The 115343-nt window shown below is 50.4% G+C and carries 113 protein-coding genes and 4 tRNA genes (2 of these 117 cut by a window edge); 40 read left to right on the forward strand and 77 right to left on the reverse strand.

The annotated features are described in order from the left end of the window. On the reverse strand, positions 1-640 hold the 5' end (the start) of the coding sequence (locus tag J3B89_RS00245; RefSeq protein ID WP_349814173.1) for a spermidine synthase. 1385 nt of this gene lie to the left of the window's left edge; only the first 640 of its 2025 coding nucleotides appear in the window; the start codon lies at positions 638-640; its stop codon lies off the left edge, out of view. Between the two features lie 195 nt (positions 641-835). On the opposite strand from J3B89_RS00245, the gene J3B89_RS00250 reads away from it, so the two are divergent. From J3B89_RS00250 to J3B89_RS00265, 4 genes are all read left to right on the forward strand, one after another. Continuing rightward, positions 836-2266: a YfcC family protein gene (locus J3B89_RS00250; RefSeq protein WP_215395520.1), complete on the forward strand. Its 1431-nt coding sequence runs from the start codon at positions 836-838 to the stop codon at positions 2264-2266. A 112-nt stretch (positions 2267-2378) separates the two neighbouring features. Beyond that, positions 2379-4136, forward strand: coding sequence for a bifunctional isocitrate dehydrogenase kinase/phosphatase (gene aceK, locus J3B89_RS00255; RefSeq protein WP_215395521.1), 1758 nt, complete (start codon positions 2379-2381; stop codon positions 4134-4136). 35 nt (positions 4137-4171) lie between these two features. Beyond that, positions 4172-5011: an NAD(P)H-hydrate dehydratase gene (locus J3B89_RS00260; RefSeq protein ID WP_215395522.1), complete on the forward strand. Its 840-nt coding sequence runs from the start codon at positions 4172-4174 to the stop codon at positions 5009-5011. Positions 5012-5014: 3 nt separating this feature from the next. Beyond that, positions 5015-5467, forward strand: coding sequence for a YaiI/YqxD family protein (locus tag J3B89_RS00265; RefSeq protein ID WP_215395523.1), 453 nt, complete (start codon positions 5015-5017; stop codon positions 5465-5467). Here the strand turns inward: J3B89_RS00265 and J3B89_RS00270 are convergent. Beyond that, complete coding sequence (locus J3B89_RS00270; RefSeq protein WP_251372134.1) at positions 5464-6444, reverse strand: pseudouridine synthase; 981 nt, start codon at positions 6442-6444, stop codon at positions 5464-5466. The genes J3B89_RS00265 and J3B89_RS00270 overlap by 4 nt on opposite strands. A 13-nt stretch (positions 6445-6457) precedes the next feature. Between J3B89_RS00270 and J3B89_RS00275 the strand changes: the two genes are divergently transcribed. Next, a complete protein-coding gene (locus J3B89_RS00275) occupies positions 6458-7147 on the forward strand; it encodes a tRNA-uridine aminocarboxypropyltransferase (RefSeq protein ID WP_215395524.1) in 690 nt (229 codons plus the stop codon). Positions 7148-7174: 27 nt separating this feature from the next. Then, complete coding sequence (hxpB, locus tag J3B89_RS00280) at positions 7175-7864, forward strand: hexitol phosphatase HxpB (protein WP_215395525.1); 690 nt, start codon at positions 7175-7177, stop codon at positions 7862-7864. Here the strand turns inward: hxpB and J3B89_RS00285 are convergent. Then, positions 7845-8636 (reverse strand): alpha/beta fold hydrolase, encoded by a 792-nt coding sequence (locus tag J3B89_RS00285; protein WP_215395526.1) that lies wholly within the window; start codon positions 8634-8636, stop codon positions 7845-7847. The genes hxpB and J3B89_RS00285 overlap by 20 nt on opposite strands. Further along, on the reverse strand, positions 8627-9637 hold the full coding sequence (locus tag J3B89_RS00290) for a M14 family zinc carboxypeptidase (protein ID WP_251372136.1): 1011 nt from the start codon (positions 9635-9637) through the stop codon (positions 8627-8629). Before J3B89_RS00290 ends, J3B89_RS00285 begins: the two co-directional genes overlap by 10 nt. A 180-nt stretch (positions 9638-9817) precedes the next feature. Here J3B89_RS00290 and J3B89_RS00295 point away from each other — a divergent pair, with 180 nt between their 5' ends. From J3B89_RS00295 to J3B89_RS00310, 4 genes are all read left to right on the forward strand, one after another. Next, positions 9818-10867, forward strand: a complete 1050-nt coding sequence (locus J3B89_RS00295; RefSeq protein ID WP_215395527.1) for a sensor histidine kinase — start codon at positions 9818-9820, stop codon at positions 10865-10867. Then, positions 10864-11946, forward strand: coding sequence for a sensor histidine kinase (locus J3B89_RS00300; protein ID WP_215395528.1), 1083 nt, complete (start codon positions 10864-10866; stop codon positions 11944-11946). The genes J3B89_RS00295 and J3B89_RS00300 overlap by 4 nt, the downstream gene beginning before the upstream one ends. Then, complete coding sequence (locus tag J3B89_RS00305; protein WP_215395529.1) at positions 11930-12673, forward strand: LytR/AlgR family response regulator transcription factor; 744 nt, start codon at positions 11930-11932, stop codon at positions 12671-12673. The genes J3B89_RS00300 and J3B89_RS00305 overlap by 17 nt, the downstream gene beginning before the upstream one ends. Positions 12674-12819: 146 nt before the next feature. Continuing rightward, the gene (locus tag J3B89_RS00310) at positions 12820-13161 is read left to right on the forward strand and encodes a DUF3718 domain-containing protein (protein WP_215395530.1); all 342 of its coding nucleotides are present in this window, start codon (positions 12820-12822) and stop codon (positions 13159-13161) included. 43 nt (positions 13162-13204) lie between these two features. Here J3B89_RS00310 and kdsA read toward each other — a convergent pair whose 3' ends face one another. From kdsA to hemA, 6 genes are all read right to left on the reverse strand, one after another. Continuing rightward, positions 13205-14053, reverse strand: a complete 849-nt coding sequence (gene kdsA / locus J3B89_RS00315; protein ID WP_215395531.1) for a 3-deoxy-8-phosphooctulonate synthase — start codon at positions 14051-14053, stop codon at positions 13205-13207. 42 nt (positions 14054-14095) lie between these two features. Next, positions 14096-14476, reverse strand: a complete 381-nt coding sequence (locus tag J3B89_RS00320; protein WP_215395532.1) for a SirB2 family protein — start codon at positions 14474-14476, stop codon at positions 14096-14098. A 51-nt stretch (positions 14477-14527) separates the two neighbouring features. Next, positions 14528-16087: a response regulator gene (locus tag J3B89_RS00325; protein WP_215395533.1), complete on the reverse strand. Its 1560-nt coding sequence runs from the start codon at positions 16085-16087 to the stop codon at positions 14528-14530. Positions 16088-16184: 97 nt separating this feature from the next. After that, complete coding sequence (prmC, locus tag J3B89_RS00330) at positions 16185-17033, reverse strand: peptide chain release factor N(5)-glutamine methyltransferase (protein WP_215395534.1); 849 nt, start codon at positions 17031-17033, stop codon at positions 16185-16187. Next, positions 17034-18125 carry a peptide chain release factor 1 gene (prfA, locus tag J3B89_RS00335; protein WP_215395535.1) on the reverse strand — a complete coding sequence of 364 codons (1092 nt, stop codon included), beginning with the start codon at positions 18123-18125 and terminating at the stop codon, positions 17034-17036. 18 nt (positions 18126-18143) lie between these two features. Next, positions 18144-19403 (reverse strand): glutamyl-tRNA reductase, encoded by a 1260-nt coding sequence (hemA, locus tag J3B89_RS00340; protein WP_215395536.1) that lies wholly within the window; start codon positions 19401-19403, stop codon positions 18144-18146. Between the two features lie 20 nt (positions 19404-19423). Here hemA and lolB point away from each other — a divergent pair, with 20 nt between their 5' ends. The 3 genes from lolB to J3B89_RS00355 all read left to right on the forward strand — a co-directional run bounded on the left by lolB (position 19424) and on the right by J3B89_RS00355 (position 21946). Further along, entirely contained in the window at positions 19424-20089 is a 666-nt protein-coding gene (gene lolB, locus J3B89_RS00345; protein WP_251372138.1) for a lipoprotein insertase outer membrane protein LolB, read from the forward strand. Next, positions 20086-20931 carry a 4-(cytidine 5'-diphospho)-2-C-methyl-D-erythritol kinase gene (gene ispE, locus J3B89_RS00350; RefSeq protein WP_215395537.1) on the forward strand — a complete coding sequence of 282 codons (846 nt, stop codon included), beginning with the start codon at positions 20086-20088 and terminating at the stop codon, positions 20929-20931. Before lolB ends, ispE begins: the two co-directional genes overlap by 4 nt. 79 nt (positions 20932-21010) lie before the next feature. Next, entirely contained in the window at positions 21011-21946 is a 936-nt protein-coding gene (locus J3B89_RS00355) for a ribose-phosphate pyrophosphokinase (RefSeq protein ID WP_251372196.1), read from the forward strand. A gap of 26 nt (positions 21947-21972) precedes the next feature. Here the strand turns inward: J3B89_RS00355 and J3B89_RS00360 are convergent, their stop codons facing one another. The 8 genes from J3B89_RS00360 to J3B89_RS00395 all read right to left on the reverse strand — a co-directional run bounded on the left by J3B89_RS00360 (position 21973) and on the right by J3B89_RS00395 (position 29185). Continuing rightward, positions 21973-22686 carry an SCO family protein gene (locus J3B89_RS00360; RefSeq protein WP_215395539.1) on the reverse strand — a complete coding sequence of 238 codons (714 nt, stop codon included), beginning with the start codon at positions 22684-22686 and terminating at the stop codon, positions 21973-21975. Then, positions 22662-23573 (reverse strand): heme o synthase, encoded by a 912-nt coding sequence (gene cyoE, locus J3B89_RS00365; RefSeq protein WP_215395540.1) that lies wholly within the window; start codon positions 23571-23573, stop codon positions 22662-22664. Before cyoE ends, J3B89_RS00360 begins: the two co-directional genes overlap by 25 nt. Before the next feature lie 13 nt (positions 23574-23586). Then, complete coding sequence (locus tag J3B89_RS00370; RefSeq protein ID WP_215395541.1) at positions 23587-23907, reverse strand: cytochrome C oxidase subunit IV family protein; 321 nt, start codon at positions 23905-23907, stop codon at positions 23587-23589. Between the two features lie 8 nt (positions 23908-23915). Continuing rightward, the gene (locus J3B89_RS00375; protein ID WP_215395542.1) at positions 23916-24590 is read right to left on the reverse strand and encodes a cytochrome c oxidase subunit 3; all 675 of its coding nucleotides are present in this window, start codon (positions 24588-24590) and stop codon (positions 23916-23918) included. Then, positions 24587-25279 carry a cytochrome c oxidase subunit 3 gene (locus tag J3B89_RS00380; RefSeq protein ID WP_215395543.1) on the reverse strand — a complete coding sequence of 231 codons (693 nt, stop codon included), beginning with the start codon at positions 25277-25279 and terminating at the stop codon, positions 24587-24589. The genes J3B89_RS00375 and J3B89_RS00380 overlap by 4 nt, the downstream gene beginning before the upstream one ends. Continuing rightward, on the reverse strand, positions 25276-27042 hold the full coding sequence (locus tag J3B89_RS00385) for a cytochrome c oxidase subunit I (RefSeq protein WP_215395544.1): 1767 nt from the start codon (positions 27040-27042) through the stop codon (positions 25276-25278). The genes J3B89_RS00380 and J3B89_RS00385 overlap by 4 nt, the downstream gene beginning before the upstream one ends. A 27-nt stretch (positions 27043-27069) precedes the next feature. Then, positions 27070-28425 carry a c-type cytochrome gene (locus J3B89_RS00390; protein ID WP_215395545.1) on the reverse strand — a complete coding sequence of 452 codons (1356 nt, stop codon included), beginning with the start codon at positions 28423-28425 and terminating at the stop codon, positions 27070-27072. Between the two features lie 202 nt (positions 28426-28627). Beyond that, on the reverse strand, positions 28628-29185 hold the full coding sequence (locus J3B89_RS00395) for an NAD/FAD-utilizing enzyme (RefSeq protein ID WP_215395546.1): 558 nt from the start codon (positions 29183-29185) through the stop codon (positions 28628-28630). Between the two features lie 253 nt (positions 29186-29438). Here J3B89_RS00395 and J3B89_RS00400 point away from each other — a divergent pair, with 253 nt between their 5' ends. From J3B89_RS00400 to ychF, 3 genes are read left to right on the forward strand one after another with little or no spacing between them, the layout of a single operon-like run. Then, the gene (locus J3B89_RS00400; protein WP_215395547.1) at positions 29439-30041 is read left to right on the forward strand and encodes a 50S ribosomal protein L25/general stress protein Ctc; all 603 of its coding nucleotides are present in this window, start codon (positions 29439-29441) and stop codon (positions 30039-30041) included. Beyond that, positions 30041-30643 carry an aminoacyl-tRNA hydrolase gene (pth, locus tag J3B89_RS00405; RefSeq protein WP_215395548.1) on the forward strand — a complete coding sequence of 201 codons (603 nt, stop codon included), beginning with the start codon at positions 30041-30043 and terminating at the stop codon, positions 30641-30643. Before J3B89_RS00400 ends, pth begins: the two co-directional genes overlap by 1 nt. Positions 30644-30685: 42 nt before the next feature. Next, the gene (ychF, locus tag J3B89_RS00410; RefSeq protein ID WP_215395549.1) at positions 30686-31777 is read left to right on the forward strand and encodes a redox-regulated ATPase YchF; all 1092 of its coding nucleotides are present in this window, start codon (positions 30686-30688) and stop codon (positions 31775-31777) included. Positions 31778-31864: 87 nt separating this feature from the next. Here the strand turns inward: ychF and J3B89_RS21335 are convergent, their stop codons facing one another. Next, the gene (locus tag J3B89_RS21335; protein ID WP_215395550.1) at positions 31865-33193 is read right to left on the reverse strand and encodes a methyl-accepting chemotaxis protein; all 1329 of its coding nucleotides are present in this window, start codon (positions 33191-33193) and stop codon (positions 31865-31867) included. Positions 33194-33500: 307 nt separating this feature from the next. Here J3B89_RS21335 and J3B89_RS00420 point away from each other — a divergent pair. From J3B89_RS00420 to J3B89_RS00435, 4 genes are all read left to right on the forward strand, one after another. Further along, positions 33501-33577, forward strand: a tRNA-Met gene (locus J3B89_RS00420). Between the two features lie 19 nt (positions 33578-33596). Further along, a tRNA-Leu gene (locus J3B89_RS00425) sits at positions 33597-33681 on the forward strand. Between the two features lie 30 nt (positions 33682-33711). Further along, positions 33712-33786: transfer RNA gene (locus tag J3B89_RS00430), tRNA-Gln, on the forward strand. A gap of 65 nt (positions 33787-33851) precedes the next feature. Next, a tRNA-Gln gene (locus J3B89_RS00435) sits at positions 33852-33926 on the forward strand. A 38-nt stretch (positions 33927-33964) separates the two neighbouring features. Here the strand turns inward: J3B89_RS00435 and J3B89_RS00440 are convergent. After that, entirely contained in the window at positions 33965-35152 is a 1188-nt protein-coding gene (locus J3B89_RS00440; RefSeq protein WP_215395551.1) for an FAD-dependent oxidoreductase, read from the reverse strand. 144 nt (positions 35153-35296) lie between these two features. Between J3B89_RS00440 and J3B89_RS00445 the strand changes: the two genes are divergently transcribed. From J3B89_RS00445 to ppiC, 4 genes are all read left to right on the forward strand, one after another. After that, entirely contained in the window at positions 35297-35926 is a 630-nt protein-coding gene (locus J3B89_RS00445) for a peroxiredoxin-like family protein (RefSeq protein WP_215395552.1), read from the forward strand. Positions 35927-36110: 184 nt separating this feature from the next. Next, positions 36111-37007: an N-carbamoylputrescine amidase gene (gene aguB, locus J3B89_RS00450; RefSeq protein ID WP_215395553.1), complete on the forward strand. Its 897-nt coding sequence runs from the start codon at positions 36111-36113 to the stop codon at positions 37005-37007. Further along, the gene (gene aguA / locus J3B89_RS00455) at positions 37008-38129 is read left to right on the forward strand and encodes an agmatine deiminase (protein WP_215395554.1); all 1122 of its coding nucleotides are present in this window, start codon (positions 37008-37010) and stop codon (positions 38127-38129) included. Positions 38130-38449: 320 nt separating this feature from the next. Further along, positions 38450-38728, forward strand: a complete 279-nt coding sequence (ppiC, locus tag J3B89_RS00460) for a peptidylprolyl isomerase PpiC (protein WP_215395555.1) — start codon at positions 38450-38452, stop codon at positions 38726-38728. Between the two features lie 25 nt (positions 38729-38753). On the opposite strand, the gene J3B89_RS00465 is transcribed toward ppiC, so the two are convergent. The 3 genes from J3B89_RS00465 to J3B89_RS00475 all read right to left on the reverse strand — a co-directional run bounded on the left by J3B89_RS00465 (position 38754) and on the right by J3B89_RS00475 (position 41222). After that, the gene (locus tag J3B89_RS00465) at positions 38754-39467 is read right to left on the reverse strand and encodes an RES family NAD+ phosphorylase (protein ID WP_215395556.1); all 714 of its coding nucleotides are present in this window, start codon (positions 39465-39467) and stop codon (positions 38754-38756) included. Beyond that, a complete protein-coding gene (locus tag J3B89_RS00470) occupies positions 39461-39859 on the reverse strand; it encodes an antitoxin Xre-like helix-turn-helix domain-containing protein (RefSeq protein WP_215395557.1) in 399 nt (132 codons plus the stop codon). Before J3B89_RS00470 ends, J3B89_RS00465 begins: the two co-directional genes overlap by 7 nt. Before the next feature lie 112 nt (positions 39860-39971). Further along, positions 39972-41222 (reverse strand): DEAD/DEAH box helicase, encoded by a 1251-nt coding sequence (locus J3B89_RS00475; protein ID WP_215395558.1) that lies wholly within the window; start codon positions 41220-41222, stop codon positions 39972-39974. Here J3B89_RS00475 and J3B89_RS21340 point away from each other — a divergent pair. From J3B89_RS21340 to J3B89_RS00485, 3 genes are read left to right on the forward strand one after another with little or no spacing between them, the layout of a single operon-like run. Then, positions 41216-41338: a hypothetical protein gene (locus J3B89_RS21340; RefSeq protein ID WP_285895581.1), complete on the forward strand. Its 123-nt coding sequence runs from the start codon at positions 41216-41218 to the stop codon at positions 41336-41338. The genes J3B89_RS00475 and J3B89_RS21340 overlap by 7 nt on opposite strands. Continuing rightward, a complete protein-coding gene (locus J3B89_RS00480) occupies positions 41335-41604 on the forward strand; it encodes a GIY-YIG nuclease family protein (protein WP_215395559.1) in 270 nt (89 codons plus the stop codon). The genes J3B89_RS21340 and J3B89_RS00480 overlap by 4 nt, the downstream gene beginning before the upstream one ends. Then, positions 41604-42506, forward strand: coding sequence for an AEC family transporter (locus J3B89_RS00485; protein ID WP_215395560.1), 903 nt, complete (start codon positions 41604-41606; stop codon positions 42504-42506). Before J3B89_RS00480 ends, J3B89_RS00485 begins: the two co-directional genes overlap by 1 nt. Here the strand turns inward: J3B89_RS00485 and J3B89_RS00490 are convergent. The 3 genes from J3B89_RS00490 to acnA form a co-directional block, all read right to left on the reverse strand. After that, positions 42503-42676: a type II toxin-antitoxin system antitoxin gene (locus J3B89_RS00490; RefSeq protein ID WP_215395561.1), complete on the reverse strand. Its 174-nt coding sequence runs from the start codon at positions 42674-42676 to the stop codon at positions 42503-42505. The genes J3B89_RS00485 and J3B89_RS00490 overlap by 4 nt on opposite strands. 8 nt (positions 42677-42684) lie before the next feature. Further along, positions 42685-43542, reverse strand: a complete 858-nt coding sequence (locus tag J3B89_RS00495) for an SPFH domain-containing protein (RefSeq protein ID WP_215395562.1) — start codon at positions 43540-43542, stop codon at positions 42685-42687. 112 nt (positions 43543-43654) lie between these two features. Continuing rightward, on the reverse strand, positions 43655-46372 hold the full coding sequence (gene acnA / locus J3B89_RS00500) for an aconitate hydratase AcnA (RefSeq protein WP_215395563.1): 2718 nt from the start codon (positions 46370-46372) through the stop codon (positions 43655-43657). Between the two features lie 259 nt (positions 46373-46631). Here acnA and J3B89_RS00505 point away from each other — a divergent pair, with 259 nt between their 5' ends. Further along, positions 46632-49064: a hypothetical protein gene (locus tag J3B89_RS00505; protein ID WP_215395564.1), complete on the forward strand. Its 2433-nt coding sequence runs from the start codon at positions 46632-46634 to the stop codon at positions 49062-49064. A gap of 67 nt (positions 49065-49131) precedes the next feature. On the opposite strand, the gene J3B89_RS00510 is transcribed toward J3B89_RS00505, so the two are convergent. From J3B89_RS00510 to J3B89_RS00590, 17 genes are all read right to left on the reverse strand, one after another. Then, complete coding sequence (locus J3B89_RS00510) at positions 49132-50100, reverse strand: eCIS core domain-containing protein (protein ID WP_215395565.1); 969 nt, start codon at positions 50098-50100, stop codon at positions 49132-49134. A gap of 99 nt (positions 50101-50199) precedes the next feature. Next, entirely contained in the window at positions 50200-52137 is a 1938-nt protein-coding gene (locus J3B89_RS00515) for a hypothetical protein (protein ID WP_215395566.1), read from the reverse strand. Continuing rightward, positions 52134-53504 carry an ATP-binding protein gene (locus J3B89_RS00520; RefSeq protein ID WP_215395567.1) on the reverse strand — a complete coding sequence of 457 codons (1371 nt, stop codon included), beginning with the start codon at positions 53502-53504 and terminating at the stop codon, positions 52134-52136. The genes J3B89_RS00515 and J3B89_RS00520 overlap by 4 nt, the downstream gene beginning before the upstream one ends. Further along, positions 53485-56355: a contractile injection system tape measure protein gene (locus tag J3B89_RS00525; RefSeq protein WP_215395568.1), complete on the reverse strand. Its 2871-nt coding sequence runs from the start codon at positions 56353-56355 to the stop codon at positions 53485-53487. Before J3B89_RS00525 ends, J3B89_RS00520 begins: the two co-directional genes overlap by 20 nt. Next, positions 56333-58723 carry a hypothetical protein gene (locus J3B89_RS00530; RefSeq protein ID WP_215395569.1) on the reverse strand — a complete coding sequence of 797 codons (2391 nt, stop codon included), beginning with the start codon at positions 58721-58723 and terminating at the stop codon, positions 56333-56335. The genes J3B89_RS00525 and J3B89_RS00530 overlap by 23 nt, the downstream gene beginning before the upstream one ends. Next, positions 58716-59510 (reverse strand): hypothetical protein, encoded by a 795-nt coding sequence (locus J3B89_RS00535; protein WP_215395570.1) that lies wholly within the window; start codon positions 59508-59510, stop codon positions 58716-58718. Before J3B89_RS00535 ends, J3B89_RS00530 begins: the two co-directional genes overlap by 8 nt. Continuing rightward, complete coding sequence (locus J3B89_RS00540; RefSeq protein WP_215395571.1) at positions 59503-63387, reverse strand: baseplate J/gp47 family protein; 3885 nt, start codon at positions 63385-63387, stop codon at positions 59503-59505. Before J3B89_RS00540 ends, J3B89_RS00535 begins: the two co-directional genes overlap by 8 nt. Beyond that, positions 63384-63809, reverse strand: a complete 426-nt coding sequence (locus J3B89_RS00545; protein WP_215395572.1) for a GPW/gp25 family protein — start codon at positions 63807-63809, stop codon at positions 63384-63386. Before J3B89_RS00545 ends, J3B89_RS00540 begins: the two co-directional genes overlap by 4 nt. Continuing rightward, positions 63810-64109, reverse strand: coding sequence for a PAAR domain-containing protein (locus tag J3B89_RS00550; protein WP_215395573.1), 300 nt, complete (start codon positions 64107-64109; stop codon positions 63810-63812). 9 nt (positions 64110-64118) lie between these two features. Then, entirely contained in the window at positions 64119-65906 is a 1788-nt protein-coding gene (vgrG, locus tag J3B89_RS00555; protein ID WP_215395574.1) for a type VI secretion system tip protein VgrG, read from the reverse strand. 3 nt (positions 65907-65909) lie between these two features. Beyond that, positions 65910-66593: a CIS tube protein gene (locus J3B89_RS00560; RefSeq protein WP_215395575.1), complete on the reverse strand. Its 684-nt coding sequence runs from the start codon at positions 66591-66593 to the stop codon at positions 65910-65912. Next, entirely contained in the window at positions 66593-66766 is a 174-nt protein-coding gene (locus tag J3B89_RS00565; protein WP_215395576.1) for a DUF5908 family protein, read from the reverse strand. Before J3B89_RS00565 ends, J3B89_RS00560 begins: the two co-directional genes overlap by 1 nt. A 4-nt stretch (positions 66767-66770) precedes the next feature. Further along, positions 66771-67235, reverse strand: a complete 465-nt coding sequence (locus tag J3B89_RS00570) for a phage tail protein (protein ID WP_215395577.1) — start codon at positions 67233-67235, stop codon at positions 66771-66773. Between the two features lie 15 nt (positions 67236-67250). Further along, entirely contained in the window at positions 67251-67709 is a 459-nt protein-coding gene (locus J3B89_RS00575) for a phage tail protein (RefSeq protein ID WP_215395578.1), read from the reverse strand. Positions 67710-67750: 41 nt separating this feature from the next. Then, entirely contained in the window at positions 67751-69310 is a 1560-nt protein-coding gene (locus J3B89_RS00580) for a phage tail sheath family protein (protein ID WP_215395579.1), read from the reverse strand. 17 nt (positions 69311-69327) lie between these two features. Beyond that, positions 69328-70170, reverse strand: coding sequence for a hypothetical protein (locus J3B89_RS00585; RefSeq protein WP_215395580.1), 843 nt, complete (start codon positions 70168-70170; stop codon positions 69328-69330). Further along, positions 70167-70748, reverse strand: coding sequence for a Pvc16 family protein (locus J3B89_RS00590; RefSeq protein WP_215395581.1), 582 nt, complete (start codon positions 70746-70748; stop codon positions 70167-70169). Before J3B89_RS00590 ends, J3B89_RS00585 begins: the two co-directional genes overlap by 4 nt. A gap of 428 nt (positions 70749-71176) precedes the next feature. Here J3B89_RS00590 and J3B89_RS00595 point away from each other — a divergent pair, with 428 nt between their 5' ends. Continuing rightward, a complete protein-coding gene (locus tag J3B89_RS00595; RefSeq protein WP_215395582.1) occupies positions 71177-72109 on the forward strand; it encodes an FAD:protein FMN transferase in 933 nt (310 codons plus the stop codon). A 13-nt stretch (positions 72110-72122) separates the two neighbouring features. Here the strand turns inward: J3B89_RS00595 and J3B89_RS00600 are convergent, their stop codons facing one another. From J3B89_RS00600 to J3B89_RS00700, 21 genes are all read right to left on the reverse strand, one after another. Next, on the reverse strand, positions 72123-72932 hold the full coding sequence (locus tag J3B89_RS00600) for a substrate-binding periplasmic protein (protein ID WP_252349446.1): 810 nt from the start codon (positions 72930-72932) through the stop codon (positions 72123-72125). 100 nt (positions 72933-73032) lie between these two features. After that, complete coding sequence (locus J3B89_RS00605) at positions 73033-74610, reverse strand: general secretion pathway protein GspF (RefSeq protein WP_215395584.1); 1578 nt, start codon at positions 74608-74610, stop codon at positions 73033-73035. A 10-nt stretch (positions 74611-74620) separates the two neighbouring features. Beyond that, positions 74621-77047, reverse strand: a complete 2427-nt coding sequence (locus J3B89_RS00610; protein WP_215395585.1) for a LamG domain-containing protein — start codon at positions 77045-77047, stop codon at positions 74621-74623. A gap of 3 nt (positions 77048-77050) precedes the next feature. Continuing rightward, the gene (locus J3B89_RS00615) at positions 77051-78247 is read right to left on the reverse strand and encodes a hypothetical protein (RefSeq protein WP_251372140.1); all 1197 of its coding nucleotides are present in this window, start codon (positions 78245-78247) and stop codon (positions 77051-77053) included. 23 nt (positions 78248-78270) lie between these two features. Next, complete coding sequence (locus J3B89_RS00620; RefSeq protein WP_215395586.1) at positions 78271-79218, reverse strand: AgmX/PglI C-terminal domain-containing protein; 948 nt, start codon at positions 79216-79218, stop codon at positions 78271-78273. Then, positions 79215-79736, reverse strand: coding sequence for an ExbD/TolR family protein (locus J3B89_RS00625; protein ID WP_215395587.1), 522 nt, complete (start codon positions 79734-79736; stop codon positions 79215-79217). The genes J3B89_RS00620 and J3B89_RS00625 overlap by 4 nt, the downstream gene beginning before the upstream one ends. Further along, positions 79733-80251 carry a biopolymer transporter ExbD gene (locus J3B89_RS00630; protein WP_215395588.1) on the reverse strand — a complete coding sequence of 173 codons (519 nt, stop codon included), beginning with the start codon at positions 80249-80251 and terminating at the stop codon, positions 79733-79735. Before J3B89_RS00630 ends, J3B89_RS00625 begins: the two co-directional genes overlap by 4 nt. Further along, positions 80235-80894 carry a MotA/TolQ/ExbB proton channel family protein gene (locus tag J3B89_RS00635; RefSeq protein ID WP_215395589.1) on the reverse strand — a complete coding sequence of 220 codons (660 nt, stop codon included), beginning with the start codon at positions 80892-80894 and terminating at the stop codon, positions 80235-80237. Before J3B89_RS00635 ends, J3B89_RS00630 begins: the two co-directional genes overlap by 17 nt. Positions 80895-80907: 13 nt before the next feature. Beyond that, positions 80908-81213 (reverse strand): hypothetical protein, encoded by a 306-nt coding sequence (locus J3B89_RS00640; protein ID WP_215395590.1) that lies wholly within the window; start codon positions 81211-81213, stop codon positions 80908-80910. Continuing rightward, complete coding sequence (locus J3B89_RS00645; RefSeq protein WP_215395591.1) at positions 81206-81844, reverse strand: tetratricopeptide repeat protein; 639 nt, start codon at positions 81842-81844, stop codon at positions 81206-81208. Before J3B89_RS00645 ends, J3B89_RS00640 begins: the two co-directional genes overlap by 8 nt. Then, a complete protein-coding gene (locus tag J3B89_RS00650; protein ID WP_215395592.1) occupies positions 81831-84701 on the reverse strand; it encodes a tetratricopeptide repeat protein in 2871 nt (956 codons plus the stop codon). Before J3B89_RS00650 ends, J3B89_RS00645 begins: the two co-directional genes overlap by 14 nt. Beyond that, positions 84698-86545: a hypothetical protein gene (locus J3B89_RS00655; RefSeq protein WP_215395593.1), complete on the reverse strand. Its 1848-nt coding sequence runs from the start codon at positions 86543-86545 to the stop codon at positions 84698-84700. The genes J3B89_RS00650 and J3B89_RS00655 overlap by 4 nt, the downstream gene beginning before the upstream one ends. Continuing rightward, the gene (locus J3B89_RS00660) at positions 86530-87036 is read right to left on the reverse strand and encodes an AraC family transcriptional regulator (RefSeq protein WP_215395594.1); all 507 of its coding nucleotides are present in this window, start codon (positions 87034-87036) and stop codon (positions 86530-86532) included. The genes J3B89_RS00655 and J3B89_RS00660 overlap by 16 nt, the downstream gene beginning before the upstream one ends. A 28-nt stretch (positions 87037-87064) precedes the next feature. Beyond that, positions 87065-88195 carry a DUF3570 domain-containing protein gene (locus J3B89_RS00665; protein WP_349814174.1) on the reverse strand — a complete coding sequence of 377 codons (1131 nt, stop codon included), beginning with the start codon at positions 88193-88195 and terminating at the stop codon, positions 87065-87067. Then, entirely contained in the window at positions 88182-88406 is a 225-nt protein-coding gene (locus J3B89_RS00670) for a DUF4266 domain-containing protein (protein ID WP_349814175.1), read from the reverse strand. The genes J3B89_RS00665 and J3B89_RS00670 overlap by 14 nt, the downstream gene beginning before the upstream one ends. Then, positions 88399-88881: a TlpA disulfide reductase family protein gene (locus tag J3B89_RS00675; protein ID WP_215395597.1), complete on the reverse strand. Its 483-nt coding sequence runs from the start codon at positions 88879-88881 to the stop codon at positions 88399-88401. The genes J3B89_RS00670 and J3B89_RS00675 overlap by 8 nt, the downstream gene beginning before the upstream one ends. 20 nt (positions 88882-88901) lie before the next feature. Beyond that, positions 88902-89516, reverse strand: a complete 615-nt coding sequence (locus tag J3B89_RS00680) for an outer membrane beta-barrel domain-containing protein (RefSeq protein ID WP_215395598.1) — start codon at positions 89514-89516, stop codon at positions 88902-88904. Next, entirely contained in the window at positions 89486-90208 is a 723-nt protein-coding gene (locus tag J3B89_RS00685) for an outer membrane beta-barrel protein (RefSeq protein WP_215395599.1), read from the reverse strand. Before J3B89_RS00685 ends, J3B89_RS00680 begins: the two co-directional genes overlap by 31 nt. Next, positions 90209-92821, reverse strand: coding sequence for an HzsA-related protein (locus J3B89_RS00690; protein ID WP_251372141.1), 2613 nt, complete (start codon positions 92819-92821; stop codon positions 90209-90211). A 160-nt stretch (positions 92822-92981) separates the two neighbouring features. Continuing rightward, positions 92982-94025 carry a recombinase RecA gene (recA, locus tag J3B89_RS00695; protein WP_215396317.1) on the reverse strand — a complete coding sequence of 348 codons (1044 nt, stop codon included), beginning with the start codon at positions 94023-94025 and terminating at the stop codon, positions 92982-92984. Between the two features lie 62 nt (positions 94026-94087). Beyond that, on the reverse strand, positions 94088-94585 hold the full coding sequence (locus tag J3B89_RS00700) for a CinA family protein (protein WP_215395600.1): 498 nt from the start codon (positions 94583-94585) through the stop codon (positions 94088-94090). Between the two features lie 352 nt (positions 94586-94937). On the opposite strand from J3B89_RS00700, the gene J3B89_RS00705 reads away from it, so the two are divergent. The 5 genes from J3B89_RS00705 (at position 94938) to J3B89_RS00725 (ending at position 99890) form a co-directional block, all read left to right on the forward strand. Beyond that, a complete protein-coding gene (locus J3B89_RS00705) occupies positions 94938-95633 on the forward strand; it encodes a 3-keto-disaccharide hydrolase (RefSeq protein ID WP_251372143.1) in 696 nt (231 codons plus the stop codon). Then, positions 95633-97312, forward strand: a complete 1680-nt coding sequence (locus J3B89_RS00710) for a GMC family oxidoreductase (RefSeq protein ID WP_215395602.1) — start codon at positions 95633-95635, stop codon at positions 97310-97312. The genes J3B89_RS00705 and J3B89_RS00710 overlap by 1 nt, the downstream gene beginning before the upstream one ends. Beyond that, entirely contained in the window at positions 97312-98109 is a 798-nt protein-coding gene (locus J3B89_RS00715; RefSeq protein ID WP_215395603.1) for a gluconate 2-dehydrogenase subunit 3 family protein, read from the forward strand. Before J3B89_RS00710 ends, J3B89_RS00715 begins: the two co-directional genes overlap by 1 nt. A gap of 112 nt (positions 98110-98221) precedes the next feature. Then, positions 98222-98818, forward strand: a complete 597-nt coding sequence (locus tag J3B89_RS00720) for a DUF6088 family protein (protein ID WP_215395604.1) — start codon at positions 98222-98224, stop codon at positions 98816-98818. Continuing rightward, positions 98811-99890: a nucleotidyl transferase AbiEii/AbiGii toxin family protein gene (locus J3B89_RS00725; RefSeq protein ID WP_215395605.1), complete on the forward strand. Its 1080-nt coding sequence runs from the start codon at positions 98811-98813 to the stop codon at positions 99888-99890. The genes J3B89_RS00720 and J3B89_RS00725 overlap by 8 nt, the downstream gene beginning before the upstream one ends. Before the next feature lie 53 nt (positions 99891-99943). Here J3B89_RS00725 and J3B89_RS21575 read toward each other — a convergent pair whose 3' ends face one another. Further along, positions 99944-100309 carry a DUF2274 domain-containing protein gene (locus J3B89_RS21575; RefSeq protein ID WP_433915360.1) on the reverse strand — a complete coding sequence of 122 codons (366 nt, stop codon included), beginning with the start codon at positions 100307-100309 and terminating at the stop codon, positions 99944-99946. A gap of 145 nt (positions 100310-100454) precedes the next feature. On the opposite strand from J3B89_RS21575, the gene mutS reads away from it, so the two are divergent. Genes mutS through J3B89_RS00745 form a run of 3 tightly spaced genes read left to right on the forward strand, consistent with a single transcriptional unit; the run spans position 100455 to position 104897 of the window. Beyond that, positions 100455-103028, forward strand: coding sequence for a DNA mismatch repair protein MutS (gene mutS / locus J3B89_RS00735; protein WP_215395607.1), 2574 nt, complete (start codon positions 100455-100457; stop codon positions 103026-103028). A 58-nt stretch (positions 103029-103086) separates the two neighbouring features. Next, entirely contained in the window at positions 103087-104256 is a 1170-nt protein-coding gene (locus J3B89_RS00740; protein ID WP_215395608.1) for a benzoate/H(+) symporter BenE family transporter, read from the forward strand. Then, positions 104256-104897, forward strand: coding sequence for a GntR family transcriptional regulator (locus J3B89_RS00745; RefSeq protein ID WP_215395609.1), 642 nt, complete (start codon positions 104256-104258; stop codon positions 104895-104897). Before J3B89_RS00740 ends, J3B89_RS00745 begins: the two co-directional genes overlap by 1 nt. 27 nt (positions 104898-104924) lie before the next feature. Here J3B89_RS00745 and rpoS read toward each other — a convergent pair whose 3' ends face one another. The 11 genes from rpoS to J3B89_RS00800 form a co-directional block, all read right to left on the reverse strand. Then, positions 104925-105917, reverse strand: coding sequence for an RNA polymerase sigma factor RpoS (gene rpoS, locus J3B89_RS00750; protein WP_215395610.1), 993 nt, complete (start codon positions 105915-105917; stop codon positions 104925-104927). 84 nt (positions 105918-106001) lie between these two features. Continuing rightward, positions 106002-106991, reverse strand: coding sequence for a peptidoglycan DD-metalloendopeptidase family protein (locus tag J3B89_RS00755; RefSeq protein ID WP_251372145.1), 990 nt, complete (start codon positions 106989-106991; stop codon positions 106002-106004). Continuing rightward, a complete protein-coding gene (locus tag J3B89_RS00760; protein ID WP_215395611.1) occupies positions 106943-107845 on the reverse strand; it encodes a DUF368 domain-containing protein in 903 nt (300 codons plus the stop codon). The genes J3B89_RS00755 and J3B89_RS00760 overlap by 49 nt, the downstream gene beginning before the upstream one ends. Positions 107846-107858: 13 nt before the next feature. Next, positions 107859-108497, reverse strand: a complete 639-nt coding sequence (locus J3B89_RS00765; protein ID WP_215395612.1) for a protein-L-isoaspartate(D-aspartate) O-methyltransferase — start codon at positions 108495-108497, stop codon at positions 107859-107861. Between the two features lies 1 nt (position 108498). Further along, on the reverse strand, positions 108499-109251 hold the full coding sequence (gene surE, locus J3B89_RS00770; RefSeq protein WP_215395613.1) for a 5'/3'-nucleotidase SurE: 753 nt from the start codon (positions 109249-109251) through the stop codon (positions 108499-108501). Between the two features lie 4 nt (positions 109252-109255). Then, positions 109256-110299 carry a tRNA pseudouridine(13) synthase TruD gene (gene truD, locus J3B89_RS00775; RefSeq protein ID WP_215395614.1) on the reverse strand — a complete coding sequence of 348 codons (1044 nt, stop codon included), beginning with the start codon at positions 110297-110299 and terminating at the stop codon, positions 109256-109258. Then, complete coding sequence (gene ispF / locus J3B89_RS00780) at positions 110296-110775, reverse strand: 2-C-methyl-D-erythritol 2,4-cyclodiphosphate synthase (RefSeq protein ID WP_251372146.1); 480 nt, start codon at positions 110773-110775, stop codon at positions 110296-110298. The genes truD and ispF overlap by 4 nt, the downstream gene beginning before the upstream one ends. Further along, complete coding sequence (ispD, locus tag J3B89_RS00785) at positions 110775-111467, reverse strand: 2-C-methyl-D-erythritol 4-phosphate cytidylyltransferase (RefSeq protein WP_215395615.1); 693 nt, start codon at positions 111465-111467, stop codon at positions 110775-110777. Before ispD ends, ispF begins: the two co-directional genes overlap by 1 nt. Beyond that, a complete protein-coding gene (gene ftsB / locus J3B89_RS00790) occupies positions 111460-111759 on the reverse strand; it encodes a cell division protein FtsB (protein WP_215395616.1) in 300 nt (99 codons plus the stop codon). The genes ispD and ftsB overlap by 8 nt, the downstream gene beginning before the upstream one ends. 73 nt (positions 111760-111832) lie before the next feature. Continuing rightward, on the reverse strand, positions 111833-112486 hold the full coding sequence (locus tag J3B89_RS00795) for a hypothetical protein (RefSeq protein WP_215395617.1): 654 nt from the start codon (positions 112484-112486) through the stop codon (positions 111833-111835). Between the two features lie 48 nt (positions 112487-112534). After that, positions 112535-113284 (reverse strand): TerC family protein, encoded by a 750-nt coding sequence (locus J3B89_RS00800; protein WP_215395618.1) that lies wholly within the window; start codon positions 113282-113284, stop codon positions 112535-112537. Between the two features lie 154 nt (positions 113285-113438). Here J3B89_RS00800 and J3B89_RS00805 point away from each other — a divergent pair, with 154 nt between their 5' ends. Continuing rightward, on the forward strand, positions 113439-113957 hold the full coding sequence (locus tag J3B89_RS00805) for a DUF1569 domain-containing protein (RefSeq protein WP_215395619.1): 519 nt from the start codon (positions 113439-113441) through the stop codon (positions 113955-113957). A 36-nt stretch (positions 113958-113993) separates the two neighbouring features. Here the strand turns inward: J3B89_RS00805 and J3B89_RS00810 are convergent, their stop codons facing one another. Then, positions 113994-114353, reverse strand: a complete 360-nt coding sequence (locus J3B89_RS00810) for a DUF3192 domain-containing protein (protein ID WP_215395620.1) — start codon at positions 114351-114353, stop codon at positions 113994-113996. Between the two features lie 175 nt (positions 114354-114528). Between J3B89_RS00810 and J3B89_RS00815 the strand changes: the two genes are divergently transcribed. Then, positions 114529-114819, forward strand: coding sequence for a hypothetical protein (locus J3B89_RS00815; protein WP_215395621.1), 291 nt, complete (start codon positions 114529-114531; stop codon positions 114817-114819). A 1-nt stretch (position 114820) separates the two neighbouring features. Next, positions 114821-115343, forward strand: the 5' portion of a protein-coding gene (locus J3B89_RS00820) for a DUF2310 family Zn-ribbon-containing protein (protein WP_215395622.1). The gene runs 257 nt beyond the window's last position; the window shows 523 of its 780 coding nt (coding positions 1-523); its start codon is at positions 114821-114823; the stop codon falls past the right edge of the window.

Here is a 115343-nt window from a genome sequence, read left to right on the forward strand (position 1 = left end):
ACCAGCGCAGAGCGGCCGGTTGACGCAGCCGGGCGGCACCAGCCCGGTACGACAGCGGCAACGCCGCCAGATTTTGCCACATCAACGCCAGGCAGCAGGCAGCAAAAACAATAAAGCCCGATAACCAGTACAAGCGTTGTTCAGATAACAATAAGCCCGGCTCAAGCAAAAACGGATATGCCAGCAAGCCGCCCAAAGAACCGATATTTGACAATGCATATAAACGATATGGTGACACCGTACTAAAGCGGCCGGCAAACCAATGCTGCAGTAAAGGCCCGGTGGCCGACAGTAAAAAATAGGGCAAACCTGTGGTAAACAACAAAAACAGCAATACAGCCGCCAACGGCGGCAGCGCACTGAATGCCATAACGTCTGATCGGTACAATAACGGTAAACTCAACAGGCCCAGCAATAATAACAGGCTGTGCAGCCAACGCTGTGCCAACGGAGACAGAAAACGGCACAAAGCATGGGCATAGGCATAACCGGCCAGCAGCATGGCTTGAAAAAACAACATGCAGGCAGTCCATACTGCGGCACCACCTCCGAGGTACGGCAGTAACTGTTTAGCCAGCATCGGCTGAATTAAAAACAGCAAAGCCGCGCTTAAAAAAATCGTCAGGGCAAACAAAGCCACAACAAACTCCGGAAAAATCAACCACAGAAAAAGGCGCCTAGCCTATACAATGAGCGCACTGCAGACAAGTAACAGCCGTAAATACCTGTTTGTGATGCTAACAGTGTTGCGGTAGACTCCGTTTTTTTTATCGATATAGCGCAGCATAACGCACCTTAAATTTTAATCTGAGCTGCACTTAAGGGACACTAAAGCATGGCAAGATTTAAAGTACCCCACACCCTTACCTTGTTGTTTAGCATGATGGTGCTGGCGATGATCGCCACCTGGATAGTACCGCAAGGCTTTTTTGAAACCCAAACCCTGGCCAATGGCCGCTCTGCAGTAGTACCCGGCACCTTTGCTTTAGTAGAAGAACGCCAGTACTTAAGCCCGTGGCAGCTGTTAACCGCCATACCACGGGCTTTTGCCAGCGCTCAGGACGTTATTTTCTTTGTAATGATTTTAGGCGGTGTACTCTCTATCGCCCGCGCCACCGGCACTGTGGATGCATTAATTGGCCGCCTGCTGACCCGGTTTGGTGAAAAACCGCAGATGCTGATCTTTATGGTAGTGTTCTGCTTTGCCATGGCGTCCAGCGCCATCGGCACTGCCGGTGAATATATCCCCTTTGTGCTGATTTTAGTTGCACTGTGTAAAGCCATGCGGCTGGATGCCATGACAGCAGTAGGCATGACAGTAGCCGGTTATGGTATTGGCTATGGCGTATCGGCCATTAACCCTTTTACAGTAATTATTGCCCAGCAAATTGCCGAAGTGCCGGTACTGTCGGGCATTGAACTACGGCTGGCCATTTTTATCCCCTTTGTACTGATTGGTTTTCACCATGTCTGGAGCTACGCCAAAAAAGTGCTGGCCGACCCGGCCAATTCAATGGTAGCCGGTTTACCCTGCCCACTGGGCGATAAACAAACCGCCACTTACCCACAACTGGCGCTAAACCATAAACTGATTTTAGCCAGCTTTGTCGGTACCATCGCCATAGTGGCTTATGGTATTAGGGTACATGGCTGGTACTTATACGAGCTAAGCGCCTGCTTTGTGGCCTGGGGCCTGTTTACTGCGGTCGTTGGCCGCATTTCTGCCGACACTGCGGCACAAAAGTTTATCGACGGCGCCATGGAGCTCACCACTACCGCCATGCTGATAGGTGTGGCGCGTGGTATTTCGCTGGTTATGGAAGACGGCCAGATTTTACACTCACTGGTATATGGTATGTCGCTGCCATTATCTTATGTTGGCGCGGAAGCGGCCGCTGTCGGCATGCTGGTTATTCAAACCCTGCTGAATTTCTTTATTCCCTCCGGCAGTGGTCAGGCTTATGTCACTATGCCATTAATGGTGCCTCTGAGCGACTTACTCGACATTCCGCGTCAGGTTGCCGTACTGGCATATCAGTTCGGTGATGGCTTTTCTAATATGATCATCCCCACTAATGCGGTGTTAATGGGCATTATCGGTATTGCCGGTATTCCTTACGGCCACTGGTTCCGCTTTTGTGCACCATTGCTGCTAAAGCTGATGCTGGCAGCCTCAGTAGTGTTGGTGCTGGCAGTAGTATTTAACTATGGCGACAATGTACAGCCGGACACAGCGGCCAATATCAGCCTGAGCCAACCGGAATAAGCCGGGTATAACATGCCGATAATAAGGTTACCGGCATGTATACTGGCAATTCTGCGTTTTCCTGATTAGAGTACGTTAATCAGGCAACCGCCCCTTCACTGCAGGCCGCTATATGAGTCAGGCGAAACAAATTGCTGAAATTATCTTAAAAGGCTTTCGCCGCCACTTCAGTTTATTTCAGGCTATTACTGCCAAAGCCAAACAACGTTTTGAACTGGCCGACTGGCGCGCCTTTCAGCAGGACAGCTCTGATCGCATTTCGTTTTATGATCAGCGCGTTACTGAAGCTATTGCCCATCTGGCCAGCGAACTGCCAAGCCAGTGCTTAAACGAAACGCTGTGGCAGCAGGTAAAGCAGCACTATATGGAGTTTCTGGCGTTTCACCCTCAGGCCGAGCTGGCTGAAACCTTTTATAACTCGGTGTTTTGCCAGTTATTTGAGCGTAAGTACTTCCATAATAAAAACATTTTCGTTGAATCAACGCTGAGCAAGCAGCATTTACCGGCGCCGGTGGCCTCGGTATATGACAGCTACTTTCCGGCGCAGGATGGTTTAAAACAAACTATCCGTAATATTGTCTCCGGCTTTGGCTTTATTACGCCCTTTGTGAACCTGGACCGTGATATCCGCCTGATTGTAAAAAGCTTTATGGCGCAGTCCAGCCATGGCCGCCACCCGGTGTACCAAATTCGCTTTGATATTTTAAGGTCGGTATTTTACCGCAATAAAGCTGCTTACATTGTTGGCCGCGCGGTAACACCGGATGGCCAGCAGCCGTTTATTATTCCGTTGCTGCACCGCGAAGGTGCCGGTTTATATATCGACACCCTGGTAACTGACGCCAAGCAAATGACGATTATTTTCGGCTTCTCGCGCGCTTATTTTATGGTAGCCAGCCAGGTGCCATCGGCACTGGTACATTTTTTGCGCGAGCTGCTACCGCATAAAACTCTGGCCGAACTGTATGCCAGCATTGGCTTACATAAACAGGGCAAAACCGAATTTTACCGTGAACTGTTAAACCATCTGAATAAAAGCAATGATCAATTTGTGGCGGCTCCCGGTACCCGTGGCATGGTGATGATGGTGTTTACCCTGCCCTCCTTCCCTTATGTGTTTAAAGTGATCCGCGACAAGTTTGCCCCCAGCAAAGAATTTGGCCGCGATACGGTAAAAGCACGCTACCTGCTGGTAAAAAAACATGACCGTGTCGGACGCATGGCCGATACGCTGGAATACTCTGATGTTGCCTTACCGAAAAACCGTTTTTCGGCTGAATTACTCGAAGAATTACAGCAGGTAATCGGCGACTCGCTCAGCTTTGAAGATGAGCTGGTGGTGATTAAACACCTGTATATTGAGCGGCGGATGATCCCGCTGAATATCTATCTGGAAACCGCCTCACTGGAAGATAAGCGCCATATTATGGACGACTACGGCCAGGCGATTAAGCAGATGATAGCGGCCAATATATTCCCCGGTGATATGCTGCTGAAAAACTTTGGTGTAACGCGGCATAAACGCGTGGTGTTTTACGACTACGACGAAGTGCAGTATATGCTGGATGTTAATTTCAGAAGCTTCCCGAAAACCGATAACTACGAAGATGCGCTGTTTGCCGAAGGCACAGTGTGCGCCGCACCGGGTGATGTATTTCCTGAACAAATGGCCACCTTTGTTACACCGCAGCCGCAAATCCGTGAGCTGTTATTTAGCAAACATCCCGAATTATTAGACGCCGCCTATTGGCGGCAGAAACAGCAAAATATCCGCAATGGCGTGGTAGAAGATATTTTTCCCTACCCCGACAGTATGCGTTTTTACCATGCTTATCAGGATGACAATAGCCTGGATAGCCACAAAGGTTGAAGCGGTGTACCTTAAGTGAACCGGAGACATTTTGTATGAATGGTAATATTCAGCCAGTCACCGCGCAATGGCTAACGCGCTTACTTCCAGCCCGGCAACGTCAGGCGCATAAGGGCCACTTCGGTCATGTACTGGTGATAGGTGGCGACCATGGCTATGGTGGCGCGGCAATAATGGCAGCGCAAAGCGCAGTGCACTGCGGAGCGGGCCTGGTAAGCTTATTCACGCAACCTGAACATATCAGCGCTACGTTGAGCCGCCAGCCAGAAGTGATGGTAAGCCATCAGCATTTCAGCAATATGCTGGCGCGGGCAACAGTACTGCTGGCAGGGCCGGGTCTTGGCTTGCGCAGTTGGGGTAGCGCTTTAATGGCTCAGATATTAGCGTCTGACAAACCCTTGTTACTTGACGCCGATGCACTGAATTATCTGGCAGCCTTACCACAAGCTGAGCAACAACAGTTAAAGCGCGACAACTGGCTGCTAACGCCACACCCGGGTGAAGCCGCACGCTTGCTCGGTTGCAGCAGCGCTGACATTCAGCATAACAGGCTCGCAGCCGTGCAACAGCTGCAACAACGCTTTGGCGGCACCGTACTGCTAAAAGGCCATGCCAGTCTGATTGCAGGGCCGCAACAGCTGGCCAGACTCGACTGTGGTAACCCCGGCATGGCCTGCGGGGGTATGGGCGATGTGCTATCCGGCATTATCGCCGCGCTGCTGGCACAGGGTTTAACCGGTTTTGATGCCGCTGCACTTGGAGGCTGGCTGCACGGCACTGCGGCAGACCAGCTGGCTGCTATCCAGGGCGAGCGCGGCCTGACGCCAACTGCTATACTGCCGCGTCTGCAACTGTTGCTAAACGGAAAATCCTGACAGATGAAAATTTACGTCGACGCTGATGCCTGCCCGGTGGTAATCAAAGACATTATTTTTCGTGCCGCCGAGCGCAAACAAATAGCCACACTGCTGGTAGCGAATCAACTTATCCGCGTACCGCCATCGAAGTTTATCTCGGCCATTACGGTGTCCAGCGGCTTTGATGAAGCCGACAATGAAATAGTACGCCGCTGCGAAGCCGGTGATTTGGTGATCACCGCAGATATTCCGCTGGCAGCCGATGTGCTGGCCAAAGGCGGCCATGCGCTAAACCCGCGTGGCGAGCTGTACAGCAACGACACCATTAAACAAAAGCTGACCATGCGTGATTTTATGGATACCCTGCGTGGCAGCGGTGTGCATACCGGCGGCCCGCCGCCGCTGAACCAAAGTGACCGCCAGGCCTTTGCTAATCAATTGGATAAGCTGTTACAACAATATGCCAAAGGTTAGCCTGGCCAGGCCAACAGCTGTATCTTACTGCTGAATTGCTGCTGTTTTTGCGTTACAGGATCGGTAAAACTTAACTGTTTTGCCAGCAGTTGCAACGGCTTATCAAGCTGCAGTGCCTGCTTCGGTTTCAGTTCAGGGTAATAATTATCATACAAAATCGGCATACCCAGGCTAAGCATATGCAGGCGTAGCTGATGGGTTTTACCGCTGTGTGGTGTCAGCTCAAACAGCCCAAGTTCATCGCTTTTGGCCACCAGGCTGATATCTGATACCGCATTTACCTCCCCCGGTACCATGGCGTTAATAAAACGCGGCGTGCTTTTTTCAATGCGGTTTGCAATACGCCAATGCTGTGGTAACTCCGCTGTGGCAGCCTGCGGTGTTAACCGCGCCACCGCCTGATATTGCTTGTTGATAATGCCCTCACTAAACAGCTGGTAATAAGCCGGCCGGCTTTGGGCATTAACAGAAAACAGCACCAGGCCAGCGGTATCGCGGTCTAACCGGTGCACAGGGGCAATATCGCTTATACCGGTGTCAGCCTGTAAGCGCGCCAGTAAGCACTCATTAACGTATTCACCGCCTGGCGTAACCGGCAAAAAATGCGGTTTGTCTGCCACAATAATATGCTCATCCCGGTACACAATGTGGTGTACAAACGGAACAACCGGCTCAGCCGTTACTTCACGGTAATAGCACAGCCGCTTGCTGGGCATAAAAGGCGTATCTGCGTTGATGGCGTCGCCGTTAAACCAGTGTACTTTGCCTGTAGCAATGCGCTCACGCCAGATAGCTTCACTGATAAGCGGAAACCGGCTGCAAAGAAACTGCAGCACGCTATGCCAGCCGTTATTAACAGCTGGCAGGGTAATTTCAGAGGCTTGGCGGGCTATCGACACGGCAAATTCCGGCAGAAAAATCAGCGCGCAGTGTAGCATAAAAGCCGTTACAATAGCCGCCCTTAACAAAGCAGCCATCAGCAGATCCAGCATGTCGCATATTAATTCTGTCCTCAGGCTCCGTGCGCAGGAGCTGGCAAAAGCCACAAGGGTGTTTAACGCCCGTGGCAGCAAAGTTAAACGCTGTGAGCAGTGCCTGCTGCCACAAGCTGAGTGCATCTGTGCCAGTAAACCCAGCGTCGTGAGTAACAGCGCCTTTTGTTTTATTATGTACACCGGCGAATGCTATAAACCCAGTAATACCGGCCGTATTATTGCTGATGTGATAGCCGACAACCATGCTTATGTCTGGGACAGAACCCGGCCCGATGCAGCCATGCTGACACTGCTGGCCGATGCGCGTTATGCACCGATAGTGGTATTTCCGCAGCAATATGCGCAAGCTGAGCGCTGCATTAACAGCCCGCTTGAGCTTAGCAGCGTGCAAAATGGTAAAATACCGCTGTTTATTATGCTGGACGGCACCTGGCGTGAAGCAAAAAAAATGTTTAAAAGCTCTTATTTAGCTAACCTGCCAGTTCTGGGCATTCAACCGCAGCAGGGCTCAGGCTACCAGTTGCGCGAAGCGGCACACCTGCACCAACTGTGTACCGCCGAAGTTGCCATTGAAGTACTGAAGCTGGCAAACGACAATAGCGCTGCCACAGCATTGCAACACTACTTTGATACCTTTCGCAGTGCTTATATTGCCGGTAAACCTCATCTGAGTTTTGCCTTGTAACACAGCAGAGACAACAGCAGGAATACTATGATCCAGGCAGTTATTTTTGATATGGACGGCGTACTGATTGATTCAGAGCCTATGTGGCAGCAGGCCGAGCTTGAGGTGTTTAGCAACCTTGGCGTAACTATTTGCCCGCAGCGCCAGCAGCAAACCGTAGGTATGACTACCAAAGCTGTTACTGCGCACTGGTACCAGCAGTCACCGTGGACAACGATGTCTCTGGATGAAGCTGAGCAAGCCGTGTTGCAACATGTTGCGGCGCAGATAAAGCAGCAGGGGGTAGCGAAAAAAGGCTTGCTACCACTGCTAAACCAGTTAAAGCAGGCCGCTATACCTACCGGCCTGGCTACTAATTCTCCCGGTTTTTTAATGGATACCACCTTAGAAAAACTGCAGATCCGCCATTATTTTCATACCCACTGTTCGGTAGAAATGGTACAGCAAGGCAAACCGGCACCGGATATTTATTTACTGGCAGCAGAAAACCTTGGCGTAGCGCCTCAGCACTGTCTGGTGTTTGAAGACTCCTACACCGGCTTAAGTGCTGCCAAAGCAGCCGGGATGAAAGTTATAGCCTTGCCTGCTGTGCACGACTGGCACCTGGAAAAATTTGATCTGGCCGAGCTGAAACTACGCTGCCTCAGTGAGTTTGACTTAAACCAGCTTAACAGCAACCCTTTTACTGTGGCTCAGTTTAGCGCCCAGCCTGCCTGATTACGGCAAGCTGCTGCCGGTATTGCGCCACCAGCCAGGGTGCGTCATCCAGCGCTAAATCGTGCCCGGCCCAGGGGTGCTGAATATGCGCTACCTGCCAGTAACGGGCTAAATCAGCCGAGCACTGCGGGTTTACCAACTTATCCCCCAGGCTGCTCAGTAATAAAGTGGGGCATTGCGGCGCTGGCGTTATCACAAAGCGGCTGGCCGCCCATAACTGGCGCAGGGCATTTAATTTACTTACCGGCCTTTGCTGCTGCCATAACTGCCAGTCTGGTATGACACGGCTATGTGCGGCGGCATTGGCGCTGGTTAACTGCAAAATGATTTGTTCACGCTGCGCAGCACCTACCACCACACTGCGCAAAATAGCCGGGTAATTACGCCAGCACAAACGGCGGTAAAACGGCGACAATGGCCTGGCACTGCTGTTAATCAGCGTTACCGAGGCCACTTCATGCGGATATTGCGCCGCCCAGTCGGCAGCCAGCATAGCCCCGAGAGAAATAGCCAGCAAATGCACCCTGCCGTTATACTGTGGTGCCTGCAACCATTGCTGGCGCACCGATTGGCGCAAGCCACTTATACCGCAGGGCGAACGCTGCTGATACAACTGGCCGGTACCGGCAAAGTCAAAGCTCAGTACCGGGTTAGGTAAAGCAGCGCTCAACAGGGTTTTAAATTCCCCCCAATGACGCTGCTCACGGGTAAGGCCGCGGATCAGTAATACCGGCGTAGCATCTGCTAATACCGTGACATCTGCTAATACCATAGCGCTCTGGCCTGTGCCTGTAATTGCGGGCGGTTAACCTGCGGCAACCAGTTTTGATATGACATAGTGCTGTTAATAAGAAAGTTAATCAGGATAAGGTGGCTGCGCAGTACCCGCCTTACCCGGTGTGGCTTTACCGGATGAAACATTCCCAGGCTGGATAACAGCTGAAACGGGTTTTTCCGTACCCAGTTCCACGAGCCCATTTCCAGCGTTAACGGCAGCATAGTGGTGTTGTGCGCCAGCGATAAATCGTACAGATAATCCCATAAATCACCGTGGCACAGATAGTGTTGCGATTGCGGCTCGAAAATATAATTCTGATGCGGGTAAGTTTGAAATAACAGTTCACGCAGCCGGTACATTTCAGCCAGATGTGCGATAGGCTGACGCTTGCTTTTAGCATACGGAAACCACAACCGGTCAGTAGTACCAAAACCGGAATGGCAATCCAGCACCAGTGAAAACGGCCGGTTAAACAATTCGCGCTGAATAAAGTCCGTTACGGCCTGGTTTTCTGCTTCCATTCTGTCGGTACGGCCACGATGCCAGGCAATAGTGCGGCTGATACGCTGGCCGCCCACCAGCCAGGCAGCACCTTCGGTACATTCCACCGGAGCATTACGCATTAAGTCGACACTATTGCCATTAGCCCGCCAGCCATTTGCCATACCAGCCGGGTTAACCAGCGGGATAAAATAAATACAGCAATGCGCCAGCGTATGTTGCAGACAAAGGTCCCAGGGTAAGCGGTTAAGCAAGGTTTGCAGATAAGCCAGCACCACCTGGGTGCCGATACGCTCCAGGCCATGGATGCCCCCTACCAGCACTACGGCCGGGGCAGATGCACTGTGGTTACCAAGTTGCAGGCCATATAATGGCAGGCGCTCTGCCATATGCGGTATGCTGGCAAGCAGTTCAACCTGTAATTGTGGCGGTGCCGTGTCAATTAACTGTTGCAGCTGAGCCAGCTCTGGCAGCATGGTATCAGTATCAACCAACAGCTCACTCCGTTAGTGAAAGTTATATGACAGCATACCTGATGGCCGCCAGACAAAAATGGCAGTTTTATGAAGATTTCAGCCAGCTTTACCCCGGATTTTCATCCGGTTATCCAGCACTGTCGGCAAAAGCCGCCGTGTCATTTATACTCAGGGACAGTTTAACCGGTGGGGCCGGATATGCCGTTTTTCAGTCTGGGGAAATTACTACGCTTTAATCTTTACTACTGGTCAGCCATTTTAATACTGGGCTTGCTCAGCTCCTGGCATGCTGCGGTTTTGTACAACAAGCCATTTGACTGGCGCCATCTGCCGATGATGCTGGCCGGCGACCTGGTTGCAATGCTATTAACAGCAGCGCTGGTAGTTTGGACCTATCAGCGTTTGGTGCAGCAAGTATTCAGTAACTGGCAATTGCTATCCGGCGTGGCTGTGGTTGCCGCGCTGTATATTCCGGCAGAAAATGCGCTATGGATGTTGTTATGGGACAGAGAGATTGCCGATATCCGCAAGCTTGTTGGTAATTTGGATACCTCTGTGCTGGCATTTTTTGTCTGGACTGCCTGTTACCTTACCGCACTGCTGTACCAGCAGCAGTTACAGCGGCTGGCGCAAACCAGCGCATTAAGCCAAAAAATTCAGCAACTGGAACTGCAGGCGCTAAGCCATCAGCTCAACCCGCATTTTACCTTTAATGCACTTAATTCCGTTTGTGCCCTGCTGGAAGCCCAGCGCTATGACGACGCAGAAACCATGTCTGAGCAGTTGGCGACCTTTTTACGTTATTCGCTGAGTAAATCGCCCGACAACCTGGTGCAACTGGCCGACGAGCTGGCGGCAATTAATGCTTATCTACAGCTGCAAAAAACGCGGTTTGGCGACAAACTAAAGGTTAACTGGCAAATTGATGACTCACTTAAATGCCAGCGTATTCCGCCACTATTACTACAACCTCTGATAGAAAATGCTATTAAGTACGCAGTTGCTACCCGTAAACAAGGCGCAACTATTACTATAGGCGGCGCGCGCGAGCACAACAGCTTACATTTGAGTATCAGCGATGATGGTCCCGGATCGCAGCTGGCAGCCGACAACAGTGGCGCCGGAGTGGGCCTGAATAATATCCGCAACCGCTTACTGCAACACTTTGGCGACAGCGCTAGGTTAGATATAGGCGCCAGCCCACAGGGCTTTAAAGTGGATATCAGCTTACCATGGCAAACAGCATGATCTTAGCCGGTGTGCAGCATCGGCTGGCTAATTTTTGGTACTGGCACCTGCTGTACTGGTTAAGTTACCTGTTGGTGAAATATGCCCATCTGGTGGTGCTGGTACCGCTGCAAAACGAAGCCACCTGGCCGTACTTAGCGATCTACAGTCTGGTGACGTTAATCAATATTCTGTGCACCGGCGCACTTGGCCACCACGAGTTACTACAGCAGCGGCCATTATTACAGCAGCTCAAACGTCTGCTATTGGTGTTGTTGCCGCTGTGGCTGTTACTGGTAATACTGCGACAGTATCTGGTAATGCAATACGCTAGCGATATGATATACAACGTCAACTCAGTGCTGAAGTATTTTTCAGCCTTCTCACTGGTACTGCTGCCGTTGGCCGGTTGGCTGGCAGTTTTTATGCTGATTAAAACCAATCAGCTGCATTACGCAGGCGTACTGCAACAACAACAGCTGGCAAAGCAAGCGCGGCAGGCCAGATTAAAAGTACTGCGTTATCAGCTTAATCCGCACTTTATGTTTAATACGCTCAATGCGCTAAACGCACTAATAGTACAGCGCAGCGGCCAGGCTGCAGAGCAACTTATCCAGCATTTATCCACTTATTTGCGCCATTCACTGAAAAACCAGCAGGATGAGTTTATCCCGCTACAGCAAGAACTGGATGCACTGTCCGCTTATATGGCGATACAACAGGTACGTTTTGGTGCACGGTTGCAACTGTGCTGGCAACTGCCACAACAGCTGCCAGCTTTACGTTTCCCGCCCTTACTGCTGCAGCCGCTGGCCGAAAATGCCATTCAATACAGCGTAGCGGAGCAGGCAGGTAACATCTGCCTGCAGATCAGCCTGCAACTGCAGGATGACTATTTAAACATTACCCTGGCACAGCAAGGGGCTGATGCCACTGCCGGCTGGCCCGGTGCGCAACAACCACTAAACTTAATTAATCTTGCTGAGCGGCTACAGTTGTTGTTTGGTAATGCAGCCGCTTTAACCCTAAGCCACAGCGCCGCCGGATTTCACAGCCGGCTGCGCATAGCAACGGAGGCGCTGAATGACAGCCGCACTTAAAGTCATTATTGCCGATGACGAACCCCTGGCTATCAGTAACTTAAAAGCCAAGCTGGCGTTATATTCTAATCTTGAAATTGTTGACTGCTTTGACAACGGCGATGACACCTTACAATTTTTGCAGACCGCGCCGGATATCGACCTGGTATTTCTGGATATTCAGATGCCGGGCATTAAAGGTATCGACATTTTGCAACAGCTTGCTAAAGGCTCTGCCATGACCAGGCCGTTGTTTATTCTGGTTACGGCCTATGAGCAATTTGCCTTTTCGGCATTTGAGCACTTTGCCTTTGATTACCTGCTAAAACCGGTGTCACGCCAGCGCCTGGCACAATCGCTGCTGGATGCCCGTACGGCACTGGACAAACTGACACTGCACACAGCACCGGCACAGGTTAACAAGCTGACGTTTAAAACCGGTGCCTCCACCCTGTTGCTGGACGATATTGACATTATGCTGATTGAAGCCGCCGGCAACTATTTATGTATCCATACCTTAAACGACATCCTGATCATACGGGAAACCATGAAAGAGTTACTGCAACGTTTGCCAAAACAGTTTGTACAGGTGCATCGCTCAACTTTGCTTAATCTGCATCATGTTCACAAGCTGCAACCGCATAATAATGATTACGAATTTCTGCTTAGCAACGGTAAAAAGGTGAATGCTTCACGCCGCTACAAACTGAACTGGGCCGGCCAACTCAGCGCTCTGCCACAGCATTAACCTTACCGCTTATCCCTGCCGGGCGCCGGCTTATCACTTGATAACAACGGCGCTACCTCTTACCCCAATACTGCGGCAACCCGGTGCAATATTGCCACAATAGGACTATGGCAAACGCCATATGTTAAACAACTGAGGGTAGCACCATGAAAACAGCACTTTTATTCGCAATATCGTTGGCAGGTGCCGGTGTGGCAATGCCGGCAAGCGCCGACAACTATGTCAAAGGCAGCTATTTACATAACGCTTTAGTTCAAGTGTGCCGCGAAACTGCAGCTGACGACCGCTTAGGTTTACATAGCACGCTAAAAGCTTACCATATCAGTAAACAGGCGGCGGTAGAAAAAGTGGTATGTAACGGCCAGCGGCTAATGGACTTTGCCCGTGCTAACCAGGCAGTTAAAGTCACCGCTATGTTGCAGCGATATGAAGACCGTATTAAAGGCCGCGTAACTATTCAGGACGTTGCTGCATCAGCCGCCAACTAACCTGGCAAACGGGACAGCAGCTAATCGCTGTCCCGCCCTTTGCTTAATTTGCGGCGGTATCCAGCGGCGCAAAGCTTTTGACTAAATCATCTACCGCTTTCATTTGCAGTAAATAATCTTCCAGCTTGGCCAGAGGCAAGGCACAGGGGCCGTCACATTTAGCCTGATTCGGATCCGGGTGCGCCTCGATAAACAAACCGGCCAGCCCTAACGCCATACCCGAGCGCGCTAACTGTGCCGCCTGGGCGCGGCGGCCATCGGCCGAGCTTTCCCGGCCACCGGGTTTTTGTAATGCATGGGTAGCATCAAAAATAACTGGCCCATAGTTTTTCATTTCATCCATACCCAGCATATCAACTACCAGGTTGTTGTAACCAAAGCAGCTGCCGCGCTCACACAGGATCACCTGTTCATTACCGGCTTCTTTAAACTTGGTAATAATATGGCGCATTTCATGCGGGGCTAAAAACTGCGGTTTTTTTACATTAATGACCGCGCCGGTTTTTGCCATTGCCACCACTAAATCGGTTTGCCGGGCTAAAAAGGCCGGTAATTGGATCACATCTACCACTTCGGCAACAGGTGCAGCCTGGTGCGGCTCATGTACATCGGTAATTAAAGGCACGTTAAAAGTACGCTTAATTTCTTCAAATATTTTTAAGCCCTCTTCCATGCCGGGGCCACGGTAAGAATGCACCGATGAGCGGTTGGCCTTATCAAACGAGGCTTTAAATACATAGGGAATACTAAGCTTAGTAGTGACATTCACATAATGCTCGGCAATACGCATGGCTAAATCACGTGATTCCAGCACATTCATGCCGCCAAACAACACGAAAGGTAAATGGTTAGCCACTTGCGTGCTGCCAACCTGAATAATTTGCGCAGTCATAGTTTTTCCTAAAACACAGGCACAGCGCCTGTGGTATCTTTATCAGAATGCCGTTAAGAACACTGGCTGTTTGGTCATGGCTACCCGCAGTACCAGGCCCAGCCAGCCCAGCGCACCTAAAAAACAAATCCAGCGGATAGCAGCTGTGCGGCCTTTAAATGCCATTACGCCCAAGGCAATATAGGCCAGTACCGCCAGCAATTTTTCTGTCAGCCAGGCGTGTACAAAAGGATACTGCTGTAGTGTCATCATCAGCAGCACGGCGCTTACCAGCAACAGCGTATCAATAGCATGTGGCGCTATTTTGAAAAACTTCGTTTGTAATATTGCCGCCGGCTTTAGGCTCATGGCATAACGCACTAACAGAAAACTGACACTGAGCACCACCATTAACAGGTGAAAATGCTTATAAGCCATATACATAATGCTTGTCCTTCCTTTGTTAATAAAACAGCCAGCGTAAGCTGGCTGCAGTTACTCGTTGTTGTCCGGGTATTTTTGCAGTATTGCTTCCAGTTTGTCGACCCGGCTTTTAAATATTTCTACCAGTTTGGGGTCAAACTGCTTACCGGCTTCAGCTTCTATCGTTGCCATTACCCGCTCCAGCGGCCAGGCAGATTTATAGCAGCGCCGGTGGCGCAATGCATCATAAACATCGGCCAGTGCCGCAATACGGCCGTAAATATGAATATCTTCGCCTTTTTTACCGGCAGGATAACCTGAGCCATCCCATTTTTCATGGTGATCCTGTGCGATAACTGCACCGGCCTGAATAATACTGCGTTTGGAATCCTTTAATATGTCATAACCAATGCTGGTGTGGGTTTTCATCACTTCCCATTCCTGCCCCTGCAGTTTAGCCGGTTTATTTAAAATGCCGTCCGGAATCCCCACTTTGCCAACGTCATGCAAGGGCGCGGCAAACATCAGCCGCTCGGCTTCTTCTTCCGGTAAACCATAGGCTTTGGCCAGATCGTAACAAATAAAGGCTACCCGTTTAACATGATTACCGGTTTCTATCGACCGGTGCTCTACCGCTTCACTTAAGCGATAAACTATTTCGCGCTGGGTGTCTTCTATTTCATGCTGCAGTTGCACATTTTCGTAAGCTATTTGCACGTTTTGCGAAAACAGCTCAATCAGCTTTTTCTGATTTTCGGTAATGATGCCCGGCAAGCCAGAGATATACAGCAAAGAGCCATGGGTAAATTTACTGGTGCAATAGGCCACCAGATAATTGTCGCGGTAGACAATACTGCGTGATTTTAAGGCTTTATCAAAGGCTTCCATCAGCTCTGGCGCCAAAACTTCCTGCACCGGCTTTCCTTCTTTACTTTCAAACTCGCCCTGCCCGGCAAATACGACTAAGTTGTGCGGCTCTGTTACTTCACCGGCAACATTACCCGCTACCAGCGATGAGCTGACCAGCAAGGCGTCTTCATTGCAACCCAAAATAGATGTCAGTTGCTGCAATACACCATCAATAAACTGCTCCATCGAATGCGATGAGAATAAGTCGGCCGACGCATTAATGATTTTTTCCAGCCCCTGACGGCTTTGCTCCAGTGACATAATATCGCGGTAGGAACGCAGGCTGGACATAATTACGGTAAAGAGTTTTTGCGCGGTAAGCTCGGTTTTTGATTTATAGTCGTTAATATCGTAGTTAATAATAACCTGGCGCTCTGGTGCCTGCCCCGGCTGGCCGGTGCGTAAAATAATACGCACATGCTCGTTGTGCAGCTCTTCACGGATGTAGCGCGCTACCAGCAAGCCGGCATCGTCGGTTTCCATGACTACATCCAGCAAAATAATAGCGGTGTCGGGATGTTGCTTAATCAGGTCTCTAGCTTCACTGCCAGAGTAAGCACTGAAAAACGTCAGGTTTTTACTTTGAAAAGTAAAATCACTCAACGCCAGTTTGGTAACAGCATGCACTTCCGACTCGTCGTCAACAATCAGTACTTTCCAACTACCGTTAAGCACAGCGACTGTGGGCTCTGGCTCTTCGGCAAATAAAAAATCATCGCTCATCCGCTTTTCCTTTAGCTTGCTTTAGTCTGAGTAATTGCTGAACTAGTTATATGCTGTATCCAGAGCAGGGTCAAAGGAAATGGATAAAAACAACTGCTTAAGCCGGTAAACAGCCACCACTGATACGCCAGTTATTGCCATAATCGCGCTTTGACTCAACCTGAGTAAAACCGGCTTGCTGTAGCAATAACCGCACTGCATCAGCCTGGTTATAGCCATGCTCCAGATAAAGCCAGCCATTAGCATTCAGATACTGCGGCGCCTGGCGTATTATCTGGCTGATATCAGCCAGGCCCTGTTGCTCAGCAGTCAGAGCGGTAACCGGCTCATATTGCAGTGTAGCTAAATGCGGGTCCTGTGGATCGATATACGGCGGGTTGCTGACTATCAGATCAAACTTTGCACCAGCCAGTGCGCTAAACCAGTTGCTTTGCAGCACGGTGCAATTTTTTATCTGCAGTTTTTCCCGGTTACGTTCGGCCAGTGCAGCCGCTTTCGCAATGTAGTCTACCGCGGTTAACTGCCACTGCGGCTTATTGTGTGCCAGCGCCAGCGCAATAGCGCCGGTACCGGTGCCTAAATCCAGCACTTTTGCCTGTGCAGGTAGTGGCAGCGCTAAGGCTTGTTCAACCAGTAGTTCGGTGTCGGGCCGCGGGATCAAGGTGCTGGGGGCAACTTCAAGCTGTAAATCAAAAAAGTGCCAATAGCCAAACAGATAGGCCAGTGGCTGGCCCAGCAGGCGCGCACTTAGCAGCTCAGTTAACTGTGTCAGCTCGGCACTGCTAAGTTCACGCTCTGGGTAGCTGTATAAATAGCTGTTACTAACGTTAAGCACATGGCACAGGCACAACCTGGCTTCAATATCAGCCGTTGGGCTAATGGCGGCCAGCTGTTGCTGTGCCAGCTTTTGCCACTGTGTCAGTGTTTGCTGCACTTTTTGCCGCATTTAGCGGTTCTCGTCGGCTAATGCAGCTAACAAGTCGGCCTGATGCTCGTGCTTTAACGGTTCTAATACCTGATCCAGATCACCTTCCATTACCTCGTTTAAGCGGTAAATGGTAAGGTTAATCCGGTGATCGGTTAAACGCCCCTGTGGAAAGTTATAGGTACGGATACGTTCAGAACGATCGCCACTGCCCACTAATGAGCGGCGGGTAGATTCCTCCGCTAAACGGCGTTTTTCGTCTTCTGCCGCCTGAATACGCGACGCTAACACACTCATCGCCCTGGCACGGTTTTTATGCTGCGAACGTTCGTCCTGACACTCTACCACTATGCCGGTTGGTAAGTGGGTAATACGAATGGCTGAGTCGGTACGGTTAACGTGCTGACCACCGGCACCGGAAGCGCGGTAAGTATCAACTTTTAAATCAGCCGGGTTTATTTCTATTGCTTCACTTTCCGGAATTTCCGGCATAATAGCTACCGTACAGGCCGAGGTGTGCACCCGCCCCTGTGATTCAGTAGCAGGTACGCGCTGCACGCGGTGGCCGCCTGATTCAAACTTCAGCGTACCGTAAGCCCCCTCGCCCTGCACGCTGGCAATAATTTCTTTGTAGCCACCATGTTCGCCGTCACTGGCGCTGACAACCTCGAGCTTCCAGCGGCGTTTTTCGGCAAAACGGCTGTACATACGAAATACATCACCGGCAAAAATAGCCGCTTCATCGCCACCGGCGCCGGCTCGAATTTCCAAAAAGCAGCTGTTATTGTCGTTTGGATCTTTGGGCAGCAATAAAATTTGCAGTTCTTGATCCAGTTTTTCAATGCGCTCTTTGGCTGCTTTATACTCTTCCTGCGCCATTTCACGCATATCCGGATCGCTGTCTTTTTGCATTTCCTCAGCCGAGGCTAAATCCTGCTGCGCCTGTTGATAATCGGCAAAGGCTTTGCTGATATCTTCCAGTTGGCTGTATTCTTTTGACAGCTCGCGAAACTTGCTTTGATCGCTTATTACGCCAGCATCACTTAATAATGCCTGCACTTCTTCGTAGCGCTCAGCCAGCCCTTCCAGCTTGCGGTATACCGATTCTTTCATGGTGTTTTATTTGCCTGATTACAGATCTAACAAGGTGTTGATCAATGTTTGTTTGTTCGGTTCATCATCCTGCACTAACTGGCGGATGGCTTTGGTTGGGCTATGCATCAGCCGGTTACTCAGTTTAGTTGACAGTTCAGCCAGCACTTTTTCCGCATCTTGCCCGGCTGCCAGCTGGTTAGCTGCTTTGGCCAGTAATTCTGTACGCACCTGCTCACAACGCTGGCGGTAATCGCGTACCCAGTCAACACTGCCTTGCAGGGTTAACCACTGGGCAAACTCGGCTGCGCCAACCGCTATCATCTGCTTTGCCTGCTCTGCGGCCTGCAGGCGGTTATTCAGGTTTTGCGTCACTATCGATTGTAAATCATCTACGGTGTACAGGTAAGCGTCCTCCAGCTCTGCCACTTGCTGCTCAATATCGCGCGGCACGGCTAAATCAACCAGAAACATCGGCTTATGCTTTCGCTGTTTTAACGCTTGCTCTACCATGCCTTTACCAACTATCGGCAAAGTACTGGCGGTAGAGCTGATCACAATGTCTGCATCAGCCAGGGTTGACGGCACTTGCGCTAAAGTAATAGCCGAAGCTTTGAATTGCTCAGCTAAATGCACTGCGCGCTCATAAGTGCGGTTAGCAACGGTGAGCTGTCCGGCGCCCTGTTCTTGCAAGTGCTTGGCGACCAGCTCAATGGTTTCACCGGCACCAATCAGCAATACCCGCACTTTGGTCAGGTTACCGAAAATTTGCCTGGCCAAGCTTACCGCCGCAAATGCCACAGATACCGCATTGGCACCAATATCAGTCTCGGTGCGCACCTGCTTGGCCACCGCAAAGGTTTTTTGAAATAAACGTTCAAACTGTGGGTTAACGGTACCTGCACTGCGGGCCTGGTTATAAGCCTGTTTTACCTGGCCGAGAATTTGTGGCTCGCCCAGTACTAATGAATCCAGACCGGAGGCCACTTGCATCAGATGCTCAGCGGCAGCATTGTCCTGATGTAAATACAAATGCGGCTGCAATTCACTGCCATCAATCGCATGAAATTGTGCCAGCCAGGCAATTACCTGTTCCGCTTGGGTGGCTGTGCCGTTAAAATACAATTCAGTGCGGTTACAGGTAGATAAAATTACCGCATCGGAAATACTGGTTAACGTAGTCAGTTCGCGCAAGGCTTCAGGCAACTGCTCAGGCGCAAAAGCAACTTGCTCGCGCAGGGCAACCGGTGCCGTTTTATGATTAATGCCGAGTGCGAAAATAGCTGTCACCTGTATCATCAGAATTGTCAGGGGGCGAATTGTACAAAAAGCCCCAACTTAATAAAAGCGAAGAAAGCTCAGTGAAGGACTTTAGTGTGGTGCATCCGTTTATTCGTCCGTTATTTATCAGCATTGTTATTTTATTACTAAGTGCCTGTAGCATATTTCAGCGCCAGGCACCGGCTGAAACACCGCTTAACACCAACGAGCGGGAACAACACATACTGGCAATGCAACAGTTTTCGTTGCAGGCCAGTGTTGGCATTAAAACACCGGAAGAATCACTCAGCGGTAATTTACGCTGGCAACAGCAAGACGGTGCAACTTATGACGCCCGTTTAAGCAATTTTCTTGGCATCAGCCTGTTTGAGCTGAGCGAAACTGAGCAAGGCAGCGCTATTACGATTAAAGGTGAAACCTACCGCGCCGTAGATACCAGCACCTTATTGCTGCAACTATCGGGCTGGTCAATGCCGCTGCATGATATGCCGCTATGGCTGCGTGGTGTACCCGGCAGTAAAGGCCGCAACATTATACGCGACGAATTTGGCCGGGTTACTTCATTTAATTTAACAGACAGCACCGGCATTGTCTGGCAGTTGCAGTATCAGGGCTTTTTCCCCGACAGTTTAGCGCTGCCCAGACGCATGTTGCTGCAAAGTAGCGACAGCCAAATTAAAATTGTGGTCAGGAGCTGGCAATGAAGCACCTTACCCTGCCAGCAGTGGCAAAACTGAATTTATTTTTACACATTACCGGCCGCCGGCCTGATGGCTATCATAACCTGCAAACTTTGTTTCAATTGCTGGATGTTGGCGATGAACTGAGCTTTACGCTGCGCCAGGACAATGAAATCCGGCTTGATTGCAATAACGGCGAGCTGATCAACGAGCAAAACCTGGTACTGCGTGCCGCCCGCCTGTTGCAGCAATATAGCAACGGCACACAAGGCTGCGATATTTATCTGGATAAACGCCTGCCAATGGGCGGCGGTTTAGGCGGTGGCTCATCCGATGCTGCCACTACACTGCTGGGGTTAAATAAATTATGGCAACTGAATTTAACCACTGATACGCTGGCTGAACTGGGGCTAAAACTGGGTGCCGATGTACCCTTATTTGTCCGTGGCTACACGGCCTTTGCCGAAGGCGTAGGCGAAAAATTACAACCACTGCCCATGGCTGAAAAAGTTTACCTGGTAGTTACACCAGATTGTCATATCAGCACAGCTGAAATTTTCCAACACCCTGATTTAATACGCAATACACCCAGCATAGGCATGGAACAGGTGTTAACAGCTCCCTGGCGTAATGACTGCCAGCCATTGGTAGAACAGCTCTACCCTATTGTTGCAATAACCTTACAGTGGTTGGTAGAATACGCGCCGTGTCAAATGACGGGTACTGGCGCCAGTGTGTTCGCCGCATTCCCGGACCAGACCAGTGCTCAGCATGCTCTTGCGCAATTACCGCCGTCCTGGCGTGGTTTTATTGCTAAAGGGGTCAACCAGTCACCTGTGTGGGCTGCGTTGGCAGATACCGAATAAGTAACCGCAGCGGTGTTGTTGCCGCTGTTAATTGATAAACCGGACTCACCACCGCCCTGAGGATCCTACCGTGCCTGACATGAAGGTTTTCGCTGGTAACGCTATACCAGAACTCGCAAGTAAAATCGCCAGCCGCCTGTATATTAAACTTGGAGATGCCGAAGTCGGCCGTTTCAGTGATGGGGAAGTTAGTGTCCAAATCAATGAAAATGTGCGTGGTTCTGATGTGTTTATCATCCAGTCAACCTGCGCTCCGACCAACGATAACCTGATGGAACTGATTGTAATGGTCGACGCGCTGCGTCGTGCCTCAGCCGGCCGTATTACCGCAGTGATGCCGTACTTTGGTTATGCCCGGCAGGACCGCCGTGTGCGTTCAGCCAGGGTGCCTATTACTGCTAAAGTAGTTGCCGACTTTTTATCCAGTGTAGGGGTAGACCGCGTATTAACGGTAGATTTGCATGCCGAGCAAATTCAGGGTTTCTTCGATGTACCGGTAGATAACGTGTTCGCCAGCCCGGTATTGTTGGACGATATGCGTAAAAAAGGCTTCACTTCACCGGTCGTGGTATCACCGGATATCGGCGGTGTGGTACGTGCCCGCGCTATTGCCAAATTGCTGAACGACGCCGATTTAGCCATTATCGACAAACGCCGGCCAAAAGCTAACGTTGCTCAGGTCATGCATATTATCGGTGACGTGAAAGACCGCGACTGTATTATCGTTGACGACATGATCGACACCGGCGGTACTTTATGCAAAGCCGCTGAAGCGTTAAAAGAGCAAGGCGCCAAGCGTGTATTTGCTTACGCTACCCACCCGGTATTTTCCGGCGGTGCGGCAGAGAACATCGCCAATTCAGTGATCGATGAGCTGATTATCACCGATACCATTCCGCTAAGTGCAGAAATGAAAACGGTATCTAAAGTACGCCAACTGACATTGAGCGAAATGCTGGCCGAGTGTATCCGTCGTATCAGCAATGAAGAGTCTATCTCGTCAATGTTTGACTAAACCATTGTTTATACAAAAAACAGCGCTCATGTGGCGCTGTTTTTTTTGCGCTGAGCCAGGTAACGCCGGATCGTCAAATAGTCTGCCAGCAATATTTCCACGGTAAACTCAGGTATAGCAACTCCGGGACGGTTGGCAGGAAAAAACACCGCCTGTAATCTGGCGTCCGGGTTTAACAGATACAGCATAATGCCATGCGCAAGCTGATACTCTGCCATGCCGGTTATTATACTGTCATTTTCGATGCTATAACGCAGCGACAGCGCTTGTTCAAACGGCAAGGCTAATTGTAGAGCCTGCGGATCTGGCCGCAAACCACGAATATCTGCTGCGAAATATTGCAGATACTGCGCCAGTTCAGCAGCACTGTCACGTGTGGGATCTATGCTGTAAAACAGTAAACCTAACTGTGAGAACTCTGTTTCTGCAGCCAACTGCTGCTGTAAATACGCCAGTTTAGCCAGCGTCAGCGGACAGACATCCGGACAATGAGTGTAACCATAGCTTAGCAGGTGCCAGCGCCCCTTAAGATTAGCAGCCTGCACCGGTTGTCCATACTGATCCTGCAAAAGAAACGGCCCAAGACTGACGGGCTCAGATAACAATGTTGCCTGTTGTAACACCAGAACTTCCCGCCCTGGCTTTTGCTGCCACAACAACAGAGCCAGCAATAGCAGCCCCAGTATCGCCAGCGCGCCCCAACTACGCTGATACACTAGCTTAGCGGCCACAATCGCCATAGATGATCAACCAATAGGGCACCAAACACACCAAACAGATAATATATTGACACATAAAAGGTGCGCATGGCACTGTGCCTGTCAGGGTATAAACACAGCATTAATGCTGAGCACAAAAACCAACCTCCCAGCAGTAACGCCGACAACAGATACAAAACTCCGCTCATACCAATACATACCGGTAACACACTGACCGGTAACAACAAAAGTGTATAGCCAACGATGGCGTCCCGGGTATAGGCCACGCCGTGGGTTACCGGCAGCATGGGTACTTTTGCCCGGCGATAGTCATCCAGCCGTTCTATGGCCAGCGGCCAGAAATGCGCAGGCGTCCAGACAAAAATAAGCAGTACCAGCAGTAAGGGTTCAATACTCACTTGATTAGTGACACTGGTCCAACCCAGTAACGGAGGTAAGGCGCCAGATAGCCCCCCTAACACAATATTTTGCGACGTACGGTATTTTAAAAAGCGGGTATAAACTACAGCATATCCCATCAGGCCGGTAAAGCTCAGAACAGCGGTTAGCGGGTTAACCAGCCACCACAACAGATTCAGTGAAACGGTAGTGAGCAGTACCGCAAACCACAGCGCCTGCTTTGCGGTCAGTACGCCCCGGACCAAAGGGCGATAGCGGGTACGCTGCATTAAGCGATCAATACGACTATCTGCCAGATGATTAAATACGGCCGCAGCCGCTGCAGCCCCTGCGATGCCTACAGTGGCAGCGACCAATGTTTGCCAATCCTGCCAGCGGGGATCTGCCAGCAGCATGCCAACCACGGCGGTAATTAACAACAACAGCACGACTTTAGGCTTACACAGTTGTAAATAATGCCGCCAGTTGCTGTTTACGGCATAGCCGATACGATGACTTAACGTGGTCATGTGTCGCTCCTGTTCAGTGCTGGCGGAAATACAGTAATCGCAGAGCGTAGGTGTAATCGCCTTCAATCGCCATTAGTGCAACAAAAACCGCTATGGCAAACAGGGGCACAAACAACAGCAATTTCAGCGCCAGGCGCTCCCATTTCACATGCATAAAAACGCTGAGAATAAGTCCGGCTTTCAGCAGCATAAAAGTCAGTACCAAGGTCCAGCGCAGTGGCCCCTGTACGTGCATATAATCTACCATGTATGAAAAAAAGCTCAGCAGAAACAGCCAGCCCCAGACTTTAAGATACAGGCTGATGGGATGATGCTGGACATGTTCGGTTGACATCAATCACCTCACCATAAGTAAAAAAATGCAAAAATAAATACCCATACTAAATCGACAAAATGCCAGTACAGACCACTTATCTCGACAATTTCATAGCCGCGCTGATCATAATCTCCCCGCGCTAGCTTGCGTGCGACTATCAGCAGGTATATCACCCCGGCGCTGACATGCAGACCATGGAATCCGGTAATCATAAAAAAAGCCGCGCCAAATTGGGCCGCGCCCATGGGGTTAACCCAAGGCCTTACGCCATCAGCAATTAATTTGCTCCATTCAAACGCCTGCATAGCAACAAAGCTGGCACCGAGCACAGCAGTGGCCAGCATCAGATACACTGCCAGTTGTTTTTGTTTACGATAGGCAAAGCTGACGGCTATCGCCATGGTGCCGCTGCTGGTGATAAGGATAAAGGTCATGATAGCGATCAGAAACAACGGCACTGTCTGGCCAAATACCACCAGTTCAAATACCTGACTGGCATTTGGCCAGGCGTCAGTAGCAGATAATCTGACTGTCATATAACTGAGCAGGAAAATACTGAAAATAAAGGTATCCCCCAGCAGGAATATCCACATCATCAGTTTGCCCCAAGACACCCGAAACGTACGCTGGTCTGCCGCCCAATCATCTACTACGCTGTGCCAGCCTTTAGCCTCAGCAGCGCTATCGGATTGTCCGCTCATAAGGTTGCCTCGCCAAAGCCACATAGAGCGGCAAGAGTGTTAAGGGTCTGCGCCGGGCTAGTCAGCAGCCAGAATAATAGCAACCATAACAACAGCAGATAGTGCCAGTACCAGCAACACAGTGTCAGGGTTCGTGGCAGCGTTTGGCCGCTCTGCTTATCCAGTTGCAAAAACACCGGCAGCACTGCAATTACACCGCCAAGCAGATGCACGCCATGCAAAGCCGTTAACAGATAAAAGTAGTTACTGGCGGCTGTATCAGTAAAGCCAAAACCGGCATTGGCTAATTGTAACCACACCCGATACTGCGCAAACAAAAACAGCAATATCAACGCCACTGCAGCTGTCAATGCACCCAGCACTGCCTTTGCCAGGTGTTGTCTGGAAAACCATTGCGCTAACTGCATCATCAGGCTGCTGCCACACAGCAAACCGGTACTAAGCCACAAGCCACTGCGATCAGACAACGGTAACCAGGGCTCACCTGCCAGTACCTGAAAGTCAGGCAACTGAGAGCGCCCCAGCAGAGTTATAACAAACAATGAAAACAATACACTGATGGTGGCCAATAAAAACTTAAGTGCTGTACGCTCAGGCCAGGCCTCATCTGCTGTAAGCTGCAGAGCAGGGTCTTGCCCTTCAGGTTGAGCCAGCCAGGGCTTTTCTGTAAGTTTGCTAAAAATACTCATTTGCCCGCCTTAGCATAGGCTTGCGCATCGTCCACGGCTACCGCACTGTCAGGCAGGTGCTGCGGAATAAAATCATCACGGGCACCAGGTACACTGTAATCGTAAGCCCAACGATATACGGTTGGCAGCTGCGGACCAAAGTTACCATGAGCTGGCGGTGTTTGTGGTGTTTGCCATTCCAGTGTAGTAGCGTGCCAGGGATTGGCGCTGGCAGCTTTTCCCCAGCGTAAACTGATAATAAGATTAGCAATAAACAGCAGTTGCATCAGTGCCACAACCAGCGCAGCAACGGTAATACTACTATTCAGGCTTTGTGCCGATGCCGGGATAAAGTCGGTGCCGGCCATGGCATAATAGCGCCGCGGTACGCCAAGAAAGCCCAGATAATGCATGGGCAGAAAAACCAGATAAGTGCCAATAAAGGTGCCCCAGAAGTGCAACTTACCCAAGCCATCATGCAGCAGCTTGCCGCTGACTTTCGGGAACCAGTGATAAATGGCAGCAAACAACACCATTACCGGTGACACTCCCATTACCATATGAAAATGCCCAACAACAAAATAGGTGTCAGACAGCGGTAAATCAACGACCACATTCCCCAGAAACAGGCCTGTCAGACCACCATGCACAAAGGTAAAAATAAAGCCTATAGCAAACAACATAGGTACCGTCAGATGAATATTGCCCTGCCACAACGTCAACACCCAGTTGTATACTTTCAACGCCGTCGGCACAGCAATAATTAATGTCGTAGTGGCAAAAAAGAAACCAAAATAAGGGTTCATACCGCTGACATACATGTGGTGCGCCCACACAACAAAGCTAAGCCCGCCTATTGCCACTATGGCCCAGACCATCATCCGGTAACCAAAAATATTCTTACGGGCATGCGTTGCCAAAATATCAGAAACAATACCAAAGGCTGGCAACGCCACGATATACACTTCAGGATGACCAAAAAACCAAAACAGATGCTGAAACAGGATCGGGCTGCCACCGCCGTAGTCAAGCTGCTCTCCCAGCGATATGATCACCGGCATAAAAAAACTGGTGCCAACGGTTTTGTCCAAAAACATCATTACCGCACTCACCAATAAGGCTGGAAAGGCCAGTAGGCCCAGAATCGTAGCCACGAAGATGCCCCACACTGTTAGCGGCATCCGCATCAGGGTCATGCCACGGGTGCGGGCCTGCAACACTGTACAGACATAATTTAATCCTCCCATGGTGAAGGCCACAATAAAAATGGCCAGCGAAATCAGCATCAGTAAAATACCGGCCTCAGAGCCCGGCGTGCCGGGCAAAATAGCCTGCGGCGGATACAACGTCCAGCCAGCGCCTGTCGGACCGCCCGGTACAAAAAAGCTGGCCAGTAACACCAGCACCGACAATAAATAGGTCCAATAACTGAGCATGTTCAAAAATGGAAATACCATATCCCGGGCGCCGACCATTAGTGGGATTAAATAATTACCAAAGCCGCCTAGTAACAATGCAGTTAACAGATACACCACCATGATCATGCCGTGCATGGTAACGAATTGCAGATAATGCGTTGAATCTATGAATGAAAACTGCCCAGGAAACCCTAACTGTAACCGCATCAGCGCCGACAATACCAATGCCACTAATCCGACAAAAATGGCTGTCAGGCTGTACTGTATAGCAATCACTTTATGATCCTGGCTCCAGACATAACGCGTCCAGAAACTACCAGGCCCATCATGCTGTTGTGTATCGCCATAACCAGCAGACATTGTCATTATTTGCTCCTTAGTGCTGCTGCGTACTCATGGCTGCAGACTATTGATATAAGCCACAACATCAGTAATATCCTGCTCTGATTGCAGCGACTGTGCGATCAGACTCATTTGTGCGCCATAAAAATCGTCCGGATGATTACCCCGCACCCGCTGTTTGAAATAACTGAGTTGCCGCGCCAGATACCAACTATCGATCCCTGCCAGCCGTGGCGCATTCATGGCGTAATTGCCTTCAGCCGCATTACCGTGACAAGAAGCACAATTGCGGTATAAGTGTTGCCCCCGTTTTACATCGCCGTCGGTGTGAACCGCCACCACTGGCGGTAGGCTATTGATAAAGGCCAACAGATGATCCATCGTAGCAGTGTCGGCCAAAGTATTAGCCATCGCCGCCATCTGTGCGCCATACAGATCACCTTCGGCTCTGCCACGAATACCTTGCTGATAGTGCTGTAACTGCCGGCGCAGATACCAACCAGATTGTCCGGCCAGCGCGGGAGCATTTAATTGTTTATTGCCTTCGCCTTCAGCACCATGACACGCAGCACATAACTGATAATGCGCCTGACCTAGCGCAATGTCTGCCTCTGACACTACCTGACTTTGCGCAAAAGTCTGCTGTTGCGCCAGCCAGTGCTGATATTCATCAGTGCTTCTTACGCTAACTCTGCCCCGCATAGCAAAGTGGCCAGTGCCGCACAACTCTTCACATAACACATCAAATTCGCCTGCCTGAGTAGGAATAAACCACAGCGAACTTACTGAGCCCGGCACTAAATCCATTTTTACTCTGAACTGTGGCACGGTAAAGTTATGCAGCACGTCTGCAGAACGCAGTAGCATTTTCACTGGCTGATCCAGCTCAAGCACCAGCTCATTGCTTAGAATAAGGATATCGTCAGCGGCCGCCGGGTCTGACGGCACTATACCCAGCGGGTTTTGTTCAGATATCAGCGAGGTATCCACTTTACCCAACTGGCCATCGGCCCCCGGCAGACGAAAACGCCAGTGCCATTGTTGACCGAAAGCTTCAACTTCTTTGGCATTGACAGGCGGTTGGACAAATTGCGCCCAGACATATAAACCTGGTGCCAGCATGGCGGCAATACCAATACTGGTCAGTGCCACTAACCAGCCTTCAAGCTTTTTATTCTCGGGTTCATAATGCGCTTTATGACCTGGTTGACTGCGAAACCGAAATACCACATACGCAAGAAACAGGTTCACGATGACAAATACCACCCCGGTTATCCAGACCGTGATATCGACAGTGAAATCAATTGACGCCCAATTTGACGCCAGTGGTGTGAACCACCAGACACTATAGTAGTGCAGTAGCAAGGAGCCGATTACCAGCACCACAATAACAAAGGCAATTGCCATAACACTGTTATTCCTTAACGTTAAAAGTGAAAGTATCAGGTATCTACTTCAACAAATTAACCAGACAGCAGTACGTGCAACATTTAGCCCAACACCTTAAGGACTTAGCTTTATTTTGACTTTTACTACAAGCGATATAATTCAACATTGCATAAAAACCAGCGTGTCGCACCACGCCGGTTTAACTAAGGTAACGCAGCTATCACGGCATAGCTTTCATAAAGCGGCGAAAATAAATTTGCATCCGAACCACCCAACCGGGTGCACCTTCACCACTGCCTGCCAGTTGTAGTTTAGGGTGACGTCGTACCGTGCGATTCAAAATACCCTCATCTTGCGGATCAATATCAACAAACAACACATGTTTACCCTGACGCAGCACATCTTTAAACTGTTGAAAATGTACATTGGGTTCCTGGATCCCGATAAAACCACCTTCCCAGGTGCAAAACCCGAGTACGACAATGGCTAAAAATATAAACGGCATCCATCCGGCAGCACTGTCAGTCCAGCCCGCAGCATAGGCCACTAGCAACACCAGTACGGCGCATATTACACCGACAACTGCACCAAGCTCTGTTGCATGTACCACGTCGCTTTTCAACACCGGAGACACCTCAGGCAAATGGTGCTGCTCAACACTTGCGTCCTGGTCACTCAATACATGGATTTGTGGGGTATTGATACCCTGCTGTTCCAGCTCTCGCTCTACCGCTTCCAGATCGTCAAGATCCTCACTAATAAAATAGCGTCTTAACATAATATCCTCCGCAAAAGGCCTGTGATTTGCCATTACGGCCAATTGGCAAACGATTGACATTCGTCGACAGCAGCGCTGTATACTTTTTAACCAACCAGATAAGTATAGCTGCTATTTAACGTCTACGCGCAAGTGGTGCAATTTTACAATTGCAGCCGTCAGGGTCCGGTGGTAATATGTCGCGCCCCTGAAAAGGGCATCCAGCCTGAGACTGGTCGCGAGTCTTGGGAAACCTTAATTTTTGGAGTACATCATGTCTGATGCAATTTTTACATTAAATGCAGAAGTCCGTACTGATGCGGGGAAAGGTGCGAGCCGCCGCCTGCGTCACGAAGACAAAGTACCAGCTATCATTTACGGTGGTAGCAAAGCACCGGTTTCTATCACTTTAGAGCATTCTAAACTGTTAAAAGCTCAAAGCTTTGAAGCATTTTACTCTCACATTCTGACCATTAAAGTTGGCAAAGAAGATGTAAAAGCGATCGTTAAAGCTATGCAACGTCACCCGTTCAAGCCAAAAATCATGCACGTTGACTTCCAACGCGTTGAAGCTGGCCACGAGCTGAACACTGTTGTTCCTGTTCACTTCGTTAACGAAGACGCTGCGATTAAGAAAGGTGGCGTAGTAGTACACGCTGCGAACGAAATCGAAATCTCTTGTCTGCCTAAAGACTTACCAGAGTTTATCGAAGTTGACATGAGCAATGTTGAAGTAGGTGCTCACCTGCACTTATCTGATCTGAAAGCACCTAAAGGTGTTACTTTCGTTCAGTTAGCGAAAGGTCACGACTTAGCTGTTGTTTCTGTGAACAAACCAGCTGGTAAAGCTGCTGACGAAGAAACTGCCGCAGAGTAATGTCTGGCAGCGTTCAGTCAACAGTTCAGTTGATTGTGGGCCTGGGGAATCCGGGCCCGGAATACAGCCAGACACGGCACAATGCCGGTGTCTGGTTTGTACAGCAGCTGGCCCACGCCTTTAATGTCAGCTTAAAGAACGAGCCGAAGTTTTTCGGTTACACCGGCAAGTTTGTTTGCGCCGGGCAAGAATTCAAGTTACTTATTCCCTCAACTTATATGAATTTAAGCGGTAAAGCCGTGCTGGCTATGGCACAGTTTTACAAGCTGACATCCGAACAAATACTGGTAGCGCATGATGAAATGGCACTGGAGCCGGGTGTGGCAAAATTTAAACTCGGTGGTGGCCATGCCGGCCATAATGGTCTGCGTGATATTATGGCGCGCCTTGGCAACAACCCCAATTTCTACCGGCTGCGGCTTGGCATTGGCCATCCGGGCCATAAAGATCAGGTAACCGGCTATGTATTGGGCAAAGCCCCGGCCAGTGAACAAAACCTGATTGAACAAAGTATTGATGAGGCGGTGCGTTGCTTTGATATTCTGGCCCGCGATGGCCTGGTTAAAGCACAAAACCGTCTGCACAGTTTCAAAGCCGGCTAAACAGCAGGCGCCGTTAATTACAGCACGTAAAGGATACTAGTTATGGGTTTCAAATGTGGCATCGTCGGCTTACCTAACGTAGGCAAATCCACCCTGTTTAATGCGCTAACCAAAGCAGGGATTGAAGCGGCCAACTTTCCGTTCTGTACTATTGAACCCAATACCGGCGTAGTACCGGTGCCGGATCTGCGGCTGGATAAGCTGGCGCAAATTGTTAACCCACAGCGCGTACTACCAACTACCATGGAGTTTGTTGATATCGCTGGCTTGGTAAAAGGCGCCTCTAAAGGTGAAGGCCTTGGCAATAAATTTCTGGCAAATATCCGCGAAACAGACGCCATCGGCCACGTTGTGCGCTGTTTTGACGATGAAAATATTATTCACGTAGCAGGCAAGATTGACCCGGCTGACGATATCGACACTATTAATATGGAACTGGTGCTGTCTGATATGGACAGCACAGAGCGCGCTATGTTGCGCGTTAGCAAAAAAGCCAAAGGCGGCGATAAAGATGCTAAAGCTGAAATGGCAGTACTGGAAAAAGTAAAAGCGCATTTGGAGCAAGGCCATACTCTGCGCCAGTTACCGCTTGATAAAGAAGAAAAAGCTTTAATTGCTTATATGAACTTCTTAACCATTAAACCGACGATGTATATCGCCAATGTAATGGACGATGGCTTTGAGAACAACCCGTACTTAGACATAGTACAGGCTATTGCCGACAAAGAAGGGGCGATCGTCGTGCCGGTATGCGCGGCGATAGAATCTGAAATCGCCGAGCTGGACGACGATGAAAAAGCCGAGTTTATGGCCGATATGGGCCTGGAAGAGCCAGGCTTAAACCGGGTGATCCGCGGTGGTTACTCGCTGCTTAACCTGCACACCTACTTTACCGCCGGGGTAAAAGAAGTACGCGCCTGGACAGTAGCCATAGGTGCCACAGCACCGCAAGCCGCTGGCGTTATTCACACCGACTTTGAAAAAGGCTTTATCCGCGCCGAAGTTATTGCCTATAACGACTTTGTGCAGTTTAACGGCGAAGCCGGAGCCAAAGAAGCTGGCAAATGGCGTTTAGAAGGCAAAGACTATATTGTAAAAGATGGCGATGTAATGCATTTCCGTTTTAACGTTTGAACCTGTTTCCGGGTGAAAAAAGCCGTTGTTTGCCGACAACGGCTTTTTTATTGCCAGTGAGGTCGGTGTAGCAGCACAGCGCCTGAACTATTTCGCCAGCCTGTTGGCGAATTGTGAAACTGCTGCCACTACTTTTTGTGCTGCTTCCTGAATTTCATCTATGGTCACCCTGGCCTGGGTAACTAAACCGTTAACATTCTTTGCCTGTTGCTGCCCGCTTTCTATAATGCTGACCGCGCCGTCAGAAAGCTGCTGATTACGGCTAACTACCTCAACAATTTCAACTGTCGCCGCACTGGTTCGAGACGCCAGTTGCCGCACCTCGTCTGCCACTACAGCAAAACCACGGCCCTGTTCGCCGGCACGGGCAGCTTCTATTGCCGCATTCAACGCCAGCAAATTGGTTTGATCAGCTATGCTGCTGATACTTTGAATAATAGAGCCAATAAGCTGCGACTGTTTAGCAAGGTCATTAATATTCTCCACTGCCTTTGTCATCTGCTGCTCAAGCTGCCCCATTACTGCGGCCATATCATTCATAACCTGTATACCGCTCTTAGCACTATGATCAGTAGCTTGTGACGTTTCGTACGCTACCTGAGCGGCGGTTGATACTTCCCGCTCTTGCTTTACTTGCTCGGTAATCACTGTGGCGAATTTAACAACTTTATAGTATTTGCCTGTAGCATCATCAATCGGGTTGTATGATGCCTCCAGCCAAATCTCACGGCCGGCACGATCAACCCTTCTAAAACGCTCGGCAATAAACTGTCCTTTAGCTAATTTTTGCCAAAACAGCTCATACTCCCTGCTGTTTGCAATCTCTGGCGGACAAAACATCCGGTGATGCTTACCCTTAATCTCTTCCAACCGATAGCCGGTAGCGCCCAAAAACAAGTCATTGGCAGCTAATATGTGGCCTGACAGGTCAAACTCAATCACTGCTGTAGATCGTTGCATAGCCTTAACCAGGCTTTCATATTGTTGTGAGGTTTCGATAGTTCTGGTTAGATTAGAGGCAAACACCTCAAACCGCTCCAGATCGTTCTGCCGGTTTTTAATTGGACAAAGCGCCATTCTGATCCAAAGGGCTTGCCCCTGCCGGTTAACAATTTGCCAGGCACCGCTCCAGAAATTGCCCGAGCCCAAGGCTTTTTGCATCTTATTAAAATGCTCTGTACTTCGTAACTCAACCGGTACCAGCTCTTTAAGATTGCGGCTGAGTACATCAGTCTCACTCATCTGGGTTTCGTTTACAAAGTTATCATTTACCTTTTGAATACTGCCAGTAGCATCAAGTTTCAAATGCATCATGTGTTTGCGGACACTGGCATTAGCCTGCCTCAGCATATTAACTTCTTCTTTTAAACGTTCATTTTCTTCTTGTAGCGCTTTTTTACCGAAACGGCCAAACATGACAACCTCCAGGGAAATTACCGGTCAAAACTTATCAAAGTTAGCTTACCCAACTTAAATACTCGAATTAAAACGTAAATATTTAGTTAAACGGCTATTTTATTCAGCTACTGACCCCACGTTTCTGACAAAGACGCACCATACCGGGTTTAATGTTGCTAAATGATGGTGTTTTGTCTGAAACTACAGCAGCATGGGCAAAAAAACAGCAAACAAACGCTAGTTAAGCGCAAGCAGAGAAAAAACGGTTGACGCTATAGGGGCAGTTCTGGATAATACGCGCCACTTGCTTAGGTCAAGTTAGCGTGGCTACATAGCTCAGCTGGTTAGAGCACAGCACTCATAATGCTGGGGTCGCAGGTTCGATTCCCGCTGTAGCCACCACTTAACTTTACCTGTGCATGCGGGGATGGCGGAATTGGTAGACGCACTGGATTTAGGTTCCAGCGCCGCGAGGTGTGAGAGTTCGAGTCTCTCTCTCCGCACCACTTTTAAAGTGGTTGCACACAAGTTTTTGCAGGGGCGTAGCCAAGCGGTAAGGCAGCGGGTTTTGATCCCGCCATGCGTTGGTTCGAATCCAGCCGCCCCTGCCATTAATTCAGTGAACGTAGTTTTCGTAAAATCCTGCCAAACGACGATCACACAACAGTGTTTCAGTAGGGGCGTAGCCAAGCGGTAAGGCAGCGGGTTTTGATCCCGCCATGCGTTGGTTCGAATCCAGCCGCCCCTGCCATTAAACAGAAGAACCCAGCTTAGGCTGGGTTTTTGCTTTTATTCCGAACCAACTGCATAACGCGCTACCAGTGTTTTTAACATAGTACTGCGCGCCGCCACACCTAATGCAAACTGGCGCAGTTTACGCAGCGGCGTAATATCATTACCAAATACCTGATAAAAGCCATCCATCGCACTCATCATCAGCAAATTTGCTGGTTTACGCTTGCGCTGATAACGTTGCAGCAAAGCAATATTGCCAATATCAGTGTTATGCCGTTGTGCGTCAATTATCAGCTCTGTTAGCAGTTTAGCGTCAGCAAAACCCAGGTTAACGCCCTGCCCCGCCAGCGGGTTAATGGTATGGGCGGCATCACCGGCTAATACCACACGGCCGGCGTGATAGCGGTTAGCGTCCATCCGTGCCAGCGGAAACCAACTGCTGTTAACAACCTCTACCGCACCTATTTGTGCCGGAAAAGCTTTAACAAGCTCCTGCGTTAACTGCGCCGGGCTAAGAGCCGCCAGCTGTTTTACCCTTGTGGCCTCGTCGTACCAGACTATTGAGCCCTGATTACCCGGCAATGGCAAAAAGGCTTTTGGCCCGCTTGGCGTAAATTGCTGCCAGGTGACATCTTGTTGCGGGTAAGATGTATTAACCAGGGCAACTAAACACGCCTGACGGTATTGCCAACCATTGGTGCCAATACCAGCCAGCTGGCGCAGTTGTGAGTTAGCACCATCTGCTGCAACTACCAGTTTACTTATTAGTGTTTCGCCGCTGTCGAGCAGCAATGTCACACTGTCATTGTTTTGGTGTAACTCACTGACAGATGCCGGGCAAAATAGCCGGACATTAGCGCCAAATTGCTGCCACAGCGCCAACTGCAGTAAATTATTCTCTACAATAGAGCCCAAATGGCTGCGTTTAATATCTGCCGCATTGAAGGTAACTATGTTGTGCGGTTGTTCAAACGCCTGTAAGCGCTGATAAGGACACAGGCGCATCTGCTCAAGTGTTTGCCAGGCACCGAGTTGGGTTAGCCAGGCTTCGCTGGCAAGGTTAATAGATGACACCCGTAAATCCGGCGCGCTGTCAGCATTAAACTCTGGCGGTGGCTGCTTTTCTATCAGGGCAACACGCATACCCGCCTGACTTAACGCCAGTGCAATAGCTGCACCTACCATGCCGCCGCCAACAATGCTGATGTCGATATTATGCTCAGACGCTGTATTAGTAGTCATAGGTATTAATCACATTCTCTGTTAGCGGCATTGTACGCCAGAGCCGCGTAAAAACGAAAACTGCCATTTATTGTTGAATACTGAAAGTAAAATGGCATAGGGCCTGTCTTTGTTAGTTCAAAATTCGGATAACAAGGACACTTTATGAAACTTTATCTAAGTGCAGCTATAGCTTTATTGTTTAGCATCAAACTTATGGCTGCTACCATAGCCCCCTCTCCTGAGCAGGTAACACCTTTGCTGAATGGTTTAACCATACCGGACGTCAGCTTAACAACAGCTGACAATAACCCGGTACAACTTGTGGATCTGGTAAAACAAAAGCCCAGCGTACTGGTATTTTATCGCGGCGGCTGGTGCCCGTATTGCAATGCACAATTATCTGCACTGCGCGATATTGAGCCGCAGCTTAATAAGCTGGGTTATCAGTTGATTGCTATAACACCGGATAGCACTGCGTCAATCAATAAGAGCTTAAAAGACACCGGCGGCCAGAAGCTGAACTATACACTGTTGTCTGACACCAGCTTTGCTGCCAGCAGCGCTTTTGGCCTGGCGTATTATCTGGATGATAAAACCGCAGCGGCGTACAAAGGCAAACTCGGCAACCTGATCACCACCGAAACCGGCACTGAGAAAGTAGTGCTGCCGGTGCCGGCAGTATACATCGTTAACACTAAAGGCGAAGCGCTGTTTAACTATGTACATATTAACTATAAAACCCGGCTGGAGGGCGAATTGCTGCTAAAAGCGGCCGAGTTAGCGTTGCAGTAAAGCTGTCATTTTTCAGGTCGTCTCTCACCTGTTTACAGCAGCGGACAAAGTAGTATTTTCTGCTGCTGTTTTTTTATTAAAAAGCGTTGACGCAACGACAAAAATACGGCATTTTCGCGCCCTGTTTGGCAAGCGCCTTAACTGATGCTAGCCTGTTGGTTTTACCCTCTGTCGGAGATAACTGATGCGTAATGTAACCGTTGCTGCAACTCAAATGATTGGCGGCTGGAATGTTGATGAAAACATCAAACGTGGCGAGCGTTTAGTGCGTGAAGCGGCCTCTCAGGGCGCCCAAATTATCCTGCTGCAGGAGTTGTTTGAGCGCAATTATTTCTGCCAGAAACAAAAACCGGATTATTTAGCTTTTGCCACTACAGTAGCAGAGAACAAAGCCGTAGCGCATTTTACTAAAATCGCCAAAGAGCTAAACGTAGTACTGCCCATCAGTATTTACGAGCGCGCCGGCAACTGCCTGTATAACAGCGTGGTAATTATCGACGCCGACGGCGAAAACCTGGGCACTTACCGTAAAAGCCATATTCCGGATGGCCCGGGTTACAGCGAAAAATACTACTTCACGCCCGGCGATACCGGTTTTAAAGTGTTTGCTACCAGGTACGCCAAAATCGGCGTGGGCATTTGCTGGGATCAATGGTTCCCCGAGTGTGCTCGCAGCATGGCATTAATGGGCGCCGAGCTGCTGTTCTACCCTACGGCAATAGGCAGCGAGCCGCACGATGCAACCATCAGCTCACGTGATCACTGGCAGCGCACACAGCAAGGCCATGCCGCTGCTAACTTAATGCCACTGATTGCCTCTAACCGTATCGGTACCGAAACCGAAGGCGATTACCATATTACCTTCTACGGCAGCTCTTTTATTGCCGACGAAACCGGTGCCAAGGTGCAAGAGGCCAACGAGACAGACGAAGCCGTGCTGGTGCATACCTTCGACTTAGACGCCGTTGCTGCTACCCGCCGTGCCTGGGGCGTTTTCCGTGACCGCCGTATTGATATCTACGGTGCTGTTATGACCAAAGATGGCGAAACCAAACAACCTGTGAAACAAGGTGGTAACTAAGTGGCCTTTACAACACTAAACAGCACGCCACGCGCCGATGGTTTTAGCATGCCTGCCGAGTGGGCTGCACATAAACAAACCTGGATGGTATGGCCAGAGCGTACCGACAGCTGGCGTTTAGGTGCCAAGCCGGCCCAACAAGCTTTTGTGGCGGTAATTAAAGCCATTGCCGGTTTTGAGCCGGTAACCGTTGGCGTATCTGCTAACCAATACGCCAATGCGCTGGTGCAGCTTACCGATGCCGGCACAAAATTCCCTATCCGCGTAGTTGAGATCTCAAACAACGACGCCTGGTGTCGTGATACCGGGCCAACCTTTGTTACTAACGCTCAAGGCGAAGTACGCGGTATTGACTGGACTTTTAACGCCTGGGGCGGCTTAAACGGTGGTTTGTACTTCCCATGGGATAAAGACGATCAGGTGGCCAGCAAAGTGCTCGGTATTGAGCAACTGCCACGCTACCGCACCGAGGGCTTTGTGCTGGAAGGCGGAGCTATTCATGTTGATGGTGAAGGTACCCTGTTAACTACAGCAGAGTGCTTGTTAAACAGCAACCGTAACCCGCATTTAAACCGTGAGCAGATTGAACAGCAGATGCGTGATTATCTGGGCATTGACAAAGTGCTGTGGTTAGAAGACGGTATCTTTAACGACGAAACCGACGGCCATATTGACAATATGGCCTGTTTTGTTAAGCCTGGCGAAGTGGTGCTGGCCTGGACTGATGACGAAACTGATCCACAGTATGCCCGCAGCAAAGCGGCGCTGGATTATTTAGAAGCGGCAACGGATGCCAAAGGCCGTAAAATTAAAGTACATAAGCTGCCGGTACCGGCGCCAATTATCGCCAAAGCCGAAGAGTACGCCACCGTTGATGCGACCATGAGCGCCATTCCACGCGAGGCCAACGCCCGCCTGGCCGGTTCATACATTAACTTCTATTTGTGTAATGGCGGTTTAATTCTGCCTACTTTTGATGACCCTAACGATAAGGTGGCAGCAGACATTCTGCAAAGCCTGTATCCGGAGCATAAAGTAGTCACAGTGCCGGGCCGCGAGATTCTGCTGGGTGGTGGTAATATTCACTGTATTACCCAGCAACAGCCGTGTGGAAAACAGTAGCAAGTGTTTAGTTCCACAAGGTAACAACACACAGGGACGCCGTGAATCCATCCATGGAGCTTGCCCTGCCGGGCTGCTGCTCAGTTCAAATTCGTTCCGGACGAATTTGTCTCTGCGGCCTCCATGCCGCAGACGCCCTGTTTAGTTGTTACCTTGCTCCACTATTAGCTCGGTCTAAACCTGCGCAGGTTAGAACTCCGGTTTGGTTGTCACAGAGTGTCTGAGTGAGCGCGTAAGCAGCGAGCGAGTTGCTGTGACAAGCCAAAACGGATGTTGTAACCGTAGCGATCTTTTAATCCTAAACAGCGAAGAGCACGACCATGTCCAAAGCCTGCGCCTTACATATACTGGTAAAAACCCGTGAAGAAGCGGAAAAACTTAAACAGCAACTGGCCAAAGGCGCCGATTTTGGCAAACTGGCCAAACAGCACTCACAATGCCCGTCGGGTAAAAAAGGCGGCGATTTAGGCGAGTTCCGCAAAGGCCAGATGGTAAAAGCCTTCGATGATGCTGTATTTAAAGGCCCGCTATTGGAAGTGCAGGGGCCGGTAAAAACCCAGTTCGGCTTTCACCTGATTAAAACTTTGTATCGCAGCTAGATTAACTACACAGAGCGCAGGATGGCTATGCGCAACTGACAATCTGGTTAACAGCGCTGATACTGCCATTTTGCCAGATCATCTCATAATGGCCGCACTGAACAATTTGCCTGACATACCGCGGGCTAAATAAGCCCCAACACACAGCACCGCTGTTACGTACCGAGTAATACTGCACACCGGCACTGCCCTGCCCGCGTAAATGGATCCCAAGCGCACGGGCTGCGCTGTAATCCTCTTTCGCATAAACAGCATGCTCTGGTGACAAGGCCGTTAGATCTGCCAGGCTAACATCGGCAAACTGACAACTTAAGGCACGAAACACAAAACGCTCATAGGCGAGCCCGGGTACTTGGGCCCAGTAACGGCCCTGATGATAAGCCACTTCGCTAATAGCTGTTTGCACACTATCGGCCAGATATAGCACACCAAAACGGCCATCAGAAAAACGGCTACCGGCCGGGTTTACATGGGTAAAAGGTGCAACAGCATAAGAGCAGCCGGCAATGCCAAACGGGATCTCTGTGCGGGGTAACAAACTCAGGTTACCGGCCTGCGCCTTCAGCCTGGGGTTGGTTAAAGCCTGCAGTGCAAATAAAGCGTCAAATTCATCGGCGTCGGCTACATCGTCAAACACCGACTGCGGCGGATATTTCGAGTTAATCAGCCGGTAGCTGTGCTGCTGATGCAACTTAACCTGAGATAAATTATCCGGCCCCGCACTCGCCTTTCCTACCACATGCCACCACGCAAGGCATCAATGTGTTTAAAGGTTTCGTACAGCGCCGCAAACTGGCCGCTGCTGATAATATCCAGCGGGCTGCTACCATTAAAATACGGGTTATAGTTGGGTAATGCCATAAAACCATACAGGTTTTGCGGGTTATCAAACAATAGCCTTAAGCTGCTGTGAATATTCAGCAAGTAGCTTATACGCTCTATCTGGTCTTGCGTTAAGCTGGCGCAGTAAGGGTCATTACGGTATTTGTAATATGCCGCTTTGGAGATCTGTAAAATGCGCTGCACCTGCTCTGGCGAGCATTGCCATTTATCCAGAATAGCAAATACGGCTTTAAGCCCTGTAGCAGCGACTTGCCGCTGGTTTTGTCTGTCGAGCTGTACTGCTTGCATAACAACAACCTCGCACCTTGCCAATTGGTATCAATATAGACCATTAATATTAATATGTCTATATAGAGACAGCTATACACCTAAAAAAGCAGACACTATGGTCTGCTTCGTTTTATGCTTTACCTAAGGCCTTAGCGCGCAGCTTGGCTTTCAGCATACCTTTCTTTGCCGGTTTTTTCGGCCCGTCACCGTGGCGTGCCTGCGCTTGCTCTGGTGAAACATAGGTAGGGTCGTGCTCGTAACCCGGTAGTATTTTAGCCGTGATCACCTGTTGAATAAGCCGCTCTATATCCTGCAGCGCTTTAATTTCTTCCGGCGTGATCAATGTTAACGCCACACCACTGTTACCGGCACGGCCGGTGCGGCCAATACGGTGCACATAATCTTCTGACACCTGCGGTAAATCGTAATTCACGACATAAGGCAGTTCGTTAATATCCAGGCCACGGGCGGCAATATCGGTAGCCACTAAAATGCGTACAGCTCCGGCTTTAAAATCGGCCAGTGCTTTGGTGCGGGCCCCCTGGCTTTTATCACCATGAATGGCTGCGCTTTTTAAGCCGTCTTTCGCCAGTTGCTTCGCCAGACGATCAGCGCCGTGTTTGGTGCGGACAAAAACCAGCACCTGCGGCCAGTTATTTTTACCAATAACATGCGATAACAGCTCGCGTTTGCGGTGCCGGTCAACTAAATATGCCAGTTGCTCTACCCGCTCTGCAGCAGCATTAGTTGCCGCGACTTCAATTAACTGCGGATTGTTTAACAGCTCATCGGCCAGTTGCTTTATCTCGCTGGAATAGGTAGCAGAGAACAGCAGCGTTTGCCGTTTAGCAGGCAACTTGGCCATAATGCGTTTGATATCAACAATAAAGCCCATATCCAGCATGCGGTCGGCTTCGTCCAGTACCAGCACCTCTAACGCGGATAAATCCACGGTTTTCTGGTGCAGGTGGTCAATAAGGCGCCCCGGGGTAGCTACCAGTATATCCAGCCCCTGCCCGGCTTCATCATATTGCGGCCGAATAGACACGCCGCCATAAAACACCGCTGAGCGGGTGTCCAGATACTGGCTATATTTACGCACATTGTCATACACTTGCTGCGCCAGTTCCCGGGTTGGCGTTAACACCAGTACCCGCACCTGATTTGGCGCTACGACCTTAGGCGCATTGAGCATTTGTTGCAGCAACGGTAAAGTAAAGGCCGCAGTTTTACCCGTACCGGTCTGCGCACCAGCCAGCACATCTTTACCGGCCAGAATCACCGGTATACTTTGCAATTGCACCGGCGTCGCAGCAGCATAGCCTTGCTCTGACAGAACACGTAAAATGGGCGCCGCCAGGGCGAGAGATTGAAATGACATTAAAATTCCTGTTTTGCCAAAGCTTAACTACCGTTGCCGTTATTGCACTGAAATACGGCACACGGCTTAAAGCGCGCAGTATAGCAGAACAGCGCTGTACGGAGTTAACCCCATGAGCAACTGGTATCTGTATATGGTGCAAACCGGCAGCGGCATGCTGTATACCGGTATCAGTACCGATCCTGTCAGGCGATTGCGCCAGCATAGTGGCGAGCTGGCTGGCGGTGCTAAAGCGCTACGCGGTAAAGGGCCGTTAACGCTGGTATATCAACAGCCCGTTGCAGATAAAAGCACTGCCGCTAAAGCCGAGTATCAACTTAAACAACTATCCAAAAGTGCAAAACTGGCGCTTGCTGCCAGTTATAACCCAAGTGAGATTTGATGGACAACTTTCTGCTTATCCTGGCTTATCTGTGCATTGGCGTTTTGCTGCGCCGGTTACCTGCCATGCCGCAAAACAGCGGTATTGCACTGAATATGTATGTGCTTTATGTTGCACTGCCTGCACTGATCCTGAAAAACGTACCTCAGTTACAATTTTCTGCTGCATTACTTATTCCGGCCGTTACGCCCTGGTTGCTGTTGCTGGCAGTAGTGGCAACAGTATTGCTGCTCAGTAAAGTATTTCGCTGGCCCCGCGAGGTTACCGGTGCCTTGTTAATCGTGCTGCCGCTGGGTAATACCTCGTTTTTAGGCTTTCCGATGACAGAGGCCTTATTTGGCAGTCACGCCATGCCATATGCGGTGGTATACGATCAGCTGGGTTCATTTATTGCGCTGGCAAGCTATGTTACGGTTATTGCTGCGCTGTACAGCCCAACAGCAGCCAAACCAACTGTTAAAGGTATTATCGTTAAAATTATTACCTTTCCGTCGTTTATCGCCTTGCTACTGGGTTTGTTGCTGCGCGGCACTGAGTACCCGCCCTTTGCCACACAGTTAATTGATAATCTGGCGGCAACTCTGGTACCGGTGGTAATGGTAGCGGTAGGCTTTGCCCTGACTATCAAATTCAGTAAAAGCGAAATATCGCCGCTTATTTGTGCGCTGCTGATTAAACTGGCACTAATGCCTGCGCTGGTGGCTGCGCTGTGGTTTAGTGTTGGCCAACGTGGTATTGCTGTGGATGTCAGTATTTTTCAGGCAGCAATGCCACCGATGATCTCTGCCGGTGCTATTGCCATTATGGCGGGGCTGGCACCGCGTCTGGTTAGCGGCATTATTGGTATTGGTATCTTACTGGGACTGGTTAGCTTACCTGTGGTGTTCTGGCTGCTGCATTAATCGTCGTCAGCCTGATCTTTTGCCGGTTTTAACCGGCCGGCTTTTTTCAGCGCATCGTTAAGCAAAAACTCAATCTGGCCGTTAACACTGCGAAACTCATCATCTGCCCAGCGCTGCAAAGCGCTGAGCATTGTTTCGTCAATACGTAAAGCAAAGGCTTTTTTAGCCACAACAACCCCTACTGATACAGGCTACCGGTATTAATTACCGGCTGCACATGATGATCACCACACAATACCACCAGTAGGTTACTGACCATTGCGGCCTTGCGCTCGTCATCCAGTTGCACTACGTTACGCGCAGATAGCCGCTCCAGCGCTGTTTCTACCATACCCACAGCACCTTCAACAATTTGCTGGCGTGCTGCCACTATTGCTGCGGCCTGCTGGCGCTGTAACATGGCGCTGGCAATTTCCGGCGCATAGGCTAAGTGGCTAATGCGGGCTTCCAGCACCTGCACCCCGGCTTTATTTAACCGGGCCTGAATTTCGCTTTTAAGCAGCTCTGTGATGTCATCTGTGCTGCTGCGCAGGCTGATAGCCTCATCATTGCCGGCATCGTAAGCATAGCTGGAGGCCAAATGACGGATAGCCGACTCGCTTTGAATACTGACAAAGTTCTCGTAGTTATCCACTTCAAATACCGCTTCAGCGCTGTCTACTACTTTCCATACTACTACAGCCGCAATTTCTACCGGGTTACCGGCATTGTCATTTACCTTCATTTTGCTGCTTTCAAAGTTACGTACCCGAAGCGATACTTTTTGCTTGCTGTATAAAGGGTTAGACCAACGCAAGCCATTATTAAGATCGGTACCAACATAACGGCCAAATAACTGCAGCACTGCCGACTGGTTCGGGTGCACCATATAAAAACCAAACCAACAGATAAACACCACTATTGCCAGCAATAAAGCCACAACTTTTACAGCCCCCGGCAACACCACCAGCCCTGCTAATGTCAGTAACTGCGCCAGTAGCAAAACCCCAATCATGCCAAAACCGCCTTTACTGTTAATCATGCGTTCCTGCAACATAACCAGCCCTCTTAAATTGATATTATTTTGATATCAAAATAGCAGTTATCGTATAAATTGCAAGCAATAAAAAAGCTGATTAAAAAATCAGCTTTTTTGCAATCGACGTTGCTCAGGCGGCGCCGATCATCCTGCGCAGCACATAATGCAAAATACCGCCATGCTGGTAATACGCCAGCTCGTTGCCAGTATCAATACGGCAGATAACGTCCAGCTCTTGCTTGGCACCATCAGCGTAAGTAATTATTAACTCAAGCTTTTGCCGTGGTTTCAGGTTATTTAAGCCGCTCAGGCTAAAGCTCTCCTCTCCGGTTAATTTCAGGCTTTTACGATCTGCCCCCGATGGAAACTGCAACGGCAATACACCCATGCCAATTAAGTTAGAACGGTGAATACGCTCAAACGATTCCGCCAACACTGCCCGCACTCCCAGCATCAGCGTGCCTTTGGCTGCCCAGTCACGCGATGAACCTGTGCCGTACTCTTTACCTGCAACCACAATCAACGGCAGCTCCTGCTGCTGATAACGCATAGCCGCATCAAAAATTGGCAGGGTTTCACCCGACGGATAATGCTTGGTTACCCCGCCTTCTGTGCCCGGTACCATTTCGTTACGAATACGCACATTGGCAAAGGTGCCGCGCACCATCACTTCGTGGTTACCCCGGCGCGAACCGTAAGAGTTAAAATCGGCTTTATCAATACCATGATCAAGCAGATACTGACCGGCTGGGCTGCTTTGCTTGATCGAACCGGCCGGTGAAATATGATCGGTTGTCACCGAATCTCCCAGCACAGCCAACAAGCGGGCATTAACAATGTCGGCTATCGGCTTAGGCTGGCGTGTCATACCACGGAAAAAGTCCGGTTGGCGGATATAGGTCGACTCGGGCCAGGTGTAAGTTTTTGCCTGTGATACATCAATAGCGCGCCAGCTTTCGTCACCATCAAACACTTGCGCATATTCTTTACTGAACATGCTGCTGGTTACCTGCGCCACTGCAGCAGCAATGTCTTTACTATCAGGCCAGATATCTTTTAAATATACGTCTTTGCCATCTTTCCCCTGCCCCAATGGCTGGTTGTTTAAATCAATATTAATTGTGCCGGCCAGTGCAAAAGCCACAACCAATGGTGGTGAAGCCAGCCAGTTAGATTTAACTAACGGATGGATGCGGCCTTCAAAATTACGGTTACCAGACAATACCGCCGAGACATTTAAATCTGCACTGCTAATGGCATTTTCTATCGGTTTGGCCAAAGGGCCTGAATTACCAATACAGGTAGTGCAACCATACCCCACCAGATTAAAACCCAGTTGCTCAAGCGGCTGCATTAAGCCTGCCTGTTGCAGATAGCGGGTAACCACTTTGGAGCCAGGCGCCAGTGAGGTTTTTACCCAGGGTTTACGGGCAAGGCCTTTAGCCACTGCATTTTGGGCCAGCAAGCCTGCCGCCATTAACACACTGGGATTTGATGTATTGGTGCAAGAGGTAATAGCGGCAATAACTACGGCATGGTTGTCCAACTGCATGCGGTGGCCATCCAGCTCGAAGCTGCGCCCTGATTGTATTGTTTCGGCTTGTGCCGCACCTTCATTTACCATTTCAGCATCACGTTCTTTGCTTACTTTTGGTTCAAGTGCTATAGCATCGTCACAGTGTTGCTTCAGCCCGCTTAATGTCACTTTATCCTGCGGTCTTTTCGGGCCAGCCAGTGACGCCACCACCGTGCTTAAATCCAGATGCAAAGTATCGGTAAATACTGGTGTAACACCTTTTTGCCGCCATAACCCCTGCGCCTGGCTATAGGCTTTTACTCTGGCAATAACAGCCTCATCACGGCCGGTAAGCTGCAGATAATCCAGCGTTACCTGATCAACCGGGAAAAAGCCACAAGTTGCACCGTATTCCGGCGCCATATTGGCAATAGTGGCACGATCTGCCAGCGCTAACTGATCCAGACCATCACCGAAAAACTCAACAAACTTGCCCACCACACCATGCTTGCGCAGCATTTGCGTAACGGTAAGCACTAAGTCGGTTGCCGTAATACCGGCATTTAACTTGCCGGTGAATTCAAAACCCACCACTTCAGGGATAATCATCGACACCGGTTGGCCCAGCATAGCCGCTTCAGCTTCAATACCGCCGACACCCCAACCCAAAATACCCAGCGCATTAATCATCGTGGTATGGGAATCGGTGCCTACCAGTGTATCAGGGTAAGCTAACTGGCCGTCTGCAGTTTGCTCTGCCCACACCGTCTGCCCCAAATATTCCAGATTCACCTGATGGCAAATACCGGTACCCGGTGGCACTACACGAAAATTGGCAAAGGCTTTGGCGCCCCAGCGTAAAAATGCATAGCGCTCATAATTGCGCTGCATTTCAATATCAACATTCTGCGTAAAGGCCTGCTCCGTAGCATAACGGTCTACCATTACCGAGTGGTCAATTACCAAATCTACCGGCGACAACGGGTTTACTTTGTCCGGGTCTTCACCCAGCGCCGCCACCGCAGCACGCATGGCGGCTAAATCAACCACTGCAGGCACGCCGGTAAAATCCTGCATTAGCACCCTGGCGGGGCGAAAAGCAATTTCGCGCTCTGAAGTGCCGGTTTTTTGCCAATCAACCAATGCCTGAATATCAGCATCGGTTACGGTATCACCATCAAGGTTACGTAAAAGATTCTCCAGCAATACCTTAAGTGAAAACGGTAAGCGGCTGATATCACCAAACTTGCTTGCAGCCTTATTCAGACTAAAAATACGATACTGCTGTTTATCTACCGTAAGTTTGTCGGCGTAGGGGTTAGGAGTGGTCATAACATACCTCGTACTGATTACTGTTAACTAAGTGTAGTGTAAAAGTACAACGAAGTAAGGCTAACACGACAGAATGGCTATTGACACAGCTGTAACTACAATAGGAACGCTGACGCTAGACAACAACATAAATTTTTACGATATACATTCCAAATATCGTATTTGATTTGACATAGTATTAAACAAAATATACAAATACACGCTATAGATAATTTTCAAAAATCAAAACAATTCTATTCATCGCATTGGACGCAAAGTAATGATAAAAAGAATAAAAAAAATCATATCTGCTTTATTCGTGCTTACCAGCTGGAGTTTGTTGCTCGCATGTGGTGGCAGTGGCTCAGATGAATCAAATCCTCAGACAGCTAAGCTGACAACACCTAATGCTTTTAACTTTGCAGCCCAACCCGGAGTGGCGTTATCCAGCGTTATCACATCAGCAGAGGTTTCCGTCTCCGGGATCAATACAGCCGTCCCCATTAAGGTTGTAGGCGGAGAGTACAGCATTAATAATGCTAATTTTACAGCAGCTGCAAGCCAAGTAGTAAATGGCGATAAAGTCAAAGTGCGGCACACCTCTGCTGCAACTCACCAGACTATTCAGGAAACAACATTAACCATAGGCAATGTCGCCGCAACATTTCGCAGTACAACTGTCGGTACAGCAGTATCTGACTTGCAAGTATCAGTGCACTTTCCACTAAATAATACCAAAGTTTATACTGATAAAATTACAATTTCCGGTAACGCCAGTAGTGGTAAAGGTATAGCGAATATTAGAGTAAATGGCATTAATGCAACATTTAAAACACCAGTTAATATGGTAGGAGCAATGAGCACAGAAGCTGCAACTACGCTAACTGACTGGAGTGTTGAGGTTCCTTTAGCCAGTGCCAGCAACAGCACGCTGACTGTAGAAGCAACAGAAACAAATGGTACCGCTAACGAAGCTGCTGTAATTCATATCAGCACCCAGCAGCCACCAATCAATTTTGCTATTGATAGCGAAGGACGCCGTTTATTAGGTCAAGTTTACTCAGAGGATATCAATGAACTTGATATCATTGCTATTGATTTAACAACAGGCGAATATCAGGTAAAGTCCCGCCATCCTCTGTTATATCAACCTCAATATATTAGTAGCACTAATAGTCTACTTTACAGTACTTTATATGGTCATACTTACACCCTCTATTCGCTATCATTAGATACTGGAATATTGTCAACCCTATTGAGCTACAGCCTTGATACAAATAGCAATGTTACCTTGTCTCAATTATCCTCCACGTATGACGCTGCAAACAATCACTTATATGTCAGCTTTATGCGCAGTGAGACTGAGTCTACGGAATATGGTGATACTGAATTATATCGAATTAACCTGACAAATCTGCAATGGGAGTTAATTGCTAGTACAGACAAAGGCACTGGAGGGAAATTCTATTTAACTGACCTTGCTATTGTAGGGAACAACATCATTGCAATTGATTCATTGCAAAATAGAGGCCTCGTTAGCCTGAACCTCGCAAACGGAAATAGAACGGTAATAGCACCACTGTTACCCTATTTCCCGGTCAAACTGGCCGTGCATCCAGAAGATACTAACAAAGTATTTGTTGCCGGTTTATCAGGCGTAGCCACCGTAAACTTATCAACTGGAGAAGTCAGCTCTTTATCAACCGATGAGGACTACCCTGACTACAACCTCTCGCAAATTTTAAGTCTGGCCGTTGACCTGCCAGGTAATCGCTTACTTATTGGAGAATCAGGTTTCAATTATGTACAAGCAATAGACCTTAGCTCGGGAGAACGCTCAACCGCATATAGTGCAGGAGTTGGCGAAGGTCGCAAGATGTTTAGTCCTACTTATCTGGCTTATGATACTACAAGCAGTACAAGTTATGTTTGGGACTACAGCACTAATAATAGCCCTGCGCTATTAAAAATTAACATGGTCAATGGCCATCGAACTCTTCTGGCTGAAATTGACGGTATAGGCAGCAATTATGCAGGCGGCCTGCATCTGGATAAAAATGCCGACCGGCTTATATTACAATACCCCGGCGGTGTAGTAGCCTACAACTTAGGCTCCACCGAGCGGCAAACTCTGGCTTCAGATCAGGCGGGTACAGGACCACTATTAGAGGATACAACTTCATCAGTGTTTGATGAAAAGAACAACGTGCTCTGGGTTACTGCCAAACCGCTAATCAATCAGCTTTATCGTATAAGCCTCAATGACTTAAGCCGTGAACTTATCACATTAAATAGGCCTGCAGGTAGCAGCGATGATATTAGTGGTTTAACAAAGCTGGAACTGGATAATATTAATAATCGCTTATTTATGGCCAACTCAGATAGTGGCAAGTTGTATCAGTTGAACCTGACCGATATGAGTGCAGCCCTACTTGATATCGAGTGTAAGGACATGTATGGCCGAAATATGCTAGATCCTGATAGCTACTACATCGGCAACATGCACTACGACAGTTTTGAAAATGATTTATTCATTACTCTTGGCGGACTAATAAAGTGGGATCTCGACACACAAAGCTGTAATGTTATCCGGACAAATAACAGTGTATTTGATTTAACCATCACTCCTGAACGACGTGTGATTGCAACCCGGGAGAACCGCCTGATGCAACTGGATATTATCAATAATCAGGAAGTCGTAATTTCACGCTGAAATATAGCAAGGCCGTAAATGCGGCCTTATGCTAACATAAAATTAAAGTTTCACTAGATTTTAGCTCTTACAAATCAATAGTACCAACCTCAGTGGCTGTAACTATTGCTGTGTAGTTATTTTTAATAAAATCCTGTACTCCTGTTGGTAACTGTTCAAACTTAAATTTTTTGTCTTTTTTCCCCGACCCAACAATCCCTACAATACCAGTACCGCTGCCTTTGAAATAATAATGCGTCCTACCGTCTGAATCGCAGGTAACATGTTTCGGGTCATTCTCATTTATATGATATTTCTTACCACCATAAGCAAAACAAGGGTAGCCTCCTTCTTTTACAACCAAAGTACCAGCAACGACTTCTCTTTGTGCTACTTCACTTGGCACCAGCCTGCTGTGAACAACAGACGATAATTGTGTGGTTACCTGAGCAGCGTTCAGCGCCTTAGCCCCCATCACATCCGCTTCATGCTCTAAGCCCGGATCGTCATTTATCGCTTCGCCTTTTAGCTGGGTGGTGGCTTTTACCCGGCCCTGCTTTTGTTGCACTACATGCCAGGCTTCGTGTGGCAGGTGTTGTTCCTGCCCCGGCGCTATGTGAATATCTGTGCCCTGCGCATAAGCATGGGCCTGCATTTGTGCTGGTTTGGCTGAGTTGTAGTGCACTTTTACATCGTCCATCGCGTAGCCGGATAGGCTCTCGATGCCACTTTTTAGCTGATCCGGCATACCGGTGTTATTGGCTGGTGCCGCATCAAACTTGCCCTGTAGTGGTTCCTCTTCTTCAAGCCCAACTTGCTGCACTGGGTCAAACTTGCCCTGCACAGGCTCTTCATCTTCCAGCGCTGCTTGCTGGCTTACCGTGCTTTCATCTGGCTTGTGCTGAATTAAAGCAGCATTACCATGTTTTAGCGCCTGTAACTGGCGGGCCTGCTGCTGTTGCCGGCTACTTTGCTGTAAAGCTGTGCTGGCAGCGCTGCCTGGTGCCATAGCTGCAGGTTGTTGTAATTGTGAGGTACGGCCAAGAACAAATTTCATGGTTGTTTCCTTAAGTTTGCAAAGCCTGTACTGCGGCTGCAGGTTAATAAAGTGTAGGTTAATACTGTGCACTGTACACAGCTACTGACAAACGGTTATCTACGGATAATGCTCACGTTGTTGCTGTTGCTTACGAAAATACCACTGCAGCAACAAGGTAATAAATAAAGCCACGGCTAACACCAGATTCTGATATCGGTGCCAGAATGGATCACACCATAGGATCAGCAATAGTAAGAAGGGTTGCAGCAGCAGGAAATTTATAAAGTAGCGTTGCCGGTACAGTACCCTAAGCTCAAATAACACCAACGAAATAACACCATATAACGCCAGCAACGATACCAGGCTAAACAGTAACAGGCGGGCTTGCCAGCGGTTCGGGCAAATCAGGTTGCACAAAGCTGCCGAGGCGGTTAAGTACGTTTTATAAAACTGGTTGTCGGTTTGTATCTGCGGATTAAAAGCGGCTCTTAACCGGCTGTACTGCGCTTCGTTAAGCGGCATACTCCATAGCCCCGCACCACTGAAATTCCAGTTGGCATAGGTTAATTCATTGGCAAAGCTGTCGGCATCGGCAAAGTGCCGGATATGAAATACCGGCAACATTTTTTCCAGCAACATATTGGCATCGGCTGTTGTATCCATACTGTCGATTGCCGACTTTAACTGCTGCATGCCCAGCCTGAACCCCAACTCTTCGGTACTGAACAGCTGCTCTGTTGTGCTGTTACTTAGCTGGGCTTTGTCATCAAACCGGATCAGCAACAGGTTAACGTAAGGCGCGACGGCTAACAGATTATCCAGCGTATAAAAACCCAGTTCCTGAACCTGAGCTTTCGTATCATCCGGTACCGATTTTGTCTGGCGCAGCAAGGCACTGATTGGTACCGTCAGGTTAACAAAATAAGTGTCGGTATTTGTCGTTGGCTGCTGGTGGTTGAGTTGTAGTTTTAGCGTTTTAATAAAACTGATCACTGTGCCGTGATATTGCTGTGGTAGTTGCCTTAAGTCTAAATCCAGCGTAATGCCATCTGCTACTGTGCGCTTTTTACTTAACCCTAAAGTCACCAGCGGCTGCAGGTTATTAAGCCAATAGCCCTGCAGCGAAGTACTGAGCAACGACTGCATATCGTCTATCAGTGCCTGCTGTGCGCGGGCATTTTGCCAAAGCTGCAAATCCTGATTTTTGACCACAATATCAAGATAATTATTATGTGCCTGCGCCTGGTTGATAAACTCATTAAAAGGCCGTTTGTTCTGCCAGTTTGGCGGGGGCTGCAGTTTGTAATTGCTGTCGACAGTAAAGGCATACAAGCCTATGCGGTGCAGGCTGGCAAAATCGACTTGCTGGGGTGCGTTCAGCCAGTATGGCTGCAACGCATAACTGAAATTAACAAAAGAAGCCTGAGACGGCACTTGCGGCGCACAACCACAGTCTGCCACAGGTTGCCACTGCAGTGGTGCCATACTGCTAACCGGCCCGGTTTTAAACGCCTGTTGATACAGCAATTGTCGCTTTGCCACCGGCCAACTCTGGTTGGCAATATTTGGCGCAAAACCCACTAAATCCAGCGCTGTATCCAGAAGATCCTGCTGACGAAATACCGCGTCCTGTAAAGATGCCAGCTGCTTGCTGTCCTGCGCGGTTATTACCACAAAAGCACTGTGCTGCTGCAAATCTTTCAGCTTTTGTGCACTTACTACATAACCATACTGGTTTTCAGCACTACCGGCAGTATCCGGCGCTAATGTAACTTTAGTTACCAGTTCAGTAACATAATGCTCGTAATCATGCACCAACGGCCGCAAAGCAGTGCGCACGGCGTTGTCCAGCAGGTACTGCTCGGTGTAGATAATATCCTGCAGGGCCAGCAGTTTCTCCAGTTGTGCCTGTCGTTCTGCCAGGGCGGTTAAATCAGCCCCGGTTAACTGATAAAACCCCAGCTCGCGGCTTTCCAGTGGTTGCCATACACCGGTTACGGCGGCATTAAGCCAGGCCGGACATAACAGCAACAGTGCCAGCATCCATTGCTTCATACCATCATGCCTTCTTTACGCCGCTCGCGGCTTATACCTTGCAGCAAATCAGCTTGTGTCAGGGCTTTGTCGTTACGCAGTAACGCAGCCACTGCGGCATAACGCACTACGTTGGTCATTGCGCCGCCAGCCAGTTCAAACTCATGGGCCAGATAATTCAGATCCACATCACTGCCCAGCGCAACATGCTCACCCAAAATATGCTGCCACAGCCGTAAACGCTCAGAGATGTCCGGTAACGGAAAGTACACCATCGACTGAAAACGGCGGGCAAAAGCCTCATCAATGTTGGCTTTAAGGTTGCTGGCCAGCAGCACTACACCCGGAAAATCTTCAATGCGCTGCAGCAGGTAAGATACTTCCTGATTGGCGTATCTGTCGTTACTGCTGCTGGTTTGCGTACGTTTGCCAAACAACGCATCGGCTTCATCAAAAAATAAAATCCAGTGCCGCGCCTGAGCCTGATCAAATACAGTGGCAAGGTTTTTTTCGGTTTCGCCAATATACTTGGATACCACGGCAGATAAATCTATCCGGTAAACATCGGCACCGGTTTGCTGGCCAATTAAGGTAGCGGTAAGGGTTTTACCGGTGCCGGGCGGGCCATAAAACAACGCCCGGTAACCGGGTTTTATACTGCGGCCCAGTTGCCATTGCTGCATTACAGTATGCTGATGCTCGGCCCAGCCGATTATATGCTGCACCTCAGCCATGACTGCAGCCGGTAATACCAGATCCTGCCAGTTTAATGGCGTGGTAAGCAGCTTGGCCGGAAAGTGAATGTTGTAATCAGGTTTTTGTCTGGTTCCACTGCAAAACAGCTGCAAATATTCTGCACTAACCGTTAACCGGGCGCTTAAAAAAGGCTCCTCTGCCTCGTCGTGGCGCAGACGGATAATATTTTCCCGGCACAGTAGCTGGTCTGGCTGCAGCAGTTGTATTACCTCCAGCCGGGCTGATAAATCATTAGCTGCCAGCAAAAATGCTGCCGTTTGCGCACTGGGCATAAAGCCCTGATGCTGCTTAGTGCTGCAGCCGCCAAATTCACTGAAATTACGTGCCAGGTTCTCATTACGCACAAAAAAGGTATCCAGCAACTGCGGCTGTAAATGCGGTGCCAGTGCCAGTATTAATATCAACCGCTGCGCGGCGCTCAGCTGTTGTTTAATAACAAAAGCGGCATAACTGCCCTGCGTGGCATCCAGTTGCGGGGCTGCTGCCTGCTGTAGCATATTCAGCGGCTGTTGCTGAAAATAGCTATGCAGCCTGAGCTCAATGCAACGCGCCAGCCAGTCCAGTTCCTGCTGCATGCAAGCGGCGTTATCAGGCATTACACTATGTTGCAGTTTAACCGCGCCAGTGAACATACACTTCTCCTTGCATCCACGGATAACGGATCAGCGAATAAGACCACGGCAAGCCGTCAAGCAGCATGTCGTAGGGCCCGCTGTCCAGTTGCAGCTGCCAGCCGGAGCCATTGCCAGCGCGCTCCAGCGTACCGCCGCGCTGCAAAAAACACTCGCGTAACGTGGTTACTGTGCTGCCGGCCAGCTTTGGCCACTGTGCCAGTATGCCAGCCAACAGGCTATCAGCCATCGCCAGAGCTTCATCAGTTAGTTGTGGTACAAACCCTACCGGGCAAGGCGGCTGTACACCGCTTAGCAACATAGGCAATGGCCATTGCTGCCAGTAATCCGGTACAAGTTCCGCCTGCCAGTGTGCTGTGGCCATATAGTGCAGTAAAGCGCACGCCTGCCAGGCCTGTTCCGTACTGATAAAGCGCTGTGCCGATACCCACCCCAGCCGCTGCAGTAACATCGGTATATAAGGCGCTGCCAGCACTATACCAGCGTTGGCAACCCTGTGTATTTGTGCCTGTGTTTGCCCGTCAGGCCCCCTGCCAGTGACATTATCTTGCGCCACACCGGATAGCAGCGACGACGATACCGGCAACACCTTAGCATTACCAGATGCTGCAGCCTTTGGTGCTGCGGCTGTAGCAGGCAGTGCTGCAGGAGTGGCAGAAACAGCCATTGCCGCCAGTTGTACCGTTAGCTGTTGCAGCAATTGTGGCCTGCTGCCCTGTGCCGTATTACCGGTGTAGTGCTGCAGTTGCTGCGCCAGTTGCTGTAACAGTGTACGGCTGGCGGCACTGCCGGTTTCAGTTTCTAACCACAGCTGCAACTGGCTTATTAACAATGGCAATGTCAGGGGCTGGCGCTGCAGGCTACATTGCAGCAGTGGCAGCCAGCGCGCCTGACGATATAACGGCAAAGGCAGGCTGATGCCCCCCAATCCCCACTGCAGCAGGCTGGTATAGGGCTGCATACTGGCAAAGCTGGCAGGCTGTAACTGCTGAAACAACCGCTGCAAATGATCATCAGACGCATACTGCACCAGGCGCGCTAATAACGAACTGCCCGACAACTGTTGGCGTAAGCCATCCAGCCATAAAGCATTGGGTTGTTGCAACAATTGGCGCAGCAACAGGTTAAACTGCCGCTGCTGCGCCAGTGTAAGCTGGCCGAGCAATAACAGCTGCTGCCACTGCCGCCAGCGCCTGGCCTGATGCTGTAACGCGCTGCGTTGTATAGGCCGTGTTGCGCCAACCTGAGGTAAAGCCGTTACCGGCTGTGTCAAACGGTAGCTAAAATAACCCGGTAAAGCACTGAAGCTGTTATCCAGGCCATCTGCTGCCTGTGGCGTGAACTCTGCAATACCTGCCAGCAACTCTGTCAGTTGCAGCAATAACGGGCTATGCCAGGAAAACAGCTGACGGCTACGCTGCAATACCCGAAGCATATGTTGCACTAGGCTTTGCACCGACAAGTTGTCATGCGCGGCCATTTTGCGCAGTAAATAATGCAGGTAGCTGCGCCGGTTAAACTGGCTGCCACGCTCTACCAGCAAATAGCTCAGGCTCAGTTGCCACAAATGGCGCTGGCGTTGCTGTAAGGCGGGGGGAGGTAACTGCGCAGATTGAGATTGGGGCTGGGCCTTAATACTACTTTGCACCACACTGAATAACTGCGGCTGAGCCATCAGTTGCAGCATAAACCGCTGTTCAGACGGGGCCAGAAATTGCAATAGCTGAACCAGCATGGCCTGGCTTAAACCAAAGGCCAACACATGGCATATATCACTGTGACTGGCCAATTGCCGTAATATGGTTAACAGCTCAGCGCTATGTTGCAGGTAAAAGGCCCAGTTTCGCTGCAGGGCCGGGTCATCGGCCAAACGTAATGCTAACAGTAGTTGTTGACGCTGAGATGCCGTTAAGCCATCTTGCGGTGCTTTTTTAACAGAGGTAATGCTGGTTGAGTCTGGCTGCGATAAGGGAGCATCTGCCATACCGGTTAGTAATTCTGTCAGTTGCAGCAATAAAGGGCTGTGGCGGGCAAACAGCTGACGGCTGCGCTGTAAAGTCAACAACATGTGCTGCACCAGGCTTTGCACCGACAAGTTGTCGTGTGCCGCCATTTTGCGCAGTAAATAATGCAGGTAACTGCGCCGGTTAAACTGGCTGCCACGTTCTACCAGCAAATAGCTCAGGCTAAGTTGCCACAAATGGCGCTGCCGTTGCTGCAGCGCTGGCGGTGGTAACGATGCCGATTGATATTGAACAGCAGAATTACTGCGGCCCTGCACCACGCTGAATAACTGCGGCTGTGCCATCAGTTGTAACATAAAGCGTTGCTCGGACGGTGCCAGTAACTGCAGCAATTGCGCCAGCATGGTATGGCTTAAACCAAAAGCCAGAGCCTGGCATAAGTTACTGTGGCTGGCCAGATACTGCAGTACAGCCAGCAGTTGTGTAGCGTGCTGCAAATATAACGGCCAGTGTTTCTGTAATGTTTTACTGTCGGCCTGTTGTAATGCCGTGATCAGTTGCTGCTGTTGCGCGGCTGTCAAGCCTTGTCGTTTCGCCGCTATTGGCTGCGGTATCGCCGCTGGCAATAACAACCACAATTGCTGGCGCAGTGCTTCGCGAAAACAATGCTGCAACACATAACGATCGGCAGGCAAATGCAGCGGCGGCAGTTGTAACTGAATTTCATCAAGCCGCACTGTAATACCGCTGTCAAACTCGTCTAATACCTGCCGGGCAACGGGCAGTAGCTCTTCAACAAACAATTGCTCACCGGCTTCATTAAACCACTGTGCCATCGTTGTTGAATAGCACTGAAAATCAAGCTCAACCTGCATCAGCTGGTGCATGGGCATCCCCCGCTGGCTGGTTTAAGCGATAAAGAAACTGTGCCAGTGCCCGGCGTTGTTTATCCGCCCCTTGCCGATCAGCTTTTAGCGCTGAGCGCCAGTATTTAAACAAGCGCTCAAACCGGTTCATTTGGGCAAAATCAAGAAAAAACACCCGGCAACTTAAATGCGCCGGGCAGTTCATTTGTAGTGTTTCACACACCAGTTGCTGAAAACCGGCATCGGCAAAACGTGCGGTCCAGGCCGGGCACAATATGCTGATATTGCCTGCATAAAATGTAGCGGGCAGTTCTGCTTCGCTGCTTTGTGACGGCAGTAATAACAGATGCTCCATCACGTGCAGGCCTTCAGAGGCACGGCTGACATGAGACAAAAACATCACCAGGCTGTTGGCCATAATCAACGCCCGGCGATAATAACGGTAACTGCCAACCAGCCACCATTCATCCTGCCGGCTGTGCGGTACCTTAAGTAACACCTGATAGCGGTTTTGCTGCAGCAAAATACGGTAATTACTTAGCTGAATACCGGTTTGCAGCAGGATCTCCGGCAGGCAGTTACCGTCAAAACAACAGGCATCGTCAAGCTTACGCCGCAGTGCCTGGCTATCTGCGGCATAGCGCAAGCGTAACGGAGGTACTGGCAGCAGTACTAATGCACTGCTGCTGGTTTCATCCAGATAAAGCTGTTGCAGTTGGTCGGTATCGCTGCGCAGCCGCAACTTGTGTTGCAGCACAGCTGTGGTTAATGACTGAGCCGTTTGCGCCAAATCCAGCACCAGTGCCTGTTTGCGTACAAAGCCCCCTACAGCATCACGCCACAGTGGCGCATAATGATCCGGTGCCGCCACCCGGTCCCGCGTCATTACAACGATTTGCTGTAAATAACTGACTTTTTGCTGCAACCGCCTGAGTTCCGCTGACTGTGCAGTATGGTAGTAATCAAAATGCTGCAGGCTATGCTGGTGCAGGCTTTCGCCATAGAGTGCCAGCAGATAATCCAGCAGCCGGTGTTTGCGTTGCAGCACATTGTCCAACCGCTGGTACAGCTGTGCCTGGGTGGCATCCATATCCTGATATAACAGCGCATCCAGATCGCGGATACCGGAATTGCGCAAAGACTGATAATAATAGCTCTGCGTAATATGCTGCGGTGAAAACAATGCGGGCAACTGCTGCAACTGTGCAAGAAAATTTGCCAATAGCTGTTCAAATAGCAGTAAGTAGCCTTTTAACTGTAACTGACGGGGCGAGCTTTGTGCCAGCGGCCTTTGCAGGCCGTAGTTTTGCGGCAGTAGTGTCTGCAAGGAATGATAACGCCCCAACGCCCGGTAACGGCCGGCCGGAGGCGGGCATAAGGCTGCAATATCCGTTTGCCAGCGGCTGTATTGATGAAAACGTTTTTGCTGATAACGCTGTACAACGGCTTGCCAATCAATATTGATGCTCTTATTACCCATACTCAGGCGCACCTGCGGCGGGCTCGCGGCATCAGGCAAGGGTAAATAATATACCGGTAAGCCTTGTTGCAATGGCAAATTATCATAACAAGGGCTGCCCCCGCAGCGCAGATGAAACTGCCGCAGTTGCACTACACCATCAATATGCTGCAGTGGCTGAAAAAAGTCGGTGATATGTAACTGGCGCTGCTCACTTTCGCTGTATTCCAGCACGCCGCCGGTGGTTAGCGGCCCGGTAAACAGCTGTTCATAATCAGCACCCTGTGCCAGCAGATCGGTATAGCTGCGCCGGGCGCTGCTGCGTTGCAACAATTGCTGGCAACGGTAGTAAAACTCTGCCAACAGCTCTACCGGATCAGCAGATGACTGCACATCAAGCTCAGCCACCGGCTCACAGTACAACGGCGCAATAATATCTATCTGCCCCAGTTGCTCACCCAAATTGCGCTGCGCGCTGTAGCAGCGCCTGATAGCTGCAATCAGTGGTGCCGCAGGTTCATCTGGCTGTGCTGCCACCGCAACGGCGCGGTACAACCCTAATACCTTGCCGGGCAGCAGATAAATGTCGGCCAGTTGCGGTATCTGATCCAACAGGTAGCGGCGGTAATCGGCAGCAGTAGTTGGCCTGCTGCTGAGAATTTGTTCCGGCGATACCAGGCCCAGTGCGGCAAAGTTTATTTTGCCATCCGGGCTGCTGAGCAAATCGGCCATCGGAAAATTACAGCGGTACTGCAACTCTGTCAGGCTGAAACAGAGTTGCTCCAGCAAAGTAATACCGGGGTCGTGCAGGTTGTAGTCGGTCCAGCGCTTACCGGCCAGTTGCTGAATATCGGCCAGCGCTTGTTGCTTTAAGGCTGTAAAGCTGTCTTTTTCATGTGTCTGGCGCCGCTTAATACTGTATTCAGTCATCACTGCCTCCGCTGGTACCGGCGCCGTCCTGCCAGCATTGGCTCATGTCAGCGTCAAACCAAAGCTGGGTCAGGTAGTAGCTGATACGAACATTCACACCTAAATCCGTGCGTGAACGTAACTGCAGACAATAGCCCTGCTCCAGTGCCTGCCAGCGTAAATCCAGCTTGCAACTGCGTGATAAATAATACGCCTGCTGCACTTTAATGCGCTTTTTGCGGTTGAGAAAATTAAACCACCAGCCTTGCGGATTAAACGTATTAAGTGCCACCGCCTGTAGCAAAGCGTACTTGCCAGTACCTTTATTGCCGGTACCGGCCATTACCTCAAATGCCTGACAGCCCTGCAACGGGCCACTGATATCGTGCCACTGCCCGTTGGCAGGCACCTGACGTTTGCCGGTGGGCTGATAACCCTGCCTCCCCTGTTGCGTGATCACACCGGCGACATCCAGCGTGCTGGCCGGGTTAGCTGTGCCAATGCCCAGCCGTTGCTGAGGGGTAAGGCTTAGCAGTGCTTGATCAGCATGCTTAAATTGCAGGGCATTGCTGCTCTCGTCAAAGCTGACGCTCCACAACGGCTGCTCGCTGAGGTTATCGCGGAAAAAACTGAGTAGTTCGGTGTGTTTACCCAACACCGTGATTTCAAAACCATAACGGGCCGATTTATCAAAACCGTCTTCCAGTGTATTGAGTGACGAGTCAATCAGATCAGAAAATTCCTGCGCCGACGGCATAGCGCCATCGCGGAAAAAGTTTTTCAGCGTATTACGGTTACGTTTAGCCATCGCGTGCTTCCTGCTGAATAATAAAGGTATGGCCAATTTCAAGCTCGCTAACACCGGTGCGCTGCGCCAGCTCAGGCTGTGGTACTGCCAGCAAACGTAAACTGTGCTGCCGCGCCGGTGTCAGTAAGTTCCAGGGCCGCACCGGCTGCAATACCAGTTGTTCGGTATCCTGGTAGCTGGCACTGTCCTGCAATTGATACTGGCGGCTGCCGTACTGGCTGATATGCAGCAAAGAAAAGTCTGTCACGTAGTCAACATAAGATTGTTGCTGAATAAAAGATTGCACTAACTGTGGCCTTAACTGCCAGCCAAAACGCGCATCCAGCCCCTGCTGATGCCAGGGGCAAAGGTAATCAGACAGTGCCTGCTGCAGGCTTTGTAAGCCATCACCGCTGTGTAACGCCGGATTAAGCTGCACAGCACAGCGTACCTGCAACTGCTCAAAACCGGGGTTAGCTACTTCAATGCTGGCAAAAGGCGATGCCAGCGCAGCAACATAATGCTTAATCTGGCGCAGCAACTCGCCGCTCACCAGGCTGCGCTGGCAGTCCTGATGCTGACAGCCCTGCGGCTTTGCCACCACAATAAGCAGCAGCCGGCCGGGCGTAAGGCTGCTTTGTTCCAGCGCAGCATTAGGAAAACACTTTACCTTAGCCAGTTGCGGAAAAGCCTGCAGCACCAGGCGTTCAAAATCCCAGGCGGTGCTGGCACGTTGTTTGTGGCTTAAGCGCTCGGCAATACGCTGCACTCTGGCTACGCTGCTTTCCTTATGCGGGGTTTGTTGTAAAACGGGCAAATAACCACTAACCGTAATACCTGCCTGTTTACTTTGCAGCGCCCATTGCAAGGCACTCTGACTTAGCAGAGCGGCATCGGTTAATGGCTCTGTTGCCAGTAATTGCACAGCATTGGTCATAATACGCTGTAAACGGCCATAGCGCCGGCTTTGCCCGGCGCAGCACAACCGTAACCAGGCCTGCCCCGCAGGCATTAACTGATGCTGTTGCTGCAGTGCATGCGGTAACTGCAATACCACAGCACCGCTTGACGTCAGGCCACGGCTGCTGTCTGTCAGCAGTGCCTGATCGGTAAAATCCAGCCATTCATCATCATGCAGGTATTGCCAGCGCAGCGCGTTTTCCGGCACGGTATCGCTGCTGCCGCTGGCAGGTTCAATGTCAAACAACAAACTCAGTTGACCGCTGACGCTGGCCCCGGTTAACCCGATAAATACGTAAGCCTGATGCGCAAAATGCGGTAGCAACCTTACGGCGTCACGCCGGGCGCTGGGATAACTCTGGCGCTGGCCAAACGGATACAACTGCAGCAAGCGATCCCGGCTGCCAGTGGCCGGATCACGGCTGGTATGGATATCGCAAAAAGCGCTGTAACTTACACTCAGCAGTTGCAACAGCGGCGCATAGGGTGGCTGTGGCAGTGGCCGTGGCTTTTTGTGTTTAGCGTTATAAAGCAGGGTTTCACTCAGCGCAGTGCTATAACGGCTATGGCCAAAACCGCTGACCGGCTGGCTCAGGCTAAGGCGGAAAAAACCCTGACTGGCTGCGGGATGATACGGCTGGCCAGCCTGTGCCGACGTTAACCTGAAACCACTGACAGCACTGAAAACCAGTTGCTGCTTAGACTGCACCGGAGCATGGCTGTGAGCTGCTGCAAACAGGCAAAACTCAGCCTGATGTTGTTCATCTTCAGTTACCTGCTGCCAGCGCCCCTGATCCAACAACGCCAGCCGGGCTTTAAAACTGTAATTACTGATCTCTTCACCATATGCCGCATAATGGCCAGCCAGCCCTTCGCTGCCAACCGGCAGTTCAGCCCAGTCAAGTTCAAGCTCTAGCTGCTGTAAATGTTTATGTTGCCAGTCACTGTGATTAAACAACAGGTAACTGCCAGGCAGAGGTACCGGGCCAAACGGCCAGAAGGGTTTAGTGGCATCCAGTGGCCCAAGCTGATTACTCAGGTTAAGGCTGCGGGCATTTTTTACGCTGACTTCCAGCCGGCACCTGGCAATATCAAACTGACTGCAAAGCGAATAGCCACACAGCTTAGCCATAGGATTTAATGTCAGGCGCATACTGGCATCAGAGTCTTCAAAAGCGCATACGGCGGCAAAGCTGCTACTTAACTGACAACGTAACCGTAGCCCCAGCATAGTCGGGCCGAGCGGCTGAACAGAATATTCAGCCACACTGACAAAACCTGTGGCAGTAGACAGCGACAATAAAAACAGGTCGCTGCAATAACGGTAAAACACCGTCATTCTGTCGTCGCTAAGCAGTTGCTGCACACATTGATAACTTTGCACATCACCACTTTTCAGCGCCAGCAATTCAGCCTTTGCTAAAATAACCCGGCTGTCTTTTGCACTTAACCAATTATCCGGCCCAAACAGATAGTAGCTAAACAGCATACCGAACAAACGGCTAAACTCTGGCTGCTGCTCTGTACGCTGCAGCAACAGCAACAACACCTGCTGATAAAATGCCAGCCAGCGCTCCGCTACCGGCATCACCGGTAAATCGGGCAGGCAGCCGGCCAGCACAGTGGCGTCCTGCTGCAACTGTGCCGGCGATACTGCGTAATCCAGCGTGGTTAAAATTGCAGCCAGTGCCTGCTGCAAACGTTGCGGCCAGCTGTAATCTGCCCGCTGCAACAACCCGGTTAACCTGGCAGCCAGTTGCTGCGGTGGCGTTAAACTTAGCTGCAACTCTATGCAGCGCTCGCCTTCACTTAGCTGTAAAGTAGGCGACACTATGGCAAACCCCGGCATACGGGGTATGCCGTCATTCGCTACAAACAGCGGCCTGCCGCCGGATGCCTCAATACTGGCGCCACTGCTGTATATACGGCTGACAAACCCCAGTTCCTGCTCGGGTGAAATACGTTTACTGCTGAGTAAACTCAGGCTGTACAACTGATGCACCTGCACGCTCTGCAGATGCTGTGGCACAGTAGTATGAAACAACAGAGGCTTACCGTCGGCCGTTTTACCGGCACTAAAACGGGTGTTGGCTGGCAACAATACCGGGCCTGTTACAGGTTGCAGGCTAAGCCAGATACTTTGTGCTACCGGTTTACGCCAGGGCATTTTCAGGCAGTCGTCATAATAAAATGCCAGATGACGCTCAGTTAACTGGTTCAGCTGTTGCTGGTTGTTCTGATATAAGCGCAAAAACGCCAGAAATAACGCCAGCGCCGGCTCATTTTGCCCAGAGCACAACAATTGGTTAAGTTGCCCGGCAGTTTCCTGCTGCAAATAGCGGCATAGCTGTATCGCCCCTGCAGCACTGCGCTGCAGCGCTTCATCTACGCTGCATGTTGCTGAACCTGCCGGGGCAAACTGCAACAATGTGTGCAGATCTGCTGCAACGGGCAGGCTTGCTGTGGCTTGCTGTAACAACGGCAGATAAGGCGCCAGCTGGGTTTGCCAGCTGCTGTGTAATTTATCGGCCAGTATCACAGCAGTTTCAGAGCCAGGCTGCAGCAATTGGTGGTACCACTGGTGATATTGCTGTAGCAGCGCCATAACAAAACTAAATTGCCTCAGCGGTGTTTGCTGTTGCAGTACTTCCCAGTCCTGTTGCAGCCGGTTAGCGTCCAGTGCCGCTATCTGCGCCAGAATCGCCGGTTCACTGCGGCTGAATAGCTGGTGCCAGCTGCCCTGCGTGCTGCCGTCCAGATCAACAAAACGGATATTCTCTGCCAGCCCGGCGGCCAGGCTCAGCAACTGGTTAAAATTCAGTGTGTCGGGCTGAAAATAGCCGCTTTGCAGCGGCGCATAACGCTGCTCACTTTGTACAGTGCCGTCAGCATGAAACAACGCTGGCCAGTGTGCATATGAGCTTAGGCGGGCTGTCACTGCGCCACCTCTGTACCTTCAAGTAAGTAAAACGGATACACCATATTGTGCCGGCTGTTGGTACCACGGATCTGATAATTGAGCTGCAGCATTAACACGCCGTCAAAAATCTGCTGTAAATCCGGTGTTACCTGCAATAACTGAATACGTGGTTCAAAAAACAGCACCGCATGGCTGATGGCATCAATAATATTGGCCAGTGCATGCTCATCCAGGGTACTAAATACATAACGCTGCAAGGTACAGCCATATTCCGGCTGCATTACCCGCTCGCCAGGGCGCGTAGAAAACAAGATCCGCAGGCTTTGCTCTATATCCTGCTGATCTGTCACCATTTCGCAGTGGCAACTGCCACGGCCAAAACCAGGCGGAAAAGCCCAGCCAATGCCTAAAAATGCGTTGTCCGGTTGCTCGGTACTCATTTAACCTCCTATCATCACGGTGGGTGCACCCATTACCACTGCACCGCCATGGGCACAGGTGTCACCGAGCCGGGCAGCCGGTTTGCCGCCAATCATGACGGTAGCAGAACCTTTAATAATGCTATCGGGCGGGCCCACACATACACAGTTGTCACCCAATACCGCTGCGGGTAGTTTTTCAATCAGCACTGTGGGTACACCCGGCCCAATTACCGGGCCTCCGACATGCGGGATCGGCGGCAGGCCAGGGGTTTGCATCGGGCACTGGTGCATATCGGTTAAACGCGCTGCTGGTGGCATACAAAACTCCTAGTTAATCATTACCATGGCACCTTTTACCGTAGTCTGGCCGCTGGCAGACAATTCGGCGCTGGCACTCCCCTTGGCAGTAAAACTTACATTAGCCTGCTGGCTGATATTCAGCGCTTCGGCCTTAAAATCGGCTTTGGCGGCCAGCTCAACATTACCCACTGCCTGCAGGCTGATTTTGCCTTTGGCGTTTAAGCTGATGTCTTTGGGGCTATCAAGCAAAATGCCACTGTCAGACAGCTCAACCTTGTTACCATGCTGGTCTTGCAGCAGAATGGTTTTGCTGTCGTCATCTAACACGGCTTTATTGCCTGCGGGGGTAAAGATGCTGATTTTTTTCTTCTCTTCGTCGTACTCCAGTGTCAGCCTGGTGCGGCTGACAAAAGCTTTAATATTGTTTGCCGCTTCAGCGGCATAAGGTGGCTGTTTATTACTGCTGTACAGGCTACCGAGGATCACCGGATAACAGGGATCATTATTCAGGTAGCCCAGGATCACTTCATCTCCTACCTCTGGCAGACAATACTGGCCAAAGCCGTTTGAGGCATAAAAACTCAGTAAACGGGCCCATATCCCTTCGGTTTCAGCTTCCAGCAACGGTACTTTGATCTGAATGCGGCACTCGCCCGCCGGATCATCAGCCAGTTGCTGTACAACGCCAATTTGCAGCCCGCTAACACCGGGCAACACACCGCCCGCTAAAGGAGCGCTGATATCGGTATTTTGCGCAAACCACTGTGCCGACATACCAAAACTTACCTGTGATATCCAATCGCCATCTTCAATAATATGCCGCACCTGAGACACAAAAACGTCGCCGTTAAATCGCTCGCCTACACCGTTTACCGTAATTAATACGCCGGGTTTTAGCAGCGCAGAGCCCTGACAGCGCAGCTCACCGCGAATGCGTGCCAGTGCAGATTTAAGCTGCTGCGCTTTCGCCCAACTGGTTAAACTGGCATCGGTAAGCGGGGCATTACTTTGTAAACGAAATGCTTTTACTGCCGCTACGTCAGCCAGCGTACCGGCAGCTATATTGCCCTGGGCTGTAAGGGTTGCGCTGGCAGCTTCGTCGCTTTGAATTTCCTGGTTGGCGGGGTTCCAACTAACGGTTTTCACCGAGCTAAACTGCTGGCTGGCATCCAGGCTGGCATTAAAACTGAGTAAATCATCGCCGTAAGTAATGCTAAGCACCGCCGCCGCTGTGGTATCCGGCGGCGCTATATTCAGCTTGCCATCATCGGCGCACAGCAGCATGCCATTTACTTCGGCACGCAGCAGCATAAAATCCCAGTCGGTGCTGTAGTACTGCACCAGCTCGGCATGGCTTTCAGCGGTGGCGGTGGCGTTGCAGCTAACAGCATATTTACCGGCCAGTTGCTGCCAGATATCACTGTCGGTCATGTCAGTATAATTGGCATTATTACGCGCCAGCGTGGCGGCAAAAACAGGATCACGGCACTCAACAATAAGTTTTGCCTGATTGTTACCACTGATAGCCAGGCTGTGCTTAACCACTACCCCGCTAAAGATTTGTTGTTCATCATCACTATAACCGGCACTTACCACCAGTTTTGCGCCCGGCACCAGAGAAGCCTGATTCGACAGTGGAAAATCTTTCGCCGGCATATCACCATCACTGAATGTCAGCACAGCCAGCGGCACCCGGTTTAGTGCCTTGGTAATATCAACGCTGATAATACTGATGCTGTCGGCCAGCGCGGTACCATCGCTGGTAATGCTAAGCCTGACCGGCCCGTCTGCACCTTGTAACGGAGAATGGGCCATAACTTACCTCAATGGTGGGAAATACAACTGGCGGCCTGGCGTAAGCACGCTAACGCTGTCTAACTGGTTAAATTCAGCGACTGCCAGGTAGTAGCTGCTGTCACGGTAGATGCGGTAACACAGATTAGGCAGGGTATCACCGGCTTTTACCAGCACCTGATGCGTCAGATCCGGTGATTGCCTGTCAGCTTTTAGTGCCTCTTGTTTGTTTGACATGTAGCTGCCAAAATTCAGCTTAATTTTTGCCCGCAGCGGGTCTCCACCGGGTTTAAACAGGGTGTAATCTACTGTCATGCTATTTAAACGGCCGACAAAACTAAAGCTTTGGCCCCATTGCAGCTTTACAATGCTGGGTTCATGTTTTTCACCAACGTAGTGATACACCACGTTTTTCAGCTGCTTTACCTGTTTACTGACATCCGCTACCTGTTGCCCTGATACCGGCACCACGCCGGTGCCATCCAGCACCAGATCAAAGCTGAGTTTTTCCTGCTGGTACTGGCTCAATTTGCTTTCTACTGCCGACTTACCCACTGGTAAATTCTTGCTGTTATCGGTGTTGTAACTAATACCCAGCTGATGATTCAGGCTGGCCGGATTAATCATCGCCTGAAACTGCCCTTCGCCTGTGGGCTGGCCATTGTTGTCGCAACAACTGATGGTTAACAGCGACTTACTGCCACTCATCAGCGCGGCCTCTGTTCATACTGCGCCTGCTGCAATAACCGCTGGCATTCCTGCAGGATGTCCTGCTTTAGTTGTTGTAAATCCTGTGCCGGGTAAGGCTGACGTGCCGGGTTGTCGCTTTGCTCTTCCAGCAGGGTAGATTTGACAATTAGTTTGGTAACTTCAATCGGCATAATGTTAGCGCTCCCGGGTTAGGTACTGATAGCTGAATTCCAGCTTTTCTATGGCTACCTCGTTTTTGCTGGCATTAAAGCCTTCTACCTGCCAGCTAACGGGGTAAGCGTTAACAAACGACCAGCTGCGGGCAGGCTGCCCGGTTTCATCCAACAATTCCACAGTGATTGTCATGGGGGTAATGGTTATATCCACCCCCTGCTCAAACACCTTAATGCACCATTGCACCAGCAAAGAGCTGTTTGGTGCTATACCACGCTTTAATACCAGATTACCGTGCTTTACCGCTTTGGGTAGCTTATGCACAAAACGGTTTTCACCGCCTTCTACTACATCTTCGGTATCCAGTTGCGCACCTATACCCGACACCTCCTGAAACGCGGTGTCGGCGCTATCGCCGGATGAAGCAAACTTCACCCGGAAATAAAACGCCGGTAACGGATAATCTGACGCTGCCAGTTCACTCATACTGCGTATTACCTGTTACGGGTTATCAATGGTGATACCTTCATGCACAATTTCGATGGTTTCTATTGCCACCTCATTGCCATCTGACTTCAGATCCGTGCCGGTAATTTTGGTTGGCCAGGCGTTGGTTAAGGTCCATACCATGGTGGTGCCGCCGGCTTCATCCAGCAAACTGATGGTGATGGGCAGGCGCTTGATGGTGTTCATCTTGATCTGGCTAAACCAGGCCCAGAATTTGTTATCCGATTTATACACGCCTTTTTTCATCGTTACGTTGCCGGACTTTTTCAGCCCCGGCATTTTGGTGGCAGAAAATACCGGGTTATCACCGGCGCGGTATTCAATAATTTGCGCCTCGACATCCAGGCCGGATATTTCCTGAAACGACATTACTTCAGAGTCCCATTTCACCTGAAAATAAAACTTCGGTAAGGGCCACACCGAAGTGGATTGGGTTGAACCGTCATCAGCCATTGTTAAGCTCCTTGTATTCGTTTAATAAACCACTTAGTTAATTAAGATTTCTGCATTTGCTGCTGGAAAGTAATTTCAATAAACTCGGCCGGACGGATCAGCGCCACGAGTACCGTTACCCGCAAAACGCCTTCGAGAATATCTTCCGGAGTCATGGTTTCACCCAGGCCGACACTGACGCTGAATGCATCTTCCGGTGACGCACCGGCTAAACCGCCACGTTTCCAGATACCGGTAAGAAAATTGCGGATCATGCTTTTAATGGTGACCCAGGTACTGGCAGTATTGTTTTCAAACACATAGGCTTTGGTACCAAGCCGGATAGATTCTTCCAGCATGATCATGGTGCGGCGCACACTAACGTAGCGCCAGTCCAGGCTGTTACCATCCAGTGTACGGGCACCCCATACCAGAGTCCCTTCGCCAATAAAGGTACGAATTGCATTAACCGACTTACCCTGAGTGCTGACGTTTAAATCTTCCTGCTCATCGTGGGTAATATTTACCGCCGGTGACACCACAGCACTTAAACTGACATTCGCCGGGGCTTTCCACACACCTTTGGTGTTATCCACCATGGTGTAAATACCGGCCATTGCGGCAGCGGGCGGCAGCAGGTTTAACACATCGCGCATTTGTCCCAGTAACTGGTTGTACAGCGGGCTGATTGCTTTTAAACTTTTATGCAATAACATCTGGCTGGCTACCATTTCGGCCTGATCCAGCTTGCTCCAGTCTTTGCTGATATCGTTAATGGCATCCAGTTGCTGTTGCAGTTTTAACTGGGCGGCTTTATCCGCAGCGGTGGCTTTATCATCCAGCTTGGGTAACTCATCCGGCAGGTTGCGCTCTTGTTTTAATAATTGTTGTAGCAACTCAGCGGGTGCCAGGTTCAGATAACTCAGATCACGTTCCTGCACTATGGTGGTGTTCAGCCAGGGGTAATAGGCTGTCGCAAAATCCAGATAGTTAATACCCAGCTTGCCACGGAAATTATCAATGCAATCGCCATCAGGATGCTGGCGCGGCTTATAACCCTGCCATACGTCCAAAATAGCAATACGGTTACGCATTTTCCCGCCACAGTGCGCCAATGCCGCTTGCTGTACCGCGATACAGTCATCTTCGGCCAGCAGCACAGCTTCGGGTATTACCAGCATGGTCGGTTCCTGCTCTTTGATCAGCTGATCAATACCGGCCATTAATTTCGCACCTTCAATATCGTCTGCGTAGTTACCTACCGACACAATGTAGCAAGGGCCGCCACCATTTTGATAAAACAGCATCATGGCGTAATACAACAGGTTTTTTCCGCTGTCGTGGTTCAGCTCATAATGTTTGCCTGCCACTATAAAACTGTTGTCGCTTGCAGCGGCAGCCTCTGCCAAAGCAAACATTGGCAGCGGTGCAAAACCAAAGTAATTATGAAACTCTGACATTGAACTGATGCGCATTGGCTGGTTAGTCAGTGACTTATTGCCATTCAGTGCTTTTTCGGTATAGCCGATAAAAGCCGGCACAGCTGTTGCCACTTCCACCACCGAATTAGGAAAGGCATTTTTCTCTACGATATAAACGCCCGGCGTTTTCATCTGCCCCATGATGTGTTCCTTTCTGGTTAATAGTTAAGGTAAATTTCCGACACGTTGCTTGCTACTCCGTTGACTACTGCTTTATCGATTTGCCCGGCTACCGCAACCGGTAACCGTTTAATCAGAATTTTTTCACTGCCGTGCACTGTGGTTATCAGTTGAAACCGGTACGGGCTGAATTGCTGCAGTTTTAAAGGTTGGGCAGAATCAAATACCTGCGCCACCCGGCCATTGGCCAGACGGGTATCGTTTTGCTGAATAAACCGGGTTTGCTGCGCCATATCCTGAATGCGCAGCGGTTGCGCAAAAGCCGAACCACAGAGGTAATAGCGCCAGATGTTCTGCCTGCAGCCAAACCGTAGCAGATAAGATATTGCGTTATCCGCAGTAAGTTGCGCTATGTGCAAAGCGGTTATATCCAGGGCCAGCAGCATTACAGGCAAGGTTTTGCCTTTTGTTGGCAGCACGCCAGCCAGACGCGCATCATCGGCATTTATTATTTCTGCGCTGCCAAGCTCCGGTTTTGTATGTAAACGTAAGGCAGCATCATCCGGTACCAGCGTCCGGTTATCGCAATACAATAATTGTTGTGGCTGCAGCAGTGGCAGGCTGTAACTGCCAAAGAGCGGATCAGCGCTGTATAAAAGAAAATACAATGTCAAAACAGGCTCACAACAGGCAATGGTAATATCACGGCGGCTGGTATCCAGCAGCAATACAGCGCCCTGTTTTGTAGCCTTGAGCAACAACCGGGCATTTTGTAACTGGCGCTGTGTTTGTACTGCCGGCACAAGACGTAGCGACTGCGCCAAACCATCACTAAAATATTGATGCTGCAGCACAATGTTACATAGCGGCAGATAACTCATGGCTGAGTTCCGATATCAGTAGCCGGTTTACGCAATAAGCTGTTCTGGCTGTAAATATCAGCACCGTCAAAGCTAATCATCCGAACCTTGTACAACACTGATGGCAGATATTTACCACTTAACATGCCCCACAGATTACTGGCATCCTGAATACTCAGGTTTTCCATATCCAGTGCCAGCCGTTCGACCGCAGGATCAAGATCAGGCAGATTTTGGTGAGTAAACAGCGGGTTACGTTGAAAAAAACTGATACTGGCCGACAGTAATGTCAAAGCATCGCTATAGTTAGTGCCATTAAAATTGGCGGCCAGCATGACATACAAATTCAGATGCAGTGGCGGGGCACTGTTAGCACTGCGGGCAAAGCCGGTATCCAGCAAAGTTGTTTTAACACGCGAAGCGGCTTCTTTTTCTACCCCTACTAAAAACAGCGCCAGTTTATTGTTAACTTGCGTTAAGACAGTGCCGTCAGCTTCATTTAAGTTCGACACCAGTACTATATCTTCTTCAAGTGTGAAGCTATGCCGCAAAAAGCGATTTAATTGCGCTGCTAACTGCGACAACGTCTTTGCTATCATGTTGTTTTTCCGTTTAAACGAACACCACACAGCCTTCTTGGCTATGAACGATACTTCAGATTAACAGTGAATACCGGCAGCGCTTTTTTTAACTGCGCTTTTAGTCTCCAACAACAGTAAAAACAAATAACAAAAACAAATGGCAGGTTATTTATACAAGGAGAATGCACACAATGCGATTAAAGATAGTGACTGTATAGCGCTTTGCAACCATATAATAAATTTATCAAATTAATTATACTTTTCATTAGAAAAAACATTTAACGCCTCATTAACTACATTAGCCTTAGCTGATAAATAGCCGAAGGTGATATAGTAAGCAGTAGCTCTGGTTTTCGTTTAGATAGTGGCAGATATTATTTATGATTTTTTTAATCCAGCTCTCCGGCAGGCCAGTTTTATTATCTTTTGTTGTAACGCTCTTTCTGATGTTATTTACTGCAACTGCTAGCGCCCAATGGCACCATCAGTCCTTTCAGACACTAGGCACTCAGGCATATATTGAGCTCTGGACAGAAGACAGCAAACAAGCGGAACAACTTATCAGCGATGTGCAAACTGAGTTTGAGCGGATAAACCAGCTGATGAGCCCTTATATTGCCGACAGTGAGCTAAGCCTGTTAAACCGCGAAGCAGCAAAAAAACCGGTGCAGGTATCCGCCGAGTTGTATCAGTTATTACAACGCGCCAGGCAAATTTCACAGCAAAGCAACGGGGCTTTTGATATTACCTTTGCTTCAGTCGGCTTTTACTACGATTACCGTAACCATAAAAAGCCCGCAGCATCAGAGCTGCAAACCGCCAGGCAATATGTTAATTATCAGAGTGTTGAGCTGTTAAAAAACAACACCGTACGCTTTGCCCGGCCCGGCGTTAAAATTGATCTTGGTGGTATTGCCAAAGGTTATGCGGTTGAGCGCAGTATTGCCTTACTGGCACAACATGGCATCAGCAATGCGTTGTTGACAGCCGGTGGTGATACCCGCCTGCTGGGCGATAAAAGAGGCAAACCGTGGCTGGTAGCCATTAAACACCCGCGCCAGGATGACAAATACGCCGCTCAGTTACCGCTGGAAAACAGCGCTATCAGCACCTCCGGCGATTATGAGCGCTACTTTATTGAAGATGGTGTGCGTTACCATCATATTCTGGACCCTAAAACAGGCCAAAGTGCTACCGGCCTGCTTAGCGTTACGGTAACCGGTGCCGATACCACCCAAACCGATGCATTGTCTACCACCTTGTTTGTATTGGGATTACAGCAGGGCATGGCGCTGATTGAGCAAATTGACGGCTATGACGCCATATTTATTACCGCAGAGCGGCAAATGTATTTTTCCAGCGGCCTGAGCCAGCCCTGACCAACCAGCTGGTTTATTCTGTTGCAGGCAACAAAGAAGCCGGTTTGGGCAGTTGGATCTGATAACCGGCTAGCGGATAACGCTGCACAATAGCAGCCAGAGTGCCATCTGCGTGCAGTTTTTGCCAGGCTTGTGCCAATTGTTGCAGTTGTATGTTGCTAATGGTGCGAAGGTTAAAACCAAAATACACCATGCTCTGATGCACCTGAAACAGCGGTACATAATCTGCTGTGGGTAAGTCAGATTGGGTTTTCCAGTAATGATAAGCCGCAATGTCTTCCAGCACACCGTGTACCCTGCCATTGAGTAATAATGCCTGCTTATCTTCATTGCCACGGATAAAAACAAAACGGGTACGGTTTTTCGCATCATTTAAAATGCTGTCCAGCTTATCACCGTAATAGGCGCCATTTAGCAGTGCGATAATGCCGGTAGTGCCGCGGCTTTGTAATTGGTCTACCGCAGTAAGGCCGGGAAAAGCGCGCTGCAAGCCTACCAGATATATGGTTTCCTGCTGGTGCGGGCCAATAAAGGCAAACTGTTTGCTGCGCTCAGCGTTATAACTAAGGTGGCTTAGTACATCCAGTTCGCCCTGTTCAATCAACTTTAACGAACGTAACCAGGGGCTGTGAATAAACTCAAGTTCACACTCAATCTCTTGCAGCAGCCGTTGCAGCAGCTCGACATTAATGCCACGCCAGCTATCGCCGTGTTGCATGATATAAGGTGCAAAACTGGTTTCAATACCCATACGTAAAGTACAGCTGTATACCGGCTGGCTGAGAACACAGCTAAAAATGAGCACCAGAAACCCTTTCATCATCCCCCCTTGCAATAAAACGCACAGACATCAACTATAAGCCCGGCTATGCCATTTTGCCTGCCACCGTAAGAAATAGCTGCACTAATGCACATTTATATAGCTAAACAATAGGCTCAAATGCTGTAAGGCGATCAATACTGGCGGCATTACCTAAACCATGAAACGGTGCCACTTCGGCCAGGCGGTTTTGCTCACCGCTCAGTGCCAGATAGTTTAACAGCACTGTTTGCACCAGCAGGTTAACGTTGTTCGCCGCCACTGACGAGCCGGTTTCTACTGAAGCATCCGGCCGCATAAAACCAATTTGCTGATGTCTGGCCTGCTCTGCTGTGCTGCCGCCCAGCAAAGAGGGCCGGCCATTGGGGCTGTATACCAGCATAAAAGAGGCAGCGGTGGAAGAGTTATCACCGGTCCACTCACCTTTACCGCGGCCGGCTTCTGAATCGTCAATACGGCCGTTGCTGTCTACCGAGCCGTCACTGTACACATAAATCATCAGCGGCTGGTTCTTTCTTGCGGCATATTCCAGGCAAGCGCCAATACAACGGCCAGCGCGTAAATCACGCAGTTCACCGGTACCGCGCTCACCGGTGTGATAGTCATACCCCCCGATGGTGATGGAGCCCGCACCGGCAAAACCATTTACCACCAGCTTCATTACTGAAGCTGTTTTACGAAACTCAGCATCGCTGTTAAATTCCGCCGTGCTAAAAATGCCGGCCGCACCGACAATATCCACATCTGCGGCCGGGTCTAGTGTGGCCGGGTTACCGAAGCGATCGGCCAGATCGGCGCTTTTAACATAGCCACAACGGATCAAATCTTTGATCACCGCATCACGGCTGATATTGGTATTAACCCGGCTTAGTTTGCTGTCGCTGATGCGCTGCACGGACTCCATCACCGCCACGGCATCATTCTGGTTTAACAAGCCAAACAAATCGCCGACATCAACCAGGCCGGTAACATCACTTGGCCGGTCAATTTTGGTTGGCCGCAGCTCGGCATTATAAAACTCGATCGGTGCCATAGAGTTAGCGCCGGAATCTGAATTACGCGACCCAACCAAAGGCATTAATGAACCACTGGCACCGGCTTTAGCAATAGCGTACATCGGGTTGTGCGGGTTATTGCCGGTATCGTTTTCCGAGCGTGACGGTAACACAGCGCCATTGGTCATGGCCTGGGTAGCCAAAGTGGTACGCTCTAAAATGCCGGCCAGCATTTGTGAGTCGCTGTGAAACGCCAACCCCAGCTGATTATTAACAAAACCCCCGGCCGGGTTAGCGGCATTAACTGCTGTTGGCACCATATCCGGCGGCAGGCCCAGTTTGCTGTAGCCCTGCACAGATAAAAAATCGAGCTGGCCCCCACCGCCACCCACCAACACGTTAGAACCGGCAATATTAGCACCACCGGCTAAATCAAAGCAGATAAACGGAATTTTACCCGCACCCTGTACATTAATGCCGCACAGTTGTTTTAGCGCTTCTAAATCAGCTGATAACTGCGCCTGCGCTTTACCGGGGTTAGCAAACATACCAAATACCGAGCCGGTGGTTAGCACTGCGGCGCCATAACTTAAACCACAGGCGATAAAATCGCGCCGGCTTACCGGTTTACTGTGGCAGGCATGCAGCAACGGGCTGTCGGGGTGCAAAGGTTTTGCTCTTTTCATCTTTTATCTCCTACTGCACCAGCAGTTCTGCACTGGCCAGTACTGCAGTACAGGCCGCTTTGGCAATGGTTCGGCTGCGGTCACTGCTACAGGCACCGCTGCAGGTACTTAAGCGGGTGATCAGCGCATCCAGTTCAGCTTCAACGTCGGCCCGCAATGCTGAAGTTGCCGGTGACAACGGCATTAGCCGGTTTAGTAGCGGCTGCACAACCAATGGCCGGTTGGCCAGGCTGTAAGTGGTAGCCGGGGGGGCGCTAAAGTCTGCCGCCGGGAACCAGCTCTGGCGCAAACTGGTATCTTCAATCGCCGCGTTGCAATAGGCTATCGCCAACTGCGTGATCGCCATCTGCTGCGCCGAGACAAAGGTATCAATGGCCTCCGCTGCCGGTAACTGGCGCTGTATGGTCTGATAAACGCCTGCTACCGCTGCTTGTTGCTGTGCTACGCCGGTCAGCGCGCTCATACTGGCATGAATTTCGGCAAAGGTTCTCAGGCCAATATCACTGCTCTGGCTGGTGCTGGCGATAATTTGTTGTACCGGCACACTGATGCCGGTGCGTACATTTTCCAGGCTGCCGATACGGCCGAATGATAAAAAGAACTCGTCGCTGGCGGCGCCTTGCTCGGCAGCGATAATAGTGCCCTGTGCCGACAACACTACTCCCTCTGACAGTACCGTGCCGGATGCCAGGTTAAAGCTTTGTTTTAACCAGCTTTGGCCGGTTACCGCTTCTTTACCGTTAATGCCGACCGCCATGCCGCTGACTGTCAGTGCCTGTGGCAGGCTGCGCCCTTCAAGGTTAATCAGATAAGGGGAGTTAAACAGATAAGAGTAATTATCAAACTGGGCCACTTCAAACACGATATAACTGTCGGGCAGGTTAATCAGTTCGCCAATACCAAATAACAGATAAAACTTCTGCCCGACACCAACAGTATAGTTTTGCTGAATTTGCGCCGCAGTTAAGGCTTTATTGTGAATAGCCAGCAAGCGTATGGTGCCCTGCCACTGACGGTTGCCATTGGCCTCGTTACCGACAATCAGCGCATAGCTGTCATCCCAGTTACGGATAGCTTCGGCGGCATCGCGTACTCCGCTGTCCTGGCCGTTAATATAAATACGCCGGCCGTTTACCGGGTCTTGTGTCAGCACGACATGTTGTAATGTAGCCTGCAGCAGTTGATCGGCACCTGCCGTGCTTAATGCCGGCAAACCGGCAAAATCCGTGGCCGCAGAGCGCAGTAAAAAATTGTAGTTGTACTGTGTCTGGCCCAGCGTAAAGTTGCGCTCGGTGCTACTGCCAGCATAACTGACAATAGCTGCCGGGCCTTGCTGCGTCACATTAGCCGGCACTACCCAGGCTTCTACCGTTATTTCGCCGGTGGCGCTGATAAGGCGGGATAGCTTGCGGCTGTTTTGCGTGCTGGCCTGCGCCCGGCCGCTGTTAATCTGAATGCCCCAGCCGGTTACCCAGCTGATATCGCCCTGCAGGCTTAAGTTTGCCGCCGGCTCTACCCCCGAAGTATCGTAGGCAATAGCGCCACGGCCTGCTTTAAACTGGTAAAACGCAATCTGGTTAGCTTCAAAACGGCCACCGCTGGAGGCCACCACACCATCGTCCAGCCGCAAGGCCTTAGACGGCACTAAGGCCGGGTCCAGCTCAGTTAGCTCAACACTGTCGGCTATCTGGCGCACCGCAGCCAGCATAGTGGCCGCATCATCGTCACAGTTTGACCAGCAGTTATGAAACTCACCCGCCAGCCGGGCGACAAAGCGCGACAATTCAGGGTTGTTGAGGTTAATCAGCTTACGGCTGGCCTGATACGCCGCGGCCAGATCGCTGTCGGCAAAAAATGGCGACTGGGTTTGTGCAGCATCCGGCGCATGGCAGTTTACACAGTGCTGACGCAGCAGCGGATACACTGTGCCGCCAAACAAGGTAGCATCGTCCGGCAGAGCTTTGCTGGCACCGGGTTCACGCACCGGTGGCGCAACCAGGGTTACTGTAGCGCTTTGTGTATCAGTACTGTTAGCCCAGTTACGTACCCACTGCGCCATAGTATCGGCGCAGGCACTGTCGCTGGCTTGCCAGCAGTTATGGCCGCCGGCCAGTTTAGTTACCAGCAGCGATTGCGCCGGATCAGCCAAGTTAACCAATGGCCTGGCCGCGGCATAGGCCAGGTTAATGTCGTCGTTACGGGCAAAAAACGGCGCGGTATTACCGGCAACATGACAGGCACCGCAGCGGTTGCCAGCGGCGATATTGTCCCACAACGTAAGTTTAAACAGCTGAATATCAGCCGTTTGCGGCGCAGGCCCGGTGTAATTAACATTATCTTCCTGTACCGGCGGTGGCGGGTTTTGTTCTACCTCTGCACCACCACAACCGGCCAACAGCAGGCTTAGCGTCAATAATGGGAGTAAAAATAACTTCATTGGTTAGTCTCCCATGCAGTAAGTGGCAGTGTCGGCAAACACCTGTTTCAGGCGGTAACCGCCACTGCGAAAACTGTCGGTAATGCTGTGCAGTGCCGTCACATCGCTGAGGTTTTCCGGCTCGCGCAGGCATACCGTACGAAATACCTTTTTTACCTGGCACTGAGCAAAGGCCGTGCTGTTAGCCAGCTCCTGGCCCAGGCTTCTGGCACCGCTACCTTCGCCCGGCAGGCTGTTATCCCACCCCAGCGCCTGGTTCTGCCCTTCGCGCCAGTAGTTAGTCCAGCTGTCATCGGGCGTACGAAAACCATAGGGAAAGGTACCGGCATTGATATGGTATTTGGGTTGTACCCGGCTTTGTGTGCTCGCATTTTGCGTACCGCTTTGCTGATAAAAAATGCGGCCATTGCTGCCGCCCTCGTCAGTAAACTGGTAATCGTAGTAAGCAAATGCTTGCGCCAATGGGTCCATGCCGGCGTGACAGCCGACACAGCGGTTGTTAAAAATACGGCTGTCGCCTCCGGGGCTACGGCTGACATCCTGCCGGATCTTGTCGGTTGGCGTAGTGATATCCTGCAGCGGCTCTAAATCGGTGCACAGCTGGCTCATCAGCGTAAAACGAAACATGGCGCGGTTAGTGCCAAGGTAAAAAAATGCCTTCGCAGCCGCACGGCTGGTCATGACCCCCGCCGCTGCCTCTGCCGGAATACCATTAAGTGTGCTTTGCGCCCTTGGTTGTAAGTGCTGGGCCAGATCAACAGCTTCACGCTCCAGTGCCAGATAGTGTTCGTTATTGTTGCTCTGATAAGGGGGCAGGCCCAGGCTATCGGCACCAACATATAAAATATCAGTTTGCAGCAACTGGCGAAAATCTGCATCGTCACGCACCAGGCCAATTACTGTAGCGCTGTAATCGTTCAGCGGTTCAAACACATCCAGCTCGCGATTGGTGGCTGCTGAGGCAAACAACTTTAGCGTAGTGCGGTAAAAATCGGGGTGCTGCATGGCCAGCTCTGCGGCTGCCGTGGCATTACCGCCATCAATCAGCGCCTGCATCTGGCTTAAGGTGGCCGCATCTGCCGGTACACCGGCGATACGGTCATGCAGCCTTTTTGCCTGCTCCAGTGAACCGGCCTGTGCCATCGCAACAAAAAGCAAACTGCCAAACACCGCTACTCTGACATAGCCTGGATAACGCATTTTCATCACCTCCGGCTGTGTTATCAGCCTGGTAAAAATTCTACTGTCCACTGCGAGCGGGTTAACGCTACGGCTTCAGCACCAAAATTAACGGAACCTAAGCGCAGCACCAGCTGCCGTTCAAGTTTGCTGTCGTTAAGCTCACTTTGTACTATGCTGACTTCTGCCAGGCTACCGTCTGGTTTAATCACCAGCTCAAACACCACCTTGCCTTTTAACAAGGGGTTGGCACGCAACGCCCGGCTATACAGGGTGTACAGGCTACTTTTATTCGCTTCCAGTACCCGGCGGATAGCCGCTTCTGAGCGGCCCTGCCCGGCGCTGTTGCCGCTGGCATTAGCATTGCTGCGGTTTTGCTGCTCAGCGCGGCCGGTAGCCGATAAGCCTTTTAATTCAGCTTCGGCCAGCGCGGTAGTGCCGGTATCGGCCAGTTCAGAGCGTGCTATATCGCCAGCCACTGCAGCCGCCTGCACCGCAGTAAATTGTTTGCTGGCGTCATTACGCAACAGCTTACGTTCTACCTGGGTAGCTTGCTGCTCACCGCTGCTTTTTACCTGCGGTGCGGTATTGTTCAGCTGAAAGCTTTGCCTAAGCGCTGCCAAATCATCTTTCATTGCCAGCAAACCAGCCTGTTGTGCCTGCTCGCGCGCCCGTTGCGGGTCCGGCTTTACCGGTTCAGCAACGGCGGGCACAGGTTCGGTTACGGCAACCGGCTCAGGTTTTGGCTGGGGCAACGGTTCCTGCACCGGTGGCGGCTCCGGCGGAGGCGGCGCTTTGCGCTCTTCCAGCACTACCCGCGCCAGCTGTGGCGGCAATTGCTCCTGCACTTGCCGGCTGCGCTCCGGTACTTTTAGCGCAGGTATCAGTACTGCAAATACCAGCCATAACGCAAAACCCAGCCATAACAGCCGGTAAAAGCGTTTGTCTTCAAATTGCCAGTTGCTGTTATCAGTGAGAGTTGCCGTTGTCATGGCGCCTCCACAGCCGGTGCCATAGCTTCCACTGCCAGCGATAAATCGCGGTATTCGGTAGCAGCACAAATAGCCATTAACCGGCGCAGCAGCGCGTAAGGTGTGGCAGCATCACCTAAAATTGTCAGAGCCCTGCCTGCCTGCTGTTGTTCTGGCGCTAAAGGCCCGGCCCGGTTGGCCAGGTAATTCAGCTCAGCAGTTAATGCCTCTGTCAGCTCAGGCAGCCAATTATTGCTGTCTTGTTGCCAGTCGCCCTGCCACACCGGCTTGCCCTGCACCAGCACACCATTAGCGGTAATGGTTAACATCACTTTTTCGCTGGGTAACTGCTCAGACACTGAACGCGGCAAGTTGATATCTTTATTGCTTTGCAGCACTTTAACTTCAGACTGGTTCACCATCAGAAAGAACACCAGTATGGTAAAAATATCCATCAGCGCGACCAGATTCAGTTTACCAGCCTGCGCCAGACGTTGATTTTGCCGCTCTAAGCGTTTGGCGCGAAATGACATTTTCATTCACTGCCCTCCGCTTTGGGTAGCTCGCCCAGTGATATTTGCGGAAACAGCTCTGCATCTACCAACTGCGCGGCTACCACGGCTTTAAACGAGCGCACAGTGTCCATTGCTGTTACCAGTGTCTGGTAATCCAGATCGTCGGGCGCCAGAATGGTAATGTCCTGTTTTTCTATTTGTTTTTGTGAAAAGGTTAGCTTTAAATCCTGCAAATACAGGCTAAGCGAGGCAAAATCCAGCGCGCCCTGCTCTGTCAGTTCAAATACCCGCAGCGGTTCACCGGCCGGATAATTCAGCCGTAGCCTGTCGGCGTGGATCTCCAGCTCCAGTTGCTGCGGTTGTTCTTGCTCTTGCTGCAGTTGCTGTTCGCTTAATGGCGGCAGCTGAATATTCAGCACGCGAATTTGTGCAAACACCAGGCTTAGCAGCAATACCGGCACCAGCACGATCATCAGGTTCATAAAGGACGTGATATCAAGCTCGGCATCGGCAAGGGGTGCTTTACGCCGCTTTATCATCCGCGCCACCATCAGTTTGTTTGGCAATACTGTTCATCAGCTTAATACCGACCATTTCCATGGTATCGATAATGCTGGCGGTTTTGCCCTGCAGTAAGGCATGAACAAACACCAGCGGAATGGCGGTAATAAGGCCAAAGGCAGTGGTGTTCATTGCTACCGAAATACTCGATGACAGCAAGCTGGCTTTCTCTGAAGGATCAGCATTGGCCACCGCTGAAAACGCGGCAATTAAGCCCATAATGGTACCCAGCAAGCCCAGCAAAGTGGCTACGTTAGCCAGTGTGGCCAGAAACGGCGTGCGCTTTTGCAACCGCAGGCTGTATTCCAGTACCACCTCTTCCATTGCGTATTCCATGTCTTCACGCTTAGACGATGAACGCAAACGGTGCACCCCACTGACCAGCATCGCCAGGAGCGGAGCACTGCTACTGGCGGCCAGTTGCACAATGCGGCTGGTGTCGGCCTGCGTTACCGCACTTTGAACCTGTGCCATAGCGCGCTGGTTTACACCATATACACTGCGTAAAAACCACCAGCGTTCAACGGCAATAACGATGCCGAGTACCAGGATAAAAGCGATAGGGTAAATAAACACGCCGCCTTCCTGCAAAAACCGAACTATGCCGTTTAACAACTCCATGAAAAATGTCCTCTTATTGCTTTTGTGGATTAACTGTTGGGGTAGTTTTCTCGCCAGCCTGATTACCCTGCTGTACGGCGATAAAACGTAAAAATTGCTGCCGATCCAGTGGCGACAGTGCCGGCGCCTGCTGGGTTAATGGCTCGCCGGGAATGCGGATCACGCTAACCGGGCTTTGCCACGGCAGTACATATATGGTTTTCGGTTGTTCCTGATTACCGCTAATGGTGCTTTCCACCTGTACCTGCTGCTCGCGCTGTTGCGCCAACAGGCTAAAACTGGCCACTGATACTATGCAAACTAACATCAATCTATTCATTCGCAGCCTCCTGCTCCAGTTGTTGCTCCAGCAGCGCCAGCCAGGCTTTGGCCTGCTCATCTTGTGTCATGGCATAGTATTGCTGGTAGTGATAATGCGCAGCTAACGGCTCGCCCAGATAAAGCTCATACAAAAATGCCAGATTTTTATGCGCCAGGGCGTAATCTGGTTGTGCCTGTAACGCCCGTTGAAAATGTCGCTCGGCCTGGCGGAAGTTCCCCTGCTGGCGGGCCAAAATACCCAGCAGATTATGGCTGGCACTATGAGTGGCAGAGGCCTTCACCGCCTGTTGCAGGCTGTTTTGTGCCCCGGCAGCATCACCAGTGTGCCACTGGCTTAGTGCCAGGTTGTACCAGATACCGGCAAAGCTGCCTTGCTGCGTTGCCAGCGCACTGAATATAGTTTGCGCCGCGCTGTACTGCCCAGCAACTAACAAAGCTTTGCCTTCAGTGAATTGTTGCTGTTGCAAAGCGCTTAATTGCGCTGCTGCAACCACCGGCGCAGCAGGAGGTGTGGATACCGGCAACTGGCTGCAAGCGGTCAGGCTGCATAAGGCTGCAGCCAGCAAATAGTTAACCAGAGCATCTTTAGCCAGAGTATATTTCGCCAGGATGTGTTTAATCAGCGGCATCAGCTACTCCGGTATAAGCTTCGGTTTTATTAAATTTAGCCGGCAGCAACTGCGCCAGCCGGATAAAACTTTGCTGCACCCAGCTGTCCCATACCTGCTGTTGAGTCAGGCGGGTATTTTGCTGGTAGATAGCAATGGCTTGCTCTTCAAACGGAAACGCCTGCTCTTCCAGCAGTAGCTCGTATTCTTCCAGCGCCAGCTCGTCCAACCCTTTGGGCCGGTCTGACTGCAGTAAAGCCGTGGCCATTTGCTGATATAACTCCGCTACTCTGAACTGAGCCTCACTAACCAGTGAGGCCACACCATAGTTAATAGCCTGCTCATAATGCTTAATGGCGCTGCTCATATGCTGGCGTTTTTTCTGCAAACTTTGCCGCAGCGGATGGCTAAGCCTGATTGCGGTAAACAAATTACTTTCGTGCTGCCCCAATTGCAGCAATGCCTGCGCCGCTAACTGCCGGCTGCGCTCGTTTCCTTCACTGGCAAACTGTTGCTCAAAGCTGGCGATTTTTTCCCGCCAGAAATTTTGCCGTGACAGATCCCTTTGCTGCTGATAAAGCTGCACCAGTTGATAACGCGCTTCCTGTGCCAACAGGTGTGGCTGCGGATAGCGGTTGGCGTAACTGCGCCAGGCATCAAGCGCTTTGTCGCTGTTGTTGGCGCGCTGATAATACTGCGCAGCAAGATACAGGGCTTCACGCTGTTGCTGCAGATCACCTTCGCTGCTAAGTGCTATCAGCTGGGCTGCGGCTTTGTCCCACTGCTCTGCTTGCTCGTAACTGTCCAGCAGCAGCGCTTTGGCTGCCATTGTGCGCTCGGTACCGGGATAACGCTGAATAAAAGCATTTAGCAGTATAATGGCTGCAGGATAATCCCTGGCTGCCAGTTGTAATTCTATTTGCTGATAAGCCGCTGCTTCATGATATTCCGACTGCGGCAACGCACTTAACAACCGCTGCAAATGTGCCTGTACTGCTACTACAGGTGCTTCTTTTTGCTGGGCTTGCTGATAAATACTGGATGCCAGTTGTGCCGTTAACAGTTCGCGCCGATCTGCTGGCAAGGTTTGCTGCAATAGCGCGTTAATACTCTGCTCTGCAGCAGCATATTGCTTCAGCGCCAGCTCGCTCTGGCTTTGTAAAAACTGCGCTTCCTGTACTAATGAGATTTGGCTCGGCGCTGCAGGCACTGGTTTTGCCGGGTTATTCGTAGCTGAGTTTTGCGGAGCAGTACCCCAGTTAATCACATCAGCGCTGTGCAGTAGTACGGCCTGGTAATCCTGCTCGCTGTAGCGCTGTTGCAGTTGTTGCAGCGCTACCTGCTGTGCGGCGGGATGCTGACGGTGCAGCGCAACAAACCGGCTTTGCTGTTGCCACAGTGCCAGCGCTGCCGCGTCACTTCTTGATGACAACTGCTCACTGAGCAGCAAAGCTTTATAAGCAGCATCCTGTGCACTAAACAAGCTGGCATCGCTTAACGGCGCCTGATAACCAAGCCAGCTGTAAAGCTCAAGCGCGGCATCATACTGGCCGGCACCGGCATAAGACTCTGCCAGCAGATAGCTTATGTCTGCCTGCGAGTAGCTGGTATCCGCCTGCGGGTAGGCGCTGTTTGGTGTTTGCTGCAGTACTGTCAGCATGGCTTGCCATAGCGGTATGGCTGCGGCAAAGCCGGTTGTTCTGTCGTCGCCCTGCAACGCCGTGGCGTGGGCATAATGGGCACGGGCAAAGTAATCCAGATACTGCAACAATAATGGCTGCACCTGCGTAAGCTCAGCGCTGCGGGCCTGCTGCCAGAATGCTGAGCCAGGGCCAAACAGGCTGATATATTCCTGCTGCGCGCTAAGGGCTAAATCGGCCTCACCTGAGGCCAGATAATGCTCAATCAGCAGCAACTGAAACTCTGCTGCAGTGATGGTGGCCGGGTAATGCTGAATAAACAACCGGTAGCTGTGCAGGCTTTCGCTCAGTAATTGTTTTTCTGCTAAAAAACGTGCCAGCGTCTGATACAGCTCTGCCACATACACCACAGAACGCTCACCGCTGCGATAAGGCACCCGTTGCAACAGTGCTTGCAGGCTTTGGCCCTGCTGCTGGTAACTCAGTGAAATGCTTAAGGTGCGCAGTACTTCACTGCGCAGGCTTTGCTGTGGCTGGGCGTTTTCTGTCAGCAGTAATTCAGTGTAGGTATCATCCAGCAGATGCAAAAACTGCTCATCGGCCTGTTCAAACTGCTGCAATTTAAAGTAGCTCCAGCCAGCCATATAACGGGCATGCTGCTGTAAGGTTGGATCAGTACCCTTCAGCACGGCTAAATAGCCGGCTAAAGCAGATTCATAATCAGCAAAGCTGTAGTGAATATCGGCTTTACGAAACCATACTTCGCTGGCAAAAGGCGACGATGGATAATCGCGCAGCAAAATGTCTAACTGCTGCAGGCAGGCGTTTTGTTCGGCCAGCAAATCATAACTGCGCGCCAGCTGATAACGGATCAGTTCGTTGTTTGGCTCTTGCGGATAGTCACGCAACAGCTGCTCGTAACGCTGCACCAAAGCGCGCAGTGCAACTTGCTCCTGTGCCGTTGGCAGCTCAGATTGCTCCAGTTGGCTGGTATGCATTTGCGATAAGCGATACAAAATACGCTTACGCGTTTGTTCGGCTGGCTGCATGCTGAGTATCTGCTGGTATATCAGGTCCAGTTGTTGCTCGCTTACGCTAATCTCAGCAGACAGCATGCTGCGGTCAAACGCCGGTAAATCAGCCAGCCGCGGCCGCCTGTTTTGCTCGGGTACTGAACTACAGCTTTGCAGCAGTAAACCACAAACGGCTGCCAGCATACTGATCCGTAGCAGGCTCATGGCTGGCCTCCGCTGTTAGCGGCACGTTTTAGCAGTACCAGTTCCATTACCCTGGCCAGTGACTCTTTATTGTGCCGCTGTAGCTGTTGCAACCGCGCGATGTCTTGCTGCCGGTGCTGTTGCAACCGCTGATTCAGTTGTGCCAGTAATTGCTGTTGCTGGCTTAACAGCGCCAGATTCAGCTGTTGCTGTTGTGTACTTAATTCGGTTAATCGTTGTTGCTGCCTGCGTAGCTGATCTGTTTGTGTGCCTTGCCGGCGCAGTGCCTGCAAGCGGTTATCCAGCTCGGTAAGCGCGATGCTGATTTGCTGCTGCAACCGGTTAAGCCGGTATTGCCGGGTGGCGTTATCTTCATAATATTGCCACTGCAACAAACCACGCAGCCGTGTCAGGCGGTGGCTGTAGGTACTGGCCTGTGCAGGCGGTAACTGCTGCAAGTGCTGCTCAGCACGCTGCAACCGGCTTACCTGCTGGTACAGGCTGCCCTGTGTCAGAGCCAGCGGCAGGCTGTTGTCAGTTAATGCGCTGATTTGTTGCTGTATTGCCACAAACTCACCCTGCAATTGCTGTCGCCGTGCACTCAGCTGTGGCAACTGGTTACTGAGTAATTGTTGTTGCTGGTTTAGCTTAAATTCTGTCGTCTGCTGCAGGCTGCCGAGCCGTTGCTGGCGCTCTGGTGCAGCAGTAAGCTGTTGCTGCACAGCAATAATATCCTGCTGTAAACGGTACAGGCTGTTGTCATTGGTTAACTGTAATTGCTGCCACTGGCTGGCACCTTGCAGCAGTTGCTGCACCTGAAGCGGATTTGCCTGCTGATTAATCAGTTGATATTGCTGCTGATAATAATTGTCGGCCCAATTGTAGGCGGCCAGCGCATCGTCGTGTTGCAATGCCCGCTCTAACTGCTCACCAATACGGGTAGCGGCCTGCCAGGCCGTATTGCTAAATGGTTGCTGGCGGATCTGTTGCTGCAATACGGCCAGCAAAGCCGGAATATGTCGCTGTTCGGTAAGAATATAGCTGTATAAGCCGAGCGCATTGGCGCTAAGCACACTGTCGCGGCCAAAATTAGCCAGGATCGCATCAGCGGCAGCGTAATCCTGCAACTGAATATGCAACTGAGCCTGAGTAAGCTGCAGATAGTCATCCAGCGCCTGCTTTTCATCATCAGGATAAACAAAACCATTGGGCCGGCTTAACAAGCTCCAGCGCCCGGAAAACAACTGCTGCCAGAAGCTCTGCTCGGCTGGCGCAACAAATTGTTGTTGTAGCCTGGCCAGCCAGTTAAGTGCCTGTTGTGGCTGTTGTTTTGCCAACACCAGCGCCTGATTACTGATGACATAAGGCATTTCTGGCTGATTTGCCAGTGTGACAAAATCAGGCTGTGGCGGCACGCTGATATCCGGCCAGAGAATAAGCTGGCTTAGCAGTTGTTGCTGACCACGCCAGGCGCCATCGGCGGTAATATTTACCTGCTCCAGATACTGGCGGGCAGCAGCTTTATTACCCAGCTCCAGTTGGTAACGGGCAAACTGCAATAAGGCAACATTTTTCAGTGCCTGGGGTAGCGGGTTATCATCTGCAGGTTGCGCCAGCACCTGCTCCAGCGCAGCAGCAGCGTGCTGTGGCATAGCCAGTTGCAAATACAAACCGGCTTCCAGTAAGCGGGTGCGGCTATCTTGCTGTGGGGCCAGTTGCAGCGCTTCCAGCGCGCTGGCAGGCTGTTGCTGATAAAAGGCCCATGCCGCCTGGCGATAATGCTTTTCGCTAAGCGATACCGGTTCTGCCATCGCAAAAGCTGATAGCAAGAACAGGCTAACGGGTGATATCAGTCGTTTGACCATGGCTGCACAATAAATTCAGGTTGATAATCACTGCTGCGATCTTTTATCTGCAGTTCCAGCAATACAGCGTCTTCTGCTTTATTAAAACGGTAGCTTACGGCACGGCGGTAATCGCGGTTATCCGGCCCTTTGCCAACAAATACAGCTGTCAGGTTGTGCTCACCGGCTTTAACATTACCTTTATACAACGGCTGGATAGCGCCACGTTTTAACGCCTCCCACTGCTGAGAAGTATATAAATGGCCCTCTACCGGTTTGTCGTTCAGTATTAACTCAACGCTGTCGAGCCGGAAAAACTGGCCGCTGTCTACCGACAAAAATACGGCAAGCTGAGTTTGCGGTGGAAATAACAATTCCTCTTCCAGCAAAAACAGCTCGCGGTTTAACTGGATTACCTGCTGTTTCAGTTGCTCCAGTTGATCACTGGCAGGTGCATTGGCACTGGCCAGGGCGCTTAGTAACAGTAAACAACTTAGTAGTAGCGCTCTCATTATTTTGTCCTGTTAAAAGTAAGCCCGGTTAAAAATAAAGACTAAAAAATGCCCGCAGCACATTGGCATCCAGCCGGTATAGTGGCTCCAGGCCAACTTCAGCATCAGCGGCGGTTACATCACGGAAATTGTTGTAGCTAAAGCGGATATGGTCCCACTGCAGGTTAAGTTCGGGTTTGGCTTGTGGCCAGAAATCCCAGCCCGGCAGACGGTAACTGGCCCCTACGCCAAAAGTCCAGTTGGTAAAGTCGCTTAGCTCTTTGTCACGCGCCATAAAGTTTTGCTGGCTGGCAAAATCAAATAAGTCACGGTAAAACTCGGCCTGGCTTTGGCTGTACCAGCGTATTTTGGCATCAAACGTTAAGTGCTGGCTAAGCGGGTGCACATATTCCATCTCAGCATCCAGTGCGCGGATATCCCAGCTGTCCTGATAATGGCGCAGATTAAGGCTAAGTGCGGCGCGATAAGGTAAATACACTTTGTTTACTACAGCAACTGCCAGTGAATTACGGGTAGAGGGATACACTTCGCTTTGATAGCCATAGCCCAGCGGTTCAGTATTATCACGGTAGCGCACACTGCGATAAGGGTTATTTAAAAAGCCTTCGTCTAAATCAACCTGCACATTTAATGCGCTGATCCAACTGCGGCTAAGCACCTGGGTCCAGCTCAGTTTATAGTTGTAGCGTTTTACGCTTTCGCTAAAGCTTTCATCACCGTTGCGCCCGACGCTATCATCGCCAAGGCCAGCCTCCAGGCTAAGGGTAGTCATGCCGCCAAAAGTGTCGTGAGCTATAGCAAAAGACACCGATTTAGCGTTGTAATCGTCTTCATCACTTTGGGCATAATTGGCGCTTAAAATGCTGTTGCCAGCCAGATAATCAATACCAACACGCTTTTCATGGCGCTTTTCGGTATAAGCCGACGCTGTGGCAACTACATCAATAGAAGCACCAGATACGGTATCTATGTAGTAATAGGCCGATAATGACACGGTCTGCCCGGCTTTTTTTCGCAGCATTACCGCCGGGCCATCAATAGATACCCCCCCGCCCTGATAACTGTGGTACATCAGATCTGCCCTGTCTTCCGGCAATACTGCCGCCTGCGCTACTGAGCACATAAAACACAACAGCGCTAACAGCCTAGTTACAGCCACAACCACCGCCTCCGCTACCATTTGCGCCTTTGGCGGCTTCGCGTGAGTCCTGCACGTGGGCAACATGCTGCAAGGCCACAGGGTGTCGGCCAAACGCCATGATCGGATCGGCCAGCTTGTCGCGCTCATAGGGTTTTACCCAGGGTTCCATACCGGCACAGCCACTGAGTAACAGCAGCACTACTGCAGCGCTTAGCAAATGTCTATTCACGTAATAAACCTTTGATGTCGTCTTCATATTTTTTTTCATACCCCGGCTTGTATCCGCGGTGCACACTGCGCACCTTACCGTCTTTATCCAGTATTACAGTGGTGGGCATCGCCTCTACGCGATAGTCTTTCGACACACTGTTATCAACATCAAACAGAATAGGAAACGCTACTTGCACCTTGCTCAGATAGGCTTTGGCTGCGGCGCTGTCGTTTTCGACGTTCACACCCCATACCTGTACACCCAACATCTGGTATTTTTGCGCCAGTTTGTCCAGCGCTGGCATTTCCTGAATACAAGGGCCGCACCAGCTGGCCCAGAAGTTAACCAGCATAATGTCACCACGCTGCTCGGCTAAACGCAGGTTATTGCCATCCAGGGCCTTTAACGTAAAATCCGGTGCGATTTCTGCCTGTACTGCACCAGACAATCCAAACGCCAGTAGCAGCATGCTGCTTTGTATTAGTCGCTTCATTACTACCTCGGTATCACCCACTAGAAATACACCGCTACACCCAGAGCCAGGCTCAGGTTATGTGTGGTTTTACTGCGCGCCAGTATGGTGGTTTCAAAAATATAGTCGCTAAAGGTCAGCTCCAGTGCCAGCCAGTCGGTGGCGTATAGTCTGAACTGGCTGCCCAGTTGCAGCGCAAACACCTTATCTCCGGCAAAATCGACATTACCACCACCGGCAAATACCGACAGGCCGCTGTTCATCGCGTAGTTACGGTTTAAAAACACTTCGCCCGGCAACAACACGTAGCCGACATGAGCGCCGTAATAACGCCACTGCCGTTCGCTGTCGGTCAGTAACGGCGCTGCGCCGCTGAGCTCTTCAAACGAGGTACGGCCAGCTTTAGCCATGGCATACTCGGCGCTGAGGTAAAAGTCTTCGTTAATGTGGTAACTAAGCTGCAATGCACCCAGGGCACTGCTGCCAAAATCTTCAATATTGATCATGCCGCCACGCAGCCCCAGCAACCAGTTTTCGCTATCCAGTACGTTTTCGCTGATGCTGCTTTGGCTGATATCCGGCTCAACCTGCTGTGCAGGTGCCAGAGCAGGTGCCAGACCCAGCACTAAAAAAATACGCTGAAACCAAGTTTCCATGTGTCTATCTCTTCGTTGTCATTGCGATCAGTAACGATAACACTGCGCCGGTAACCGGCACGGGCGATAAAATTACGGCTAAGGTAGTAACGTACGCCCAACTCAGCACTGGCCAAACTGTTATTACGATCCGGTGTTTGCACCAACACGGTTCGCGGTGTGGTACGCAACACACCACCGCCAATGCCAAAATAAGGTGACCAGCGCCAGTGTGGCATTGGGCTTAAATACAGGCTTAGCTCGGCTGACAGGTTATCGGCCTGATCGCCATTAGCCTGCCCCACCGCCAGCTCAGTTTGCAGGTAAGGGCTAAACGAATACGCCAGCGACAGCTGATAAAAACTGCTGCCGTTAAAGTCGCCAAACACAAAGCCCGCTTCAAGCGAGCGCTGTTCATATTGCGCTATACGATCATCCGATACGGTAAATGTCTGCTGGTGCAGCGTTACCAGTTGCGTCAGATCAGCGCGTGCCAGCCAGTAGTGTTGCTGCTTAAACTCCACTTGCACCCAGTCGGTGCGGCGCTTATTGAGCACTAAAGCTTCGCCTTTAATGGCTACCTGCACGATCGGGTAACCGCGGCCTGGGCCGGAATGCAAATTGACAAAGTCTCCGCTTACTTTAACAGCGACTGTTTCGGCCATTAACTGCAAACTTAATACACTAAGAAGTAACATTAATAGCCGTATCATTTATTGCTCCGGCACGGCAAAAGGCGAGTTGTAGTACTGCGCACCTATATCCAGCCAGTCGGCCAGCAGTTTAAGCTCAGCGGCGGTTAAATAACCATGATGGCTGCCGGTACTAGCAAATAAACTGAAAAATGCACTGCTGCCCACTGCACTGCCAGCGCGCATAGTTGGTGTAACCGCTACTGTCACCATTACCGGAATGGGATTACCGTTATCATCAAGTACCAGATTGCCTGCGTCGTCGGTAACAAAGAGCAAATTACCGTCGGCATCGGTAGCCTGCACCAGGCGATCAACCAATACAGCCCCCACCAGCTCCTGCTCGTTATCGGCACTTAACAGTTCGCGGTAACTGCGATAATGCTCAGCCTCCAAATCAGACGGCTCTGCATCCAGCTCCAGTTGTGCTAAAGGTAGCCGGCTGTTGCCGTTAGCATCGGTTCGGCTGTGGCAGCTTACACAGGTATGATCGGCTGTCAGCTCGTTACTGTCCGGGTCGAACCGGCGCCTGTCTAACTGCCACAATGGCTGGATATGCGTTGGGTAATCTATTCTTAAGCGGCAACTGGCCAGCCACTGCGTAAAGCACTCCAGCCCGGCGGGTAAAGTTGTGGTCAGATCCTGCAGGCTGATCTGCACAGCAGCATCCGGCGCACGCCTGGCCGGGTCGGTCCAGATATCTAAATACTGCAATGCTTCGCTAAGCTCTGGTATGCCATTTAACCTGGCTGCGGTTTGCGCCATGGTTTCACCGGGCTGTGCCAGCAGTTGCGGATTAGCATTAGGGAAGGCAGCAAAACCAGTTGCTCCGGCATTAGCACTGGCAGCTTCACCTTCGCCATTTACTCTACCATGCGGCGCAGTGCTTTGGGGCGTATGGCACCCATTACAGCTAAGCCTTTCGCCGGGGCGCAACGTTATCCATTGCTGGTGCAATGCAGAAACAGCCTGACCTTCGCCATTAAGCACCGCCAGATTAAACGGCACATTGGCAGGCACTTTTACCTGCACTGAACCATCAGGTTCAACCGCTACCGTACCCAGAATTTCGCGCATCAACTGGCGGCGGCTAACACCAAAGGCAAAATCTGGTATGTCCAGCACTTCTTCCGGTGGTAAAGGCACACCACGTACTAAGCGTAAAAACCGCGCCGGGCGCTGCGTAGCATTGCTTTGCATCGGATCAGACAACCGGGCAATATCCACCTCAGCGACACCGGCAAAATCATATACGCTACGAATATCCAGCACAGCGGCGTTTTGCGCTGCCAGCTCTGCGTCCAGCAATGGATTTACCGGTAAAAAAACACCGGCAGTGTAGGGTTGCAGCACAACAGGCTCTGTTACCAATAAGCCTTCCTGCCCTGGGCGCACCGGTACCTGAGTTTGTTTTTGCGTATCAAACAGCCATAAACCGTATAAAGGTTCTGCCAGTTCCAGCACGGCGTCCTCTGCCACCTGCGCACAACTTAAGATGGTTTCTGCCTGTACCACACGACACGGTGACCAACTTACCAGGTAACGGCCGGTACCATCTTTCAGGGCGGCGTAACTGTTTACTGCTCCGGCACGTTCAGTGCGGCCGGTATTGTCAAACGTCCAGGGAAATAGCGGTGTCTGTGCTGGCATATTCAGTGTTTCACCAGCCAGAGCTTGCTCATTATCGCTGGCAAGCGCCAGTGCCACACGTTGCGGCCAGCTGTTATAATAAGGTGCGTCTACCCCGGCCAGTGCCAGAGATACCGTAGCATCATCCAGCACTATTGCTTTGGTAAATTCCACGGCTGATTGCTCTGCCCCACTGTTATGTGAGTGCCAGCCATACACCAGCTGGTTTTCGCTACCGTCTGGCCGCATGCGATACCAGTTAAACATCGAACGATCGCTTTGGTTGTCCCAGCGGCTGTATAAAATATGGCCATCATCCAGTACTACCGGATAAAGGTCGTGGCTCAGGTTAAAACTCAGTTGGCTGATATTGCTGCCGTCGGCATTCATTACATGCAGGTTAAAAACAGGCGCATTCAGATCTTCATCCAACGCCGTATATTGCGGCTTAAATTCATCTAACAAAATTTGCCGTGAAATAACCTGCCGGGTAGAACTGAAAACAATACGGCCATCAGGTAAAAAAGCCGGGCTGATATCATGACCGCGCTGCGCCAGTTGGGTATCGGTAATGAGTGGGCTAACTGTTTTACTGGCAACGTCATAACGCCATAAATCCCATTTCGGCTGCAACTCATCGGCAACATTAGGCAATTGCGGTGCACGCAGAGCAAATAGCAAGGTAGCGCCATCTGGCGAAACGGCTAAATCTTTTACATCGTATAGGGCATTTTCAGCAAACAAGCTGGCAGTAAGATCGGTTTCAGCCGACTGGGCAAACGCATTTTGCTTAAGTAACAACCGCGCGCCTGGGTTAAATGCTGAGGGGTCAAATAAATTGTTCTGATAGCGTTCATCGTCAACCAGCAATGGTCGCTCTATAAAAGCCAGTGCAATTTCCTGCACAACAGGGTCGGTGGGTTCATCCTGTACGCTGATATCTGCTTTGCATGCCACCAGCACAATACTGGCTGCGATAAGGCATAGCCTTGTTATTATTATCATTATTCTGATACCGGCTACCGTTTACTGCTTGTTTACGTTTTGGGAGCAACAAAACTGGCTAAGTCAACAGCTTATCGCTGCATGCACAACAGAGCAAGTTAAAATTAAACACAAAAAAAGCCAGCTTAAGCTGGCTTTATTAACGGCAGATGAACAACCTTTATAAGTCGGCTTCAAACGCCTCTGGTATGCTTTCTTCAATCGGTTTTTCACCAGGCTTTAACAACAGGCGGGCACGCAGCTCTTTTTCAATTTCATCAGCAACTGGTTGGTTATCTGCCAAAAACTTCATCGCATTAGCTTTACCCTGGCCAATTTTATTGCCCTGATAGGCATACCAGGCACCGGCTTTATCCACCAGCCCCTGAGCTACACCTAAGTCGATTAACTCGCCCAATTTATTAATACCAGCACCGTACTGAATAATAAATTCTGCCTGTTTAAACGGCGGTGCTACCTTATTTTTTACCACTTTGACGCGGGTTTCGTTACCGGTGATTTCATCACCTTCTTTTACCGAGCCAATACGGCGGATATCTAAACGCACTGAAGCATAAAATTTTAGTGCATTACCACCAGTAGTTGTTTCCGGGTTACCAAACATTACACCAATTTTCATGCGTATTTGGTTAATAAAAATACATAAGGTATTTGAGCGCTTAATATTAGCCGTTAGTTTACGCAGTGCCTGTGACATCAGACGGGCTTGTAAGCCCATATGGCTGTCGCCCATATCACCTTCAATTTCAGCTTTTGGTGTTAAGGCAGCTACCGAATCGACAATCACCACATCAACAGCAGCAGAGCGCACTAACATGTCACAAATTTCCAGCGCCTGCTCACCGGTATCCGGCTGAGATACCAGCAGTTGATCAACATTAACACCCAGTTTTTTTGCATACACCGGATCGAGCGCGTGTTCTGCATCAATAAAAGCACAGGTTTTGCCAGCCTTTTGCGCCTCTGCAATCACCTGTAAAGTTAAGGTTGTTTTACCCGATGACTCCGGGCCATAAATTTCAACAATACGGCCATAAGGTAAACCGCCAATGCCAAGTGCAATATCCAGCCCCAGAGAACCGGTTGATACGGCAGCAATATCCAGCGCGGTGCTGTCACCCAAACGCATAATAGAACCTTTGCCGAACTGGCGTTCAATTTGACCTAAGGCAGCAGCAAGCGCTTTTTGTTTGTTGTCGTCCATTTTTATATCCATGGTTGAGCCGGGTTTGCCGGGCAATTAACACTGTATGCTCGTACAGTAGTCTAGTTTGCTAAAGCTGTCAACAGTTCAATGCTTTGTTTGAGGGCATAATCGATAGCTTGCTGGCGTACCTGCTGACGGTCACCGGCAAATACCAGATGGCTGCTGGCCACATTACCATTAAGGTAAAAACCAAAACATACTGTGCCTACCGGCTTATATACCGAACCGCCATCCGGCCCGGCAATGCCAGACACAGCTATGGCCATATCAGCCCCTGCTGCTTTAGCCGCACCTTCAGCCATTTCACGCACAGTTTCTTCACTTACCGCACCAAATTGCAGCAAGGTAGCGCTACGCACGGCCAGTAGTTGTTGCTTGGCTTTATTGCTGTAGGTGATAAAACCGCGGTCAACATAGGCCGAACTACCTGGCACCGCAGTTAACCAATAGCCAATACCACCGCCGGTACAGGATTCCGCAGTGGTAACCGACCATTTTTTTTGTATCAGTAACTGCCCAAGCTTTGCTGCCAGCATCATACTGTCTGCGGTTGTCATAATTCACCCACGCCATAAAAAGTAGCTGCTATTATGCCGCCAGAACCGAAAACGGAGCAAGTACCGCCTGGCTATACTGTAAGCAGCCCACGCCCTTATCTGCGGCCAACAAAATGTAACGGATTACATTTTCGATTATCAGGCCTCGCGGTATAAAACCGGCCTGATTAATGGTGAATTTATGCGCACACAGCAGCATTTATCGAGTTTTTACACTAAAAAAGCGCTGTGCTTTTATCGAATTCTGCTTTTATTTTGTGGCAGTTTGCACTATAACAGCAAACACAATGATATCGGTTACATTGAAACGACACTTATAATAAAAACCACTGGCAACAAGAGGAGAACGACCTTGAAGATCAGACATCAACTTTACGCCCTGCTGCTAACGCTTGGCAGCTTTAGCGCACTCGCGTCGGATAATCAGTTAACCGCACAAGAGCAACAGGATGGCTGGCAACTGCTGTTTGACGGCAAAGATCTGTCGCAGTGGCGTAACTTTAAACAGGAAGGGTTAAGCGATAAGTGGGTAGTTGAAAATGGCACGATTAAGCTAACCGGTGGAGGCGGCGGTGATATTCTGACTAAAGCCCAGTATCAGGATTTTGACCTTAAGCTGGATTGGAAAATCGCCGAAGGCGGTAATAGCGGCATTTTTATTCTGGCAGATGAAACCGGCAGCCAGATTTACTCACATGCGCCGGAAATTCAGATCCTTGATAACGAGCGCCACCCCGATAACAAGCTGGCAAACCATTTATCCGGTTCGTTGTACGACATGATAGCCTCTCCGGCAGCCTCACATAAAGTCGCAGGTGAGTGGAATCAGGTACGTATCCGGCTGGAAAAAAACCAGCTAACCATCTGGCAAAACGACGTAAAGGCAGTATCGGTAGAGCTTCACAGCAAAGAGTGGCAGCAATTGGTCGCCGCCAGCAAGTTTGCCAACTGGCCTGGCTTTGCTGCCAACAGCCGCGGCCATATTGGTTTGCAGGATCACGGTGATGTGGTGTGGTTTAAAAATCTGAAAATTAAAGAGCTGAACTGATGAACGATTTTGCCTATGACGTATTGGTTGTCGGCTCAGGCGCCGGCGGTGCCATGGCCGCTTATGAATTAACCCGGCAAGGCCACAAAGTGCTGTTGCTGGAAGCGGGCCGCAATTACGACCCGAAAACAGAAACTCCGATGTTCAGGCCCAACTCAGCCGCACCGCTGATGGGTACATCCACCCCGGATAAAGACTTCGGTTTTTACGACTCTACCGTAGATGGTGGCTGGCAGGTGCCGAACGAGCCTTATACCACAGCCGAAGGCTCAGACTTTTTGTGGTGGCGCGCCAGGATGCTGGGAGGCCGCACCAACCACTGGGGCCGCTATTCGCTGCGTTTTAGCGAACATGATTTTAAAGGCAAAAGCCGGGATGGCCTGGGTGCCGACTGGCCTTTTACCTATGACGACATCGCCCCCTGGTACGACAAAACTGAAGCTTTAGTTGGCGTTTGCGGCACCAATACCGGCCTGGATGATATGCCCCCATCATCTGAAGGGGTGTTACAACCGCCTCCCCCGCCACGGATACCAGAATTACTGATAGCTGCTGCGGCAAAAAAACACGGTATTACCGCGGTGCCAATGCACCGTGCCGTACTGACTAAACCGCTGGATAACCGTGCCGCCTGCTTTTATGCCACGCCCTGCGGTTATGGTTGCTCGATCGGTGCCGCTTTTCAAACCACTACGTCACTGCTGCCGATGGCACAGGCAACCGGTAATCTGCGGATTATTACCGATGCGATGGTAAAAACGGTTACCGTTGATGCGCAGGGTAAAGTTACCGGTATCAGTTATATTGACAAAAAAACCGCCACTGAACAGCAACTCAGTGCAAAAGTGGTGATCCTGGCAGCCAGTGCCTGTGAATCAGCCCGCATTTTACTCAATTCAAAAAGCGCCCATCACCCAAACGGCCTGGCCAACTCAAGCGGCCAGGTTGGCCGCAACCTGATGGACTCTACCGGCGCTGGCTTGTCTGCACTGGTACCGGCACTAATGGACCGGCCACGTTACAACGAAGACGGCCATACTGCCAACCATTTGTTTATTCCGTGGTGGGGCCACAAAGCGCAGGCGAATAAAGAACTGGATTTCCCGCGTGGTTATCACTTTGAACTTGGTGGCCGCTTTGGTGAACCGGGTGCTTATGTCAGCGGTAACCTGCAAGGTTATGGCACTTCGCTAAAACAGCAGGTACGTGCCCATTACGGTGCTTACGTTTCATTTGCACTGCGCGGTGAAATGTTGCCAAACGAACATTGCTATATGGACATCGACCCCCAGGTAACAGACAAATGGGGCATTCCTGTGGCACGTTTTCACTGGCAATGGTCTGAGCACGAGCTTAAGCAGGTCGAGCATGGCCTGAAAACCGCCAAAGCCATTCTGGAAACTATGGGCGCAACAGTTGGCGAATTGCCTGCTGCAAAAGATGCCATCAGAAAAGGCGGCGAAATTATTCATGAAGTGGGCACCACGCGGATGGGCAGCTCAAGCAAAGACTCGGTAACTAACCAATGGGGGCAAAGCTGGGATTGTCCGAACCTGTTTGTCATGGACGGTGGCGTTTTTGCTTCTAACCCGCATAAAAACTGTACCCTGACCATTATGACACTGGCAATGCGTAACAGCGCCTGGCTGGCTGAGCAGTTAACAGCGGGGAAACTATAATGCAAAAACCTACCCTGATATCAAACCAAAACACTGCCGAACATGGCGACAGCCTCTCTTCGGTTTATACCAACCATTTAAGCCGTCGTGATTCGCTAAAACTGCTGGCCGCACTGGCCGCCAGTGCCATGCTACCCGCCCTGGCGGGGTGTGAGCCAACCCCCGTGGCAAAAACAGCCAGCGGTACCACAAGCACAGAACACTGGCCGGAGCTAAAGCTGCAACCCATAACCGCCAAGGGTTACGGTAAAGATCCAAACCTGATTATGCCACCTGAAGCCCCCTGGCCATTAACACTAACACCTGCTCAACTATCACTGGTGGCGTTATTGTCAGATATTATCGTGCCGCAGGAAGGCCAGTCACCGTCAGCTTCGGCAGTGCAGGTACCCTCAGTAATTGATGAATGGGTTAGCGCGCCTTATCCCAGCCAGCAGCGGGACAGGCTAACTATTCTATCGGCACTGGCCTGGCTGGACGATGAAGCCACTCTGCGTTTTTCCAAGCCGTTCACGACACTTGGCACAACACAGCAGCTGGCCATCATTGACGATATTGCCTACGACAACGAACAAACCCCACAACAGTTCCAACGTATTGCTAAAGCCTTCGCCCGGCTGCGCAACCTGGTACTGGCAGCTTATTTCTGTACGCCGGAAGGCATTAAAGATATCGGTTATATGGGTAATGTTCCCATCGCCGGCGCCTACCCCGGCCCAACGCCAGAGGCATACAGCCATTTAAATAAAACACTGGCAGAACTGGGGCTTAGTGACTTTGCTTATCCGGTAAGTTAAGCCTTAGTCAGCGTCTGTTTAACTTAGCTCCCTGATCGCACAGACAGGGAGCTTTTTTACTTTCACGATGTCAGAAACTGGCATATACTTTCTCTCATATAGAGAGGTGACCATGAACACACTGCCAGAGACCATTCTTCAAGAAGCACTATCCCTCCCCGAGGGAGGCGTGCTATCGCCTAAAGAATTTTTGCATCTGGGAAGCAGGTCCGCCGTAGATCAGGCATTCTCTCGCCTTGCCAGGATGGGCAAACTACTGCGCGTGGCGCGCGGTACATACTCTGTTCCGGTGTCCAGCCGGTTCGGCCAGCGTGCGCCTGCTGTTGAAAAGCTCATAAAAGCGCTGGCTGAGCAAAGTGGTGAAATCGTTGTCCCGCACGGCGCCAATTCTGCCAATGCCCTTGGGCTGACGCAGCAGGTACCTATTCGTGAGGTTTATCTGACCTCAGGAAAAACCCGGAAATTGCAGCTTGGCCGCTCGGAAGTGCTGCTCAAGCATGCTCCCCGCTGGATGCTGGCGCTCGGTGCGCGACCGGCCGGAGCAGCGATACGGGCACTGGCATGGATTGGACAGACACATGCCAAAACATCCCTGACTTCGCTCCATCGCACTCTGCCAGCATCCGAGTGGCAGGCACTTATTCAGGCTCGCGCAACATTACCCGGCTGGATGGCTCAAGCCATAGGTAAAGAAGCCGCCCGTGCCTGAATACTTCTTCGATCTGAGCAAGCAAGATCAACACGATGCGTTGGAGCAAGGGCGTGCTGAAACCGGCCGCCCTTCCCATCTGCTCGAAAAGGATCTATGGGTGGTGTGGACTCTGCGCGCCCTGTTCGAGTCACCAGTGTCGGGTGATCTCACCTTCAAAGGCGGCACGTCATTATCAAAGGTCTATAAAGTTATTGACCGTTTCTCCGAAGATATCGACCTGACCTACAATATTCGCAAACTTATCCCGGATTTAATCGGTGAAGGTGGGGAATTGCCTGCCAGCCGCAGTCAGGCTGATAAATGGACACAAGCTGTGCGGCACCGGCTACCGGGCTGGATCGAGGAAAATGTGCAGCCGGTGATTCAGGAAGCCCTGGTCCGTGAAGGTCTGGACGCCCGGCTCAAACTCGGAGGGCCAGGGAAGGATAAGTTATTCCTGCACTACCCTGCCCTGACAAAAGGCACCGGGTATATAGCACCCACCATTACACTGGAGTTTGGTGGCCGTGCCACAGGCGAGCCACATCAGGCATTTCAGGTTTCCTGCGACATTGCAGACTATTTGCCTGACGTGTCCTTCCCTACCGCATCGCCGCTGGTGATGAGTGTCGCTCGCACTTTTTGGGAAAAAGCCACGTCCATACACGTCTTCTGTGCACAAGGCCGCATTCGCAGCGAACGCTATGCACGGCACTGGCACGACCTGGTGGCAATCGCTCGAAGCCCTTATTTCGCAACAGTACTTGCTGATCACCAAGTGGCAACGGATGTCGCCCGCCATAAATCACTATTTTTTATCGAAAAAGACTCAGATGGCCAAGTGATCGACTATGCAGCCGCGACCACCGGACAATTAAAAATCGTCCCAGAGGGCGAAGCCAAGGCTGCACTTGAAAAGGACTATGCGGCCATGCTGGCCGATGAAGTGATGGTTGGCAATGCTTTGCCCTTCGACAGGTTACTGGAAATATGTTCAGACCTTGAGACCAAGATCAATCGCCATACCATAGTCCATAATAACAACGATATAAACTCAGAGATTCAGTCTTCTGGACTTCACACTAATTAGGTAAACAAAAACCACGCAACAAGCTGCGTGGTCGAGGGATGGTCAACTTGACGTCAGGGATGCGCTTTCGCAATTCTACCCTTCCTAAACCCCCGATCCCGAGTCATAAACGCTTCCAGCATGTGCGGGATCAGTGTGACTGCATCAACCGGCTCACCGTAGGTTTGCGCATGCAGCGCGGCGTAGCGATCGAGGTCAGCCTTCAGGTCGGCGGGACATGCGAATGTCAACTTAACGGTTTCACTTTTGGGTAGCGGCCCGAGCAACAGTTTGTTTGTGCCCATTGCAAGGTTCGCCTGTTGAAGAACATCGGCTGATAAGGCCGCAGTACCAGATCCCGGTTGACGATGATGCCGTACCGGCAGACCGATTGAGTTGAAAGGATTCGTTATCTGACAAGAAAATTTAGATTTATTCAAATAATCGTAGCCAAACTACGATAACTACAACTTTTCTAAATATTTATCACCTACCACATACAATCACAGGCGCACACGCACTAAAAAACTTCTGTTATAATCCCCGGCTTTATCATCGCTAACGGCCGCGGATAAGAACACTGGTATGACTATTATTAAAGACCTGTCTTCTCATACTCCCATGATGCAGCAGTATCTGGGGTTAAAAAGTGAACACCCCGACATTTTGCTGTTTTACCGCATGGGTGACTTTTACGAACTGTTTTACGACGATGCCAAACGCGCAGCGGCACTGCTGGATATTTCACTGACCAAGCGCGGCCAGAGCGCCGGTACACCAATCCCGATGGCGGGCGTGCCTTATCATGCAGTAGAAAATTATTTAGCCCGTTTGGTACAGCTGGGCGAATCTGTGGCAATTTGTGAGCAAATTGGCGACCCGGCCACCAGTAAAGGCCCGGTTGAGCGCAAAGTTGTGCGCATTGTTACCCCCGGCACTGTTACCGATGAAGCCCTGTTAAATGAGCGGCAGGATAATTTACTTTGTGCTATCAGCCAGTTACGCGGCCAATATGGTTTAGCACAGTTGGATTTAAGCAGTGGCCGTTTTTTGCTGAATCAGGTAGACAATATTGATGATTTAGCCGCGCTGCTGCAGCGTTTAAACCCGGCAGAACTGTTGTATCCGGAAGATTTCGCCGACAGTTATCTGATAGAAAAACGTAAAGGCGTACGCCGTCGCCCGGTGTGGGAATTTGAGCTGGCCACCGCTAAACGCCTATTGTGCCAGCAGTTTGCTACTAAAGATTTACTCAGTTTTGGTGTAGATGAAGCACCGGTAGCGCTGATGGCCGCCGGTTGTGTAATGCAATATGTTAAAGACACCCAACGCGCAGCGCTGCCGCATATCCGTGCCGTGGCGCTGGAGCGCTCACAGGATAATATCGTGCTGGACGCCGCTACCCGGCGTAATCTGGAACTAACACAAAACTTAGCCGGCAACTACGAACATACGCTGGCCGCCGTGCTGGACCGCAGCCAAACTGCGATGGGATCACGCCAGCTAAAACGCTGGATCCATGCGCCATTGCGTGATCAGGCCCGGGTTAATGCCCGGTTGGATGCAGTAACTGAGCTCAATACTGAATATGAGCAGTTGCAACCACTATTAAAGCAAATTGGCGATATTGAGCGGGTTATTGCCCGTTTAGCGCTGCGCAGTGCCCGCCCGCGTGACTTTGCCCGCCTGCGCCAGGCGCTGCAGCAATTACCGGTATTAGCACCGCAGCTGTCACCACTTAGCAGTGCTTTACTGCAACAAATCAGCCTGGCTGCCCAGCCGCTGCCACAGCTATGTACGTTGTTAGAGCAGGCTATTGTGGAAACGCCGCCGGTGTTGATCCGCGATGGCGGTGTTATTGCACCAGGCTACCATGCTGAACTGGACCAATGGCGCGCTTTAGCTACCGGTGCCACCGATTATTTAGAGCAACTGGAACAGCGCGAGCGTGAGCGCACCGGTATTGCGTCGCTGAAAGTGGGCTTTAACCGTATTCATGGTTACTACATTGAAACCGGCCGCAGTGCCGATACTAAAGTACCGCCGGAATATGTGCGTCGCCAGACACTGAAAAACAACGAGCGTTACATTATTCCTGAGCTAAAAGAGTACGAAGACAAAGTACTTGGCAGCCAGAGCAAAGCCTTAGCACTGGAAAAACAGCTGTATGAGCAACTATTTGAACTAACCGCGCCGTTTTTGGCGCAATTACAACAACTGGCGCAGGCACTGGCCGAACTGGATGTATTGTGTACTTTTGCCGAACGGGCAGACAGCCTGAACTACTGCCGGCCACAGCTTAACAACCAAACCGGCATAGTGTTGCAGCAGGCACGGCATCCGGTGGTAGAGCAGGTGTTAACCGAACCCTTTATTGCCAACCCGCTGCATTTACACCAGCAACGCCGTATGCTGATGATTACCGGGCCAAATATGGGCGGTAAATCTACCTATATGCGCCAAACCGCACTGATTGTACTAATGGCCTATATCGGCTGTTTTGTACCGGCAGACAGCGCCCAGATTGGCCCGATAGACCGTATTTTTACCCGTATTGGCGCTTCAGATGATCTGGCCTCCGGCCGCTCTACTTTTATGGTAGAGATGACTGAAACCGCAACAATTTTGCACCACGCCACCGAGCACAGCCTGGTACTGATGGACGAAATTGGCCGTGGTACCAGTACTTACGATGGTTTAAGTTTAGCCTGGGCCTGTGCGGATTATCTGGCAACCAAAATTAAAGCCTTAACCCTGTTTGCCACCCACTACTTTGAACTGACTGAACTGGCAGAGCAATTGCCGGGGCTGGCTAATGTGCATCTGGACGCGGTAGAGCATGGCGACAACATAGTATTTATGCACCACGTGCAGGACGGCGCCGCCAGCAAAAGCTTTGGCTTGCAGGTAGCCCAACTGGCCGGGGTGCCTAGAGCGGTTATTAAGCAGGCGCGGCATAAACTTTCTGAGCTGGAGCAACATGGCAGCACAGCATCGGTAAAAGCAGCAGTAAAAACAGCGCCAACAGTGATACCACCGCAACTTAGCCTGCTGGAAACCGAACACCCGGTAGTAGAGCAACTGCGCGATATTAACCCGGATGATTTAACCGCCCGGCAGGCACTGGAGTTGTTGTATCAATTAAAACAACAACTGTAGCTTGACAAAAAATGTATACATTTTAAATTAGGTATACTTTTTTAGTTTGAGTTAACTTATGTCAATTAAAGATCTTAGCCTGTCGGCCATAGTGGCAGGGTTTGTGGCCGTTCTGGTCGGCTTTGCCAGTTCAGTAGCCATTGTATTGCAAGCTGCGGCGGCGGCAGGTGCCACGCAGGAGATAATGGCATCCTGGCTGCTGGCGCTAGGTATTGGTATGGCGGCTACCTGTATTGGTTTGTCCTGGTATTACAAAGCCCCTGTTATTACTGCCTGGTCTACCCCCGGTGCCGCGCTTTTAGCTACCAGTCTGCAAGGCTTAACCATTAATGAAGCGGTAGGTGTATTTATATTTACCGCGGCACTTGGCGTTATTATTGGCCTTAGCGGTTGGTTTGATAAGTTAACCCGGCTTATTCCACTGCCACTGGCCAGCGCCATGCTGGCGGGCATTTTGCTGCAATTTGGCTTAAGCATTTTTACCTCACTGCAAAGCCAGTTATTGCTGGTTGGCCTTATGTGCATCAGCTATTTGCTGGCCAAACGCTTTATGCCGCGCTATGCCATTTTATGGGTACTGCTAGCCGGGCTGCTGTGTGTAGTGGTGCAGGGGCAGTTTAATTACAGTGCCGTTACGCTAAGTTTAACCACACCGGTATGGGTAACACCGCATTGGTCACTCAGCGCCCTACTCGGTGTTGGCCTGCCACTGCTGTTGGTTACCATGGCATCACAGAATATTCCCGGTGTGGCGGTGATCCGTACCAGTGGTTATCAAACGCCGGTGTCACCGCTTATCAGCAGCACAGCTCTATCAACCTTACTGCTGGCACCCTGGGGCGCTTTTTCCATTAATCTGGCGGCCATTACTGCGGCTATTTGCACCGGCACTGAAGCGCACCCCGACAAAGATAAACGTTATATTGCCGGTATAGCTGCCGGTGTATTTTACCTGCTGGCCGGGCTGGCCGGTGCCACTGTGGTGGCGCTATTTGCGGCTTTTCCTAAAGAAATGATTGCGGCACTCGCTGGCCTGGCATTACTGGGCACCATTGGCGCGAATCTGGCCGTAGCTACTGCAGAGGGTGAGCACCGCGAAGCGGCCGTCGTTACCCTGCTGGTTACAGCCAGCGGTGTGAGTTTTTTTGGTGTTGCCGCTGCATTCTGGGGCATTATTGCCGGTGGTTTAACCCTGCTGATCATTAATGGCCTGCGACGGAGCCACTGATGCTGAAAAAACATCAGCTATATAACGAGCTAAAACAAGATATTCAGTTGCAATGCTGGGCGGCAGGATCAGTGCTTACCCAGCAACAACTGGCAGAGTATTATGGTGTAAGCCGTATAGTGGTGCGCGATGTACAACAGGCATTATTAAGCGAAGGCTGGCTGGAGCCACATGGCAAAGCCGGTATGCAGGTACCGGGCTTTAGTGCTACCGAAGCACAAGAGCTGTGTTTGTTACGTTTACAGTTGGAACCGCTGGCACTACAACTGGCCGCTGCCAATATGAGTTTCAGCCAACTGGGTCAGGCCGAAGACTTACTGGCCTATATTGCAGCGAATAAAAGCCTGGCACCTTATCAACGCGGAGAACTCAACTGGCAGTTCCACCGCCTGCTATATCAAAGCTGTGCCAAACCACATTTACTGCGCTTGCTGGACCAACTGCATCAACAGGTATCACGCTATCTGGGATATCAGGAGCAAGCACTGGCCTATGCCGACACCAGTGCTGCCGAACACGCCGAACTACTGACTTTATTACGCCGTGGTGACACAGAGCAAGCCGGTAAATTGCTTGTACGCCATATTACCGAGGCAGGTAACTTGCTGGTGCAGTTTCTGCAAAAACAACAAGGCGCCTGATAGCGCCTTGTTTGGTTTTAAGCAGGTTTAATCCTGAAACAGGGTTTCTATATTCAGCCCCTGATGCGTCACAATTTCACGTAAACGCCGCAGCGCTTCAACCTGAATTTGCCGTACCCGCTCCCGGGTTAAACCTATTTCATGGCCAACATCTTCAAGTGTAGAAGGCTCATAGCCAAGCAAACCAAAACGCCGCGCCAGCACTTCACGCTGCTTTGGGTTTAGCTCATTCAGCCACACCACTAAGTGCTGACGAATATCTTCATCCTGCAACTCAGTTTCCGGCCCCAGCTCTTTTTCATCAGCGATAACATCAAGCAACTGCTTTTCAGATGAACCCGCGACAGGCGTATCTACCGAGGTTATTTTTTCATTTAACTTCAGCATTTTCCGCACTTCTTCTACCGGCCTGTCCAGCGCACTGGCAATTTCCTCCGGTGTTGGTTCATGATCCAGCTTTTGCGATAACTCCCTTGCTGCACGCAGGTATATGTTCAGCTCTTTCACCACATGAATGGGCAGGCGGATAGTACGGGTTTGGTTCATAATGGCGCGTTCTATGGTCTGGCGGATCCACCAGGTGGCATAGGTTGAAAAACGGAAACCGCGTTCGGGATCAAATTTTTCTACCGCACGGATCAGGCCCAGGTTACCTTCTTCGATTAAATCCAGTAATGCTAAACCACGGTTAATATAGCGGCGGGCAATTTTAACGACTAAGCGTAAATTGCTTTCTATCATACGCTTACGTGCTGCCTGATCGCCTTTTAATGCCAAGCGGGAGAAATATACCTCTTCTTCAGCAGACAACAATGGCGAAAACCCTATTTCCCCCAGATAAATTTGTGTTGCATCCATAGTTTTATGGCTGTCATCACGGGCAAAAACATCTTCAGCCACACTTTCTTCAGCGGTTAACTCGGCCGCATCCGGCTCTGCATCATCTTCCAGCAACGCAGCATCGTCTATCAGTTCATCTTCTTTAAAATCTAAAACGTCGTCGTCACTCTTTTGTCCCATATCCTTTCTCCCACGTCTACAGGGTCAGGAGCCAACTAAGGCGTATCGTATCCATTCCTGATATTACTTGTGCTTTTGATCTTATTATTTTGGTAAATACTTCAATGGGTCTACTGAAGTGCCACGAAAGCGGATCTCAAAGTGCAAACGTGGATCCGTAGCGTCAGTACTGCCCATTTCGGCTATCTGCTGTCCGGCAGTAACCATTTGTCTTTCTGTTACCAGCAGCTTACGGTTATGCGCATAAGCACTTAAGTAATCGTCATTGTGCTTAATAATAATTAAATTACCATAGCCTCTTAACGCGTTGCCGGCATAAACTACCTGCCCGCTGGCCGCTGCATTTATTCTGTCACCTTCGCGCCCGGTAATATCCACCCCTTTATTACCTTGCTGCTGGTGCGAAAAACCGGAAATTATTTTACCTTTTACCGGCCATTGCCATTGCACCACGTTCCCACTTAAGGTAGGATTTTGCGCCTTTTTTTCCGGCGCTGTATTGGTCTGAACATAACCCGTTTGATTTTTCGGTGCAACAGGTTTAGCCGGTTTTACCGAACTATTTGATTTTGCTTGGCTTGAATTATTCGTATTTGTATTTTTAGCTGTATTTGTTACCGGTTTAGCGGCTACTGGTTTAGCTACCGCTTTAGCAACCTGGGCCGGGGGTACGCCGGTTAGCTTAAGCTGTTGTCCGGGATAAATAGTGTAAGGGCTGGCAATAGCATTAAGCCGTGCCAGTTCACGCACATCTTTACCGGCACGAAAAGCAATAGAATAGAGGGTGTCACCGCGTTGCACAGTATAGCTGCTGCCAGATAACGAACCACGGTTACGTTGCTGATAGAAATTTTCCCGTAATTCCAGTGTGCTGACCGGTGCCGGAGTTGAACGGGAAGAGCAACCGCTCAGCACCATTGTAAGTAATATTAACCACAGGCTGAAAGCACGCGCCCAAAGCCTTACCGGGCGTGCAGTTGCTTGATACAGGTAGCTGTGGTTAGTACAACGAATAAAAACCTCCTTTAGTCTTTCGTCGTCGCATTCTCCGCCGTAGCAGGCAGAGTAAACCATTTTTCCAGATTTAACAGCAGTAACATAATACCTATGCCAGCAATCAGGCACACCAATGCAATACCTATATCTGCATCACCTGCCTGCCTGGCATACTGCCACGGCAGATACATTTTTTGCTCGGCTTGCCAGGGCCAAATCCGGTAAAAAGCGCCCATTACCACGCCAATTAACAGCGCTAACGTAGCATCATGGTAATGCCGTAAAAGCCAGTTTAGTAAACGGGAAAAACTCAGTAAACCCAAAATGCATCCGGCCAGAAACAGTGCCAACACAGCAAACTGTAGTTCAGTTACCGCCAGCAGCACCGGGGCATACATGCCTAAAATCAATAAAATAAAGCTGCCGGATATACCGGGCAGTATCATCGCACATATCGCTATCGCTCCGGCTACAAAAAACAACCAGGGCGCCGGGTTAAGTTCTTGTGGTGCCAGCATAGCAACTGACACGGCAAAAACCACTCCGAGCAGACATAACCCGGCACGTAGCAAGCTCCAGTGCAGGCTTTTCATTAATCTGGGTAATGCCGCCAGGATTAGGCCATTAAACAGTGCCCATAGCGGAATAGGTCGATATTCAAGAAAATAACTAATAACACCGGCCAGAGAAAAAATGCTGATAAAAATGCCGCCAAACAAACAGAGTAAAAATGTACCATCAATATGCTGCCATAGCGCAACAATTCTGCCACGGCCAAGCAAACGCAACGCTTGCATATTGCAGTTGCTGATGGCTGCCAGTAAACGCTCATAAACCCCCAGAATAAAGGCCAAAGTACCGCCAGACACCCCTGGCACCACATCTGCAGCCCCCATCGCCAGCCCTTTTATAATCCACTGAATATATTGCATGAGTTTTCCTTAATCAGGCCAGTGCGCCTGGCACAAGCGGCACAAAACGCACCGCTTCAATGTCTGTGCTGTTAAAATCATCGCCATTACGCTGATATACCCGCAAAACCTGATCGTGTAATCCCACCGGGATCACTAAGCGGCCACCCTCTGTAAGTTGTTGCAACAAGGCTACTGGCACCTCAACCGGGGCTGCGGTAACAATAATACTGTCAAACGGGGCTTTGCTGGGCCAGCCCTGCCAGCCATCGCCATGCTTCATTGATACGTTGTGTAAATCCAGTTGCTGTAAGCGCCGCTTCGCCTGGAACTGCAGCGCTTTAATACGCTCTACACTGCATACATGTGAAAACAACCTGGCCAGTATTGCGGTTTGATAGCCTGAGCCGGTACCAATTTCTAATACCTTACCCGGTGTTTTGTCCTGCAATAATAATTCTGTCATGCGGGCAACAATATAAGGCTGAGAAATAGTCTGGCCCTGGCCAATTGGCAGGGCGGTATTTTCATAAGCTTTATGGGCCAGTACGGCCTCAACAAACAAATGTCGTGGCGTGTGCGCTATAGCCGCCAAAACCTGTGGATTACGGATGCCCTCAGTCTGAAGTTTTTGCGCCAGTACCGCGGCGCTGCGTGACGTTGCTACTGCCATATTACAAGCTAATCCCCTCTAACCACTGTCGTAAGGTATCCATACTTTTATAGGCCGACATATCAATTTGCAGTGGTGTTACAGACGCATAACCATTGGCTACGGCATAAAAATCGGTGCCTTCGCCGGCATCCAGCTCCGACCCCAGTGAGCCGTACCAGTATATTTTTCTACCCCAGGGATCGGTAGCACTGGTCATGGTTTCGGCTTTATGGCGCCGTCCCAGGCGTGTTACCTGAATGCCTTTTAACTGTTCGATTGATACCGCTGGCACATTAATGTTTAAAATCTGATCTGCCGGTAACGGGTGTGATTTCAGCTTTTTAATCACCTGCACAGTAACATAGGCGGCGGTAGCAAAATGCTCTTCTTCGCGCCCGGCCAGCGAAACCGCAATAGCAGGTAAACCTAAGTGCCGCCCTTCGGTGGCAGCTGCAACGGTACCTGAATACAGCACGTCATCGCCAAGGTTAGCTCCATGATTAATGCCCGCTACCACTAAGTCTGGTGTAAAATTTAATAACTGGCTAATGGCTAAATGTACGCAATCAGTGGGGGTGCCATTTACCGATAAAAAGCCATTTTCCATTTCCTGTACCCGTAACGGGTTTATCAGCGTTAATGAATTACTGGCACCGCTGCAGTTGCGATCCGGCCCGACAGTTGTTACTTCAGCAATCTGGCTTAATGCCTGTTGCAACACCTGCATACCTTTGGCATGCACACCATCATCATTACTTAATAAAATTCGCATTTAGCTACTCCATATCAACGGTTTTACGGCCGCAATCCTGGTACTTCAGCAGCTCTCTTAGCACACTGGTAGCAAAACAACCTGCCGGTAACGCAAAGCTTAGCGTTATATCATTACCTTGCTGTTGCACAGTAAGTTGCTGCGGCAGCAACCGTATCGCCCGCCGTTCGGCTTTCAAGCGATAATCTTCCAGTCCTTGCACCAGTTCGTTGTGCTGTGCAAGCACCTGCCGTTCAAATTCGGCTGCGGCACCACTGACCATTGGCTCACCAATGCCTGCCAACACCGCGGTAATATGCAGGTCTTGCTGTTGCAGACGCTGCTGTAAAGTGGCATCAGCCTCTGGCACCCGAAACACTGAGCCAGAACCATTTAGCTGCAGCACATCACCATCTTGTACGGTATTAAATAAACCCGAACTGATACGGGCACTAACCTGCTGATTAAACACATAAGAGCGGGCAGCGGATAATGCCAGGCCGCGTAGTTTACGATCGGTAATACTCTGGCCACTAAACAGTTGCTGCGCTAACGCCAGATTGCCGCCGTTAATGCCAAAACGCTGCTCACCATAATAATTCGGCACGCCCTGGCTTAACAACGTAGCGCGTTTAAGCACATCAGCAATATCTGATACCTGACGCAAGCAGATTTGAAACAAGTTAGCTTTAAGTGCCCCTAAGCGCAGTTTGCGGTAATGGCGTTGCATATCCAATACAGTGCAGCCCTCAAGCTGCCAGCTTTGCCAATTCAGCGGTTGCTTAATTGGCCACTTAAAGCAAAACCATTGCCGGGTTACCGCATGGCGGTCTTTTAAACCGGCATAACTGATATCACGGGTGCGCAAGCCGGTAAGCTCTGCCAGTTGTTTAGCCACATATTGGGTGTTCTGGCCGGTTTTTTCGATATACAGCAAAATATGTTCACCAGTGCCGCTGGGGCTGAAATTAAGCTGCTCTTCAACAATAAAGTCGTTACTGTGTTGGCGTAATAGCGCTGTAGCCTGGGGTTCGCCGTATAAATAACTTAGTGGCTGTCCTGCTGTCATGCGCCAACCAGCAGTACCACGGCCTCTGCCGCTATACCCTCTTTGCGGCCGACAAAACCCAGCTTTTCGGTGGTCGTGGCTTTTACGTTTACCTGTGACAACTGGCAGGCTAAATCTTCGGCAATACACTGGCGCATGGCATTAATATGCGGTGCCATTTTAGGCGCCTGCGCCATAATCGTAATATCCAGATTACCGATTTTATAACCAGCAGCACTAACATCAGCAAACACTTTACGCAGTAATATCCGGCTATCTATACCTTTAAAGGCAGCGTCCGTATCAGGAAAATGATGGCCAATATCACCAAGCGCTACTGCGCCAAGTAAAGCATCGGATAACGCATGTAACACGACATCACCATCAGAATGGGCCAGCAAGCCCTGCGTATATTCAATTTTAACGCCCCCCAGCGTTACCGGACCTTCGCCACCAAAGGCATGTACATCAAAGCCGTGACCAATACGCATATTCATTAACTACTTTGCTCCAGATAAAACGCAGCCAGGGCTAAATCGGCTGGCTGGGTAATTTTAATATTGTCGCTGTGGCCTTCTACCAGCAGCACACTGTGGCCAGCCCATTCCATGGCTGAGGCTTCGTCAGTAATGTGAACTCCGGCGCTGATAGCGTCATGCAAAGCTGCTTTTAATAACGCGGTAGGAAAAAACTGCGGTGTCAGCGCATGCCATAAATGCTCACGGCTTACCGTTTCTGCCACCATTAATTCACCGCGTTTCATAGTATCGCGCACACGGCAGGCCAAAATGCCGCCCTCACCACTGGCTAAACAACGCTGAATTAGCTGTTCAATGTCTGATTGGCGCACTAACGGCCGGGCGGCGTCGTGCACTAACACCCAGGGGTACTGATGTTCATCAACAAAATTCAGTGCGTTGAGCACCGAATGCATGCGTTCTTCGCCACCTTTAACCCGGGTAACATTACTGTGACTTAATGCAGTGGCATCAAAGTACGGATCTTCTGCCGCCAGTGCCAGCCAGATTTGTTCAACACCAGCAACCGACTGCAACCTGGCAATACTGTGTTCCAGAATAGTTTTACCGTGCAAAACCAAATATTGTTTTGGCCGGTCGGCCTGCATGCGCTTGCCAACGCCCGCAGCAGGTACAATAGCGGCAATAGCAGGATAATTAAGGTTAGTCATTAATTGTTTTACCCGGCTCTGCCTGGCTGAATAAACGGAAGAACACTTCGTCGTGCTTAATTAACCCAAGCTCATTGCGGGCGCGCTCTTCAATCGCTTCCAGCCCCTGTTGCAAGTCAGTCACATCGGCTTTTAATAAACGGTTACGCTTTTCCAGCTCCAGATTACTGGCTTGTTGAGTACGCAGCTCTTCTTGCAAACGAAAGTAATCGGCAATGCTATGCTGGCCCAACCACAAACGGTATTGCAGCAAGCCCAGCACAATTACCAGCAGTAAAGTGAGTATTCGCATAATACAGCTTCATTAAACAGACTGCGGCCATTATGAAGCCTCTGCCCCCGATTGCAAAGCAGGAAAACCAACATCAGGCTAACAATGCCGGTAAAGGTTTAGCAAAATTTTGCCAGTTTAACCGGCTGGCCAGCAACAATTCGCGCAGGCTAAGCAATCGTGGCGGCTTTTTGTCACCATTTAACCACTGATGGCCACAGCAGGCGGCAGTCATAATGGCTTTGGCAGGTTTTAGCAAAAACTTATCGCTGTTTTCCTGCGCCAGCGGTGTACCGGAAAAACTAAACCAGCCGTGCTCATTGCAATGCAGGCGCAACCCATCAGGGTCAACTTCATCTACGCTATCAAGCACTATCTGCTCGTGCGTCAGTTGAGTAATGTACACCGGTACTATCAGGCCGGGTTTGGCATATTTGTTATAAAATGCGTCGATAGGATCGGCATGCTGTTTACGTGCCGGGCAATTTGCAGCCTGTTTGTGGTACCAGGACGCATTTTGGCTATCCAGCTGCAGCGTGGTATTTTGTTGCAGTATATTACTGGCCGCCCGGCGGATATAAAATGGCAGGCTGGCTAAACGATTGGGCAGGCGCAACAACTGCTCAGTACTAAGCTGCGACAAACGCAGCAGTTCACGCTCATACAAAGCGTTACACAGCTCGGTATAAGTCTGGTTGTCTCTGGACACCTGCCAGAAGTGGGGTTGGTTACTGCCAGCGTCAATCATGGCAAGATGTTAGCCAATCGCCCGGCGCTTGTAAAAGCAAACATGCGCTTATTCCATATCCGTTTTTTTATGTAGTTTTACTGTTTCATGCTGGCTTTTCTTACGTACTTTTAAGTTGATAAGCTCAACACAGATTGAAAATGCCATAGCAAAATAGATATAACCTTTGGGCACATGTACATCCAGCGCTTCAGCTACCAGTGTAAAACCAATCAGCATTAAAAACGATAATGCCAGCACTTTTATAGTGGGATGCTGATCGACAAATTCACCTATTGATTTAGCCGCAAACAACATCACCAGCACCGAAGCAACAACGGCAATAACCATTATCGCCAAGTGCTCAACCAACCCTACCGCGGTAATAACCGAATCGAGCGAGAATACAATATCCAGCAGCATAATTTGTACTAAAATTGCCAGATAACCCGTTGCCGCTTTTGTTACGCTAATCTGGCCGCTACCTTCCAGGCTGTCGTGAATTTCGTGAGTGGATTTTGCCAGCAGAAAAAAGCCGCCGACAATCAGGACAAAATCCCGTCCGGAGATATCAAAACCAAACACACTGAACCACGGCTCAGTCAGGCCAATAACCCAGGCCAGGCTAAATAATAATGCTAAACGAGATAACATTGCCAAGCCGAGGCCAATACGCCGAGCAGAATCACGTTGTTCTGGCGGTAGTTTTCCTACCAGAATAGAAATAAAAATAATATTGTCGATCCCCAGCACAATCTCAAGTGCCATAAGAGTGCCTAACGCTACCCAGGCTTCCGGGCTGTAGATCCAGTCAAACATAATGTGTCCTTCGCTAATCAGGCTGCTGCAATATCACTATGCCATGCTACTCAGGTTTGCCAATATTTACATCAGCCAACTCAGCTTAATTTTGTGGCAACTTCAATATAAACAGGCTAACGTAAGCGGAAATAACGCAATACCAGATTTTGGCATGAACCGACGCAGATTTCTTTTAACCGCCGTTGGCGTACCACTGGCAGTGGTATTTGGCACTAAAGTGATGGCTATGGCGCGGCACTACCCGCTGGATGAACTGCTGGCGCAATTAAAACGCTTACCGGCAGCTAAACTGACCAGCCATGGCAACTGGAGTGTCAGTGAAGTGTTTCAGCATCTTGCGCAAAGTATCCGCTACTCACGCCTTGGCTACCCACAGGCGAAATCGGCTTTGTTTCAGTACACCGCAGGTGCGGCTGCATTAAATGTATTTTCAGCCAGCGGCACTATGTCGCATCCACTGGATGAGCCTATTCCCGGCGCCCCCCAATTGGTAGATGCCGTACCTAACGACGTAGCACTGGCAGAACTGGTAAGCGAAATTGAATTGTTTATCGCCTGGCAGGGCGATTTAGCACCGCATTTTGCTTATGGCAACCTGACCAAAGCACAATACTACAGTGCCCATTACCTGCATGTGCAAAATCACCTGCAGGAAATTACGCTAAGCTAATAATACAGCCGGCGGATAACTCCGCCGGCGTACACATTACAGATACTGATAGGCCTTATCACCCCAGCCACTGAGTTTGTTTTGCTTAAAAATAAGCGGTGTACATTCATCTTTGGTGGTTTTACCATCACTTTTTACATGATGTGTGCGATAAAACAGCACCTGCACTGTTTCACCGTCTTTATTAAACGACTCAGTAAAATCCGGTGTACCCAGCAAGATCCGGACATCTTCTGCGCTGGTATTCAGAGCCAGTTTATTGATTTGCTCCTGATTATAACGCTGGGTTTTCTTCCAACTGCTGTCATCATCAAACTCATGCTTTCCTCCCACCGCAATCACGCATCCTGATAAGGTAACTGCCAATGCAGCGGCAACAAATACTTTTGCTAACATAATGATTTTCCTGTGTTGTTGTAGTAATCAGCCGTAGCAGCGGCCTGTAATTATCTCAGCAAATGCCATGCCACAGATTAAAACCTTAAAAAACATAACCTTATGAAATTACCGCTACTATCTGCCAGCGCTTAGTGGTAAATTTCGCTATTAGTTAGTCAAACAGGCAAAAGCCATGACAGATCCCGTACAACTATTACAACAAGTTGCAGCCCAACTGCAACGTGAGGGTAAAACGCCCAGCCTGGCGTTGTTTCGTGCCCGTTTAGCCGGGCGTATCGCCCCACAACAACTCTTTTCAGCATACCAGCAATGGCGCAATAACCCGGTATTTGACGATACTGCCCCAAATTATGAAGCCGCACCTGCACCAAACCCCGCTAATCATTCAGATACTGAACTGACGCAAACTCTGGCACGCATTGAGGCCAAACTGGATTTACTGCTAGCTAAGCTGGGTAAATAGTATGTATCTGGCTGAACTGCAGTTTAAGGTCATAGCCGATACCGACTTTAACAGCGCTGAAAGCGCTATTCGTCGTTATATTGAAAGCCTGATATTTAATGGCCAGGTGCTGGGCCGGGAATTTCCAACCGCCTGGCAACAGGACAGCTTTAACTGCCGCATAGTGCTGCCGGATGAACAAGCATTGCAGCAAAAACACCACAGCACTAAAGGGTTGGATGCACTGCAGCAATTAGGCGGCGCAGGTCTGGCTTATCCGCAAGTACATATTCTGGGTATGGATCTGATGTCACAGCATAGCGATCCCTGTCCCAGCGCAGATTTTTATATTCTGTACAGCCGCTTTAATGACACTTGCTCGCCGGTACGCTGCGGCGAACACTTTGCGCCAGTGCCGTTATATCAGCTAAACACAAAAGCGGCAGATCATGAAAAGCTTATTCGCTGGCAGTTGCAGTATCAGGCGCTGGACGAAATCCAAATGCAGCAAACGCGGGTGCTGGTTAAAGGCGCAGAGCGCAGTT

The sequence above is a fragment of the Rheinheimera oceanensis genome (assembly GCF_018831085.1).
Classification (GTDB): Bacteria; Pseudomonadota; Gammaproteobacteria; order Enterobacterales; family Alteromonadaceae; genus Alishewanella; species Alishewanella oceanensis.

Excerpts from the sequence above, each read along its gene's own strand:
- J3B89_RS00270 (WP_251372134.1), bottom strand. The coding sequence starts at position 6,444 with ATGGCTGCTTTGTTAAGGGCGGCTATTGTAACGGCTTTTATGCTACAC.
- prmC (WP_215395534.1), bottom strand. The coding sequence starts at position 17,033 with ATGCGGCAAAAAGTGCAGCAAACACTGACACAGTGGCAAAAGCTGGCA.
- J3B89_RS00385 (WP_215395544.1), bottom strand. The coding sequence starts at position 27,042 with ATGACAATGTCTGCTGGTTATGGCGATACACAACAGCATGATGGGCCT.
- J3B89_RS00475 (WP_215395558.1), bottom strand. The coding sequence starts at position 41,222 with ATGTCATTTCAATCTCTCGCCCTGGCGGCGCCCATTTTACGTGTTCTG.
- J3B89_RS00815 (WP_215395621.1), top strand. The coding sequence starts at position 114,529 with ATGACAGATCCCGTACAACTATTACAACAAGTTGCAGCCCAACTGCAA.
- J3B89_RS00495 (WP_215395562.1), bottom strand. The coding sequence starts at position 43,542 with ATGTTGCAGGAACGCATGATTAACAGTAAAGGCGGTTTTGGCATGATT.
- J3B89_RS00320 (WP_215395532.1), bottom strand. The coding sequence starts at position 14,476 with ATGTATATGGCTTATAAGCATTTTCACCTGTTAATGGTGGTGCTCAGT.
- ispF (WP_251372146.1), bottom strand. The coding sequence starts at position 110,775 with ATGAATATGCGTATTGGTCACGGCTTTGATGTACATGCCTTTGGTGGC.
- mutS (WP_215395607.1), top strand. The coding sequence starts at position 100,455 with ATGACTATTATTAAAGACCTGTCTTCTCATACTCCCATGATGCAGCAG.
- J3B89_RS00370 (WP_215395541.1), bottom strand. The coding sequence starts at position 23,907 with ATGTCAACCGAACATGTCCAGCATCATCCCATCAGCCTGTATCTTAAA.
- J3B89_RS00380 (WP_215395543.1), bottom strand. The coding sequence starts at position 25,279 with ATGAGTATTTTTAGCAAACTTACAGAAAAGCCCTGGCTGGCTCAACCT.
- J3B89_RS00630 (WP_215395588.1), bottom strand. The coding sequence starts at position 80,251 with ATGATAAAGCGGCGTAAAGCACCCCTTGCCGATGCCGAGCTTGATATC.
- ppiC (WP_215395555.1), top strand. The coding sequence starts at position 38,450 with ATGTCCAAAGCCTGCGCCTTACATATACTGGTAAAAACCCGTGAAGAA.
- J3B89_RS00645 (WP_215395591.1), bottom strand. The coding sequence starts at position 81,844 with ATGCCGCTGATTAAACACATCCTGGCGAAATATACTCTGGCTAAAGAT.
- J3B89_RS00485 (WP_215395560.1), top strand. The coding sequence starts at position 41,604 with ATGGACAACTTTCTGCTTATCCTGGCTTATCTGTGCATTGGCGTTTTG.
- J3B89_RS00400 (WP_215395547.1), top strand. The coding sequence starts at position 29,439 with ATGTCTGATGCAATTTTTACATTAAATGCAGAAGTCCGTACTGATGCG.
- J3B89_RS00660 (WP_215395594.1), bottom strand. The coding sequence starts at position 87,036 with ATGAGAGCGCTACTACTAAGTTGTTTACTGTTACTAAGCGCCCTGGCC.
- J3B89_RS00550 (WP_215395573.1), bottom strand. The coding sequence starts at position 64,109 with ATGCCACCAGCAGCGCGTTTAACCGATATGCACCAGTGCCCGATGCAA.
- J3B89_RS00595 (WP_215395582.1), top strand. The coding sequence starts at position 71,177 with ATGTTATTTACTGCAACTGCTAGCGCCCAATGGCACCATCAGTCCTTT.
- J3B89_RS00605 (WP_215395584.1), bottom strand. The coding sequence starts at position 74,610 with ATGAAAAGAGCAAAACCTTTGCACCCCGACAGCCCGTTGCTGCATGCC.
- J3B89_RS00580 (WP_215395579.1), bottom strand. The coding sequence starts at position 69,310 with ATGGGGCAGATGAAAACGCCGGGCGTTTATATCGTAGAGAAAAATGCC.
- J3B89_RS00650 (WP_215395592.1), bottom strand. The coding sequence starts at position 84,701 with ATGAGCCTGCTACGGATCAGTATGCTGGCAGCCGTTTGTGGTTTACTG.
- vgrG (WP_215395574.1), bottom strand. The coding sequence starts at position 65,906 with ATGGCCCATTCTCCGTTACAAGGTGCAGACGGGCCGGTCAGGCTTAGC.
- J3B89_RS00325 (WP_215395533.1), bottom strand. The coding sequence starts at position 16,087 with ATGAGCGATGATTTTTTATTTGCCGAAGAGCCAGAGCCCACAGTCGCT.
- J3B89_RS00625 (WP_215395587.1), bottom strand. The coding sequence starts at position 79,736 with ATGAAAATGTCATTTCGCGCCAAACGCTTAGAGCGGCAAAATCAACGT.
- J3B89_RS00375 (WP_215395542.1), bottom strand. The coding sequence starts at position 24,590 with ATGAGCGGACAATCCGATAGCGCTGCTGAGGCTAAAGGCTGGCACAGC.
- J3B89_RS00285 (WP_215395526.1), bottom strand. The coding sequence starts at position 8,636 with ATGGTATTAGCAGATGTCACGGTATTAGCAGATGCTACGCCGGTATTA.
- J3B89_RS00810 (WP_215395620.1), bottom strand. The coding sequence starts at position 114,353 with ATGTTAGCAAAAGTATTTGTTGCCGCTGCATTGGCAGTTACCTTATCA.
- J3B89_RS00565 (WP_215395576.1), bottom strand. The coding sequence starts at position 66,766 with ATGCCGATTGAAGTTACCAAACTAATTGTCAAATCTACCCTGCTGGAA.
- ftsB (WP_215395616.1), bottom strand. The coding sequence starts at position 111,759 with ATGCGAATACTCACTTTACTGCTGGTAATTGTGCTGGGCTTGCTGCAA.
- J3B89_RS00590 (WP_215395581.1), bottom strand. The coding sequence starts at position 70,748 with ATGATAGCAAAGACGTTGTCGCAGTTAGCAGCGCAATTAAATCGCTTT.
- J3B89_RS00355 (WP_251372196.1), top strand. The coding sequence starts at position 21,011 with ATGAAGGTTTTCGCTGGTAACGCTATACCAGAACTCGCAAGTAAAATC.
- J3B89_RS00470 (WP_215395557.1), bottom strand. The coding sequence starts at position 39,859 with ATGCAAGCAGTACAGCTCGACAGACAAAACCAGCGGCAAGTCGCTGCT.
- J3B89_RS00700 (WP_215395600.1), bottom strand. The coding sequence starts at position 94,585 with ATGACAACCGCAGACAGTATGATGCTGGCAGCAAAGCTTGGGCAGTTA.
- J3B89_RS00690 (WP_251372141.1), bottom strand. The coding sequence starts at position 92,821 with ATGATAATAATAACAAGGCTATGCCTTATCGCAGCCAGTATTGTGCTG.
- J3B89_RS00440 (WP_215395551.1), bottom strand. The coding sequence starts at position 35,152 with ATGACTACTAATACAGCGTCTGAGCATAATATCGACATCAGCATTGTT.
- J3B89_RS00685 (WP_215395599.1), bottom strand. The coding sequence starts at position 90,208 with ATGATACGGCTATTAATGTTACTTCTTAGTGTATTAAGTTTGCAGTTA.
- acnA (WP_215395563.1), bottom strand. The coding sequence starts at position 46,372 with ATGACCACTCCTAACCCCTACGCCGACAAACTTACGGTAGATAAACAG.
- J3B89_RS00560 (WP_215395575.1), bottom strand. The coding sequence starts at position 66,593 with ATGAGTGGCAGTAAGTCGCTGTTAACCATCAGTTGTTGCGACAACAAT.
- J3B89_RS00525 (WP_215395568.1), bottom strand. The coding sequence starts at position 56,355 with ATGCACCAGCTGATGCAGGTTGAGCTTGATTTTCAGTGCTATTCAACA.
- rpoS (WP_215395610.1), bottom strand. The coding sequence starts at position 105,917 with ATGGGACAAAAGAGTGACGACGACGTTTTAGATTTTAAAGAAGATGAA.
- ispE (WP_215395537.1), top strand. The coding sequence starts at position 20,086 with ATGAAGCACCTTACCCTGCCAGCAGTGGCAAAACTGAATTTATTTTTA.
- J3B89_RS00520 (WP_215395567.1), bottom strand. The coding sequence starts at position 53,504 with ATGTTCACTGGCGCGGTTAAACTGCAACATAGTGTAATGCCTGATAAC.
- J3B89_RS00515 (WP_215395566.1), bottom strand. The coding sequence starts at position 52,137 with ATGAAGCAATGGATGCTGGCACTGTTGCTGTTATGTCCGGCCTGGCTT.
- J3B89_RS21340 (WP_285895581.1), top strand. The coding sequence starts at position 41,216 with ATGACATTAAAATTCCTGTTTTGCCAAAGCTTAACTACCGTTGCCGTT.
- J3B89_RS00445 (WP_215395552.1), top strand. The coding sequence starts at position 35,297 with ATGAAACTTTATCTAAGTGCAGCTATAGCTTTATTGTTTAGCATCAAA.
- J3B89_RS00480 (WP_215395559.1), top strand. The coding sequence starts at position 41,335 with ATGAGCAACTGGTATCTGTATATGGTGCAAACCGGCAGCGGCATGCTG.
- J3B89_RS00740 (WP_215395608.1), top strand. The coding sequence starts at position 103,087 with ATGTCAATTAAAGATCTTAGCCTGTCGGCCATAGTGGCAGGGTTTGTG.
- J3B89_RS00360 (WP_215395539.1), bottom strand. The coding sequence starts at position 22,686 with ATGGCGATTGTGGCCGCTAAGCTAGTGTATCAGCGTAGTTGGGGCGCG.
- J3B89_RS00715 (WP_215395603.1), top strand. The coding sequence starts at position 97,312 with ATGCAAAAACCTACCCTGATATCAAACCAAAACACTGCCGAACATGGC.
- J3B89_RS00530 (WP_215395569.1), bottom strand. The coding sequence starts at position 58,723 with ATGACTGAATACAGTATTAAGCGGCGCCAGACACATGAAAAAGACAGC.
- J3B89_RS00760 (WP_215395611.1), bottom strand. The coding sequence starts at position 107,845 with ATGCAATATATTCAGTGGATTATAAAAGGGCTGGCGATGGGGGCTGCA.
- pth (WP_215395548.1), top strand. The coding sequence starts at position 30,041 with ATGTCTGGCAGCGTTCAGTCAACAGTTCAGTTGATTGTGGGCCTGGGG.
- prfA (WP_215395535.1), bottom strand. The coding sequence starts at position 18,125 with ATGAAAGAATCGGTATACCGCAAGCTGGAAGGGCTGGCTGAGCGCTAC.
- J3B89_RS00310 (WP_215395530.1), top strand. The coding sequence starts at position 12,820 with ATGAAAACAGCACTTTTATTCGCAATATCGTTGGCAGGTGCCGGTGTG.
- J3B89_RS00720 (WP_215395604.1), top strand. The coding sequence starts at position 98,222 with ATGAACACACTGCCAGAGACCATTCTTCAAGAAGCACTATCCCTCCCC.
- J3B89_RS00655 (WP_215395593.1), bottom strand. The coding sequence starts at position 86,545 with ATGGTCAAACGACTGATATCACCCGTTAGCCTGTTCTTGCTATCAGCT.
- J3B89_RS00745 (WP_215395609.1), top strand. The coding sequence starts at position 104,256 with ATGCTGAAAAAACATCAGCTATATAACGAGCTAAAACAAGATATTCAG.
- J3B89_RS00305 (WP_215395529.1), top strand. The coding sequence starts at position 11,930 with ATGACAGCCGCACTTAAAGTCATTATTGCCGATGACGAACCCCTGGCT.
- J3B89_RS00510 (WP_215395565.1), bottom strand. The coding sequence starts at position 50,100 with ATGAAATTTGTTCTTGGCCGTACCTCACAATTACAACAACCTGCAGCT.
- kdsA (WP_215395531.1), bottom strand. The coding sequence starts at position 14,053 with ATGACTGCGCAAATTATTCAGGTTGGCAGCACGCAAGTGGCTAACCAT.
- J3B89_RS00680 (WP_215395598.1), bottom strand. The coding sequence starts at position 89,516 with ATGGAAACTTGGTTTCAGCGTATTTTTTTAGTGCTGGGTCTGGCACCT.
- J3B89_RS00585 (WP_215395580.1), bottom strand. The coding sequence starts at position 70,170 with ATGAGTTATCTGCCGCTATGTAACATTGTGCTGCAGCATCAATATTTT.
- recA (WP_215396317.1), bottom strand. The coding sequence starts at position 94,025 with ATGGACGACAACAAACAAAAAGCGCTTGCTGCTGCCTTAGGTCAAATT.
- J3B89_RS00260 (WP_215395522.1), top strand. The coding sequence starts at position 4,172 with ATGAATGGTAATATTCAGCCAGTCACCGCGCAATGGCTAACGCGCTTA.
- J3B89_RS00610 (WP_215395585.1), bottom strand. The coding sequence starts at position 77,047 with ATGAAGTTATTTTTACTCCCATTATTGACGCTAAGCCTGCTGTTGGCC.
- J3B89_RS00755 (WP_251372145.1), bottom strand. The coding sequence starts at position 106,991 with ATGGTTTACTCTGCCTGCTACGGCGGAGAATGCGACGACGAAAGACTA.
- truD (WP_215395614.1), bottom strand. The coding sequence starts at position 110,299 with ATGACAGCAGGACAGCCACTAAGTTATTTATACGGCGAACCCCAGGCT.
- J3B89_RS00535 (WP_215395570.1), bottom strand. The coding sequence starts at position 59,510 with ATGGCTAAACGTAACCGTAATACGCTGAAAAACTTTTTCCGCGATGGC.
- J3B89_RS00805 (WP_215395619.1), top strand. The coding sequence starts at position 113,439 with ATGAACCGACGCAGATTTCTTTTAACCGCCGTTGGCGTACCACTGGCA.
- aguB (WP_215395553.1), top strand. The coding sequence starts at position 36,111 with ATGCGTAATGTAACCGTTGCTGCAACTCAAATGATTGGCGGCTGGAAT.
- J3B89_RS00620 (WP_215395586.1), bottom strand. The coding sequence starts at position 79,218 with ATGACAACGGCAACTCTCACTGATAACAGCAACTGGCAATTTGAAGAC.
- J3B89_RS21335 (WP_215395550.1), bottom strand. The coding sequence starts at position 33,193 with ATGTTTGGCCGTTTCGGTAAAAAAGCGCTACAAGAAGAAAATGAACGT.
- J3B89_RS00710 (WP_215395602.1), top strand. The coding sequence starts at position 95,633 with ATGAACGATTTTGCCTATGACGTATTGGTTGTCGGCTCAGGCGCCGGC.
- J3B89_RS00570 (WP_215395577.1), bottom strand. The coding sequence starts at position 67,235 with ATGAGTGAACTGGCAGCGTCAGATTATCCGTTACCGGCGTTTTATTTC.
- J3B89_RS00675 (WP_215395597.1), bottom strand. The coding sequence starts at position 88,881 with ATGAAGCGACTAATACAAAGCAGCATGCTGCTACTGGCGTTTGGATTG.
- J3B89_RS00265 (WP_215395523.1), top strand. The coding sequence starts at position 5,015 with ATGAAAATTTACGTCGACGCTGATGCCTGCCCGGTGGTAATCAAAGAC.
- hxpB (WP_215395525.1), top strand. The coding sequence starts at position 7,175 with ATGATCCAGGCAGTTATTTTTGATATGGACGGCGTACTGATTGATTCA.
- J3B89_RS00575 (WP_215395578.1), bottom strand. The coding sequence starts at position 67,709 with ATGGCTGATGACGGTTCAACCCAATCCACTTCGGTGTGGCCCTTACCG.
- J3B89_RS00600 (WP_252349446.1), bottom strand. The coding sequence starts at position 72,932 with ATGATGAAAGGGTTTCTGGTGCTCATTTTTAGCTGTGTTCTCAGCCAG.
- J3B89_RS00250 (WP_215395520.1), top strand. The coding sequence starts at position 836 with ATGGCAAGATTTAAAGTACCCCACACCCTTACCTTGTTGTTTAGCATG.
- ispD (WP_215395615.1), bottom strand. The coding sequence starts at position 111,467 with ATGACTAACCTTAATTATCCTGCTATTGCCGCTATTGTACCTGCTGCG.
- J3B89_RS00505 (WP_215395564.1), top strand. The coding sequence starts at position 46,632 with ATGATAAAAAGAATAAAAAAAATCATATCTGCTTTATTCGTGCTTACC.
- J3B89_RS00640 (WP_215395590.1), bottom strand. The coding sequence starts at position 81,213 with ATGAATAGATTGATGTTAGTTTGCATAGTATCAGTGGCCAGTTTTAGC.
- aceK (WP_215395521.1), top strand. The coding sequence starts at position 2,379 with ATGAGTCAGGCGAAACAAATTGCTGAAATTATCTTAAAAGGCTTTCGC.
- surE (WP_215395613.1), bottom strand. The coding sequence starts at position 109,251 with ATGCGAATTTTATTAAGTAATGATGATGGTGTGCATGCCAAAGGTATG.
- J3B89_RS00635 (WP_215395589.1), bottom strand. The coding sequence starts at position 80,894 with ATGGAGTTGTTAAACGGCATAGTTCGGTTTTTGCAGGAAGGCGGCGTG.
- J3B89_RS00300 (WP_215395528.1), top strand. The coding sequence starts at position 10,864 with ATGATCTTAGCCGGTGTGCAGCATCGGCTGGCTAATTTTTGGTACTGG.
- ychF (WP_215395549.1), top strand. The coding sequence starts at position 30,686 with ATGGGTTTCAAATGTGGCATCGTCGGCTTACCTAACGTAGGCAAATCC.
- J3B89_RS00615 (WP_251372140.1), bottom strand. The coding sequence starts at position 78,247 with ATGCGTTATCCAGGCTATGTCAGAGTAGCGGTGTTTGGCAGTTTGCTT.
- hemA (WP_215395536.1), bottom strand. The coding sequence starts at position 19,403 with ATGATACAGGTGACAGCTATTTTCGCACTCGGCATTAATCATAAAACG.
- J3B89_RS00795 (WP_215395617.1), bottom strand. The coding sequence starts at position 112,486 with ATGATTGACGCTGGCAGTAACCAACCCCACTTCTGGCAGGTGTCCAGA.
- J3B89_RS00765 (WP_215395612.1), bottom strand. The coding sequence starts at position 108,497 with ATGGCAGTAGCAACGTCACGCAGCGCCGCGGTACTGGCGCAAAAACTT.
- J3B89_RS00800 (WP_215395618.1), bottom strand. The coding sequence starts at position 113,284 with ATGTTTGACTGGATCTACAGCCCGGAAGCCTGGGTAGCGTTAGGCACT.
- J3B89_RS00275 (WP_215395524.1), top strand. The coding sequence starts at position 6,458 with ATGTCGCATATTAATTCTGTCCTCAGGCTCCGTGCGCAGGAGCTGGCA.
- J3B89_RS00545 (WP_215395572.1), bottom strand. The coding sequence starts at position 63,809 with ATGAGTACCGAGCAACCGGACAACGCATTTTTAGGCATTGGCTGGGCT.
- J3B89_RS00395 (WP_215395546.1), bottom strand. The coding sequence starts at position 29,185 with ATGTTAAGACGCTATTTTATTAGTGAGGATCTTGACGATCTGGAAGCG.
- J3B89_RS00390 (WP_215395545.1), bottom strand. The coding sequence starts at position 28,425 with ATGGCAATTGCCTTTGTTATTGTGGTGCTGGTAATCGGCTCCTTGCTA.
- J3B89_RS00295 (WP_215395527.1), top strand. The coding sequence starts at position 9,818 with ATGCCGTTTTTCAGTCTGGGGAAATTACTACGCTTTAATCTTTACTAC.
- cyoE (WP_215395540.1), bottom strand. The coding sequence starts at position 23,573 with ATGACCACGTTAAGTCATCGTATCGGCTATGCCGTAAACAGCAACTGG.